Here is a 104,421-nt window from a genome sequence, read left to right as displayed (position 1 = left end):
AGGCGTGCGTCCTGTGAAATTCCTTACAGGGATCGATGTAGGAGCTGCCGCAGGCTGCGATCTTTTAAACGGCCTCCACAGAATCCTGCTGGCTTGAGCCGAAGGTGAGGTATTCAACCAGTTCCGCCAGCGGCAGCGGCCGGCTGATCAGGAAACCCTGCACCTGATCGCAGCCGAACCCGCGCAGCAGTTCCAGTTGCTCCGACGTCTCGACACCTTCGGCAACCACTTCCAGATGCAGGTTGTGCGCAAGATTGATCATCGCGTGCACCAGTTTGCGGTTCTCTTCACGCTGCTCCATGCCGCCGACAAAACTCTTGTCGATCTTCAGCAAGGTGATCGGCAGGCTGTTGAGGTGGACGAACGACGAAAACCCGGTGCCAAAGTCATCCAGCGAGAAGCGCACACCGAGGCGGCCGAGGGCGTCCATGGTTTGCTTGACCAGATCGCTGCGGCGCATCACCGCGGTTTCAGTCAGTTCGAATTCCAGCCATTGCGCCTCGACGCCACGCTCAGCGATCAAACGGCTGAGGGTCGGCAACAATTGGCTGTCCTGAAACTGGCGGAACGACAGGTTGATCGCCATGTGCAGCGCCGGCAACCCGTGCTCGCGCAGCGCCTGCATGTCACGCAGGGCCCGGGAAATCACCCAGTAACCCAACGGCACAATCAAGCCGCTCTGCTCGGCCAGCGGCACGAACTCGCTTGGCGGCAGCAAACCACGTTCGCCATGGCGCCAACGCACCAAGGCTTCGAGGCCGACAATCTGGCCATCCTCAAGATTCAGTCGTGGCTGGTAATGCAGTTCCAGCTCATCGCGACGCAAGGCCCGGCGCAACTCGCTTTCAAGGTCAGCCATGCTCCGCGCATTGCGGTTGATGCGTTCGTTGAAGATATGAAAAGTGCAGCCTTGAGTGCTTTTGGCCTGCTGCATGGCGATATGCGCGTGCCACATCAGCGGATCGGCCCCACCCTGCGCGCGGGCATGGGCGATGCCCAGGCTGGAGCCGATCAGCAGGCTTTCACCATCGACCCAATACGGTTCGGCGAGCGCTTCGGTGATGCGCTCAGCGATCCACTCGGCGCGTTGCGGCGCACGGCGAGTGTCGATCAGCAGGGCGAACTCATCGCTGCCCAGCCGCGCCAGTTGATCGCCGGCCTCGAGCTGACTTTTCAGCCGCGCGACGACTTGCAGGATCAAACGGTCGCCGGCCTGATGGCCGAGGGCGTCGTTGGCGTGGCGGAAGTTGTCGAGATCGAGATGACCGAGGGCGAGGCCGCGACCATCGCCTTCAGCGAGGCGTGCCGTGAGCAAGGTCTGGAAACCCTGACGATTGGCGATGCCGGTCAGCGGATCCTGTTCGGCGAGGCGTTGCAGGGTGTTTTCCAGAACGCCGCGTTCGCGCACATGGCGCAGGCAACGGCGCAGCGTGTCGGCATCGAGGGCGTCGAATACCAGCCAGTCGCTGACGCCAACCGGCGCGGCGTCCGGTTCGTGTTCCAGCAACAATACCGTTGGCAGGCTGCAGCGGCCGGGTGCCGGTTGCAACGCTGGAAGGGTCAACAACACCGCGTGGCGGTTGTCTTCGAACAAACTGCTGACCGACTCCCAGCTCGGCGCGCTGATCAGCACCGCCGCGCTCCCCATCGGAGCCAGACACTCGCGCAATAACGCTGTCCACGCTGGCTCTTCGGCCAGTAGCAGCAAACGCAAGGGTTCGACAGGCGTAGACAAGCTAGCTCCCTAGACTCTGCAATGGTGTGGGCGGGGCATTATGCCGTTGCGCCGTTCAATGACCAAATGACAACGGTTATCAAACCGTTATTTTGTGTCACGAATGAGAACATTAGCCGCAAAATCACCGCGCATCCTGCGTGAAAGTAACAAAACCGGCAAATTTGAATCGCGTGGTACGTCACAAGTCGGACAGAGCAGCACAATTCTCAGAGCCTGTTAAAATGCCGGCCCATTTCGTCAACGACTCCCGAATTTTCGTATGTCCCGACTCAATCCCCGGCAGCAAGAAGCCGTGAACTACGTCGGCGGCCCTCTATTGGTGCTCGCCGGTGCTGGCTCCGGCAAGACCAGCGTGATCACGCGCAAGATCGCGCACCTGATCCAGAACTGCGGCATCCGCGCCCAGTACATCGTCGCCATGACCTTTACCAACAAGGCCGCGCGCGAGATGAAAGAGCGGGTCGGCACCCTGCTGCGCGCCGGCGAAGGACGCGGGCTGACGGTCTGCACCTTCCACAACCTCGGTCTGAACATCATCCGCAAGGAACACGCGCGGCTTGGCTACAAACCCGGTTTCTCGATCTTCGACGAGACCGACGTCAAGTCCCTGATGACCGACATCATGCAGAAGGAATACGCGGGCGAAGACGGCGTCGACGAGATCAAGAACATGATCGGCGCCTGGAAAAACGACCTGATCCTGCCGCCTCAGGCGCTGGAGAACGCGCGCAATCCCAAGGAACAGACTGCCGCCATCGTCTACACCCACTATCAGCGCACGCTCAAAGCGTTCAACGCAGTGGACTTCGACGACCTGATCCTGCTGCCGGTAAAGCTCTTCGAAGAACACGCCGACATCCTCGAAAAGTGGCAGAACAAGGTGCGCTACCTGCTCGTCGACGAATACCAAGACACCAACGCCAGCCAATACCTGCTGGTAAAGATGCTTATCGGCAAGCGCAACCAGTTCACCGTGGTCGGCGACGACGATCAGTCGATCTACGCCTGGCGCGGCGCGCGACCGGAAAACCTGATGCTGCTCAAGGACGACTATCCGTCCTTGAAAGTGGTGATGCTCGAACAGAACTATCGCTCGACCAGTCGTATCCTGCGCTGCGCCAACGTGCTGATCTCGAACAACCCGCATGAATTCGAAAAGCAGCTGTGGAGTGAGATGGGCCATGGCGACGAGATCCGCGTGATCCGCTGCCGTAACGAGGACGCCGAAGCCGAGCGCGTGGCCATGGAAATCCTCAGCCTGCACTTGCGCACTGACCGCCCGTACAGCGATTTTGCGATCCTCTATCGCGGTAACTATCAGGCCAAACTGATCGAGCTGAAGTTGCAGCACCACCAGGTGCCGTATCGCCTGAGCGGCGGCAACAGCTTCTTCGGCCGCCAGGAAGTGAAAGACCTGATGGCCTACTTCCGCCTGATCGTGAACCCGGATGACGACAACGCCTTCCTGCGCGTGATCAACGTGCCGCGCCGGGAAATCGGCTCGACCACCCTGGAAAAACTCGGCAACTACGCCACCGAACGCAAGATCTCGATGTACGCCGCCACCGACGAAATCGGTCTGGGCGAGCATCTGGACAGCCGTTTCACCGATCGCCTGTCGCGCTTCAAGCGTTTCATGGACAAAGTCCGCGAGCAGTGCGCCGGCGAAGACCCGATCTCGGCGCTGCGCAGCATGGTCATGGACATCGACTACGAGAACTGGCTTCGCACCAACAGCTCCAGCGACAAGGCGGCCGACTACCGGATGAGCAACGTCTGGTTCCTGATCGAGGCGTTGAAAAACACTCTCGAGAAGGACGAAGAAGGTGAGATGACCGTCGAGGACGCCATCGGCAAATTGGTTCTGCGCGACATGCTCGAGCGTCAGCAGGAAGAAGAGGACGGCGCCGAAGGCGTGCAGATGATGACCCTGCATGCGTCCAAGGGCCTGGAATTCCCTTACGTGTTCATCATGGGCATGGAAGAGGAAATCCTCCCGCACCGTTCCAGCATCGAAGCCGACACCATCGAAGAAGAACGACGCTTGGCCTATGTGGGCATCACCCGCGCCCGTCAGACGCTGGCGTTCACCTTCGCCGCTAAGCGCAAGCAGTACGGCGAGATCATCGACTGCGCGCCGAGTCGCTTCCTCGATGAGCTGCCGCCGGACGATCTGGCCTGGGAAGGCAACGACGACACCCCGACCGAAGTCAAAGTCGTGCGCGGCAACAGCGCATTGGCTGATATACGCGCGATGTTAAAGCGCTAGAATTGACCACTTTTTTTACTAGACCTTCGGCGCACCAAGCGCCAAAAGAGGACAGCTTCATGGAAGCATTGCACCAGAAAATCCGCGAACAAGGCATTGTGCTTTCCGACCAGGTCCTGAAGGTCGACGCCTTCCTGAACCACCAGATCGACCCGGCCCTGATGAAGCTGATCGGCGACGAATTCGCCGCGCTGTTCAAGGATTCGGGCATCACCAAGATCGTCACCATCGAAGCCTCGGGCATCGCCCCGGCGATCATGACCGGTCTGAACCTCGGCGTGCCGGTGATCTTCGCCCGCAAGCAACAGTCCCTGACCCTGACCGAAAACCTGCTGTCGGCGACCGTTTACTCGTTCACCAAAAAGACCGAAAGCACCGTGGCCATCTCCCCGCGTCACCTGACCAGCAGCGACCGCGTGCTGATCATCGACGACTTCCTGGCCAATGGTAAGGCTTCGCAAGCGCTGATCTCGATCATCAAACAGGCCGGCGCGACCGTCGCCGGTCTGGGCATCGTCATCGAGAAATCGTTCCAGGGCGGCCGCGCCGAGCTGGACTCGCAAGGCTACCGCGTCGAATCGCTGGCCCGCGTGAAATCGCTGAAGGATGGCGTCGTCACCTTCATCGACTAACCAGCAACACCGCAATACCCTGTGGGAGCTAGCCCTGCTAGCGATGGCGTCGTGTCAGTCAATATCTTCATGACTGGTTGACCGCTATCGCCAGCAGGGCTGGCTCCCACAGTTCGTTTTGGGGTGGGCGGTTATTGTGCGGTGGCTTTTAGGCCGGTGAGGAGCAGGCGTTGGAAGAGGTCTTCTTTCAGGCCTTCCGGGTTTGTGAGTTGCATGCGCTCAAGGTGTTCGGGGTAGAGCGATGCCTCGGGGGCGTCGAGGGCTGCTTTGCCGAGTTCGAGGATTTCGGTGAGTTTGAACTTGCTCTTCAGCCAGTTCAGCGCGCGCAGCAGATCCCGTTCGATTGCGGTGAAATCACAGCCCAGCGGATACTCCGGAAACAGGTTTGGATGCCGCGCAGCAATGGCTTGCAAGCGCTGCGGCGTGTTGTCGGCGAAGCGTGGATCGAGGCGGAAATCCTTCGGCAGTTTGCCAACTTTCTGCGCTTGTTCGATCAGGCCCTGCTGGAATCGCGAGTCGCTGATATTCAGCAGCGATTCGATCACCGCCGCATCGGATTTGCCGCGCAAATCAGCGATGCCGTACTCGGTCACGACGATGTCGCGCAGATGCCGTGGAATCGTGCAGTGGCCGTATTCCCAGACGATATTGGAACTGACGTCACCACCGGATTCGCGCCAGCTGCGCAGAATCAACACCGAACGCGCATCGTGCAGCGCATGGCCCTGCGCCACGAAGTTGTACTGCCCGCCGACGCCACTGAGCACGCGCCCGTCTTCCAGTTGATCGGCCACGCCCGCGCCAAGCAAAGTCATGGTGAACACGGTGTTGATAAACCGCGCATCAAGTCGCTGCAAACGCTTGAGCTCTTCCTGCCCGTACAACTCGTTGATGTAGCTAATGCGAGTCATGTTGAATTCAAGGCGTTTGCTCACCGGCAGCTCACGCAAGCGCTCGTAGAAACTGCGCGGGCCGAGGAAGAAGCCGCCGTGCACCGAGATGCCGTCAGTTTGCGCTGCCTCGTCGAGGGTGCCGGCGTTGGCCTGTTCCTGGGTCGGAACATCGGGATAAACCTTGCGCCGAATGATCCCGGCATCCGCCAGCACCAGCAGGCCGTTGACGAACATTTCGCTGCAACCGTACAAACCTTTGGCGAACGGCCCGGTGCCGCCCTCGCGGTTGATCAATTGCGCCCATTGGCTGAGGTTGATGTCATCGAGCAACGCCTGGTAACCGGCGTTATCCGCCTGACGTGCGAGCAATGCAGCCGTCAGCGCGTCGCCCATCGAGCCGATGCCGATCTGCAACGTACCGCCGTCGCGCACCAGCGCACTCGCATGTAATCCAATGAAATGGTCCTGAAACCCCACCGGCATGTTCGGCGTGGAAAACAGCGTGCTGCTGTCCTTCGCGTCGATCAGCAAGTCGAAGGTGTCGATATCCACTTCAGCATCGCCGGGCATGTACGGCAGATCGGTGTGAACCTGGCCGACCAGCAAAATGGTGTCCCCGGCTTCGCGACGCTTGGCGATCATCGGCAACAGGTCGAGGGTGATGTCCGGGTTACAGCTCAGGCTGAGTCGATCCGGATGCTCGCTGCTGCTGGCCAACAACTGTGCCACCAGATTCAGCCCGGCGGCGTTAATGTCGCGGGCGGCGTGGCTGTAATTGCTGCTGACGTAATCTTGCTGGGCCGGCGCGCTGTTGAGCAGGCTGCCGGGCTGCATGAAAAACTGTTCGATACGAATGTTGGCAGGCAGGCTGTCGCGGTGCAGGTCGGCGAGGAAATCGAACTCCGGGTAATCACCGAAGACGCGCTCGACGAAGGGTTCGATAAAGCGCTTTTGCAAACCATCACCCAACGCCGGGCGGCCGAGGCAAAGCGCGGTGTAGATCGTCAGTTGCCGCTCGGGCAGGCCTTTGATCCGCCGGTACAGCGCGTTGACGAAATGATTGGGTTTGCCCAGGCCCAGCGGCATGCCCATGTGAATATGCGCCGGCAACCGCGCCAGCACGTCGTCCACTGCCTGTTCGATCGAACACAACTGCACCATCTGAAGCCTCCTGCCCGTTCCGTGAATAGAGGTAGACCGAGCTTGCCGCTACTTTGCTGCAATGAACAGCCTCAGGCGCAATTCACAGCCACAAAAAAACCGTCCGGAGACGGTTTTTTGCGTGAGAAGCGCGGCTTATTTCAGGCCAGACATCTTCTCGATTGCACCTTTGAGCTCGGCATCCGAGCAATCGGCGCAGGTGCCTTTCGGTGGCATCGAGTTGATACCGGTGATGGCTTTGGCGAGGATACCGTCGAGGCCGCCCTGGTGATCGGCGCGTTCTTTCCAGGCCGCGGTGTCACCGATTTTCGGCGCGCCCAACAGGCCAGTGCCGTGGCAAGCGTTGCAATGTTTGGCAATCACTTCATCCGGAGTTTTCGCACCGCCACCGCCGCCAGCAGTCGCCGCCACTTCCATCCCTTTGCATTCCTGCCCTTGAACACACACCTGGCCGACCGGCTCGAGGCGCTTGGCAATGTCGTCATTCGTCGCAGCTTGAGCGCTGACAGCCCAGAGGGCCAATACGGTTGCTGGTGCAGCCAGCATTTTCATAATTAGATTCACGCGTTCACCCTCAATGGTGGCTATTCACGCCTGCGGCCACGGTTCGCAGGCGGGCGCAAGTATAGCGGGTAGGCCGCTACACTGAAACAACCCCATGATTAAAGGGGTCTTGTTGCGCATCGGTAAAACTGTCCGGGTGCCTTCGGCGTAATGGCCTGGCGCCTCTTGATTTAGAAATTCGCCGGCGTGGCTGCGCTGATTAGTCGCGCAGGCAAGTCGAACGGATTACGGAAACGATGCGGCTTGGTACTTTCAAAGTAGTAGCTGTCGCCGGCTTCGAGAATAAAAGTTTCCAGACCCACCACCAGTTCCAGACGACCTTCCACCAGAATCCCGGTTTCCTCGCCTTCATGGGTGAGCATTTCTTCGCCGGTGTCAGCGCCCGGCGGGTAGATTTCATTGAGGAATGCGATGGCGCGGCTGGGGTGCGCGCGGCCGACCAGTTTCATGGTCACGGCGCCGTCGGAAATGTCGATCAGCTCGTTGGCCTTGTAGACGATCTGGGTCGGAACTTCCTGCAGGATTTCTTCAGAAAAGAACTCGACCATGGACATGGGAATGCCGCCCAGTACCTTTCTCAGCGAACTGATCGAAGGGCTGACGCTGTTCTTTTCGATCATCGAAATGGTGCTGTTGGTGACGCCCGCGCGTTTGGCGAGTTCACGCTGGGAAAGCCCTTTGAGCTTGCGGATCGATTGCAGTCGTTCACCGACGTCCAAGGCGCGAGCCTCCTGATGTTGTAAGAATATTGAGCGTTATCATGGCGACAGCGTTCAGTATTTACAACACTTGGCCCCCGCAGCGGCGTCAACCCTCGGAATAGAGCCTCGGCACTCGACGCAGGTTGCAGAAGATCTGGTACGGGATGGTGTCGGCCCACTGCGCCACTTCACTGGCGAGGATGTTTTTGCCCCACAGTTCGACAGTCGAACCCAGGTCTGCTTCCGGCACGTCAGTCAGATCGATGCAGAGCATGTCCATCGACACGCGACCGAGAATGCGACTGCGTTTGCCAGCCACCAACACCGGCGTGCCGGTCGGCGCCTGACGCGGGTAACCGTCGGCATAACCCATGGCGACCACGCCAATGCGCATCGGTTTGTCGGTGATGAATTTGGCGCCGTAGCCTACGGGCTCACCGGCCGGCAGTTCGCGCACGCTGATGACTTTCGATTCGAGGGTCATCACCGGTTGCAGGCGATCGGCGACGGCGTTGGCTTCTTCGAACGGCGTGGCGCCGTAGAGCATGATGCCCGGGCGCACCCAGTCGCTGTGAATCTGCGGCCAACCGAGCACGGCGGGCGAGTTGCGCAGACTGACCTCAGCCGCCAACCCCTGACGCGCCGCTTCAAACACCGCGACTTGCTCGGTGCTGCTCTGCGCGTGCAACTCATCGGCGCGGGCGAAATGGCTCATCAAGACGATCTTTGCCACTTTGCCGCTGGCCAACAGACGCTGATAAGCCGCCGGATAATCCTTTGGGTGCAGACCGACGCGGTGCATGCCGGAATCGAGCTTCAGCCACACGGTAATCGGTTTGCTCAGTGTTGCCTGTTCGATCGCTTCGAGCTGCCACAGCGAATGCACCACCGTCCAGAAATCATGCTCGACGATCAACGCCAACTCATCGGCCTCGAAGAAACCTTCGAGCAGCAACACCGGCGCACGAATGCCAGCGGCGCGCAGCTCCAAAGCCTCTTCGATGCAGGCAACCGCGAAACCATCAGCCTCGGCTTCCAGTGCCTGGGCGCAACGCACCGCACCATGGCCGTAGGCGTCGGCCTTGATCACCGCAAGCGCCTTGGCGCCGGTGACTTCGCGGGCAATTCGGTAGTTGTGGCGCAGGGCTTCTAGGTCGATCAGGGCACGGGCAGGACGCATGGCGGCAGACTTCTAGGCGGTCATGGGAAGAAAAACCGGCGCCGACTGACGACGTGAACCGCCAACAGCGCCGGGAGAGGGATCTTTACAACGGTCTAAGGCAGCGCAGCAACGATAGAGATTTCCACCAGAATGCTCGGCTTGGCCATTTTCGCTTCGACGGTGGCGCGGGCCGGAGCAGCGCCTTTTGGCAGCCACTGATCCCACACCGAATTCATCCCGGCGAAGTGCGCTTCGATATCGTTCAGGTAGATCGTCGCCGACAACAGGTGTTGCTTGTCGGTGCCGGCCAGATCGAGCAAACGCTCGATATTGGCAAGAACTTCGCGAGTCTGCTGTTCAATTCCGCCGTCAAAGTCGTCGCCGACCTGCCCCGCCAGATACACGGTGCCGTTGTGGCTGACGATCTGACTCATGCGCTCATTGGTGAGCTGGCGCTGGATTGCCATGTTTTGCGGACTCCTGAATTTTGTTGCCGTAACGGGAAATATCGAGGCCTTCGGCGCTGATCTGCGGCTTTTTCTTCGCCATCAGGTCGGCCAGCAAACGACCGGAACCGCACGCCATGGTCCAACCGAGGGTGCCGTGACCGGTGTTCAGGAACAGGTTCTTGAACGGCGTAGCGCCAACGATCGGCGTGCCGTCCGGGGTGGTCGGACGCAGGCCGGTCCAGAAACTCGCCTCGGCCAGATTACCGCCCTGAGGATAAAGGTCGTTGACGATCATCTCCAGGGTTTCGCGGCGACGCGGGTTCAGCGAAAGGTCAAAACCGGCGATCTCGGCCATGCCGCCGACGCGGATACGGTTGTCGAAACGGGTGATCGCGACCTTGTAGGTCTCGTCGAGAATGGTCGAGGTCGGGGCCATCGCCGGGTTGGTGATCGGCACGGTCAGCGAGTAACCCTTGAGCGGATACACCGGGGCCTTGATGCCCAGCGGCTTGAGCAATTGCGGCGAGTAGCTGCCGAGGGCCAGCACGTAGCGGTCGGCGGTTTCCAGCTTGCCGTCGATCCACACGCCGTTGATGCGATCACCGGCGTAGTCGAGTTTCTGGATGTCCTGGCCGAAACGGAATTCCACACCCAGCTTCACCGCCATTTCGGCGAGGCGGGTGGTGAACATCTGGCAGTCGCCAGTCTGGTCGTTCGGCAGGCGCAGGGCACCGGCGAGAATGTCAGTGACGCCCGCCAGCGCCGGTTCAACGCGGGCAATGCCAGCGCGGTCGAGGACTTCAAACGGCACGCCGGATTCTTTCAGCACGGCGATGTCTTTGGCGGCGCCATCGAGCTGTGCCTGAGTGCGGAACAATTGAGTGGTGCCGAGGCTGCGGCCTTCATAGGCGATGCCGGTTTCGGCGCGCAGTTCGTCGAGGCAATCGCGGCTGTACTCGGACAGGCGGACCATGCGCTCCTTGTTCACCGCATAACGGTTAGCAGTGCAGTTGCGCAGCATCTGCGCCATCCACAGGTATTGATCGATGTCGGCGGTGGCCTTGATCGCGAGAGGGGCGTGGCGTTGCAGCAGCCACTTGATGGCCTTGAGCGGCACGCCCGGCGCGGCCCACGGCGAGGCATAGCCTGGCGACACCTGGCCGGCGTTAGCGAAACTGGTCTCCATGGCTGCGGCTGGCTGCCGGTCGACCACCACCACTTCAAACCCGGCACGGGCCAGATAGTAAGCACTGGCGGTACCGATGACGCCGCTACCCAAGACCATTACACGCATTTTGTATCCCTCATCGCGGCAGGGCCGCGCACGTCTGTTGTTAGAGCAATGATGGGCGCAGTGTAAAAAAGAAATGCCAGTGCTTTTCACTATATAAGCGCCTATATTTGGCGACAATTCTCGGCAAAAACCCTTTTCACGGAGGCGCATCCCCTATGCGTACCAACACTCAGACCAAACGTGAGCTGGACAAGATCGACCGCAACATCTTGCGGATCCTGCAGGCGGACGGGCGGATTTCCTTTACTGAACTGGGCGAAAAGGTCGGGCTCTCGACCACGCCGTGCACCGAGCGCGTGCGGCGTCTGGAGCGCGAAGGCATCATCATGGGCTACAACGCCCGCCTGAATCCGCAGCACTTGAAGGGTAGCTTGCTGGTGTTTGTCGAGATCAGCCTCGACTACAAATCCGGCGACACGTTCGAGGAGTTCCGCCGGGCGGTGTTGAAGTTGCCGCACGTGCTGGAATGCCATTTGGTGTCAGGGGATTTCGACTATCTGGTGAAGGCGCGGATTTCCGAGATGGCCTCGTACCGCAAGCTGCTGGGCGACATTCTGCTGAAGCTGCCGCATGTGCGGGAGTCGAAGAGCTATATCGTGATGGAAGAGGTGAAAGAGAGTTTGAACTTACCTATTCCGGATTGAAGATCGGTGGTGCTCCATTGATGATCGTTCCCACGCTCTGCGTGGGAACGATCATGAAACGCTACGACTAAACCAACACCTGCCGATGCGCCGCCATGTATTCGAAAATCTGCTTCTCCACCCGCGGATGAATCAGCTCCACCGGCCGCCGCTCATTCGGGCAAGGCAAGGTTTTGGTCGTGCCAAACAACCGGCAAATCAACGGCCGCTCTTCATACACCGTGCAGCCATTCGGCCCCAGGTGCACACAGTTCAGCTCTTCCATCGCCGCATCCTGCTCGGCGCGGGTCTTGCGCGGCAGGCGGGCCATTTCTTCCGGCGAGGTGGTCACAGGGCCGCAGCAATCGTGGCAGCCGGGAACGCACTCGAACGAGGGGATCTGCTGACGCAAGTTGCGGATTTTCTGGCTGTTGCAGCTCATCGAAGCGGTGACCAACGCGGAATAGGCGACAATTGTGCCGCAAAAGCCGTGATCCAGACACCGCAGGCCGACCAGTGTTGCCCCCGTTCGGGCGTGCGGCTTATGCTCCGTCAAATTTTCTCGACACCCCCCGCCTCAGGATCATGCCCATGAACGCCCGCGCCAACTCCCCCGCGAGCCAACCCCACGTTGCCTCTTACTACGCCGCCAGCAGCCTGCCGCAACCGGATCACCCGTCGCAGCAAGGTGAGGTGGTGGCGGACGTCTGCGTGGTTGGCGGCGGCTTTTCCGGGTTGAACACGGCGCTGGAACTGGCCGAGCGCGGCCTCAGCGTGGTGTTGCTCGAAGCGCACAAGATCGGCTGGGGTGCCAGCGGACGTAATGGCGGACAGTTGATTCGCGGGGTCGGTCACGGTCTCGATCAGTTCGCCAATGTCGTCGGCAGCGATGGCGTGCGCGCGATGAAACTGATGGGCCTGGAAGCGGTGGAAATTGTCCGCCAGCGCGTCGAGCGTTTTCAGATTGCCTGCGACCTGACCTGGGGCTACTGCGACCTCGCCAACAAACCTGCCGACCTCGAAGGTTTTGCTGAAGACGCCGAAGAGTTGCGCGACCTCGGTTATCGCTACGAAACCCGACTGTTGCAAGCCAACGAGATGCACACCGTGGTCGGTTCCAAGCGCTACGTCGGTGGCTTGGTCGACATGGGTTCAGGGCATTTGCATCCGCTCAATCTGGCCCTGGGCGAAGCGGCAGCGGCGCAGCAACTGGGCGTCAAACTGTTTGAACACTCTGCCGTCACCCGCATCGACTATGGTCCCGAAGTCAAAGTGCATACGGCCCAGGGTTCGGTGCGCGCCAAGACGCTGGTGCTCGGCTGCAACGCTTACCTCAATGATCTGAATCCGCAGCTCAGCGGCAAAGTCCTGCCCGCCGGCAGCTACATCATCGCTACGGAGCCGTTGAGCGAAGAGCAGGCGCACAACCTGCTACCGCAGAACATGGCGGTCTGCGACCAACGCGTGGCGCTGGATTACTACCGACTCTCGGCGGATCGACGTCTACTGTTCGGCGGTGCCTGCCATTATTCGGGGCGCGACCCGAAAGACATCGCCGCGTATATGCAGCCGAAGATGCTTGAAGTGTTCCCGCAACTGGCGGGGGTGACGATTGATTATCAATGGGGCGGGATGATCGGCATCGGCGCCAACCGCTTGCCGCAGATTGGCCGGCTCAATGATCAGGCAAACGTGTATTACGCCCAGGCCTATTCAGGCCACGGGGTGAACGCCACACACCTGGCGGGCAAGTTGCTGGCCGAGGCGATCAGCGGGCAGCACAGCGGCGGGTTCGATCTGTTTGCCAAGGTGCCGCACATCACCTTCCCGGGCGGCAAGCATTTGCGCTCGCCGTTGTTGGCGTTGGGGATGCTGTGGCATCGGCTGAAAGAGTTGGTCTGATGTATTTGCATCGTATCTGACGACGCCTTCGCGAGCAGGCTCGCTCCCACAGGAGATCTGCGGTGGATGGGAAGTTTGTATCCACTGAAGATCAATGTGGGAGCGAGCCTGCTCGCGAAATGGCCCGCAAGAACAATACAGATCTCAGATCCGCCAGAACGGCTTCAACCCCTCCTCCTGCGCTTGCTCACGGGTCAGCCCGATGTCCTTGAGCTGATCCGCCGTTAGCGCCAGCAACGCCTTGCGCGTGTGCAGGCGATGCCACATCAGACCCCAGCGGCTCAGGCTGGACGGTGCATTACGCAGGTTCTCATTGCGCGCACGATCCTTCTGCCCTGCCGCCAGTTCCTGACTGTGTAACGTCAGCCGCACATCGCTCAAGCCGTTCATTTTTGTCGCTCCTGTTTACTTGGGTAGCCAGAGATTCCATGATGCGCGGGCGAACAAAACCGTTACAGATTCAAAGCAACTGTATTAACGCCATACAGATTCGCCGCTTTGAACACTGAATTGTCGATTTCTGCAGCATCTGTACTGGTTTGACCCATCACCTGCACCGAGGCAGTGCCATGACCCTATACGTGAACCTCGCCGAGTTGCTCGGCACGCGCATCGAACAAGGTTTCTATCGGCCCGGCGACCGCCTGCCGTCAGTGCGAGCGTTGAGCGTCGAACACGGGGTCAGCCTGAGCACGGTGCAGCAGGCCTATCGCATGCTCGAGGACAGCGGCCTGGCCACGCCGAAACCCAAGTCCGGCTATTTTGTCCCGGTCGGGCGCGAGCTGCCGGAGTTGCCCGCCGTTGGCCGTCCGGCGCAACGGCCGGTGGAAATTTCGCAGTGGGATCAGGTGCTGGAATTGATTCGCGCAGTGCCGCGCAAGGATGTCGTGCAACTGGGGCGCGGCATGCCCGACATCAGCTCGCCAACGATGAAACCGCTGCTGCGTGGGCTGGCCCGCATCAGCCGCCGCCAGGACATGCCCGGTCTGTATTACGACAACATCCACGGCACCCTCGAGCTGCGCGAACAGATCGCCCGGTTGATGCTCGATTCCGGCTGCCAGTTGAGCCCCAGCGATCTGGTGGTGACCACCGGTTGTCATGAAGCGCTGTCGACCAGTATTCATGCGATCTGCGAACCGGGCGACATCGTCGCAGTGGATTCGCCGAGCTTTCACGGCGCCATGCAGACCCTCAAAGGCCTCGGCATGAAAGCCCTGGAAATCCCCACCGACCCACTCACCGGCATCAGCCTCGAAGCGCTGGAACTGGCGCTGGAGCAATGGCCGATCAAGGTCATCCAGCTCACGCCCAACTGCAACAACCCGCTCGGCTACGTCATGCCGGAGTCGCGCAAACGCGCCCTGCTCAACCTCGCGCAGCGCTTCGACGTGGCGATCATCGAGGACGATGTGTATGGCGAACTGGCCTACACCTACCCGCGTCCGCGCACGATCAAGTCCTTCGATGAAGACGGCCGCGTGCTGCTCTGCAGTTCGTTTTCCAAGACCCTGGCACCGGGGCTGCGGATTGGCTGGGTCGCACCGGGACGCTATCTGGAACGGGTGCTGCACATGAAATACATCAGCACCGGATCGACAGCACCGCAGCCGCAAATCGCCATCGCCGAATTTCTAAAATCCGGCCACTTCGAGCCACATTTGCGGCGGATGCGCACGCAATACCAGCGCAATCGCGACTTGATGATCGACTGGGTGACCCGCTATTTCCCCGCCGGCACTCGCGCCAGCCGTCCGCAGGGCAGCTTTATGCTGTGGGTGGAATTGCCGGAAGGTTTCGACACGCTGAAACTGAATCGTGCCTTGCACGATCAGGGCGTACAGATTGCCGTCGGCAGTATCTTTTCCGCCTCGGGCAAATACCGCAATTGCCTGCGGATGAACTACGCTGCGAAACCGACAGCGCAGATCGAAGAAGCCGTGCGCAAGGTCGGTGCGACGGCCATTCAACTGCTCGCCGAAGCCGACTGACCTTTTTCCAGAGACCAGCGTCCATATGCCGACCTCAGCCGCCAACCGGAACGATCCTACGTGAGCTTCAGACAGCCCCTACTCGCTTTGCTGTTATTCACCTCGTTCCTCAGCGGCTGCGCCAGCCTTGATGTGCCGCGCGAGCCGAGCGAGGCCTTGCCGGCGTCCAACTCCAGTTTTGGCCGCTCGATCCAGGCCCAAGCGGCGCCCTATCAGGGCCGCTCCGGTTTCCGTCTGCTCTCCAACAGCACCGAATCCTTCACCGCCCGCGCCGAGTTGATCCGTCATGCGCAGGTGAGCCTCGATTTGCAGTACTACATCGTTCACGACGGCATCAGCACGCGGATGCTGGTGGACGAATTGCTCAAGGCCGCCGACCGCGGCGTGCGTGTGCGCATCTTGCTCGACGACACCACCAGCGACGGCCTCGACCAGATCATCGCCACGCTGGCAGCGCATCCGCAGATCCAGATTCGCCTGTTCAACCCGTTGCATCTGGGCCGCAGCACCGGCGTCACGCGCGCGGCCGGACGCCTGTTCAACCTGTCGCTGCAACACCGTCGCATGCACAACAAACTGTGGCTGGCGGACAACAGCGCGGCCATCGTCGGCGGGCGCAATCTGGGCGACGAGTATTTCGACGCCGAGCCGAACCTGAATTTCACCGACATCGACATGCTCAGCATGGGACCGGTCGCCGAACAGCTCGGGCACAGTTTCGACCAGTACTGGAACAGTGCGCTGAGCAAGCCGATCGACGAATTCCTCTCAAGCAAACCGACCGCCAAGGATCTGCAAAATACCCGCACGCGGCTGGAAGAATCCCTGGAAGAAACCCGCAAACAGAATCACGCGCTGTATCAGCAGTTGATGACTTTCACCACCGAGCCGCGCATGGACATCTGGCGCAAAGAGCTGATCTGGGCGTGGAATCAGGCGCTGTGGGATGCGCCGAGCAAAGTGTTGGCCAAGGATGAGCCGGATCCGCAGTTGCTGCTGACCACGCAACTGGCGCCGGAGCTACGTGGCGTGAGTAAAGAGTTGATCATGATCTCGGCGTACTTCGTGCCGGGCCAGCCAGGGTTGGTGTATTTGACCGGGCGCGCCGATGCCGGGGTTTCGGTGAGCCTGCTGACCAACTCGCTGGAGGCCACTGATGTGCCGGCGGTGCATGGCGGATATGCGCCGTACCGCAAGGCGCTGCTGGAGCACGGGGTGAAACTCTACGAACTGCGGCGCCAGCCTGGGGACGGTGGTGGCAGCGGGCCGCATGTGTTCTACAGCAAGTCGTTTCGCGGCTCGGATTCAAGTTTGCACAGCAAGGCGATGATCTTTGATCGGCAGAAATCGTTCATCGGCTCGTTCAACTTTGATCCGCGTTCGGTGCTGTGGAACACCGAGGTCGGGGTGTTGGTCGACAGCCCGGAGCTGGCCGAGCATGTGCGTGAGCTGGCCTTGCAGGGTATGGCGCCAGCGTTGAGTTATCAGGCGAAGTTGCAGGATGGCCAGATTGTCTGGGTCACTGAAGACAATGGCCAGATGCATACGCTGACCAAGGAGCCGGGGAGTTGGTGGCGACGGTTTAATGCGTGGTTCAGCACCAGCGTCGGCCTGGAACGCATGCTTTAAAAAGCAAAAGATCGCAGCCTTCGGCAGCTCCTGCAGGTGGAATGCATTTCAACAGCAGGAGCTGCCGAAGGCTGCGATCTTTTGATCTACGCAGGCTCGGTCACTGGGCCAAACGCACCCTGACGCAAAAGCAGCAGAACCAACCCAAACGCCCCGATCGCCATCAATAACGGCAACGCATGCCCGTTGATCCACTGGCTCCCCGCCCCCGCCGCCAACGGTCCGATCAGACAACCCACGCCCCAGAGCTGCGCAATATGCGCATTCGCCCGCACCAGCGCATCGTCGCGATAACGTTCGCCAATCAAAATCAGCGACAGGGTAAACAGCCCGCCGGCACTGGCACCGAACAGCACCCAAACCGGCCAGATCAGCAGCGTATCGAGCAATAGCGGAATTGCCAGACTTGAGAGCATCAACACCACCGCGCACCCGGCGAACAATGTGCGCCGCGACAGGTAATCAGCCAACGCACCAATCGGCAATTGCAGCAGCGCATCGCCGACCACCACGGTGCTGACCATCGCCAAGGCGATTTCAGCGGTGAAACCCTGTTGCAGGCAATACACCGGCAGCAACGTCAGGATCATCGCCTCGAACGCGGCGAACAATGAGACCGCCCAGGCAATCGCCGGCAGCTCGCGAGCGAAGCCCCACAGGTCGCGGAACGTCACGCTGCTCGCTTCACTGCTCGGCGCACCGCTGCGACCGAGCAACAGCAAGGGCGAGACCAGCAACAGGCCGACGCCGACCCAGAAACCGTAATCATGCTCGGTGCCCAGCGCGCCCAGCAGTAACGGCCCCGACAGTTGGCTCAGCGCATAACTGCTGCCATACAGCGCCACCAGTCGCCCGCGCCAATGCTCGACCACCAGTTGATTGATCCAGCTCTCGCCGAGGATGAACACGATGGTCAGGATCACCCCGATCATCAGGCGCAGCACCAGCCAGATCGGGTAGCTCGGCAACAGCGCCAGCAAACCGATCGACAGCGCCCCCGCCCACAGGCACAAGCGCATCAGGTTGGCCGTGCCGAAGCGCGCGGCCAAGTGACTGGAAATCTTCGCGCCCAGCAATACGCCAATCGCTGGCATCGCCGCCATCACACCAATGGCGAAAGAGCCGTAACCCCAGCTCTCCAGGCGCAAGGAAACCAGCGGCATGCTGACTCCCAGGGCCAGACCCACACTCAAGACAGACGCCAACACGGCGAAATACGTCGCCCAACGCATGGTCCACGCTCCTGTGGATAATTATTATGTGCACCACAAAACCACTGTGGGAGCGAGCCTGCTCGCGAAAGCGGTTTCACATTCAGCACATGGGCTGACTGATACACCGCTTTCGCGAGCAAGCTCGCTCCCACAGGGGATCTCTGTATGGTTCGGGAGCCTGATTGAGTCAGGCTCCCTTAACGGCTTACAGCTTGATCCACGTCGCCTTCAGCTCGGTGTACTTGTCGAACGCGTGTAGCGATTTATCGCGGCCGTTACCCGACTGTTTGAAGCCGCCGAACGGTGCGGTCATGTCGCCGCCGTCATACTGATTGACCCACACGCTGCCGGCACGCAGGGCCTTGGCGGTCAGGTGCGCCTTGGAGATATCCTGGGTCCACACTGCGGCGGCCAGGCCGTACGGCGTGTCGTTGGCGATCTGGATGGCTTCTTCGGCAGTATCGAAAGCGATGACCGAGAGCACCGGGCCGAAGATCTCTTCCTGAGCGATCTTCATCGCGTTGCTCACACCGTCGAAAATCGTTGGCTCAACGTAAGTGCCACCGGTTTCCTGAAGAATGCGCTTGCCGCCGGCGACCAGTTTGGCGCCATCGGTATGACCGGATTCGATGTACGACAGCACAGTGTTCATCTGCTGGGTATCGACCAGCGCACCGACGTTGGTCGCCGGATCCAGCGGATTGCCCGGTTTCCAGGTTTTCAGCGCCTCGATCACCATTGGCAGGAATGTGTCCTTGATCGAGCGCTCGACCAGCAGACGCGAACCGGCGGTGCAGACTTCGCCCTGGTTGAAGGCGATGGCGCTGGCGGCGGATTCAGCGGCAGCTTGCAGATCCGGCGCATCGGCAAAAACGATGTTCGGGCTCTTGCCACCGGCTTCCAGCCAGACGCGTTTCATGTTCGATTCGCCAGAGTAGATCATCAGTTGCTTGGCGATCTTGGTCGAACCGGTGAACACCAGTGTGTCGACATCGTTGTGCAGGGCGAGCGCCTTGCCGACGGTGTGACCGTAGCCCGGCAGTACGTTGAGCACGCCCTTCGGAATACCGGCCTCAACGGCCAGCGCAGCGATGCGAATAGCAGTCAGCGGGGATTTTTCCGACGGCTTGAGGATTACCGAGTTACCGGTCGACAGCGCCGGACCGAGTTTCCAGCAGGCCATCATCAGCGGGAAGTTCCACGGCACGATGGCGCCGACCACACCGACTGGCTCGCGGGTTACCAGACCGAGTTGATCGTGCGGCGTCGCTGCCACTTCATCGTAGATCTTGTCGATCGCTTCACCGCTCCAGCTCAACGCTTGCGCAGCGCCAGGAACGTCGATGTACAGCGAATCGCTGATCGGCTTGCCCATGTCGAGGGTTTCGAGCAGGGCCAGTTCTTCAGCGTGCTGTTTCAGCAGGCCGGCGAAACGAATCATGGTGGCTTTGCGTTTGGTCGGCGCCAGACGCGACCACACGCCGGAATTGAAGGTAGCGCGGGCATTTTCCACGGCGCGCTGGGCGTCGGCGGCGTCACAGCTGGCAATCTTGCCGAGCAGACGGCCATCGACCGGGCTGATGCACTCAAAGGTCTCGCCGGAGACGGCGTCGGTGTATTCGCCATTGAGGTAGGCGCGGCCTTCGATCTTCAGGTCGCGGGCGCGTTGTTCCCAGTCGGCACGAGTCAGGGTGGTCATTGAAGTGTCCTCCTCTTGTTGAATACGAGCGCCGCGCGATCTTCGCCAGCGTCCTCAGGAATTCTGCACGGCCAGCCGTTTTTTCGGCCAGAGGCACCCGCCACCCTAAACCAGGCACCGGGTTTGTTTCAATATATTTGACATAAGGTGGCCATACGGCCTTGCGGTGTTGATTTTAATCAACATAGACTTTGGCCCTTTCCAGCCAATCGCGCCGTATTCACGGGGGATAACAACAATGAACATCCAGAACGTCGTCGACATCAGCCTGACCAGCAGCGAAGCCGAACGCTATCGCCCGGATCCGGCCAAAGTGCTCAAGGGTGATCCTGAACAGGCCGTGTTCCATCAATACGACAGCCCTTGTGGGCAGATGGGCGTCGGCGTGTGGGAAGGTGCGGTCGGGCAGTGGACGGTGAACTACACCGAGCATGAATACTGCGAGATTTTGCAGGGCGTTTCGGTGCTGCGGGACAGCGATGGCAATGCCAAGACGTTGCGTGTGGGCGACCGGTTTGTGATTCCGGCGGGGTTTCGTGGCACTTGGGAAGTGCTTGAGGCTTGCCGCAAGATCTATGTGATCTTCGAACAAAAAGACTGAGACCGTATAACTATTTACCGCACCCCGCAGTTCTGGTCGGCGGATTATCAATCGGCATCTCGATTCACGAGGTGCCTTGATAACCACTTTGCCGCAAGGAATGCAGCATGCCCAACGCCACGACTTACACCAATGCACAAATACTCGATCTGTTGAGCCCCATCATCGGCCTGACCTATTCCGAAAAACTCCAGCAGTTGATCGAAAACATCACCCGACGCCCGGTTCGCGCCCTGACCCAAGACAGCGAGATGACCCTTGATATGCGTTCCGACCGTATCAATCTGTTCCTGGACAACGCTCACAACATCACCCGAATTGCTTTTTTCTAAGCGCTGGATCTATTTGCCGCAAGGAATGCAGCATGCCCAATACCACGACCTACACTGATGCCCAAGTACTCGACCTGATCAACTCGGTCATCGGTGCGCAATACTCCGAAGCCTTGCGCCAGCAAGTAGAAGACACCACCGGACGTCCTACCCGCCCATGGGGCAACTATGTGGGGACCTATGACGCACGCGCTGAACGCATCAACCTGAACGTCAACGCCGATGACAGGATCATCTCGATCTATTTTGGCTAACCGCCAGTTAAGCGCTGCCGGGACGGTTTTTTTCAGGCAACAAAAAAGGCCCGTATCGTGAGATACGGGCCTTTTTCGTAAGTCAGGAAAAATCAATTACTTGATTTTGCCTTCCTTGTACATCACGTGCTTGCGAACAACCGGATCATATTTCTTGATCTCGATTTTGTCCGGGGTAGTACGCTTGTTCTTGTCGGTAGTGTAGAAGTGACCAGTACCGGCGCTCGAGATCAAACGAATCAATTCACGCATGATTAGCTCCCTTAAATCTTGCCATCGCGGCGAAGTTCGGCGAGCACGACAGTGATGCCACGCTTGTCGATGATACGCATGCCTTTGGCAGATACGCGCAGACGCACAAAACGTTTCTCTTCTTCAACCCAGAAGCGGTGATGCTGCAGGTTCGGCAGGAAACGACGACGGGTTTTGTTGTTTGCGTGGGAAATGTTATTCCCAGTCACCGGACCCTTACCGGTAACTTGACATACTCTCGACATGCCTCAGCCCTCTAAAACCACATGCCCAACCCGGCATGGGTTGGCCGCTTAATCTCTCAGTCATTTGGCGCCAGGCGCCGCGTTTCTTTAGAGGTCTTACCGGCTACACCTACAGTGAAGGAACCGGGCCCCTAGAAAAGAGCGCTGCTTTATACCAGAAAGACTGAGGTGCAACAACTTTCCGTGTGCAATCAATCCACAAAAAGGCGTTTTTCCAGCCTGCGAACGCCTTGGATAAAGGCTGGCACAGACTTTTACCACTCGTCGCAGAAAATCACTTCTACGACGGTTGCAGACTTTTTGCGCGGCACCGCGGTCTGAAAAACTGCCATCACTGTGCCCTTAAAATGCAAAAAGGGGATAGTCATTTGTAATCCAGCCCTCTAGGGTAGGCCTTTTCCAGACTGCACTTGCAGATGGGCCTTCGATCTGTAAAAGGAAACCGACCATGCGCCTCGCTGCCCTACCCCTGTTGCTCGCCCCGCTCCTGCTGAGCCCACTGGCCCAGGCCGCCGCGCTGAGCGTCTGCACCGAGGCCAGCCCGGAAGGGTTCGACGTGGTGCAATACAACTCGCTGACCACCACCAACGCTTCAGCCGACGTGCTGATGAACCGACTGGTGGACTTCGACACCGCCAGCGGCAAAGTCGTCCCGAGCCTGGCCGACAGCTGGGAAGTCAGCACCGATGGCCTGGCGTATGTGTTCAAGCTGCACCCGCAGGTGAAGTTTCACACGACCGAATACTTCAAGCCGACCCGCGAGCTGACCGCCGAAGACGTCAAATTCAGCTTCGACCGCATGCTCGACCCGGCCAACCCGTGGCACAAAGTCGCCCAGAGCGGCTTCCCGCACGCACAGTCGATGCAGTTGCCGGCGCTGATCAAGAAGATCGACGCACTTGATCCGCTGACCGTGCGCTTCACCCTTGATCATCCGGATTCGACCTTCCTGGCAACCCTGAGCATGGGCTTCGCTTCGATCTATTCTGCCGAATACGCTGACAAACTGATGAAGGCCGGCGCGACCGACAAGCTCAACAGCCAGCCAATCGGCACCGGCCCGTTCGTGTTCACCCGTTTCCAGAAAGACGCCGCGATCCGCTACAAGGCCAACCCGGATTACTTCGGCGGCAAGCCTGCGGTCGATCCGTTGATCTTCGCCATCACCCCGGACGCCAACGTACGCCTGCAAAAGCTGCGACGTAACGAATGTCAGATCGCCCTGTCGCCGAAACCACTCGACGTACAGGCCGCGCTGAAAGAACCGACGTTGAAAGTCGAAAAGACTGACGCGTTCATGACCGCTTTCGTCGGCATCAACAGCCAGCATCCGCCGCTGGACAAGCCGGAAGTGCGCCAGGCGATCAACCTCGCCTTCGACAAGGCCAACTACATCAAAGCTGTGTTTGAGGACACCGCCGAAGCGGCCAACGGCCCTTACCCGCCGATCACCTGGAGCTACGCGAAGAACCTGCCGGGCTACCCGCACGATGTCGCCAAAGCTAAGGCGTTGCTGGCCAAGGCCGGGTTGAAGGACGGTTTCCAGACCACTATCTGGACGCGTCCTTCCGGCAGCTTGCTGAATCCGAACCCGAGCCTGGGTGCACAGATGCTGCAGTCAGATCTGGCGGAAATCGGCATTCAGGCAGAAATCCGCGTGATCGAGTGGGGCGAGCTGATTCGTCGCGCCAAGGCCGGCGAGCATGATCTGCTGTTCATGGGCTGGGCCGGCGATAACGGCGACCCGGATAACTTCCTCACGCCGCAATTTTCCTGCGCGGCGGTCAAGTCGGGCACTAACTTCGCGCGTTACTGCAACGCTGATCTGGACAAGCTGATCAGCGCCGGCAAGACCACCAGCGAGCAAGGCGTGCGCACCAAGCTGTACGAGCAGGCACAGACGCAGATTCAGCAGCAGGCGTTGTGGTTGCCGCTGGCGCACCCGACGGCTTACGCATTGACGCGTAAAGATGTGCAGGGTTACTCCGTGAGCCCGTTTGGGCGGCAGGACTACTCCAAAACCAGCGTCAAGCCGTAAGCGGCAAGCCTCAAGCTAGAGCCCTCCGCGCATGGCTCTAGCTTGCCGCTTGTAGCTCGACGCTTGTCGCTGCTTTTTCACATCCAGCCACACTCCGCCATCGACAGCGGCTCGCCGTCACCGACGATGAAGTGATCCAGCACACGCACATCAATCAACTCCAGCGCCTTCTGCAGACGCTTGGTCAGCAATCGATCAGCCTGACTGGGGTCAGTGTTCCCCGACGGGTGGTTGTGGCACAGGATCAACGCCGCCGCGTTATTGGCCAAACATCGCTTCACGACCTCGCGGGGATGCACGCTGGTGTTGTCGATCGAGCCACGGAAAAGTATCTCGAAATTCAGGACTTGATGTTTGGAGTCGAGAAACAGGCAACCAAACACCTCATGCGGCTCGTGACGCAGCATCGATTTCAGATAGTCGCGAACAACCTGAGGGTTTTCCAGCGCCGGTTTCTGCCGTGATTTCTCAGCCAGATGCCGCCTGTTCATTTCCTGAGCCGCTTGCAGTTGCGCAAACTTCGCCGGCCCGAGACCCAATTGTTTGCTGAATGCGTCCTGATCGGCCTCAAGCAGCAAACGCAGGCTGCCAAATTGAGTCAACAGGTTGCGCGCCAGATCCACAGCACTTAATCCGGGCAACCCGGTACGCAGAAAAATCGCCAATAACTCAGCGTCCGAAAGGCTCGCTGCCCCATGTTCCAATAACCTTTCCCGCGGGCGTTCCGCCGCAGGCCAATCGCGAATACTCATACACATTCCCTGTCTGTGGGCGCCGCTGTTCCGTAGCGGTCGCTGTGATATCTTAGCCCATCTTTTTTGCGGGCGAATTCACTCTGGGGAGGGGGGTTCGCCACGTATGTCACCCACGAAATGAAAGGCAGACCTATGCAGCGGCTGTATCGGAAACGCATCGTTCTGGGCGTCGGCGGCGGCATCGCGGCCTACAAGAGCGCAGATCTGGTTCGTCGCCTGATCGACCAGGGCGCTGAAGTGCGCGTGGTCATGACCCATGGCGGCGCCGAGTTCATCACCCCGCTGACCATGCAGGCCCTGTCCGGCCACCCTGTACACCTCGACTTGCTCGACCCGGCCGCAGAAGCCGCGATGGGCCATATCGAGCTGGCGAAATGGGCCGATCTGGTGCTGATCGCCCCGGCCACCGCCGACCTGCTCGCCCGTCTGGCGCAAGGCATTGCCAACGATTTGCTGACCACACTGGTGCTTGCCACTGACGCCGTCGTGGCTGTCGCGCCGGCCATGAATCAGGCGATGTGGCGCGACCCGGCGACTCAGGCCAACCTGCAACTGCTAGAGAGCCGTGGCCTGAAGACTTTCGGCCCGGCCTCCGGCAGCCAGGCCTGCGGCGACGTCGGTATGGGCCGGATGATGGAAGCCACCGAACTGGCGCAATGCGCAGCGGACTGCTTTCAGCGTCAGGCACTGACCGGCAAACACGTCGTGATTACCGCCGGCCCGACGCAAGAAAACATCGATCCGGTGCGCTACATCACCAACCACAGCTCCGGCAAAATGGGGTTTGCCCTCGCCGAAGCAGCGGTTGAAGCCGGCGCTCGGGTCACGCTGATCAGCGGCCCGGTGCATCTGCCGACGCCGGATCGCGTCACGCGTATCGACGTGGTCAGCGCCCGCGACATGCTCGCGGCCTGCGAAGCCGCGATTCCGTGCGACGTGTTCATTTCCTCGGCAGCGGTCGCGGACTACCGCCCGGAAGTCGTTGCCCCGCAAAAACTCAAGAAAGATCCTACGAGCGGTGACGGCTTCGTCCTGCAAATGGTGCGTAACCCGGACATCCTGGCCACCATCGCAACCCGTCCCGACCGTCCGTTCAGTGTCGGCTTTGCCGCCGAGACCGAACACCTGCTCGACTACGCTGCACGCAAGCTGAAGGACAAGAATCTCGATTTGATCGTCGCCAACGACGTCGCCAACCCGAGCATCGGTTTCAACAGCGAAGAAAACGCCTGCAGCGTGATTGACCGTGCGCTGCACGCCACGGTTTTCGCCCAGACCAGCAAGAGCAAGATCGCTCGCCAACTGGTCACTTTTATCGCCGAACGTCTGAACCAGGTTTAATTTACATGCACGCTTTGCAAGCCAAGATCCTCGACCCACGCATCGGTACTGAATTCCCGCTGCCGCAATACGCCACCCCGGGCTCCGCCGGCCTCGACCTGCGCGCCATGCTGGATCAGGACATCGTGATCAAACCGGGTGAAACCGTGCTGATCCCCACCGGTCTGTCGGTTTACATCGGCGACCCGAACCTCGCCGCGCTGATCCTGCCGCGCTCGGGCATGGGCCATAAGCACGGCATCGTGCTGGGCAACCTGGTCGGCCTGATCGACTCCGATTACCAGGGCCCGCTGATGGTGTCGTGCTGGAACCGTGGCCAGTCCGATTTCACCATGACCGTCGGCGAACGTCTGGCGCAATTGGTCCTGGTACCGGTGGTGCAGGCGCACTTCGAAATGGTTGAAGAGTTCGTCGAAACCGAGCGCGGGACCGGCGGTTTCGGGCATACCGGCACGAAGTAACCCCACAAAAAATGCGCAACATCGACAGCAGGTTTTAATACTGAAAATCAAGGTTTTGCCGGCCGAACGCCACGCCAGCCAAGGCGTCATGGCCCTTTCACACCACGAACTCTCTGTGGAAAACGCCGTCATACCCTTCAGTTTGAGCCTGCCGTCGAACGATTCGTCGGTCTGTCCCGCCACTTTCGAGATGGAGCATTTCCGTAGATGAGCACCCCCGCCAAGATCGCCCCGAAGCTGCCCGACAGCATTTTCCGCGCCTATGACATTCGCGGCACCGTGCCAGAATTCCTCAATGCCGAAACCGCTTACTGGATCGGCCGCGCCATCGGTTCGCAGAGCCTCGCTGAAGGCGAGCCGAACGTGTCCGTCGGGCGCGACGGTCGCTTGTCCGGCCCTGAGCTGGTTGCAGAACTGATTCGTGGTATCGCCGAGAGCGGCTGCCACGTCAGCGATGTAGGCCTGGTGCCAACGCCGGCGCTGTACTACGCCGCGAACGTCCTGGCCGGCAAGTCCGGGGTGATGCTTACCGGCAGCCACAACCCGTCGAATTACAACGGCTTCAAGATCGTCATCGCCGGCGACACCCTCGCCAACGAACAAATCCAGGCCCTGCACGAGCGCCTCAAGACCAACAACTTGAGCAGCGGCAATGGCAGCGTCACCCAGGTCGAAATCCTCGACCGCTACAACACCGAAATCGTCCAGGACATCAAACTGGCGCGGCGCATGAAAGTCGTAGTCGACTGCGGCAATGGCGCGGCCGGCGTGATCGCCCCGCAATTGATCGAAGCGCTGAACTGCGAAGTCATCCCGCTGTTCTGCGAAGTCGACGGCAACTTTCCGAACCACCACCCGGACCCGGGCAAGCCTGAAAACCTCGTCGACCTGATCGCCAAGGTCAAGGAAACCAACGCCGACATCGGCCTGGCTTTCGACGGCGACGGCGACCGTGTCGGCGTGGTGACCAACACCGGCAGCATCGTCTACCCGGATCGCCTGTTGATGCTGTTTGCCCGTGACGTAGTGGCGCGCAACCCGGACGCGGAAATCATCTTCGACGTCAAATGTACCCGTCGCCTGGTGCCGCTGATCAAGGAATACGGTGGTCGACCGCTAATGTGGAAGACTGGTCATTCGTTGATCAAAAAGAAAATGAAACAATCCGGCGCGCTATTGGCCGGTGAAATGAGCGGGCACATCTTCTTCAAGGAGCGCTGGTTCGGTTTTGACGACGGTATCTACAGCGCCGCACGGCTGCTGGAAATCCTCAGCAAGGAAAAATCCACCGCGGAAGAGCTGTTCGCGACCTTCCCGAACGATATTTCTACGCCGGAAATCAATATCCATGTGACCGAAGAGAGCAAATTCAGCATCATTGATGCACTGCACGACGCTCAATGGGGCGCAGGCGCTGACCTGACCACCATCGACGGCGTGCGTGTCGATTACGCCAAAGGCTGGGGCCTGGTGCGCGCGTCCAACACCACACCGGTGCTGGTGCTGCGCTTCGAGGCCGATGACGAGGCTGAATTGCAGCGCATCAAGGACGTGTTCCACGCCCAGTTGAAACGTGTTGCACCTGATCTCCAACTACCGTTCTGATCCACCCGGAGCCCTGAATGACCCTCGAACGCGATGCCGCCGCCAACACTGCCAAGGTCCTGTCCGAAGCGCTGCCTTACATCCGACGTTATGTCGGCAAGACCCTGGTGATCAAATACGGCGGCAACGCGATGGAAAGCGAGGAGCTGAAAACCGGCTTCGCCCGCGACATCGTGCTGATGAAAGCCGTCGGCATCAACCCGGTGGTCGTGCACGGTGGCGGCCCGCAGATCGGTGATCTGCTCAAGCGCCTGTCGATCGAAAGCCACTTCGTCGATGGCATGCGCGTCACTGACGCAGCGACCATGGACGTCGTGGAAATGGTCTTGGGCGGTCAGGTCAACAAAAGCATCGTCAACCTGATCAACCGCCACGGCGGCAGCGCCATCGGCCTGACCGGCAAAGACGCCGAGCTGATTCGTGCGAAGAAACTCACCGTCACCCGCCAGACGCCGGAGATGACCCAGCCGGAAATCATCGACATCGGCCACGTTGGCGAAGTCATCGGGATCAACACCGACTTGCTCAACCTGCTGGTCAAAGGTGATTTCATCCCGGTGATCGCGCCGATCGGCGTCGGCGCCAACGGTGAGTCGTACAACATCAACGCTGACCTGGTGGCCGGGAAAGTGGCCGAAGCGCTGAAAGCCGAGAAGCTGATGTTGCTGACCAACATCGCCGGCCTGATGGACAAGTCGGGCACGGTGTTGACCGGTCTGAGCACGCAGCAAGTCGACGATTTGATCGCCGACGGCACCATCTACGGCGGCATGCTGCCGAAAATCCGCTGCGCACTGGAAGCGGTGCAGGGCGGCGTGGGCAGTTCGTTGATCATCGACGGTCGCGTGCCGAATGCGATCCTTCTGGAAATCTTCACCGATACGGGTGTGGGCACGCTGATCAGCAATCGCAAACGTCCCTGATCGCTGAAGCGTAAAAGATCGCAGTCTGCGGCAGCGCCTACGGAATTTCAGTTGTATGAATTCGCTGTAGGAGCTGACGAAGTCTGCGATCTTTTTTGTGCACGAGAGAAACGTCCGACGCTCATCAACGAAGCGTCCGACATCGCGAAAGCACCAATCCCCATAGGATCTCCGCTGAATCCACAGGAGATCTTCCCCATGCAAAAAGACCACGTACCTTACGGCAGTGACGTTTCGGCAGGCACCTATGAGTGTGCAGACTGTGGGCGCGAATACTCGAACCAGTCGAAAACCTCGCTGCCACCGTGCCCCGATTACCAACCCAGCACTCATGTGCTCAATGGCTGGAATATCTTGAGCGGTCAGGGCGATGCGGCGGCAGATCCGTACCCGGGCCAGGCTGCCAACTAGTCAAAAATAAAAAAGACCCCGTTCAGCCTGACTGAACGGGGTCTTTTTTTGCAGCGCAATCCCAGTGGTAGCGAGGTTGCTCCCCCAGGTTTGTCACAAAGCCATCAAACGCCGAATTGGGCGCGATACGCTTCAACGGCTGGCAGGTGTTGTTTGAGCAGCGGATCGTCAGCGAGGAATTCCAGCACCTGATTCAGCGAAACAATGCTGATCACCGGGATGCCGAAATCGCGCTCGACTTCCTGAATCGCCGACAACTCACCGTTGCCACGCTCCTGACGGTTCAGGGCGATCAGCACGCCGGCGGCTTTGGCGCCGTCCTGCGAGGCGATGATCTGCATCACTTCGCGGATCGCGGTGCCCGCGGTGATCACGTCGTCGATGATCAGCACTTCGCCAGTCAACGGCGCGCCAACCAGACTGCCGCCTTCGCCGTGAGCCTTGGCTTCTTTACGGTTGAAACACCATGGCAAGTCACGGTTGTGGTGCTCAGCCAGCGCGACGGCGGTAGTCGCCGCCAACGGGATGCCTTTGTAGGCCGGGCCGAACAGAACGTCGAAAGGAATGCCGCTTTCGGCGATGGCTGCGGCGTAGAAACGCCCCAGCTGCGCCAAGGCCGAGCCCGAGTTGAACAGGCCGGCGTTGAAGAAGTAGGGACTGGTGCGCCCGGACTTCAGGGTGAACTCACCGAAGCGCAAAACGCCGCGATCGATGGCAAAACGAATGAAATCGCGCTGATACGCTTGCATGAAAAAAACCCCAAATACCACGGATTTAGCTAATTAGCTTGACGCCGTGTATCATACACGCACGCGATTTTTGGGGCCATTTATGCGGATCATCAGTGTGAACGTCAATGGTATTCAGGCTGCAGTCGAGCGTGGTTTGCTCAGTTGGCTGCAAGCACAGAATGCCGACGTCATCTGCCTGCAGGACACCCGTGCCTCCGCCTTTGAACTGGATGACCCAGCCTTCCAACTGGATGGCTACTTCCTTTATGCCTGCGATGCTGAAGTCCCTGCCCAAGGTGGCGTGGCTTTGTATTCGCGGTTGCAACCGAAGGCTGTCATCAGCGGTCTCGGTTTCGAGACGGCCGACCGCTACGGGCGCTACCTGCAAGCAGATTTCGACAAAGTCAGTATTGCCACCTTGCTGCTCCCTTCGGGGATGAACGGCGATGAGGACTTGAACCAGAAGTTCAAGCTCATGGACGATTTCGGCAAGTATCTGGACAAACAGCGACGCAAACGTCGCGAGTACGTTTATTGTGGCTCGCTGTATGTTGCGCAGCAGAAGCTCGACATCAAGAACTGGCGCGACAGCCAGCAATCCCCGGGCTTCCTGGCGCCAGAACGCGCCTGGATGGACGAGATTGTCGGCAACATGGGTTATGTCGATGCCCTGCGCGAAGTCAGCCGTGAAGGCGACCAGTACAGCTGGTGGCCGGACAACGAACAGGCCGAGATGCTTAATCTGGGCTGGCGCTTCGATTACCAGATCCTGACACCAGGCCTGCGACGCTTCGTGCGCAGTGCACGCCTGCCACGTCAGCCGCGGTTCTCGCAGCACGCGCCGCTGATCGTCGACTACGACTGGACGCTGACGATCTAAGCGTCTTTTAGAAATACAAAAATGCCCGTATCGCAGGATACGGGCATTTTTTATGCGTCAGTCAAAGCCTAGACAGCCGCGAAGAACGGCAGCGCCAGATACAACTTGATCACGATGACATTGATGATGTCGATGAAGAACGCCCCGACCATCGGCACCACCAGAAAAGCGATCTGCGACGGCCCGAAACGCTGCGTCACCGCCTGCATGTTGGCGATGGCGGTCGGTGTCGCGCCGAGGCCGAAGCCGCAATGCCCGGCAGCCAGCACCGCGGCATCGTAGTTACTGCCCATTACCCGGAACGTCACGAAAATCGCGAACAACGCCATAACCAAGGCCTGCACCGCCAGAATGATGAAGATCGGCAAGGCCAGCGCAGCCAGATCCCACAACTTCAGTGACATCAGCGCGATCGCCAGGAACAGCGAGAGACTGACGTTGCCCAGCACCGAGACTTCACGCTCAAATACCTGATACAAGCCCAATGCTGACAGACCATTACGCAGAACCACACCCACGAACAAGACACACACGAACGTCGGCAACTCGAGCGCAGTCCCCAATAGCCAGCCATTGAGCAGGCTACCGGCCAGCAGGCTGACGGCAATCAGTGCCAGGGTTTCGATAAACGAGAAAGGCGTGATCGAGCGCTCTTTGTTCGGTTGCTCAAAGCCCTTTGGCAGTCGCGGTGTTTCCTGTTGATTGCAGCCAGGCACCTCCACACGCTTGATCAGCAAGCGCGCAACCGGCCCACCAATCAGACCACCCAACACCAGACCAAACGTCGCAGAGGCCATTGCCAGCTCGGATGCGGAGGCCAGACCATACTTCTCGCTGAACACCGTGCCCCACGCGGCGCCGGTGCCATGGCCGCCCGCCAGGGTGATGGATCCTGTCAGCAGCCCCATCAACGGGTCGAGACCGAGCATTGTCGCCAACCCGATACCCATTGCGTTCTGCACCACCAACAGCCCGGTGACGGCCAGCAGGAAAATCCCGACGATGCGCCCGCCTTTCTTCAGACTGGCGAAATCGGCACTCAGACCGATGGTGGCAAAAAAGGCCAGCATCAGCGGTGTTTGCAGCGAGGTATCAAAGCGCACTTCAACGTCGAATGATCGCAACATCAACAAAAGCAACGCGACTACCAAGCCACCTGCCACGGGTTCGGGAATATTGTAACTGCGCATAAAACCAACACGTGTAACAAGTCCGCGCCCAAGTAAAAGCACCAGGGAAGCGGCCACAAGCGTTCCGTAAAAATCGAGCTGAATCATTTGGATTGTTCTTGGCTATATTCAGGGGCGAACTTTTACCCGCATCCACCCCATGAACCGGCTGATTGTCTCAACACTGGTTACTGTGGAATTCAAAAGCCTTCGATGGCTTGAATATATCGGAATATTTCAGAAGCAATATGAAGCGCGGCAACTTTAGCAATCGCCAAAGCCAATTGCCAAGGGCACGGACAGGCGCCGAGCCCTGCAGTTGTGACTAAACATGTAATTATTGAATCAATAAAAAATATCAACTACCGTTTATCACCATCAGAAAATTCCTACATACCAAGGTAACTAATTAAGTTGCACAAATAAAAATGCCCCTACAAGTAGGGGCATTTGTTGTAAACAGTACTGACTGCAATTCAGCTATTTATTTGATCAAGCGCCAGGTAAACGGATAACGATAAGGAAAACCCTCATTAGCCTTCACACCCGCAATGATCGTCAGAATCAACGCACCAATGGCCAGAAGACCAAACAGAAAGAATCCGATAATCAGCACCATCAGCAAGAAACAGATGGCCGAGGCGATAGCGACGGTGATCTGAAAATTCAGCGCCTCTTTACCCTGCGCATCAATGAACGGATCCATCTCGCGCTTCATCTGCCACAGGATCAGCGGCCCGATCAACGTACCGAACGGAATCCAGATCCCCAGCAAGGCGGACAAGTGACAAAACATCGCCCATTGGCGAACCTCCTGGCTCGGTTTGGGCAGCAACTCTTGCTCACTCATCGCGTCCTCCTTGCGGTTATGAACCTGCTCAGTCGGCCAGTGCAGCCTTTTGCAGTTCAAAGATTTCGTTCATGCCTTTCTTGGCCAGTTCCAGCATCGCGTTCAGGTCTTCAGGCTGGAACGGCGCGCCTTCGGCGGTGCCCTGCACTTCGATGAAACCACCGGTGCTGGTCATTACTACGTTGAGGTCGGTCTCGGCAGCGGAATCTTCAAGATAGTCCAGATCCAGCACCGCCTCGCCCTGATACATGCCGACCGATACTGCGCCGATCATTTGCTTGAGCGGGTCGCCGCCTTTCAGGCCGCCGCGCTTCTTGATCACTTTCAACGCGTCAACCAAGGCAACCATAGCGCCGGTGATGGAAGCCGTGCGAGTACCGCCGTCAGCCTGGATCACGTCGCAATCGACGTACAGGGTCACGTCGCCCAGCTTCGACATGTCCAGCGCAGCGCGCAGGGAGCGGCCGATCAGACGCTGGATTTCCAGGGTGCGACCGCCCTGCTTGCCACGGCTGGCTTCACGCTGGTTACGCTCGCCAGTGGCGCGCGGCAGCATGCCGTACTCGGCAGTCAACCAACCCTGGCCCTGACCCTTGAGGAAGCGCGGTACGCCGTTTTCGACGCTGACGGTGCAGATGACTTTGGTATCACCGAATTCGACCAGCACCGATCCTTCGGCGTGTTTGGTGTAGTTGCGGGTAATGCGGATCGAGCGGAGCTGATCGGCAACGCGACCACTTGGACGTTTCATAGGAAATACCTGTACTGGGGACGGAAAACTGCCGAGCATTATAGAGCGCTGCACCGCGACTGGGCACTGCTTAAAAAACCCGGGCGACGACCGAAGCCGCTGAAACACGCATTACCGACGGGCTGCAGCCCTTTGTCACACCGTGTGTTTGGGCGCATTCGCCGCACTGCGCTACAATCCTGCGCCTTTGCTGCCAGTCGGCTTACATTCATTGATATCGCGCCTGCGGAACGACTGTTCCGCGCCGATCTGCATTGCGAGGTCACCGCCATGGTGCACAGCATGACCGCCTTCGCCCGCGTCGAGAAAGCCGGCGCACAGGGCACCCTGAGCTGGGAACTGCGCTCGGTCAACAGCCGCTATCTGGAACCGCACCTTCGTCTGCCGGAGTCGTTTCGCGATCTCGAAGGCGCCGTGCGTGAAGCGCTGCGTCAGGGCCTGTCGCGAGGCAAACTGGAATGCACCTTGCGCTTCACCGAAGAAAGCACCGGCAAGGCGCTGCAAGTCGATCGCGAGCGCGCCGCGCAATTGGTCGCTGCCGCTGAGACCATTGCTGACCTGATCAAAAACCCTGCGGCACTGAATCCGCTGGAAGTACTGGCCTGGCCCGGCGTGCTGGTCGGCGATGCAACTGATCCGCAGGCGCTGAACGCCGAAGCGCTGGCCCTGTTCAATCAAGGCCTGAAAGAACTGAAGGCTGGCCGCGAGCGCGAAGGCGCGGAGCTGGCGCGGTTGATCAACGAGCGCCTGACGTCGATCGAAGAAGACGTCGTGACTCTGCGTGAACTGGTGCCGCAGATGCTGGCAACCCAACGCCAGAAAGTCCTCGACCGCTTCGCCGACATGAAGGCTGAGCTGGACCCACAGCGCCTCGAACAGGAAATGGTCATCCTCGCGCAAAAGAGCGACGTGGCCGAAGAACTGGATCGCCTGAGCACCCACATCATCGAAGTGCGCCGCGTGCTCAAGTCCGGCGGTGCAGCCGGTCGTCGCCTCGACTTCCTGATGCAGGAGCTCAACCGCGAAGCCAACACACTGGGCTCCAAGGCCTTCGATCCGCGCAGCACCCAAGCCGCCGTCAACCTCAAGGTGTTGATCGAGCAGATGCGCGAACAAGTGCAGAATATTGAGTAAGGCAACCCTGACATGACCCACAGCACCGGCACCCTGTACATCATTTCCGCCCCTTCGGGCGCGGGCAAGAGCAGTCTGGTCAAGGCTTTGACCGACGCCAAACCGGAGATCCGCGTTTCGGTTTCGCACACCACCCGTGCCAAGCGTCCGGGCGAAGTGGATGGCGTGAACTACAACTTCGTCTCCCGCGAAGCCTTCGTGAAAATGGGCGAGCATGGCGATTTTCTCGAGCGCGCCGAAGTGTTCGGCAACCTCTATGGCACCTCGCAAAGTCACCTGCAGCAAACCCTGGACGCTGGCCACGATCTGATTCTGGAAATCGACTGGCAAGGCGCCGAGCAAGTGCGCAAGCTGATGCCGCAGGCGCGTTCGATCTTCATTCTGCCGCCGTCGCTGCAAGCCCTGCACCAGCGTCTGACCAACCGTGGCCAGGACAGCGACGAAATCATCGACGGTCGTATGCGTGAAGCGGTCAGCGAGATGAGCCATTACGTCGACTACGACTACTTGATCATCAACGACGATTTCGCCCACGCGCTGGATGATCTGAAGGCGATTTTCCGCGCCAATCAGCTGATTCAGAAGCGCCAGCAGCAGCTTCATGGCAAATTACTGGCCGAACTGCTCGGTTAATCAGCACTTCCCAAAATGCCTGCAAGCGCTTTACATTGGTGCTTGCAGCGCGTTGAAGGGCTTGGTTAAAAAATCAGCGCTTCCCTAATCGCTGGTGATTTTTTAAACTGTTGAGTCCGCTCGCCCAACCGGGCAGCGCGCATCTTGCATTCGCTCCGAGGAATACCATGGCCCGCGTAACCGTTGAAGACTGCCTAGAACACGTGGATAACCGCTTTGAGCTGGTCATGCTCTCTACCAAGCGTGCCCGTCAACTGGCCACCGGCGGCAAAGAGCCACTGGTCCAGTGGGAAAATGACAAGCCGACCGTTGTCGCCCTGCGTGAAATCGCTGAAGGCCTGATGAGCTACGAGTTCATCGCCGAGCAAGAAATCGTCCACGAAGATCCGGTCTTCGCTGCGTTCGAGGACGAGTCCAACGAGGCCGTTTAAGCCTATGCCTGGTCGACGTAGCACGGCGCGGGATCACAGCTTACGGCAGGAGTCATCATGCCGAGCATAGACGCCCTCGCCGATCGCTTATCGACCTACCTCGGCAATGACCAGGTCAACCTGGTCCGCCGAGCGTATTTCTACGCCGAACAAGCCCATGACGGTCAGCGCCGTCGCAGTGGCGAGGCGTACGTCACGCATCCTCTTGCCGTGGCCAATATTCTTGCCGACATGCACATGGATCATCAGAGCCTGATGGCCGCGATGCTGCATGACGTGATCGAAGACACCGGTATCGCCAAGGAAGCGCTGCAAGCGCAGTTCGGTGAAACCGTGGCCGAACTGGTCGACGGGGTCAGCAAACTGACCCAGATGAATTTCGAGACCAAAGCCGAAGCCCAAGCCGAAAACTTCCAGAAAATGGCCATGGCCATGGCGCGCGACATTCGCGTGATCCTGGTCAAGCTCGCCGACCGCCTGCACAACATGCGCACGCTGGAAGTGCTGTCCGGCGAAAAACGCCGGCGGATCGCCAAGGAAACCCTCGAAATCTACGCGCCCATCGCCAACCGGCTGGGCATGCATGCGATTCGCATCGAATTCGAAGACCTCGGCTTCAAGGCCATGCACCCGATGCGTTCCGCGCGGATCTACCAGGCCGTCAAGCGCGCCCGGGGCAACCGCAAGGAAATCGTCAACAAGATCGAAGAATCCCTCGGACATTGCCTCGCGATCGACGGCATCCAGGGCGAAGTCAGCGGTCGCCAGAAACACCTCTACGGCATCTACAAGAAAATGCGCGGCAAGCGTCGGGCCTTCAACGAGATCATGGACGTCTACGCGTTCCGGATCATCGTCGATAAGGTCGATACCTGCTACCGCGTGCTAGGCGCTGTACATAATTTGTACAAACCGTTGCCGGGGCGCTTCAAGGATTACATCGCGATCCCCAAGGCCAACGGCTACCAGTCGCTGCACACCACGCTGTTCGGCATGCACGGCGTACCGATCGAGATTCAGATCCGCACCCGCGAAATGGAAGAGATGGCCAACAACGGCATCGCCGCCCATTGGCTGTACAAATCCAGCGGTGATGAGCAGCCGAAAGGTACTCACGCCCGCGCCCGCCAGTGGGTCAAAGGCGTGCTGGAAATGCAGCAACGTGCCGGCAACTCGCTGGAATTCATCGAGAGCGTGAAGATCGACCTGTTCCCGGACGAGGTCTACGTCTTTACGCCTAAAGGCCGGATCATGGAGCTGCCGAAAGGCTCCACGGCGGTCGACTTTGCCTACGCGGTGCACACCGATGTCGGCAACAGCTGCATCGCCTGCCGGATCAATCGGCGTCTCGCACCGCTGTCCGAACCGCTGCAAAGCGGCTCCACGGTCGAGATCGTCAGCGCCCCCGGTGCACGGCCAAACCCGGCGTGGCTCAACTTCGTCGTTACCGGCAAGGCGCGCACGCACATCCGCCATGCGCTGAAACTGCAACGCCGTTCCGAGTCCATCAGCCTCGGCGAACGCCTGCTGAACAAGGTGCTCAACGGTTTCGACAGCGCACTGGAGAAGATTCCAGCCGAACGCGTCAAGGCCATGCTCACCGAGTATCGCCTCGAACTCATCGAAGACCTGCTCGAAGACATTGGCCTCGGCAACCGCATGGCCTATGTGGTCGCCCGCCGCCTGCTCGGTGAAGGCGAACAGTTGCCAAGTCCGGAAGGCCCTCTGGCGATCCGCGGCACCGAAGGTCTGGTGCTCAGCTACGCCAAGTGCTGCACGCCGATCCCGGGCGACCCGATTGTCGGGCACCTGTCGGCGGGCAAAGGCATGGTCGTGCACCTGGACAACTGCCGCAACATCAGCGAAATCCGGCACAACCCGGAAAAATGCATCCAGCTCTCGTGGGCCAAGGATGTCACCGGCGAATTCAACGTCGAACTGCGCGTTGAGCTGGAGCACCAGCGCGGCCTGATCGCCCTGCTGGCCAGCAGCGTCAACGCAGCCGACGGCAATATCGAGAAAATCAGCATGGACGAACGCGATGGTCGCATCAGCGTTGTCCAGTTGGTGGTCAGCGTCCACGACCGTGTGCACCTGGCCCGCGTGATCAAGAAGCTGCGCGCCTTGACCGGAGTGATCCGCATCACCCGCATGCGTGCATAACTCAACCATTACAAGGAGTCATACATGACCAAGACTGTTATCACCAGCGACAAGGCCCCGGCCGCCATCGGTACTTACTCCCAGGCGATCAAGGCAGGCAACACCGTTTACATGTCGGGTCAAATTCCTCTGGACCCAAAAACCATGGAACTGGTTGAAGGCTTCGAAGCCCAGACCGTTCAGGTGTTCGAGAACCTCAAAGCCGTGGCCGAAGCTGCCGGCGGTTCGTTCAAGGACATCGTCAAACTGAACATCTTCCTCACCGACCTGAGCCACTTCGCCAAGGTCAACGAGATCATGGGCAAATACTTCGACCAGCCATACCCGGCCCGCGCTGCCATTGGCGTTGCTGCCCTGCCAAAGGGTTCGCAGGTTGAAATGGATGCCATTCTGGTCATCGAGTGATGCGCACGGCGCGGCCTTCAAACGCCGCGCCGACTGCTCAGCAAGACAAGGTTTTGAAAGGATTCCACCATGCGCAAAGCGCTAGCTCTCCCGCTGCTCGCCATTTTCCTCGGCGGCTGCGCCAGCAACCCTGCCGACCGTGATATCAGCGGCACCTGGATCAATCAGGTGGCGATCGATGCTGCAGCCAAGGGCGGCCCCCTGCGCGAAGCGCTTCAGGCTTATGGCCCGAATCTGGAATGGGACGTCAACACCAAGGCCAGTCAGGCCCGCTACACCAACGGTTTTGAGAACGTCGAAGGACGGCTGCTGGGTGAGAAATCCGGCGCCTGGAAAGTCGACTTCTATGGCAGCTCGGCCAGTGAGTTGAAACGCGATGGCGGGCAACTGCAGCAAGCCGCCAGCGATAACGAGCCCGAGCAGCTATTCGACCGCGCACAGATTCCTGTGCCGGAAGGCGCACCCATCGGCGCCAGTTTCGAACGTGCGCTGTATTCGGCCTATCTGGGCGGTGACTGGAAAATCACCAGCGGTCAGGGCGAAGGCAATACCGTGCAATTCCAGGCGGATGGCCAGGTTTCCGGTCTGCCGGGCGCCGATCGTTATGCGTTGTGCCTCGCGGGCGATTGCGCGTCGATGAGCAACGGCAACGACAGCATGTGGCTGCAACAGAACGGTCAGGGCAATAACTGGATCTTTGTGCGCAAGGGCAAAGAGCTGGAAATCCTTCAGGCAGTGAACGCCGCTCAAGCGGACGAACAACCACAGTTCACCGCCGGTGAGCGCAAGTGGTTGCTCGAGAAGCAGTAACCTGGTTGCAATAACACCGTAGATCAATGTGGGAGCGAGCCTGCTCGCGAAAGCAGTTTGTCAGTCACAGCAATATTGCCTGATACACCGCATTCGCGAGCAAGCTCGCTCCCACAGTTGTTTTGGGGTGTCCGGGAGTCAGGATTTACCTTCAAGGATTGCGGCATAACCCTCGCGAAAGCTTGGGTACTTAGGCGTCCAGCCCAGCGCCTTCACCCGCGCATTGCTGCAGCGCTTGCTGCCGGTTCGGCGCACGCTGGCGTCATCCGCCCACTCGGTCACCCCCAGATACTCGCGCAACCAGCCCACCACTTCGGCCAACGGTGCCGGCGCATCGTCGACGCCAATGTAGAAATCATCCAGCTTCACGCCCTGCCGATCCTTCTCCAGCAGAAACGCCAGCAACCCTGCCGCGTCGTCAGCATGAATCCGGTTGCCATACAGCGGCGGCTCAACCGCCACGCGATAGCCACGGCGCACCTGCGTCAGCAGCCATTCGCGGCCCGGGCCGTAGATGCCGGTCAGGCGCAGGATGCTCGCCGGGATGCCGCTGTTGAGCGCGACCTGCTCCGCTTCAAGCATCAGTCGCCCGGAATAACCCGTCGCCACTGTTTCGGACTTTTCATCGACCCACTCGCCGTCCTGCTGCCCATACACGCTGCTACTGGAAACGAAGATCAGCCGCTCGGGCGTTTGCCCGTAGTCATCCAGCCAACTCAGTACATTCTGCAAACCCTGCACGTAAGCCGCGCGATAACCGGCCTCGTCGTGATCGGTGGCCGCTGCGCAATACACCAAGTAATCCACCGCCCCCACCGGCCAGGTCGCGGGGCAGTCTTCGCTGAACAGGTCGCCGGCAACGCCGATCACCCCGTGAGGCAGCTTCGAGACGTCCCGGCGCAGGCCGTGAACTTCCCAGCCAGCCGCCAGCAATTGGGTGGCCAGACGACTGCCAACATCACCACAACCGGCAATCAAAACAGAAGGCGCAGACATCAAAAAACTCCAATCGGAAAGGCACAGACTAGCGCCGACAAAGGACGAGCGGCTAGCAATCCAGGAAAAAAAGATACTCTATTACTTTTGTTAACAAGAATTACTTGCAATAATGCACGCCACTTTTGTTCTCGGCCTTACGAGGCCTGGTAGAGCATCACCGTTTTTCTATCTCAGGTCCGGCCAGCATGACACGTAATCAAATCCCCGCTTCGCCAACCAAACGACCTCGCGCTTTTAGCGCGGTGGCGGCCCTGTTGCTCAGCCTGATGCTGGCACCGACCGCCGCTTTCGCCGACGCCCAGGCGCCAGCCGCACCGGCCGCGACCGAACAGCACGCCCCTGCTGCTGAAGCCCCGGCCGCCGCTCCGGCTGCGACCGATCCGGCGCAGGCAGTCGACGCTGCCGACGTGCCTGAAGTGCTCGAAGCCGACAACAGCTTGGGCATGGCCCACGACCTGTCGCCGTGGGGCATGTACCAGAACGCCGACATCATCGTGAAAATCGTGATGATCGGTCTGGCCATCGCCTCCATCATCACCTGGACCATCTGGATCGCCAAAGGCTTCGAGCTGATGGGCGCCAAGCGTCGTCTGCGTGGCGAAATCGCCGCCCTGAAGAAAGCCACCACCCTTAAAGAAGCCAGCGCCACCGCCGGCAAAGAAGGCACCCTCGCCAACCTGCTGGTGCACGACGCGCTCGAAGAGATGCGCCTGTCGGTCAACAGCCGCGAGAAAGAAGGCATCAAGGAACGCGTCAGCTTCCGCCTCGAGCGCCTCGTCGCTGCCTGCGGTCGCAACATGAGCAGCGGCACTGGCGTGCTCGCCACCATCGGTTCCACCGCGCCATTCGTCGGTCTGTTCGGTACCGTATGGGGCATCATGAACTCCTTCATCGGCATCGCCAAAACCCAAACCACCAACCTCGCCGTCGTAGCACCGGGTATCGCTGAAGCGCTGCTGGCCACCGCGCTGGGTCTGGTTGCCGCGATTCCAGCCGTGGTGATCTACAACGTGTTCGCCCGCTCCATCGCCGGTTACAAGGCGCAGGTTTCCGATGCGTCGGCAGAAGTCCTGCTGCTGGTCAGCCGCGACCTCGACCACCAGCCTGAGCGCAGCTCCCAGCCGCACATGGTCAAAGTGGGGTAATCGGCCATGGGCCTGCATTTGAAAGAAGGCGCAGACGACGATCTGGCCGAGAACCACGAAATCAACGTCACGCCGTTCATCGACGTGATGCTTGTGCTGTTGATCATCTTCATGGTCGCCGCTCCCTTGGCCACCGTGGACATCAAAGTCGACCTGCCTGCCTCGACCGCCAAACCGGCGCCGCGGCCAGAGAAACCGGTGTTCCTCAGCGTCAAGGCTGACCAGCGCCTGTTCCTCGGCGAAGACGAAGTGAAACCCGAAGCACTGGGTGCCACCCTCGACGCCAGAACCAAGGGCAAGAAAGACACCACCATCTTCTTCCAGGCTGACAAGGGCGTGGATTACGGTGACCTGATGAGCGTGATGGATAACCTGCGTTCCGCCGGTTACCTGAAGGTCGGTCTGGTCGGACTTGAGACGGCAGCCAAGAAATGATCACGACGCGCCATAAGCTGACGCGTTACAGCGGTAGCCTGGCCGTGGTGCTGGGCGTTCACGCGCTGGCCATCGCGCTGGCGCTGAACTGGACCGCCCGACCGCCCATCGAATTGCCGCCGCAGGCAATGATGGTCGAGCTGGCCCCGGTTCCGGCCCCGCCACCGCCTGCTCCGCCGAAAGTCGTCACACCGCCGCAGCCACCGGCTCCGGTTGAAGAGTTGCCGATTCCGAAACTGGCCGAAGCACCGAAAGCTGAAATCGCGGTGCAGAAGCCCAAGCCGAAGCCAAAGCCAAAACCGCCGAAGCCGGTCGAGAAGAAGCTGCCTGATCCACCGAAGGAAAAACCTTCCGAGGAGAAGCCGGCCGACACGCAACCGACTCAGGCGCCGACGGAGAAATCCGCTCAGCCTGCACCGGGTCCGTCGCCTGCGCAGATGGCTGCCAAAGCCAGTTGGCAAGGCACCCTGCTCGCGCATTTGGCCAAGTACAAAAAGTACCCGGCCAGTGCTCAGGCACGGGGCAAGGAAGGCTTGAACCGCCTGCGTTTTGTGGTCGATGCTGAAGGTAATGTGCTGTCGTTCGAACTGGTGGGCCGCTCCGGCAACGCTGATCTGGACCGGGCTACCCTGGAAATGATCCGCCGCGCGCAACCGCTGCCCAAGCCACCGGCCGACATGCTCAACAACGGCTCGATTGAAATTGTTGCGCCGTTTGTTTACTCCCTCGAACGCCGCCGTTAAGAAACACCGCCATACCTGTGGGAGCGAGCCTGCTCGCGAAGAGGGCGTGTCAGTCAGCTCATGTTTGTCTGACCCACCGCTTTCGCGAGCAGGCTCGCTTCCACAGGGGTTATGTGGTGACGAAAGGTGCCTTTTGCGTATCTGCGCACTGCAAGCCTGGATTGCCCGGTGTCGCATTGCGCACTCAGTCTGATAACGTGCGTCTATCGATTGCAGCCGGTATGCTTGGCCCGCATCTTCATGGACGCTTGCTATGACCCTCACAGAATTACGCTACATCGTTACCCTCGCCCAAGAGCAGCATTTCGGCCACGCCGCCGAACGTTGCCACGTCAGCCAGCCGACCCTGTCGGTGGGCGTGAAAAAGCTTGAAGACGAACTCGGTGTGCTGATTTTCGAGCGCAGCAAAAGCGCCGTGCGCCTGACCCCGGTCGGCGAAGGCATCGTCGCCCAGGCGCAGAAGGTTCTGGAGCAAGCCCAAGGCATCCGCGAGCTGGCCCAGGCAGGCAAGAACCAACTGACTGCACCGCTGAAAGTCGGCGCGATCTACACCGTCGGCCCGTACCTGTTCCCGCATCTGATTCCACAACTGCACCGGGTCGCCCCGCAGATGCCGTTGTACATCGAAGAAAACTTCACTCACGTGCTGCGCGACAAACTGCGCAACGGCGAGCTCGACGCGATCATCATCGCCCTGCCGTTCAACGAAGCCGACGTGCTGACCCTGCCGCTCTACGACGAGCCGTTCTACGTCTTGATGCCGGCCCAGCACCCGTGGACCCAGAAAGAAACCATCGATGCCGGCCTGCTCAACGACAAGAGTCTGCTGCTGCTCGGCGAAGGTCACTGCTTCCGTGATCAAGTGCTGGAAGCTTGCCCGACCCTGACCAAGGGCAACGACGGCGCCAAACACACCACGGTCGAATCCAGCTCGCTGGAAACCATTCGCCATATGGTCGCGTCCGGTCTGGGCATCTCGATCCTGCCGTTGTCGGCGGTCGACAGCCATCACTACGCCCCCGGCGTGATCGAGGTGCGCCCACTGTCGCCGCCGGTGCCGTTCCGCACCGTGGCCATTGCCTGGCGTGCAAGTTTCCCTCGGCCGAAAGCCATCGAGATTCTCGCCGATTCCATTCGCCTGTGCTCGGTGGCCAAGCCAGCGGCACCGGTTACGGCCGGTTAAGCGAGCGTCATGACTGAGCTGTCGCAAGTGTCGGTGACGGCACTCAAGGGTGTCGGTGAAGCAATGGCCGAGAAATTGGCCAAGGTCGGTCTCGAGAACCTTCAGGACGTGCTGTTTCACCTGCCGCTGCGCTATCAGGATCGCACCCGCGTGGTGCCGATCGGCGCGTTGCGACCGGGGCAGGACGCCGTGGTCGAAGGCACCGTCAGCGGCGCCGACGTGGTCATGGGCCGCCGGCGCAGCCTCGTCGTGCGTTTGCAGGACGGTACCGGCGGCCTCAGTCTGCGCTTCTACCATTTCAGCAACGCGCAGAAAGAAGGCCTCAAACGCGGCACGCGGGTGCGCTGCTACGGCGAAGCCCGGCCCGGCGCGTCTGGACTGGAAATCTACCACCCGGAATACCGCGCGATCACCGGTGACGAACCGCCGCCAGTCGATGAAACCCTGACCCCGGTCTACCCGCTCACGGAAGGCCTGACCCAAGCACGCCTGCGTCAGCTTTGCCTGCAGACGCTGACCCTGCTCAAGCCCGATACGCTGCCCGATTGGCTGCCGACCGAACTGGCGCGTGACTATCAACTGGCGCCGCTGGCCGATGCGATCCGCTACCTGCACAACCCGCCCGCCGATGCCGACGTCGACGAACTCGCCCTCGGCCACCACTGGGCCCAGCATCGCCTCGCCTTCGAAGAACTGCTGACGCATCAGTTGTCACAACAACGTCTACGCGAAAGCATGCGTTCGCTGCGCGCGCCGGCGATGCCGAAAGCGAAAAAGCTGCCGCCGAAATACTTGGCCAACCTCGGCTTCAACCCGACCGGCGCACAACAGCGGGTCGGCGACGAAATCGCCTACGACCTCAGTCAACACGAACCGATGCTGCGCCTGATTCAGGGTGACGTGGGCGCGGGCAAAACCGTGGTCGCCGCCCTAGCCGCACTGCAAGCGCTGGAGGCTGGCTATCAAGTCGCGCTGATGGCGCCGACCGAGATTCTCGCCGAGCAACATTTCATCACCTTCAAGCGCTGGCTCGAACCGCTGGGCATTGAAGTCGCGTGGCTGGCCGGCAAGCTCAAGGGCAAAAACCGCGTCGCCGCGCTGGAACAGATCGCCAGCGGAACGCCGATGGTGGTCGGCACCCACGCGCTGTTTCAGGACGAAGTGAAGTTCAAAAACCTTGCGCTGGTGATCATCGACGAACAGCACCGCTTCGGCGTGCAACAGCGGCTGGCGCTGCGGCAGAAAGGCGTGGGCGGGCGCATGTGCCCGCATCAACTGATCATGACCGCCACGCCGATTCCACGGACGCTGGCGATGAGCGCCTACGCCGACCTCGACACCTCGATCCTCGACGAACTGCCGCCCGGTCGGACCCCGGTCAACACCGTGCTGGTCACCGACACCCGCCGCGTCGAAGTCATCGAACGGGTGCGCGGTGCCTGCGCCGAGGGCCGTCAGGCCTATTGGGTGTGCACGCTGATTGAAGAATCCGAAGAGCTGACCTGTCAGGCCGCCGAAACCACGTTTGAAGACCTCACTCTTGCCCTCGGCGAGTTGAAAGTCGGGCTGATCCACGGGCGCATGAAACCCGCCGAGAAGGCCGCCGTCATGGCCGAATTCAAGGCCGGCAACCTGCAACTGCTGGTCGCGACCACCGTGATTGAAGTCGGTGTCGACGTGCCCAACGCCAGCCTGATGATCATCGAAAACCCCGAGCGCCTCGGCCTCGCGCAACTGCACCAATTGCGTGGTCGTGTCGGTCGGGGCAGCGCCGCCAGCCATTGCGTGCTGCTCTACCATCCGCCGCTGTCGCAAATCGGTCGCCAGCGCCTGGGCATCATGCGCGAGACCAACGACGGTTTCGTCATCGCCGAAAAAGACCTCGAACTGCGCGGCCCCGGCGAAATGCTCGGCACCCGCCAGACCGGCCTGCTGCAATTCAAAGTCGCCGACCTGATGCGCGACGCCGACTTGTTACCCGCCGTGCGTGATGCCGCGCAAGCCCTGCTGGAACGCTGGCCGACCCACGTCAGCCCGTTGCTTGATCGCTGGTTGCGTCACGGGCAGCAATACGGCCAAGTGTGAGCACCGTCGCAGTTTCTGACAGATCGTTCTGACCAAGCTGGTTATACTCCTGCCATTGTTTCAAAAACGGATACAGATCATGACCGAAGCCGCCCTCGCCCCCGAATCTCCGCACGCGCCATCTGTCATCCGGCTGCTGCTGGACAAGCTCGGGATCGCCTACGAAGAAGTGCTCGACCACCACGGCCTCAACGCATCGCGCAAGGTGCAAGCCGTGTTGCTGGATGACGCTGTCGGTGCGCTGATGGTGCTGTTTCCGCAGAGCCAGTTGCTCGATCTCAATCGCCTCGCCGAACTGACGGGCCGTCGCCTGACCGCCGTGTCGACCGAACGCCTGCAAAAGATGCTCGGCAAACACAACCTGAGCCTGCTGCCGGGCCTGCCGGCGCTGACCAGCTCGCCGTGCCTTTACGAAGAAACCCTGCTGCGTGAACCGAAGTTGCTGATCAACTCCGGCGAGCCGGGCCTGCTCCTGGAAATCGCCAGCGAAGATTTCAAGACCATGCTGACCAAGGCCAGCGCCGCCAACTTCGGCGAGGCCCTGAGCAGCATCCGTCCGAACCTCGACCGCCCGGACGATGACCGCGAGGAAATCACCCAGGCCGTGCAAGCGTTCACCGCGCGCCGGATTCAGCAGCGTCTGGAAGCGACCATCGAGATTCCACCGTTGGCCGAAACCGCGCAAAAAATCATCAAGCTGCGCGTTGACCCGAACGCCACCATCGACGACATCACCGGCGTCGTTGAAACCGACCCGGCGCTGGCCGCGCAAGTGGTGAGCTGGGCGGCGTCGCCGTACTACGCTTCGCCGGGCAAAATTCGTTCGGTGGAAGACGCGATCGTTCGTGTGCTGGGTTTTGATCTGGTGATCAACCTCGCACTGGGCCTGGCCCTCGGCAAGACCCTGAGCCTACCCAAAGACCACCCGCAACACACCACGCCGTACTGGCAGCAGTCGATCTACACCGCTGCCGTCATCGAAGGCCTGACCCGCGCCATGCCGCGCGCCCAGCGCCCGGAAGCCGGCCTGACTTACTTGGCCGGTCTGCTGCACAACTTCGGTTACCTGCTGCTGGCCCACGTCTTTCCGCCGCACTTCTCGCTGATCTGCCGCCACCTGGAGGTCAACCCGCACCTGTGCCACAGCTACATCGAGCAACACCTGCTGGGTATCAGCCGCGAACAGATCGGCTCGTGGCTGATGCGCTACTGGGACATGCCCGATGAACTGGCCACCGCCCTGCGCTTCCAGCACGACCCAAGTTACGACGGCGCTTACGCCGAATACCCGAACCTCGTCTGCCTGGCCGTGCGCCTGCTGCGCAGCCGCGGCATCGGCTCCGGCCCCGACGAAGACATCCCCGACGCCCTGCTCGAACGCGTCGGCCTGAGCCGCGACAAAGCCAACGACGTCGTCAGCAAAGTGCTTGAAGCTGAAGTCCTGCTGCGCGAACTGGCCTCGCAGTTCAGCCAGGCCTAAAACGAAACAGGCCCGCTCCCCCAGGATTTACACAAATCCCTGTGGGAGCGAGCCTGCTCGCGAAGAATCCAACTCGGTCTCCATGACCGCCCCTGATCGTTCCCACGCTCCGCGTGGGAATGCATCCCGTGACGCTCCGCGTCACCAAAGGCTCAAGCCTTAGGCTTAGCCTTCCTCGGCACCAAATACTTCATCAACCCCTGAAACCACATCACCAGCGCCGGATTGCCCTTGAGCTGGATCGACTTGTCCTGAATCCCCTGCATAAACGCCAACTGCTTGTTCTTCGCCTGCATCGTCGCAAAGCCATAACCAGCATCTTTAAACGCAATCGCAAACGCCGGCTCCGCCACCACCCCAAACTTGCTGGTGATGCGCTGATCCTTAACCACAAAATGCCGCGCCACTTTCCCATCCAGCGTCTGCAGCTGAAACACCAGATCCTTGTCACCCAACTGCTGCTGGAACGCAGGATTTGTCCGGCTGGCCTTACCCATCAACAAACCCATCATCCACAGAAGAAAACGAAATTTCATGCGCACAGCCTCAAAAGGGAAATGAACGGCCGGGGCAGTGTAAGGGATTCGGACGATAACGCCAGTATCTGACTCTATTGGAAGAGGATGCAGACCATTTCCCGCACGATGACCGCCAAGTCACGATTCAGCGCTCGCCCACTGATCGTTCCCCCGCTCCGCGTGGGAATGCATCCCGAGACGCTCCGCGTCTCACCATTCACCCTTCCTACACCTGTTGAAACACATCCCTGTAGGAGCTGCCGAAGGCTGCGATCTTTTGATCTTAAACCCTGCAACCCAATGGGAAATTTCCTGCAAAACGCCGGGGTACCCATGAACTAGGCAGGTTGGCAGTTCGTCGATAGCCTCTGTGTGTCGCCGCAAAATCGGTGACCGGATGTGCAAGTCCGAACTCGGGGAAATCAATTAACTGCTCAGGATTTACACCGATGACCGATGAAACATTCAGCACCGAAGCAACCTCACCCTACGAATCCCCCAACTCGAAGAAACTCCACGAAGCCGCCGAACGCGCCCTCGACCACCACTTCAAACCGCCCATCGAACCGCATCCCAACCGCGAAACCGGCCTCTTCAGCCTCTCCCCCGGCACCGACGCCGAATCCCTCATGGCCAACGCCTCCGAAGACCTCCTGTCCATCAGCGTCATCGCCTGCGACCTCGCCGACGACCTCCACGGCTCACGCCGCTCGGTCGCACTGGCCCTGAGCAGAATGGCTGACGGGGTGAGATTGATGGTCGAAGGGACGCTCGACCAGATTGAAGTGCGAAGCGTGGCGGCCAAGCCGTAGCGAGATTTGCGGATGAAGAAAGGGGACGTTAAGTCCCCTTTCCATCGACTCTCGGAAAGCCAATGGTCATTTCAAAAGTCGTGAAATCAGCGGCATTCGAAATGCTTTTTTGCTAACCAAAGAGGGCGGCTCATATCAACCGCCCTCTATGCTTTCGCAATTACACCTTCTTCTCAGACGACTTCAAATTGCTGGCCTGTTCGGCCACCAAGTCCATCCAGCCACCGGGCTTGTCTTCATCATTAGCGGCTTTCGCCACCATACCGGCCAATGAACCGAAGTCCTTCTTACGAGCAGCTTCGGCTGCTTCAACCGCTTGATGGGCAACCAGGATTTTCTGCAGCGCAGGCGTGTTGGCAGTGGCTTCGCTCAACGGTTTTAGCGGAGGCAATGCTGCGACTTTTGCAACCATATCGCCCGGCGCTTTAGTGAACGACCTCAGGGCATCCAGATTGCTTGCCACCGGAATCGCGATACCGGTAAGCGGGTCGAATGCGCTGATTTCCGGCAGGCCTTTCCCGGTAAGTATTGGTCGAGCAACGTTCATCAGAGGAAATGCCAGCAACATACGCGGATCGCGTTTTTTTATGCTCAAACCGATACTGGCCACTGCTATACCGATGCCGATAACACGTCCAGCCGTGGCAACCAAAGACAACTGCTTGTTTGACTCGTTATCGAAATGCACCAGACGTATACGGAAGTAATTAGTGAAAGGTTCGCGCGGCCCTATGCCAGATGTATTCATAAACCATGCGCGAGAGTCATGAACCTGATCATCAAATAGCGCAACCAAGTCTTCTTGACCCTGTCGCACTTTGTTTGGCCCGCTGAACATTTCCTCGTAACGCGCCGTGCCATTGTCATACAGGTAGTTGTACTCCTCGGCTTCATCTTCCTCGTTGATAGCGTAGACCGTGCCCCCAACCAGCATATCGATGATCGTACTGCCAATTTTCCAGTCATCCAGGATTCCCCATTCTTTCAGGTAGTCATGACGGAACTCGGCAGCCGCGCCCAAGAGCTGAACCTGATCAAGTGGAGGATCGAAAGCTTTCTCCAGACGAATGCTGTCGACCTTTTCCTGCCCCCCGACAATCTGGACATTCAATTGATATTCTTTTTCCTGCGCCTCGGTGTAAGTCGGCAACGGCTGCCCTTGAGCTGCGGCAGCAGATTCAGCGGAGCGACGCTTATAGATCGCGCTCCAGGCATCCTGCTGGGCCTCCGGCATATCCTTGTCAACGTTCGCAAAGAACCCACGTTGTGCTAAGCCACCGGCATAACGATCAATACGCCAGCCCGTAATCAGTGCCTGCTCTCGCTTGATCATTTCATCGAGAGTGCTGCCTTTGACTTGAGACTGCCATGCGTTGAAACGCTTTATCAGCTCGTCTGAAACGTTGAATTCGATCTCCGTTTCTGGAGCCATTACACGCCAGACTTCATGAACATCAGGCTGGCTTGCCGGTTCAGGAACCTGCAAAGGCGCACCCGCCTTGAAAGCTTCTGCATAAAGATGATGCAGTGGAATCTGCGATAACACGTGGTCAGTACCCGGCAGTGCTTTGCCTTGATTACCAGGTGAATAACCTCCACCAACATCGGAGTGCACACCCGGGTATAGATACTCTTCGGTTCCACTCCGATAACTTGATGCTTGTGTGTCATCCCGTTGGCCAGCAGAGTTTTTGGGCCTGCGTCTGATTGAGTCCAACGGGAAGCTGGCGCGCTGTTCGTGTGCTGATACCAAATGAACGCAACGCTTTAAAAAGTGGCAATCATCAGGAAGCGCGGTACTCATGCATTTTTCTACTGCCTCATCTGGCAGGCGCATTGTGTCGTCAGCCCAGCCCATGTGGCCCGCAGCAAAGGGCATGCTATCTGCCATACCTACAGCCGCTACCGTGTCACAGATGCCGAGAAATTCGATAGATATTGGCAGTCCGGCAAAGCGGTACTCAGTCTGGCCATCAGCTCCAGTGCAACGAGTTAAGGTTTGCAACCAATTGGCAAATGTCCGAGCCTGTGCTGCACCACGAGAAAAACCATACACATACAATCGCATAGCAAGAATATGAGGTTTAACTTCCTCATCAACGCGTTTTTTTAACGCCTCCTCAAGTTTCTGAATCTCTGGTCGCATCGCTGCTTCACGGTTTTTTTCTCCATTTTCTAAGAGTCCACCCGTGATCGCAGTCACCAGCCCGGTAGACATGGCATCTATCAGTCGCCGCATATCAGGCACAGCAAGAGCCGTCGACTCCAGTGTCAGCTTTAATGCGTCCAGCAATCGAGTCAGCCCCCAGTTAATCCTGTTCTCACCCCCGCTAGCGAACATCAACCCACCATCGCTTGGCGTAAATTCGAGTACGTCAGGAAAAACTGTACCTACCCCAGGGCTGTAGTAACGAAAGTAACCTTGCCCCTGCGCGTCGCTGGACCCGCCTACACTGGCATGGAACATTCGAGCGATATTACTACGCGACGATGGAATGGAAGAGCCATCGGCCTGATCATTGTTGTTGGTACCATCGAAAGCAAGAGTGATATGCAGCGCCTTGCTGCAAGGCGGGCCGCTCTGAATATTCCCTTTAGTCTGTAATAATTTTCGCTGCTGATTTCCAAACGCGACTTCATCACGCTTTTGCAGTTTTATATTCTTCGTCAGCTGAATCGGCTCCCTTGGTAACCGGCGAGCCAGAGGAAAACTGGGTGCCACTAGCGCGCTAGCAGGTTTTGGAGCGGCTCCCGAATTCAAAAAGTCGGACATTTTGCGGACTCCTTCGCATTGAAATAAACATTGTCTGGATAGTCAGGATGCTCCGGTGTGTAGCAGGTGGTAGAAACACGAACTTTATCGCAGGCAAGAAAATGTACCTGGATCGCGCAAAACTTTTCGCCATATTTAGGAACATCAACAATTTCTTTGTGATGCGTATAATTAGTGGCATGACGCTTATAATCGCCAGATTCAATCTGGCCGTATTTATCACGTTTAATAGCCGCGCGGGGGGCCGGATCGCTTTCCCATTCAACAATAGCTTTTAATCCCGGAGTCCATGTACGAGGCAAGGTTGTACAGCAAGTTTGAGAGTTTAGCCCACCTTGATGCGGACCAATGTTAGGCCCACCGGCTCCATTCACTGAGAATCGGTTAATATTGCTCGATGTATGGTTATAGCCTGAAATCGGAGTGCCTAACATCTCGGACTGCGCCTGACAGGCACCCAAACTCATCAAACCAAAAACCAACAACAAAACGTTCGTTAACTGACTCCTTTTGGGACAAAAAAAGCCCCACGTATTTTTAACTTCAAAGCGACTACAGCCCAGAAAAACACTTGAGACAAACGCCGAATAATAACGCAAATTATTCACCCCAGTCATATGACTAGACATATACCTGACCCTCCATGCTCGTCTGATAACTAACAGTGCCCTCGAAGAACCGGGACCTGTACTTACTGTGCACATACGATTTAGATCGCACATCAGAAAACTCCTTTCGAACCTTCCGAACCACATACCGAGTTAGAGGCTCGAACATGAAGACGGCTCCTTTAATTGAAAATAGGTCTTGTAGGGATAGTTAGGATGACCCGGTGTAAAACATGTGGTAGAAACCCGAACTTGATCACACGGTAGAAAGTGAACTTGTAACGCACACACCTTTTCAGCGTACCTTGGAATTTCAACTATTGCTGAATGATGAGAAAATCCAGCTGAGTGGCGAACAGCAGCAGCCTTTACAATTTGACCCTGTTGATCACGTTCCAGCTTTGCATAGGGCTCTGGATCTTTATCCCACTCAACAATCGCTTTTAAATTAGGATTCCACTGAACCGGAAGTAGACCACAGCAAACTTCACCACCTCCCTGATGGGGCAGAATATGAGGACCACCGGCGCCATTGATACTGAATCGTATAATTGATGCAGACGTATGGTTATAACCAGTGACAGGCGCACTCACCATCTCCGGCCCACCACGACACCCATTCAACGCCAACACCCCCAGCAAAACCCACACACAGACCAGCGCGGAAGACATCGCCCTCCGCACCGACCCACGCGCAGTCGCATTCATCAAATCAACGCCTTCGGCGGCTCATCGATCACAAACGACGAGTTCTCCACCAACCACTGTTCAATAAACGGCTCGCGTTCCTCAGGCTCTTTCAAACCCTTCAGATTCGCCGCCAACTGGCTGCGATACAAGTGCCGAATCAAACTTTCGTTACGACTCAAGCCATAGTTCTGTGGCACTGCGCAGCGATCGACCCGGTAGGCATCTGCTTCTGTCCACGCGAGCAGGTTGGCCACTTGTGGGTGATCGAACATCACCGGGCCGGCGGCGGGTATTTGGGCGTGGCGGACGTAGTTGCCGGGCAGGCTTTGCGGTTGTTGATCGCGGTCGAGCCAGTGCCAGGAGATGACGGCGGCGTGGAAGGCGTTGCTTTGTACCGGGGTCAGGGTTTCGGTGACCGGCAGCAGCATGCGCGGGTCGTAGTAGCGCAGCACGCCTTCGGAGCGGCCTTGGTTCCATTGAGCTTGAAGGAAGCCGCGCAGGTGATCGGCGAGCGCTTCGAATTGCCATGGGCTGAATACAACAACGACATGTTTATTGCAGTCGACCGCGTTGATGAAGGTTTTCAGCCAGTCGCGTTGGCCGATGTCGACGCGCAGCAGCAACGGGCCGAAGTCGGCGATGGCGGCCTCGGGAGTGTTTTCAAACAGCTTGGCCAGTTTGGCCGCGTCGGGCTGTTCGGCGAGTTGTTGCAGCAGCGGGTAGTCGAGGCTGGTGGCGTCGACCAGCACGTCGAGGTGCTGCTGTTTGAGTTGTTGGGCGTTGACCCACAACTCGTCGAGCCAGCGCGCATTGCTTGTGTTCATGAAGTCGTCCTTTATCGTGCGGCCAGGGCTTGAGCGTTACGTTTGGCCCGGGCCAGACATTCCTTGCACACCGGTGGTGGCGGCAGCGGCGCGTTCGGCAGCGCCTGCGGCGGTACTGCGCCGGCGATGTCCTTGTCGGCAGCACCCGGCAATATCGGCGGCTTGATGCCAATGCCAGTACCCGACCCAGCCGAGCCACCCGCATTGATCTTGATCACCGGCCCAACCACCGTAACCCCACCGCCATCCAGCTTGATAAAGCTCCCCCCCCCAAGAATGGTCAGCTCCGTCCCCGCCTCAATAACGATCTTGTCCCCGGCCTTGAGGTGTATCTCTTTCCCCACACTGGTCAGCTGCGCAGTCCCCAGCTTCACATGCTGGTTTTGCCCAATCGTCAGGTGATCATCCAGCTTCGCTTCAATCTTGCGGTCGGAGATCGTGGTGCGATGTTCTTCAGCCTTCAGCTCGGTATAGGTGTTCTTCACCACCGTGTCATGACGTTCATTGCCGACCCGAATCTTCTGGTCATGCTCAACGTTCTCATCCCAATCCCGCTGGGCGTGAATGTAGATCTGCTCCGCACCTTTCTTGTCTTCGATGCGCAGTTCGTTGTACCCACCGCCGCCCGGTGAGCTGAGGGTTTTGAAGACGCTGCGGGTTTTGTTCGCTGGCAAGGCGTACGGCACCGGGTTTTCTTTGTGGTACAGGCAACCGGTCACCAGCGGTTGATCGGGGTCGCCTTCGAGGAAGGTGACGAGGACTTCCATGCCGATGCGCGGGATGGAGATGGCGCCGTAGCGGTCGCCGGCCCAAGAGCTGGAGACACGCAGCCAGCAGCTGGTTTTGTCGTCGGCGAGGCCTTCGCGGTCCCAGTGGAACTGGACTTTGATGCGGCCGTACTGGTCGCAGTGGATTTCTTCGCCTTTGGGGCCGGTGACCATGGCGGTCTGGCTTCCGAGCACGCGCGGTTTCGGGTGTTCGAGGGCCGGGCGGTAGAACACGTCCCACGGGGTGGCGAGGAAGGTGTTGCGGTAGCCTTGGTGGAAGTCGTCCTTGTTGTCGGTGGTGTCGCTGGTCACGCCTTCTTCGAGGACTTGCGGCTGTTTGCCTTCGTGGAAGATTTCGGTGAGCAGCCACAGGTCGTTCCACTCGCTGCGCGGGTGGTCGGACATGGCCATGAAGTGGCCGCTGACCAGTTTGGTCTGGTCGCCGCGACCTTCGGCCTGACGGTAGTCGGCGCGGTGGCGTTCGAGGGCGCGCTGGCTGAGGAATTTGCCGCGCGCGCGGTCGATGAAGCGGCCGGGGTAGTCGTAGTCTTCGAGATCGGGTTCGCTGCTTTCGCTGTCAGGAGCGCCGTCCGGTTTGTACGCAGCTTCCATTTGCAGACGCGGCTTTTCGAAGTCGTAATCGCGTCGAGTAGTACGGCTGGTGCGGGTTTCCAGACGCAGTCTGAAACCTTTGATCACCGGTTCTTCGGCGACCATGCCGCTGCCCTGCACGTAGGCCGTTGGCTGGCCGAGGTCGGGGAACACGGTCTGGTCATCGCCGAACACCAGCAGGTGGCCTTTTGGGTTGTGCTGGAAGTGGTAGTGAATCCCTTCCTCTTCGCACAGGCGCTGGACGAAGTGCAGGTCGGTTTCGTCGTACTGCACGCAGTAGTCGCGATCCGGGCACGGTTGGCTCAACTGGAAGCTGTAGGCGTTGCCCTTGATCCCGTGTTCGTCGAGGATCAGCGCGATGATTTTCGGCGCCGACATCTGCTGGTAAATGCGCTGGTTGGTGCGGTGATGCAGGTATTGCAACTGCGGCACCATCGACACTTTGTAGCGGGTCAGGCGCTTGCCGGCATCGCCTTGGGCGACGCGGTAGATCTGCCCGTGAATGCCACTACCCTGCGGATCGAACGCCAGAAAGGCCTGCTTGTGCAGGAGTTTTTCCAGGTCCAGATCCGGGTTTTCGCTGACCAGTTCCAAGTCGAAACGAAACGGCTGGCTGATGCCTTCGGTGCCGGTGAACGACAGCACTTGCAGGTCGCCGACGTAGTCTTCCACCGTCAGGCTGAAGTGGGTTTCGTTAGCTGGGTTGAACATAAAGTGCTCCCTGTTCGAATGTCATCCGTTACGCCCCAAGTCGCAGACGTTGCAGCCAGGACGAAGTGGCGCCCAAGGCGTCACGCAATTGTTGGGCAGTGATGGTGCGTGCTGCCGGGTCGAAGCTCAGCGCGGTTTGTAGCGCTGGCCAACAGTGTTTCGGTAAGTTCGCCGGGGCGTGCAACTCGCGCTCCAGGTGCTCGTCGCGAGCCTGGGTCGAGGGCAAGCGGCGGAACGGGTGTTTGCCGCCCGCCAATTCGTAGATCACGCAGGCCACGCCGTACACGTCCGCGCTGGCCGACAACGGTTGGCCCTCAAGCAGTTCGGGGGCGGCGTAGCCCGGGGTCCAGGCGTTGAAACGTTCGCGGCTCAGGTGCGGCAGGCCGGGCATCACGCCCTCCTCTGCCTGACCCAAACCGAAGTCAAACAAACGCAAGCCGTCTTCGCTGAGCATGACGTTGCTCGGTTTCATGTCACCGTGCAGCACGCCGCGACCGTGGGCGTAGGCCAGCGTGTCGAGCAGCGGCAGGACGATGTCGCGCAGTTCTTTCCACGGCAGGCCGAGGGGCCGCTCGCAGAGTAATTTGTCCAGGGTCAGGCCACGCATGTATTCCATGGTGATGAAGGCCCGCTGGCAGTCGGTGTCGACTTCAAAGGTATGCGCACGCACGACGTTGTCGTGGCGCAGGCGTCGGGTCAGGGCGAACTCGCTGTAGAGCAAGGCACTGGCGTCCGGCGATTCGGCAAATTCTTCGCTGAGGATTTTCAGCGCAATGTAAGGATCGGGATCACCGAACTGTTCGTGCAGCAGATCCCGCGCCCGGTAAACGGCGCCCATGCCACCGGCCCCGAGCAGACGCTCGAGGTGGTAGCGACCGGCGAGTACATCCGGCAGAACACCGATGCTGGCCTTGGTCGGCGCCAGCAACGGCTCTGCTTTGTTTTCCTTGGCGAAGGCGAAGTAGGTCAAGTTGTTGGCCTGCTCTTCGCTCATCAGCAAGTCATCGATGGGTGATTCGATCTTGGTCATTGGCGGATCACCACGGCAGTCAGGTTGTCGCGCGCGGCGCCACGCAGAGCGCCGTCGAACAAACGTTCCAGCGCCACGTGCGGCGCGCTGAGGCTGAGGGCGGTGCCGAGGGCATCGCTGCTCAGGCCCTGATACAAACCATCGCTGCAGAGCAAAAACGCATCGCCCGGATAGACTTCGAGTTCCAGCACATCCAGGGTCAGTGTTTCGGCAGCGCCGACGGCTCGGGTTAGTGCCTGAGCCGCCGGGTGCGCCGCCGCTTGCTCGACGCTCATCTGCTGTTCGTCGATCAGTTGCTGTTGCAGCGAATGGTCCTTGGACAGCTGATACAAACGCTGCCCGCGCCACAGATAGCAGCGGCTATCGCCAGCCCAGATGCAGGCCGCGCGATTGCCTTCCACCAGCAGCGCCACGACGGTGCTGCCCATGATGCTGTCGTGACGCCCGGCGGTGACCGTCAACTCCTGCCCCAAACGCCGGTTCAACCAGTGCAGGCACTGGCGAATGGCTTTGAGGCGTTCGTCGAAGTCCTCGTGTTGCGGCAGTTCAGCCAGGCTGGCGACGATCAACTGGCTGGCGATGTCGCCACCCTGGTGACCGCCCATGCCGTCCGCGACCACCCACAGCCCATGCTGTGGCGAGTCGAGGAAGGCATCTTCGTTGCGCGCCCGCACCTTGCCCGGGTCGGTACGCGCCGCGCTGCGCCAGGCACTGGCCACCAGCATCAGAGCTGCACCGGCATACGGAAGGTGCGCAACACGCCCATGTCGAACGGGTTCGGCGTGCGCTGGCTGCTCAGCAGGTAGTTGGCGCGCAGGCCACCTACATCGGCTTTCAGCACCAGCACGTCGCGGCCGGTCAGGTACTCGGTCTGCATCAGGTCGAACAGACGGAACAGCGACCATGGGCCGGAGTTCTTCTCGATACCGATCGGGCGCCCGGCCATTTTGTCCATGACCAGACTGGTGCGACCGTCTTCAGCATCGGTCGGCCACTTGAAGGTCATTGGCAAGATCGGACCGTGGCGGTATTCCATGGTCTTGTCGCCGAACTTGAACTCGGAACGGCTGACTGCCGGATCGAGGGTGTACGGCTCCAGCTTGAACTGCACGGTCGGCTCGGCCGGGTTGATCGAGAAGAAGCTCTGACGAATCGTCAGTGCTGCCGCCATCTGATCGAGGTAGACCTTCGACACCGGCAAGCTGTGGCCGTCGACGCTGCGCATGCGGTAGTTGCCCGGATCGCCGCTGACGAATGGACGCATGTAGCTGTCGAAGAAGCGGTCGACGATGCCTTGAGCCTTGAAGAACTCGCGGAAATCGCTGATCGCCACGTCGCTGGTGCTGCTGGCGCTGAACGGATACCGCTTGCTGATGGTTTTGCCATACACGCTGTACAGCTCGTTCTGATAACGGCCGTTGAGGTATTGGTAGGCATCGTTGAGCACCAGACGCCACGAGTCTTCGGCCAGCACGTTGAACCACACGCTCAGTGGACGCGGCAGGCGACCGGAAGCGGCGCGCAGGTTGGTCAGCGCATCACGCTGGCCGCTCATGCGGGTTTTCGCCATTTCGAACGCGGCTTGCTCCGGCGTGCTGGAACGGGCCAGACCGGACAGTTGCAGTTGCAGGTCGTTGAGTGCGTTGAACGCTGGCGTCAGGTCAGCCCCCGGGCCGTTGTTGTCATCGAGCAGACGATGCAGCGGTTCGAAGCGACGTTGCAGCGACTTCTTCGCGGTGTCCGGCAGGCTCTTCGCCACGCTCAGGGCCGAAGCCTTGTCCGCCACGGCCGACGCCAGTTTGCCGACTTTACCCAGCTTGCCTTTCTGCCCTGCCAACGCATCAGCTGCATCACCGGCTTCATCAACAGGATCAGCGGCGGCCTCGAAGCGGGTGTTCTCGCGTACTTCGGTGAGCAATGCCAGCACCGGCGAATTCGCCGAAGTCAGGCCCGCCAGTTGCTCGGCGCCTTCACCGGCGTCGCTGATCGGCGGCAGTGCAACCTGGCCAACGGCTTCGCTCCAGTAGTTGGCGTAGTCGCGGAAGTACAGTTGCTCCAGCTCGACCATCAGGCGACGCAAGTCCATGTCGCTGATGCCGGCGCCTTCGCCGAGCACCCAGTTGTCACGCAGGATATCGGTGACCAGCGTTGCGCCCTGTACCGAGAAATACTGCTGATAACCCGATTGCGTGTAGAAACCCGGGATCACGTATTCGGTGCCGATAAACAGCGAGCCTTGCGGGCCGAGGTGTTGGCTAAAGCGATATTCCGGCAGGTTGCGCGCCTGCTCGCGGAGCATGCGGTAAACCACGGTGGCCAGCGATTCGCTGCGCAATACCTGACGCGCCTGGGTGACCAGTTGATCGTTCAGAGGATAGATAAACGGCTGCTTCAGCAGGCGTTCGAGGTGCGCATTCAGACCGTTTTGCACCGCAGTGTTGCCGGTGTAGCGCTGCGACCAGTCAGTGGCGACCCAATCCTTCAGCCACACGGCATCGCGACGGTCTTTCATGTTCAACATCAGGTACGCACGCAGGCTGTTGAGCAGCTTTTCGCGGTCCTTCATGTTGGCGCGGATCTGCCCTTCAAGCATGGTCGCAACCCGTGGCAACAGTTGCTTTTCAAGCTCGCGCTCGTAAGCCTCTTTGACCACTGGATTGACGTCTTCGCCCTGATACAGGCCGCCACGTTCGTGATAGGAAACATCACCCTTTTTCGGGAACGCCTGAGTCGCGGCGTAACTGGTATCGAGGGTTTTCAGCACGCCCATCGCATCATCACGCGGCGTCAAAGCGTTGCGCTGCTGGGTCCAGTTCTGCGCCAGATTGCGCAGGTTTTCCAGACGCTCGTAGTTGGCCGAGAAGCCGCCCGCCCACAGCATGCCGAACAGCGCCAATGCCGCCAGTGCGCCGACGTACAAAGCACGCTGGCCCCAATGAATGCGGCTGCGTTCGCGCTTGTCCAGACCGGCCAGATCGGCCTCAGGGAAAATTACCCGGCTCAGCAGGTGATGGATGAATCGCGAGCGACCGCTGCGCAGGGTCGGCAGCACACCGGCGTTCATGCCGAGGCTGGCGCCGATGCCGGCGGTGGTCGAATCCATTTCCTGGGTCAGGTGCGGTGCGCTGGTCAGGTAGAAACCGCGCAGTTGCGTCGCACGCTGATAACGGTTGCCAGTGAACGCCATGTCGACGAACAGGCACAGGCGCTCGCCGATCTGCCCCAGTTGATGCGGGAAGTCGAGGATGCGGCCACGGCGCTGAGTGTCGCGCTCGGAGTGCATGCGCATGATCACTTGGCTGTTGAGGCGACGCAGCAGCTCTTCGAACTCGTTGCGCAGTACAGCCACGTCGGTGCCGACCTGATCCTTGCGGAAACTGGTGCCGAGCACTTGATCGCTTTCTTCGCGGGTCAGTTGATCGAAGAACTCGTCGAAGCCAAGCAGCTTGTCAGCCTTGCTCAAGACCAGATACACCGGCACATCGACGTGCAGTTTCTGATGCACATCCTGCAGACGACCGCGTACCTGGCGCGCCAGGGTATCGATGTCCTGCTCACTGCCGCCGAGCAGGGTTTCCACCGGAATGGTCACCAGCACGCCGTTCAGCGGACGGCCGCGACGACGTTTGCGCAGCAGCTCCAGCAAGGTCGTCCAGGCACTGCCGTCGACTTCCACATCCGGTTGCGTGGTGTAACGCCCGGCGGTGTCGATCAGCACACCGTGGTCGGCGAAGTACCAGTCGCAATGACGGGTGCCGAGGGTGTCGCGGGTCAGCTTGCGGTCGATCTTGTTGATCGGGAATTCCAGACCGGAAAAGTCCAGCAGGCTGGTCTTGCCCGAGGCCTGCGGACCGATCAGCAGGTACCACGGCAAGTCACTGCGCCAGCGTTCGCTGCGGCCGCGATACAGGCTCGAAGTCTTCAGGGTTTTCAGCGCGTCCTTGAAGCGCGCCTTCAACTCTTTCTGCTCGTCGTCGATCAGCTCTTCGCGGCGGATGCGATCCTGGCCGTCTTCGCTTTCTTCGTCGGCTTTCTTGCGGATACCGGCGCGCCAGCTGACGAAGACCATGGTCAGGCCCCAGATCAGGAACAGCACGGCGATGGTCAGCAGACGGGAGGTCGAACCTTCCCAGAACTTGTAATCATCGACTGCCAACAACGGGCCGACAAACCACACCAGCAGCGCCACAAACAGCACCAGCAGCAGGGTCCAGACCCAGGTCTGGCGCAGGAAGGCGCCGACTTTCTTGAAAAACTTTTTCATCACACGTCCCTGTTTACGGCTGCGACTGCGGTTGGACCGCGGCTGGATCAAGCGGCTGATAAGGTTGCAGAACGGTGTCGCGCTGCTCGCCCAAGACCCAGGCGAAGCCCGAATACATCACCACCAGACAGACGAAAGTGAACAACACCACCATCCAGGCGGGCACGATGCGCACCAGGTTGCGGCGCTGATCGTCGAGACCTTCCCAATGCGGCGACAACTCGCGCGGCACGTCGCCCCGCAACTGACGAATCTGCCGGTACAAGGCGTCGCGGATGCCTTCGAGCTCAAGCATGCCGCGAGCCTGCACGCGGTACTTGCCCTCGAAACCGAGGGACAGGCACAGGTACATCAATTCGAGCATCGGCAGGTGCTTGACCGGGTTCTTCGACAGCCGATCGAGCAACTGGAAGAACTTCTCGCCACCGAAGGTTTCGTTGTGGAAGCTGCTGAGCAAGCTCATCTGCGACCACTCGCTTTCGTTGCCCCACGGCGTGGTCACGACAGCTTCGTCGACCACGGTGCAGAGCACGTACCGCGCGGCCATTACCTGGCTGCTTTCGGCGCCATTGTGCAGGGCGCGTACTTCAAACAGCTTGAGCCCGGCGGTCAGGCGCTCGTTGAGCGCGTACAAGTCCTCGCGGGTTTCGCTGTGCTTGAGGCGCACCACTTCCGAGAGCAGCTCGGACGACGCCGCCACCAGCGAATTGAGGCTGATGTTGAACGCCTCCGCCGGACGCAGGCGCGCGGCGTAGATCATGCGTTCTTCCAGTTGCTCGAAGCGCGGTGGCGCGGCGAAGTCGGTCAGCGGACTCGACGCCGGTCCGTGGCCTTGACGATCGAGCAGGACAGTTTTGTCGTCCTGGCTGTAATCCGTTTCCTTGATCATGTCGGTCAGTTCCTGATGGCCCAGAATTTCAGTTCAAGCTCGGCAAATTCGCCGGACACATGGAACGCGAAACCGCCGGAGCGCTCGAGTTGTGCCAGGTCTTCGGAACTGAGTTCGAGGATGAAATAGGTTTTGTTCGAATGGAACGCGATCTGCCGCGGGGCCACCGGCAACGGTTTGACCTTGATCCCCGGCAAGTGCAGGTTGACCAGTTGGCGGATGCGCTCCACCGGGCCGACCTTGAGGTGCGCCGGCAAGCGATGGCGCAGTTCTTCGGAGTCGCAGTTGGCACTGGCCGCCAGCACGAACGACGCCGAGCCGAGCAGTTTGTGGTCATGCAACGGCGAGACGATGATGCCGTACTGACGCGCTTGCAGGATCAGTTCGATGGCGTGCTGTTCGAGCACCATCGACAGCACCTGACGGATCGCTTCCATCAGTTTGCGGAAGCTGCCGCCCTGATCGGCGTGGGAGTAGCGGCTGTCCAGACGCGGACGTTTGCTCTCGCCGGAGAAGGTCGCCAGATCGCCGAGCATGGTCAGCAGCGTGCGATACAGCTCTTCCGGATGTACCTGCTCCAGACCGAGGTAGTGACGCAGCAGCAGTTCGGTGCGGTTGATCAGTTGCAGCATCATGAAATCGCCCACTTCCGCGCCGCCAACCTTGCCGTTGGAGCGAATCCGCTCGGCAATGGTGTCGCCACGGTGGCTGAGCATGCTGATGACTTCTTTCAGGCACGACAGCAGATAGCTGGAGGCGTGGGCTTGAATGTAGGTCGGGACGAAATCCGGATCGAGGCTGATCACGCCGTCGGGCGTGGTGTCGAGCACGTCGCAGATCTTCAGCTTCACGTAGGCCTGATCGCTCTGCTGCTCGCCGAGCAACAGTTTGAAGTCCGGGCGGCCGCAGCTGACCTGGCTGGCAGAATCGTCGCCAGCGTTGGAGTCAGCGACTTCGGCGTCGTACGCTGTGTAACGCGCGAGCACGTCGGACTGCTCCGGACGGCGCGACTCGATGTGGTTGCCGGTGACCAGCGGCAGCGCCAGATAGATCGGCGTGTTGCCAGTGTTCGGCGGCACGTCCAGCGCCAGCGGTTCGGTGTTGCCACCGAGTTCGAACAGGCTGCCGTCCGGCAGAATCCCCGAGGCTTCACTGATCACCAGTTTGCCCATGTTGAGGAACTGCAGGTCGATCTCCAGATTGAGAAAACCCCAGGTGTAGCCACCCAGCAATTGCGTGCGGGTTTTCATCTGGTGATCGTAATAGCGATCGTTGTGCTGGAAGTGCTGCGGGCGCAGCAGCATGCCTTCCTGCCAAATGACTTTATGGGTATTCATGATCAGTCATCCGCCTTGGCGAGCACTTGATTGGTGTTACGGATGCCGGCCTGGTCCAGGGTCAGATCGACTTCGGTGATTTCCAGTGGCGTGATCTGCACCGTGTGGCGCCATTGGGTTTCCGGCAAGTCGCGGTAAGCGGCGAGAACGCCGACATAACTGCTGCCCTCTTCCACCTTGAGTTTCAGCTCCACGGTCTCACCCGGGCGCAGCTCGAGTTCTTCGCTGGCCACCAGATCCGGGTTGAGGGATTCCTTGGCGCGCTCGTAGAGGCTGAAGAAATCTGCATTCTCGAAAGTCACCGGGTGCTTGAGTTCGAACAGGCGCACCACCACTGGCGATGGACGACCGTTGAGGTCGAGGTTGAGCTGATCGCTGCCGGTCAGTTTCAGGTTGATCTTGGTCACTTTCGAGTACGGCGACAGCGACGAGCAACCGGCGAGCAACACCAGCACGGTGAGCGCAGTCAGCGTCTTGAAAAAAGCGGTCGAGCGGCGAGACATGCGCATCATCCTTGGTGGTCGGTGTGGAGGGTGGAGATCAGGCGGATCTGTTCTTCGTAGGCTTGGGCGAAGTCGCGGGCCAGCAGACGCTCGCTCCAGTCATCGTCCTGACGCAGTGCCTGGTGATAACGGCCGAACGCTCTCCAGCGCCCGCCCGACGTGGCGATCAACGGCTTGCTGTCGCGCTCGAAACGCAGGGTCAGTTGCTCCGGCGAGAAGTGCTCCAACGTACCGCGCACGGCGGCGCGACTGGCAGTCAGCAGTGCCACTTGATGCGCCTGCAGATCGCGGAACGCGCGGGAGATGGCTTGCTCGGCCGGCAGGTGGCCGGGCTTGCTTGGCTGCAACAGAATCTGCAGCGCTTCGCTCGGATCGACGGCGAATTTCAGCGGATTCTTGTTGGTGCCTTGCACGGTGGTCTGGGCCAGACGCAATTCGTTTTTCAGCTCCGAGCGAGTGCGCAGGCTCTGCTGCAAACCGCCGATGCTCTGCCGCAGCAAACGTGCAGCATTCAGCGCGAGGGCTTCGCGTTCGTCGTGGCTGAGGCCTTTGACGTCCACGCCCAGCGCAGCGCCAAAATGCTCCCAGAACCCTTCGCTTTGGCGCTCGACGGTTTTCGGTGCCGGAGCGGGCTCAGGTTCGGCGGGAGCGGCGATCAGCTCCGGGACCATCAGGCTTTCCATGTCGATGCGCGCGTAGTCGGCACGCTGACGGGAGTCCTCCGGTTTGGTGTTCGGCGCCAGCAGTTCGTCGATCTCGGAATACACGCGCTCCTGCTGTTCGAGAGCGTTGAGCGGGTCGAGGTCGAGGAACGCGTCGTCCGGAATGATGCTGCCCGCGGCGCGCGGACGCCCGGCTTCACCGTCGAACGTCGCCGGGTCGCGCACCAGACGCGCGCGAATCTCGAAGTCACCGAGCACGTAGGTGCTGCCGTGTTCGATCCGCACCGGTTCGCCCTTGTGCAGGCGTGCGCCGCTGTCACCGTCCTGCACACCGTTGCTGCTGGTGTCGGTGAGGAAAAACGAGCCTTCGCGGTAGCTGACAATCGCGTGGTGATTGGACAGGTGACGCTTGCGGTCAGGGATGATCCAGTCGCAGTCCTCGCCCCGCCCGATCACGCCGCCGGCCTGTTTAAAGGTCTTCTGGCACAACTCGGTGGGCACGAACTGCTTGGTGTTCAGCATTTCGAAAACCAATTCCATGTTTGATGCTCCTTGCGGTCACTTGCCGCGATTGACCGCTTGCGGATCACCCAACGGGCGATAGTCGTTGTCGTTGAATTTGTAATTGCCGCTACAGCCGCCAAGGCCGCATAGAACGACGAGGGTCAGCAGGACAGCGTGCCAGTGACGAACAGACATCAGAGGGTCTCCAGGTGTAGACAAAGCACAAAGCGCCGACCCTTGCGGGCGGCGCTGAAATTGATTTTTTTGGGGAAACCGATGAGCGTTTGCCTAGCCATCGAAATCTCCCAGATTGATGTTCAGACGGCCGAGCCGGTACAGCAGCGTGCGCCGCGGCAGGCCCAGTTCGCGGGCCGCAAGGGTCTGGTTGCCGTCGTTCTTGCGCAGGCAATCGAGCAATAACGTGCGCTCGACCTGCTCCAGACGTTCGCGCAGATTCAGATGGCTGTTGTCTTCCAGCACCGGCTCCATGCGCAGGGAGAAATGCTCGGCGAGCAATTCACCGCCCTCGCACAGCAACACCGCGCGTTCGACCAAGGCTTTGAGTTCGCGGACGTTGCCGGGGAAGGTGTAACTGCCCAAGTGCTCGAGTGCCGCATCCGACCAGCGCACCGGATCACGCTGCAGATACGCGCAGGTTTTCTCGGCGAAATGCAGGGCGAGTTCGAGGATGTCGCCTTCGCGCTGACGCAGCGCCGGCAGCTCGATCGGGAATTGCGCGAGGCGGTAGTACAAGTCCTCGCGGAATTTGCCTTCGCTGACCAGCGTCGACAGATCGCGGTGGGTTGCGGCGATGATGCGCACGTCGATCTTGTGCGTGTCGTTGGAGCCGAGCGGACGGATCTCGCCCTCCTGCAACACGCGCAGAATCTTCGCCTGCAACGACAGCGGCATGTCGCCGATTTCGTCGAGTAACAGCGTGCCGCCATTGGCCGTATCGAACAGCCCGGCGCGGTCGCGATCAGCGCCGGTGAAGGCGCCTTTGCGATAGCCGAACAGCTCGCTTTCCAGCAGGTTTTCCGGAACCGCCGCGCAGTTCTGCACGATGAACGCCTGGGAACGACGCGGGCCGCAGTCGTGAATCGCTCGGGCAACGACTTCCTTGCCGGTGCCGGTTTCGCCGCGCAACAGCACGGTGTACGGGCTGTGCAGGACTTTGCTGATCAGCGAATGGGTCTGGCGCATCGCCGCACTTTTACCGATCAAGCCATAGCCGCTGATGCTCGGCACGCTGCGCGCGGCCGTGGCCGATTGCGCCAGTGGCTGACGCAGGCGTTGCAGCAAGTGCAATTGACCGAGCACGAACGAGCCGAGCTGACCCAGCGAATCGGCAAAGCCTTGCAGGTCGGTGCGACGACGGCTGGCGCACAGCAGCAGACCTTCGACAGCCTTGTGCTGATTGACCAGCGGCACACACAACAGCGACTGCCACGGCGAAGCCGCTGCCGGCAGAAAACTGGTTTCGTGCAGGCTGCCGCTCAAATCGTCGAGGCACACCACGCGGTTCTGGCACAGGGCGAATTGCAGCAGTTGTTCACCGTTGTAATCCGCCGGCAGGCTCGCCGCTTCGCGCGGTTGCAAGGCGCCGTCGAGGCATTCTGCGTTCATTCCCAGGCAGGTGTGGGTGGCGTCGAGCAGGTACAACTGCGTCAGTTCGCAACCGCTCAACTCGGCCAGCCCGCGCACGAAGTCACCCAGCAACGCAGCACCGTCCGCCGCCCGCGACAGGCTGGCAAATTGCGCCAGCAACGCTTCGGCATAGACCAGCGGCTGCGGCACTTGAGTGAACATCACGCCCACCTCAGGCGAACTCGCACGTCACACTGGCTTCGCCGTCGAGCGTAGCGTGCACACGCTTGAGGCTTTCGCCGGTGGCCATGGCGTCGAGCAAGCGATCAGCCACCAACGGCAGCACGTGTTGATCGAGCAGATGGTCGATCAGGCGCGCACCGCTGTCGCTTTGCGTGCAACGTTCGGACAGGTGATCGACGAGGTTCTGGCACCAGCTGAAATCCAGCTGACGACGGTTGAGGCGCTCGCCGAGACGACCGAGTTTGATCTCGATCAGCTCGCGCAGCACCGGGCCGCCCACCGGGTAGTACGGCACCACTTTCATGCGCGCCAGCAGCGCCGGCTTGAAGTGTTTGCTGAGTACCGGGCGAATGGTTTCTTCGAGCACTTCTGCCGTCGGGCGCGCGCCGTTCTCGCAGAGGTCGCTGATCTTGTCGCTACCGAGGTTCGAGGTCATCAGGATCAACGTGTTGCGGAAGTCGATCTCGCGACCTTCGCCATCGTTGGCCACGCCTTTGTCGAAGATTTGGTAGAACAGGTTGAGCACGTCCGGATCGGCCTTTTCGACTTCATCGAGCAGCACCACCGAATACGGTTTTTGCCGCACCGCTTCAGTGAGCATGCCGCCCTCGCCGTAACCGACGTAGCCCGGTGGCGCGCCGATCAGGCGTGAAACGGTGTGTTTCTCCTGGAATTCGGACATGTTGATGGTGGTGATGAAGCGGTCGCCACCGTACAGCAGGTCAGCGAGGGCCAGAGCAGTTTCGGTTTTACCGACGCCGCTCGGGCCGACCAGCAGGAACACGCCCACCGGTGCGTCAGGTTTGTTCAGGCCGGCAGCGGTGGCGCGCATCGAGCGATCGAGTGCGTGTACGGCTTGTTCTTGGCCACGGATGCGTGTGCGCAGGTCGGTGGCGAAACTGGCGACTTTGGCGTTGTGCTCGCGGGCCAGTTGCGCCAGCGGCACCCCGGTCCAGGCGCTGATCACTTCGGCGACCAGACGCGGGCACACTTCGAAACTGACCAGACGCTCTTTGACCTGAGCAGCAGTCAGCGCACTGTGGGTTTCATTGAGTTGGGCTTCCAGCGCTTCGACGCTCTGGCCTTCTTCCACCTCGGCAGCGATGGTTTCGATCACGGTGCCTTCGGCGTCTTCTTCAACGCTGACGGTCGGCTCGACCGCTGCGGCTTCGCGAGCCTTGGCCAATTGCTGACGCAGTTCCAGCAGGCGCTCGGCCAGTTGCTTCTGTTCAGTCCACAGAGTTTCCAGCGCGACCATTTCGTCTTCGGCTTCGTCGAGACGAGCTTCCAGAGCATCCAGCGCTTCGTGGTCGATCAGCAGACCAGCCTCGGCATCGCGGCGCAGGGCCTGACGCTGACGGCCACCTTCGGCCAGTTCGCCACGCAGGCGCTCAAGGCTTTCCGGGGCAGCGGCGAGGCTGATGCGTACGCGGGCACACGCGGTGTCGAGGACGTCGACGGCTTTGTCCGGCAGTTGCCGACCGGCCAGGTAACGTGCGGACAATTCCGCCGCCGAGACCACCGCGTCATCACGCAGGTAGATGCCGTGGCTCTTCTCGTAAACCTGGGCCAGACCACGAAGGATGGTCACCGCTTCGCTGACGGTCGGTTCGTGCAGTTGCACCGGTTGGAAACGACGGGCCAGCGCCGGGTCTTTCTCGAAGTATTTCTTGTACTCGGCCCAGGTGGTTGCGGCGATGGTGCGCAGTTCGCCACGGGCCAGTGCCGGTTTCAGCAGGTTGGCCGCATCGGAGCCGCCAGCGTTGCCGCCAGCGCCGATCAGCGTGTGGGCTTCGTCGATGAACAGAATGATCGGTTTTGGCGAGGCTTTGACTTCGTCGATCACGCCTTTGAGACGACGCTCGAACTCACCTTTGACGCTGGCGCCGGCCTGCAACAGGCCCATGTCCAGCGACAGCAGCTCAACACCTTTGAGCACTTGCGGTACTTCACCAGCAGCGATGCGCGAGGCTAGGCCTTCGACGATGGCGGTTTTACCGACACCGGCCTCACCGACCACGATCGGGTTGTTCTTGCGGCGACGGGCGAGGATGTCGACCATCTGGCGGATCGCGCCGTCACGGCACAGCACCGGGTCGAGTTTGCCGTCGCGGGCCTGTTGGGTCAGGTTGTGGGTGAAGCGCTGCAACAGCGATTCGCCCGGCGCCGACGGTTTGCCGTTGGCCGCCGGTTGCTCCTGTTGCGACAGCGCGAATTCCTTCAGGCGATCGATATTCAGCTTGGCGAGCAGTGGCTGATAACGGCTACCGGCGTAGCGCATCGGATTGCGCAGCAGGGCCAGGATCAGTGCCGCGTCTTCGACCTGGGTCTGACCCAGTTCGAGGTTGGCCACCAGCAGCGCGTCTTGCAGCCATTGCACCAGTTCCGGGGCGAACACCGGGTTGCGCGAGGCGCTGTGTTCGACGCGCGATTGCAGCGCGGCGCTCAGTTCACCGGCGTCAACGTCGGCATCTTGTAGCGCGCGTGTGAGCAGGCCGTTCGGGCGCTCGAGCAGGCCGAGCAGTAAATCTTCGACGAGAATCTTGCTGCCGCCACGGGCCACGCAACGCTCGGCGGAACGTTCCAGATCGCGACGGGTTTCGGCGTCCAGCGCCTGGATAAGTTGTTGCAGGTCTACGTTGATCATGGCTCACGTCCTTAATGAATTTTGCTGCCCAGGGTTACCACGCCGTCCGCTTTCTCGCGGCCCAGCCAACTGGTCCAACCGAGGCGACAGGCGTTCTGCTCACCGATGCGCAGTTCGCGGATTTCTTCCTGGCGCAGGACCAGGCGAATGTCGTAATCGAGCGGGTCACGCAGGGTGAACCGCACCAGCGCGCAGAGCGGCTGGTAACCAAGCCCGATGGGCAGGAATTCATGGAATCGCTGCCAGTCGAGTTCGGTGATGTGAATGCGGAATTTGCCGCTGCGGTCGCGCACGTGTTCGCCGAGCACGAGGTCTTCACCGAGCATGCTGTTGGCGCGGCCCAAACGATTGCGCTGCTCTTCGAGAATTTCCACGCGGCGCTCGATGCACTGCTCGATGACCAGGTCTTCGTGCTTGAAGTAGTAACGCAGCACGGCTTCGATCAACGCCGCCGAGTGCGCCCGCAAGCTGAGCAAACCGAGGTACGGCAGCAGGCGTTTCCAGTTGAGTTCCTTGGCCTTGCGGATCTCGTCGCCGCCCAGACCGATCAGGGCAAACAGTTGCGACGAGAACGGATCGATTGCACCGCTCTGGAAGCTCGCGCGGTAGCGATACTTGCGCCAGATCGGCAGCATCAGCCGTTGCAGGCGATGGTGGAACAGGTCGAGGAAGTTGCGCGTCGGGTTGCCGTCTTCGCTGTCGCCCAGAGCTTGTTCGCCATAGAACGCCGGCAGTGGCGAACCGGAACCGACCAGGCCGATCAGGTTGAAACGCATGCGCGCGCGCATCTGCCCGTGTTCTTCGAAAAACTCCACGCGATCGACATCGCTGCGCGGAAAACCGAGGCTCGGGTTCGCTTGAAACTCGACCTGATCGTACAGATCGTCTTCGCTCAGGTGCGGGTGTGCCTCGCGCAGCCGGTCGATCACCAGCAGCACGGCCTGAAACAGCGAGTACTCGCGTATTACCTTGGTCAGCCCGCTTAAAGCAGGGGCTGCAGGCCCATACGTGGTGTCCATTGGTACACCTCTCCCTGTGTGCTTTTTACGCGCAGCTCATGGAATGAATTGAGACTGGCGTAAAGCGCGAAAAACTCGTTAAGAACCGAAGCGAAAACGAACAGGTCGCCTTCGCCGATATACCCTTCCGGGTCGATGGTCAGCTCGGTACGCAAACCGCGCACCGGCAGCCCACGGTGCAAGCGGTCGACGTGGTGATGCTTGATGTGCTTGAGGCCGCCGAGCAGGCGTTTGCTGACCTTCTCCGCGTGCTGGTCGTAGTAACGCGGCAAGTCGTAGGTTTCGAGAATCACCTTCAACGCATTGACGTCGGCCAGCGACAGATAGTTAAGCGACATGTTGCTGATCAGCTTCCACAGGAAGTCGCGATTCAGCGGCGGTGCGAAGCTGGAAGTTGCCGGAGTGATGTTGCGGAAACTTAGGAACTCCGGCGTCTCTTCGCAGGCCATGCAGATGTCGCCGAGCTTGAGCTTGCGCGGCAGGTTCTGGTTGGTGCACATCAGCTCGATCGACAGGGTTTCGTGGGCTTCGGTGTGGCGGATGCCGAAGCTCAGGTACGTGTCGAGGCCGTCGTGCAGCAAGGAAGAACGCTGGCGGATGCTGTAATGGGGACGGCTGTTAGGCACGTCGAAACTCGGGTCGTGCTCGAAGGATTCGAACGGCACGTATTCCTGATAACCGAGGCCGCCGGGCTTCCAGCCGGTCACGGTTTCCACCGAGAACACACCGCAGTTTTCCAGATCGTATTCCGCCGGCAGCAGCAGGTATTCGTCCTGTTTGCCGTCGAGGCGAATCGGCAGTGCATCGTGGGCGAACAGGTTGGCAATCGGCGTGCAGAACAGCTTCACGTTATCCAGGGTCGGACGCATGCGCATGATGCCGCTCTTGCGGATATCGAAGCGCAATTCGAGGCCGCGCATCTGCTTGAGCGTGTCTTCCGGCAGCGCGTTGAGGATGTCCAGACCGTTGACGTCGACGAACAGGAACTTGTCCTGGAAGGCGAAGTATTCCTGCAGGTAGCGATAGCCACGGAAGGTGTTCAGCGGATACGGGATCAACGCTTCTTCTTCGGCAAAGCCCACCGGTTTGACCCGATCACCGGGGATCTTGAACGCCATCGGTTTGCCGCTGACGCCATCAATGGGCTTGCCGGCGCCGTCGAGCGGGATCAGTTCGATGCCTTCGAGGTTGCGCAGCAGGCTCAGATAAAGCATCTGGCTGATGTAGCGCTCACCGGCAAAGTGCAGACGCAGCTTGCTCAGTTCCAGCTCACCGAGGTGGCCGTCGGCACTCATTTCCAGACGCAGGCTGAGCAGCGAGCCGTCGCCCTTCACCGAGTAGTTCAGTGCGGCCAGATCGAGGGGCAACACTTCGGTCGGATAGCAGGTGCGGAAGCGGCAACGCACGTCTTCGATCGGCTTGCTTTCAATCGGCGTATCGCGCTCGACGCGCAACGCCGGCCCGGATCGCTTGAGCGGATCGAACTGCAAAATGCTGAACGCCGGCAGCGGGCGCATGTAGTTCGGCCACAGCAGCTGCATCAGCGAATGGCTGAGTTCCGGCAGCTCGTCATCGAGCTTCTGGCGCAGACGCCCGGTCAGAAACGCAAAGCCTTCGAGCAACCGCTCCACGTCCGGATCCCGCCCGGCCTGGCCCAGATACGGTGCCAACGCCGGACTACGCTCGGCGAAACGGCGACCGAGTTGGCGCAGTGCGGTGAGTTCGCTTTGGTAGTAGTGGTTAAACGACACGGGTTACCTGCCTGGTAGTGGATTCACTGTGCATCACGACTGCCCATCAATTTTCTAGATGTACATATGGCGTATTGCTGATAAAAAGATTTAACCAATGCCACTCCCACTGCGGCATAGCTATCTCAAATGTTTTTTCTTCTTTATTGAAATACAACCAATAGACACCCACAGATTTATCATCTTCAAACAAGCGCATATCCAGCGACTGGGTGGAATACAGCGGCGTTCGATAAGCTTTCTCTGGGTGTTCCTTATCAACAACCCGAAGATAAGCCATTCCCCCCAGGCCTAAAATCCCGCCAACGGGCACATTCTGTAAAAGGTAACGGCCAGAAGTATCGATATTTGTAACGTTAGCAGGAAAATTGCAGATTTTATTGACAACGACGACTAACAAGCCCACCAACACAACCAATACCAACGCAACACGAAATATTGCGTTCTTGTGCCTTGAAAGTCCTTCATCACTCAAAAACATAACTTACTTTCCACTCTCGACAATTGGCTCAACACTATAAGGTGCATTAGCAACAAATCGATTCAGCCAATGCTCCCCCCAGTAGGTCGAATGAATAATAAAAGCCTTTTTTTCGACACTGAACTCAAGGACAGGCGTTCCAATCCTGCGTGAACCAAAGGCCTGCCCCATATCAATTTCCTTTATTTCAAATAGAGGACTTCGATATATTTTTCTGGGTTCATTCAAATCGGTCACACGTAAAAACGCCAGGTTGTTATCGAAAGGAAGCAGCCGAAGCGGAACTCTCTCCAGGACATACTGCCGCGTAGCGCTTAACTCAATTACATCGGGTGAACGCTGGGAGAGTCCATCCAAAAAAACGTACGGCACTATTAGCGCCGAAAGTAAAAATGTAAAAACACCAAGACAAATCAATTTCAAACGCATGATCAGCTCGATATCGAAATAGTTGTGGGCGAGATAGTTTCGTACTTAATGTCAGACAGCACTCTGAAATCTCCGCCTTTACCATGGCACTGTCGATATTCTACAAAGTCACTATTTTGGATCAGGTAGAAACGAGCGCCTTCCAGTTCTTTGAAAACCTCTGCCACGTCGGTAGGGCTCAATGCACCTGTTTCCATCATTGCTGTCTGGTTGGAGTTGATGCTGATATTGCGCGCAATTGCATCAGGCGGAATGACAGTCCCGTCAAAATTCCAAAAACCAAGAGGCTGACTGATGAAATCGGAGCCATCTCCAAAGTCATAGCTGTCTTCAACATAGAATCCCAGTTTGCTTACCAGAAATTCAATTTTCTTTGAAACAATGACAACATCACCTTCCGCTATCACTCTCAAGTTAAAATTTGCGAGCGCTCCTCTTAAATCATCCAGCACATCTATACGCCACTGAGCCATCTTGACGGATACTGTATTACTGTACCCAAAGCCCTCAGCTTCCCGAGCACTTCCGAAGGCCAATGGATATTTCCCATCGGGCTTATCTTTAAATTTCTTAAGTATTGCTGCACGTATTTGCTTCTGCCCATTTGGGCTATTCCACACTGACTTTAAATATGCGTATTCTTTACTGGCACGCTCAAAACTCAGAAGCCAACTCATCTTGACTATCGCGTCGTCGATGTACTCCTGCGGTGCTTCTTTAAGGTGATTCTTGGTGAGCTCATCCATCCCCCCATCGGAGGTAGACCAAGGCTTACCAGCAAACCATCGACGCATCAGTGCGGCAGATGTCGGCCACTTCATCTTGTCCATGGCTGCAGGAATGTCGGTGACACCAAATTTGCGCTTTGCAATTGCACACTGGCCAGCTTTGTTACTAGCCGGAGTCATGCTTGCAGTCACTGTGGCACCAGTCATATCAACATCCTTGCAAAATAGATTCGACAACCCTCAGGCATGGCGTGCACCTGAGAAACAATGTGCTGGTTACGCAATTGCAACCTTTGTCTGCTTCTCGATCACCAACTCGATGGTTTCCGCTGTCGCAGAGAAGACGCGCTGTGTCTTCCCATCCTTATCGGTGACTCCATTGATGATCTTTCCTGAAGCGGTTTTGAGCGTGTATTCCACGCCAGCCAATGGCTCTCCAGTGTCCTGACAATTGATCACGAAGTGCTCGTTGAACGGCCACTGAATCTCCACCGGCAACGGCGGCACAAACGGCGCCGGCGAATGCGAGTTGCCGATAATCACCGTCCCGGAACCTGCCGTGACCTTGTTGCCATGGGTCCCCACCGAATCAACCGTCGCAGCAGGTTTGCCGTTGATCAACACAGTGGTCGCCAAGCCGCCGGACATCGCACCACCACACGCCGAGGCATCGCCTTGGCGGGCGGCCGCGAGGCCGTCGAAGAACACGTCGCCGGAACCGGCGGCGATCGGGTTGGTACCGTGGCCAGGAAGTGGGCAAGCGGTGGGGTCGGATACGCGTGCTGCGGGTTTGCCAGACATCGGGGTTCTCCTTAGGTGACCTTCACTTGACCGCTGCCATCCAGGCGCGCGGAAAAACTGACCTGACGCTTGAACCCTTCAACTTCCAGCAGGCCTTCGATGCTGAAGGCGAGGCGAAGCTGATCGTGGTCACGCGGCAGGGAAATGACACGCACGTTGCTCAGGCGCGGTTCGTAGGCTTCGATGAAGCTTTCGATGGCCAGGCGGGCCTGACTCAGGGAATCGTGCAGGCTCAGGCGCATGTCATTGAGATCGGGCAACCCGTAGTCGGACAGCGTTTGCACGCTGCCGGCCCGGGTGCTGAGCATTTTGGCCAGATGGGCAGCCACAGACGCCATGGCTGAAGCTTCGAGGCTCCTGCCTTTGCGCTGTTCCGCGTCGCCGTTGAGGCGTTCGAAAAGACTGCCATATCCGTCCATGAGTCGCTCTTACTCTTTGTCCAGCTTGCCAACCAGCGACAGGGTGAAATCGGCACCCATGTACTTGAAGTGCGGACGCACGTTCAAGCTCACGCGGTACCAGCCCGGCTCGCCTTCAACGTCGCTGACGATCACTTGCGCAGCGCGCAGCGGACGACGGCCACGCACTTCGGCGCTCGGGTTTTCCTGGTCGGCAACGTACTGACGGATCCACTTGTTCAGTTCCAGCTCGAGGTCGGTACGTTCTTTCCACGAACCGAGTTGCTCGCGCTGCAGCACTTTCAAGTAGTGAGCCAGGCGGTTGACGATCATCATGTACGGCAGTTGGGTGCCGAGCTTGTAGTTCAGCTCTGCAGCCTTGCCTTCTGCGCTGATGCCGAAGAACTTCGGCTTCTGCACCGAGCTTGCGGAGAAGAACGCCGCGTTGTCGGAGCCTTTACGCATGGTCAGGGAGATGAAGCCTTCCTCGGCCAGTTCGTATTCACGACGGTCGGAAACCAGAACTTCAGTAGGAATCTTGGTTTCGATTTCGCCCATGCTTTCGAAGTGGTGAAGAGGCAGGTCTTCAACCGCGCCACCGCTCTGCGGGCCGATGATGTTCGGGCACCAGCGGAATTTGGCGAAGCTGTCGGTCAGCTTGGTGCCGAACGCGTAAGCAGTGTTGCCCCACAGGTAATGCTCGTGGCTGTTGGCAACGGTTTCCTTGTACACGAACGATTTGACCGGGTTTTCTTCCGGATCGTACGGGTTACGCAGCAGGAAACGCGGCACGGTCAGGCCAACATAACGGGAGTCTTCCGAGGTACGGAAGCTCTGCCATTTGGCGAATTGCGGGCCTTCGAAGTGGTCTTTCAGGTCTTTCAGATCCGGCAGGCCGGTGAAGCTTTCCAGACCGAAGAACTTCGGACCGGCCGCAGCGATGAACGGCGCGTGGGACATGCACGAAACGCTTGCCACGTACTGCATCAGCTTGACGTCTGGCGAGCTCGGCGACATGTAGTAGTTAGCGATGATCGCGCCCACAGGCTGACCACCGAACTGGCCGTATTCAGCGGTGTAGATGTGCTTGTACAGGCCCGACTGCATGACTTCCGGCGAATCTTCGAAATCGTCCAGCAGGTCTTCTTTGGAGACGTTGAGGATTTCGATCTTGATGTTTTCGCGGAAGTTGGTGCGATCGACCAGCAACTGCAGACCACGCCACGAGGATTCCAGCGCCTGGAAATCCGGGTGGTGCAGGATCTCGTCCATCTGGCGGCTGAGCTTGGCATCGATCTCGGCGATCATGCGGTCAACCATGGCTTTCTTGACCGGTTCACCGTTGTTCTGCGGCTTGAGCAGTTCTTCGATGAACGCCGACACACCGCGCTTGGCGATGTCGTAGGCTTCGTCGTCCGGAGTCAGACGGGTTTCGGCGATGATGCTGTCGAGAATGCTGTACTCGCCGCTTGCGGCGCCCTTCTCTTGTGCTGCGCTAGTGCTCATTGTGTTGGCTTCCTTGGCTGCTGGGTTCAGGCGTCCGGGGCTGCGGCGTTGAGGCCCAGCTCACCGAGTACGCGACCGCGGGATTCGTCGTCGGCGAGCACGCCTTCGATGGCTTTACGGAACGCAGGTGCGTTACCCAGCGGGCCTTTGAGGGCCACCAGCGCATCGCGCAGTTCCATCAGTTTTTTCAGCTCAGGCACTTGCTCGACCAGGCTGGCCGGGTTGAAGTCCTTCATCGAATTGACGCGCAGTTGCACAGCCAGCTCGTCGGCCTCGCCATCTTCCTGCAGACGGTTCGGCACGCTCAGCGTCAGACCCAGTTCTTGCTTGGCCAACACTTCGTCGAAGGTCATCTTGTCGATGCTGATCGGCTTGCGATCTTCGATTTTGCGATCGTCCTTGCGGTGGGTGTAGTCACCGATTGCCAGCAGCTTCAGCGGCAGTTCAATCTCTTCCTGAGCACCGCCGGTGGCGGGTTTGAAGGTGACGTTGATGCGTTCCTTGGGGGCTACCGAGCCTTCTTTGGCCATGGCTTTTCTCCTTGCGGTTGTGGCCCTGGGGCCTATTCGAGTACCACTTCGAGATCGAGGTGGCACAGCCTGCGATAAATCTCTTCCTTGCGTTCACGTACGGCATGGTTCTGCGGCAACAACTCGCAGCAGCTATGCAGTAAATGCAGCACTTCCAATGCAAGATCGGGCTCCCAGGCGTGCAGGCCTGAGTCCTGTAATGTCTGATCGAGGGTTTCCAGTTGGTTCTTGGCCAGTTCGTATTTCTTGGCCATGAAGCACAGGCGCGCGAGGGCGAACTGCCAGAAGAAGCGTTCGCGACCGCCGTGGGCTGACTGCAAGCCTTGCTTGAGCGTTTGCACGGCAGGCTTCAGGCCTTCCTTGCGCAGCAGCGGCAGGACTTCTTCGAGAGCCTTCTCCCAGGCCGGCTGGGTTTCGACGTTTTCGCTTTCGACCTTGCGCGGCGCGCTGGCGCTTTGCAGGTGCGGCATGACGTTGGCGGCGATCCACGCCCGCGTGGACGGATCGGCAAACGGTGCGCCGTCATGGAAGCGCAGCTCGACGATGCCGGGCAGCCGTTGAACCAAAAGCGCGAAGTGGATTTCCACTTCGCGCATTGCCAACTCGGCGTTGAGGTTCTGGAGACACTCCCAGACCATCCTCTGGCCATCGAACCAGAACGGCGCCTTCGCCAGGCTCGCCTCCAGTTCCACCAGCAGGTCGGCGTATTTGCCCTGATCGAAACGGTCCTGATAAAGCTTGAGTTTTTCCAGCGGCAAGCCGCGCAGCACGGTGATCTGATCGGCGTTGCGCTCGGGCACCGCATCGATGGTCATCCACAGCAGCGTGCGATTGAGGCGCAGGGCGCGCAGGTCGGTGGCCTTCTGTTTGAGCCACCAGGCGCACAGTGGCCGGGCGCTTTCCTGCTGGGCGCGCAGGGCCTTGTGCGCCTCGCGTTCGTTGTCGATCGGTGCGCCGGGCGCGAGCAACTGGCTCGCGGCCTGCTTGACCTGCGCCACCGCCGTGCCGACCACGCCGGGAGCCGGCTGATTGTCGGCAGCGCGCTGGATCATGGTTTTCAGGCGACGGGAAATCGGCAGCAGCAGCGGCGAGTCATCGCCCAGATGTTCAGCACACGCGGCCTCGAGACCCGACAGGTGCTCGGACAGTTGCCGGAACATCGGCAACTGCTCTTTGATCGCAATGTTTTCGGTGATGACCTGCTCGAGACGCGGCACCAGCCAGCCAATGGCGGCGGCACGGGTGCGGGGTTTGAGCGGGTGAACGTCGGCCCAGTTGTGTTCAGACAGGTGGTGCAGCAACCCGAGGCCGGCAAGGAGCCCGGGGAAGGATTCGCGCTGGTACAGCGACCACGTCAGCCAGGCGCCGACACGCAAATCCTTGGATTGGGTACGCAGTAGATTTTCGCTGTTTTCGCGAATTTTCAGCCAGTCGATCTGCCCGCTTTCGTGCATCGACGAGGCTTTGGCCAGCTCGCTTTCCAGCGCCTCGAATTCGCTCGAGAAACGAACGTCTTCGCCCGCGAAATTCTCTTTGGAAACAGAGACTTTAGCGAGTTCGAGGTAATGGGCGGAAAGTTTGCTTGAGTAGGACATCCATGGCCTTTATTAAGGATTACAGTCAGGCGCCTGTTGGACTTGCGGCGGCGCGGGACAGTATCAAAGAGCGGTGCAACGGACTCATCCAATTGAGTTGTGCTCTTTCAAGTGGGCGCATCGTAATCACTATGATGGCCACTAGCAAGCATCTGATTAAACAACAAGACGAAGTGTTCTTTGAGGTCTGTAGGAGATTGCCCTATATGTCGCAAGGGAATCCCTGATAGCCGTTTATATTCGCCGCATTTTCCTCTCCCCCGCCAAAACCCTGAGCTAGAGCGCCCGGACCCAACAAGAAGGGCGTTTTGCCGAACGCCCATCCCAATAAACGGCGGCAAGCATGACAACTCTTGAAAAAAATAGAAGTAGGACACTTCCTAAAATGCGTTGGCTTCTTTGAATATTTCAGCGAGGACAATGGCCAACAGGAAAAGTGCCATCAATTTGATGGCAAATTACTTTGTGAAACTTTCACAAGGCCGGAAACACTGCACATTCGTGCTAACTCAATAGTTATCGAAGTCGGCTCCTACAGTCATTTCCTTCAATTCATACAACACCTTACAACCCGGAAGTCTCCGACAAATGTCAGAGATCGTTCTTACATCATTTTATTTCCTGCGCAGCTAGCGTGCCTTGGCAAATTTTTTATGCGTGGCGATCAGGGACGATCGAACACCGCGCAATGACTCACCTTGCTTAAGGACAGCCTATGTTCAGTACGGGCAATTGCGCGCTGTTTACCCTGCAGATTCCCGGAGTTCGCCACGACTTCAAGGTGCTCGCATTTGATGGTGATGAAGCCATCAGTTGCCTGTACGCCATCCGGGTCGAGCTGGTCAGTGAACAAGCGAATATCGATCCGGAAGGCCTGCTCAGTCAGCCGGCATTTCTGCAATTCGGCTTCAACAACGAAGGTATTCATGGTCGCATTGAAGATGTGCGGGTCGGTGAAAGCGGAAAACGCCTGACCCACTATGAACTGAAGCTGGTGCCTGCCCTGCATTATTTGCAGTTCAGTCATGACCAGAGAATTTTCCAGCAGCGTACGGTGCCGCAGATCATTGCGCAGGTGCTCCAAAAGCACGGTATTCAAGGTGATGCGTTCACCTTTCATGTCACCCCGAACCCGCCACGCGACTATTGCACTCAGTACGCGGAAAGCGACTTTGAATTTATCCAGCGGCTATGCGCTGAAGACGGGATCGCCTGGCATCACCAGCATTCGGCGGACGGCCATTTGCTGGTGTTCACCGATGACCAGGTATTTCTCCCCAAGTTGGCCGCGCTGCCATATCTGCAGAAATCAGGCATGGTAGCCGAGCATCAGGTCATCAGCCGATTTGGGGTGCGCAACAGTACGCGCACTAGCACCGTCACCCGTCGTGACTACGACCTGAAACGCCCGAGCCTGTTGCTTGAAAGCGGCTTCACCGCCGGATTCACTCCAACGCTGGAAGACTACCGTTACCCGCTGCTTATCGAGAACGAAAAGCGCGGCAAGCAAATTGCCCGGCAGGCACTGGAGCGCCACCGTAGCGATTACGAATTGGGCGACGGCGAAAGCGATCAGACGAATCTGCGTTGTGGCCACCTGTTTGAGCTGACCGGACACCCGCGTAAAAAGTGCAACGACCTGTGGCTTCTGCTCAGCGTTGCCCATGAAGGCCGACAGCCACAAGTGCTTGAGGAGTTCGGCCCCAGCGACGTCAAAACCGCCGATGGTTTTACTCAAGGCTACCGAAATCGCTTTAGCGTGATTCCCGCTGACGTGGTTTTCCGGCCTCCGCTGCCTGCACCACGCCGCCCGCTGGTGATCCAGACCGCACGGGTTACAGGCCCCGAAGACGAAGAGATTTACTGCGATGAGTTAGGTCGCGTGAAGATCGAACTTCCCTGGGATCGCAAAGAACTCAACAGTGAGCTAAGCAGTTGCTGGGTACGCGTGGCGAGCAGTTGGGCCGGAGATCATTTTGGAGCTGTGACCATTCCGCGGGTCGGCATGGAAGTCGTGGTGTCCTTTTTGGAGGGTGACCCGGACAAACCACTGATCACCGGTTGTGTGGCCAACAGAGTTACCACGCCGCCCTACTCTTTACCCGACCACAAAACCAGAACCGTCTTGCGCAGTGAAAGCTCGCCGCGCAATGGCGGCTACAACGAACTGTCGATTGAAGATCGCGCCGGACAGGAACTGATCTACTTGCGCGCGCAACGCGACATGGCGCAGAAAATCGGCAACAGCCTTCAACTGGAAGTGGGTAACGAACGCCGCGAAACCATCAATGGCAGCAGTTACACCCAGGCTGCAAAGTCTCTCGACATCGAGGCCGGTCAGCAAGTGCATCTGAAGGCCGGCGCCAGTGTGGTGCTGGATGCCGGCGCCAGCATCACGCTGAAAGCCGGCGGCCATTACCTAGTGATCGATGCGGGCGGCATTTTCAGCAGCACGGAAATCGAAACGGGCCGCAAGCCACACGACAGTGAAGCGCCCAATCTGCTGCTGCCTGGACTGGATAGCGCATTACGCGTTGCGCCAGTGGTACACGCGCGTGCAGAGGAAGAGCTCGAGGAAGAGGAGGAAGAAGTCGAGCTGGACGATGAGACGCAGGAGGGCATTACCTTGCGTATCGGCGTGTTTTTCGATGGAACCGGGAACAATAAGGCCAACAGCGAGACGGTCGCCGCGTGCTATGCCCCGGATGCCAATCTCGCGGAAGCGGCTGCAGAGATCCAGCAGCACTGCGCCACCTACGGTTACGACGGAAACGGGAGTTCGCCGGACAACAGTTATGGAAATGATGTGAGCAATATTGTGCGGCTGTATGAGTTGTATACGGATCATTCCTTCGAAACCCTCCCGGAGAAAACGAGAAACGCCTCTTTGCGCGTGTACATCGAAGGTATTGGCACAACAGCTGACGCAGGTGACTCACTTTACGCACAAGCGACAGGCCGAGGAGAGACTGGCGTAACGGCTCGTGTGGAGCAGAGCCCTGAAAAAATCATTCGCCAATTTCGCTCACTGATCGATAAGAACCCCAATCTACTTATAGAAAAGATCGAGTTCGATATTTTCGGCTTCAGTCGTGGTGCCGCCGCGGCTCGACACTTTGCAAATGAGGTTCTCAAAGGCGAGCGCAGTATTCTTGCAGATGCGCTTCCAGCAGGTTCTCCGGCTCTCTCCAGCACCTTTGACTGGCGTCCGCAATCGAGCATCAGCATCAATTTCATTGGTCTGTTTGACACCGTTGCAGCAATCGCCAACCCATGGCTGTTCGATTTTACCGGCGCTAACAGCAGAAACTCCGGACTCGATTTAAAGCTGCCTGATGGTTGCGCCAACAAAGTAGTCCATCTGGTTGCACGCGACGAATATCGCGAGAACTTTGCACTCAACAGCCTGGGCGACATCGATCTGGCTTTGCCCGGTGTTCACTCGGATCTGGGCGGCGGCTACTTGCCCAGAGCCAAGGAAAAACTTCTGCTGAGCAACCCGATCACCAGCACTATCAGCCGAGACAAGGACGCGACCCGCAGTGCAGCCTATGTTGCTGCCGAGAAAGAAGCATTTGCCTGGTATGCAAAAGGCGTCATCGAAGAGGACGTCCCAGGCAGTCAATTGCGCGTGGCATTTTGGGAAAGAGCCGCGACTCAATCGACAGCAAATGGCAGATCCAGCCCGGATCCCCAAAAGCGGGTTTACGCGGCGGCCAGCATTGAGCGGCCAGTACATGGCGAGCTGTCCCTGGTGTATCTGCGCATCATGCGTGAGCTTGCGGTTAGGCATGGAGTGCCATTCGAAGAGATTGACGAGAATGAGCCAAGACTGGCCCTGCCTGCGGAATTGATCCCGATCCACTCCAAGCTTGAAGCTTATGCGCTTGGAAAATCATCTGTCGAAGCGCTGACTATCAAAGAAAGGGCTTTGTTACGTAGCCGTTATATACATCTTTCCGCTCACTGGAATGCAGCCAAGGGGTTGAACAGTAGCGACATGAGCGTTGTTTTCATCAACCGACCAGCCAAGAACAACCAGCGAGTGGTGCACCCCCATGAATGACTTCATTCGACCTATCAGGAAAACGATGTACTTCCTTCTAGGCATATTAGTGGCCGGTTGCGGACTAGACGTCTCCCAGGCTGCGGACAAGCTTCCATGGTTCCTTGGCTTTGGAGCACCGGACTACATGGAGGTGTGGATTGAAACCGCCGATGTGGTGGATATTCGAGAGCGAGTATTCCGACGTGCCGGAGCCGGGATTGCTTCGGTAAGAGCTCCCGCTGATAACAAAGGCACGCCCGCAGGGTGGCCAGAAAACCCCGGAAGTGGCGCAGGGCGGGATGTCACCGGCGCCGACCTGCCCCGTTTGATCTATGTACGATGGCAATCCCAGGCCGAACCTCAAACCTATGAGGCTTACATCACCATTTCCGAATCGGCCCGGGAAATCATGCGCAAGCCGGAAAAAGCTTTCTGCAGGGCTGATGGAAAATGGATCACCGATTACCGCAATGATATCGGTATCGGTCTGGCACCCGGCGGCATAGCCAAGGTCTGGCTGGGCGGCCCCTGCTTTAAGGCGGTCGAAATTGCCCGCGTTCAAGGAACAATCAATCCCAAAGGCCCTTACGAGGGTAAATCCGGCGGTAAACATCGGCCTCTAACCGACGTATCCAAAGCCTACATCGAAAAATTCGGCATTCCCTTCGGGAGCTGGTAAGGAGCATTACCTCATGGAATTGAAACCGCTGTTGTTCGCAGCGCTGCTGTGGCTTCCCGTTACCCACGCATCCGCAGACAACCCGCCACTGAACGGCCATTACTACCTGTCTGGCGCCATGGAAATGGCCGCCGAGTTGCTGTTGCGTAAGGACGGCACCTTTTCTGCTGGTATCGCCTACGGATCGACTGGCGGTGTCGCCAAGGGAACCTGGTATGTCGAGGAAAACACTCTCATGCTGGAGCAAGAAACTGCTGCCCAACCAGCAAAGAAGCTTTCCTACAATCTTTCACGCGAGAGAACTCTGGTCGAACTCAAGGAATATGCCGACAGAGAAAAAAATGAGTTGGCTAAAGAGAGGTACGTTTTAGAGCTACGGTACGATCACCAGCCTCCGCCGCCGCCCCTGAAGCCCGTGACGGTCAGTCTTGAGTTCAATTCAGGCCCACCGGGCCAATTGCTCTTGAACTCGAATCAACAAACAGACCTCTGGGTTCCTTACGATCACCAGAGAACGCTGAAAAGAATTGGCTTTGGCACAGATCCTAATCGTGGAACTTATCAATGGTTCGATGTTGAGGGGGACAGCCGAGCCTTCAACATTGGCTGGAAGAAACGAAAAAACCAGCCCTTAACGTTCGAGCAACCCATCGGATTTGATCTGGCGACCACTAGCCAATATCTGGCTGCAGAAGAGCGAGATCGAGTTGACCATAACTATTGGTTGACGTTTTATCACTTCGATCCGGTCTCACCACCCGCGATCCATCCAGTGGAAGTTCATTGGCAATTCGAAGACGGTTCGACATTGAAGGAGGTTTGGACAGACTCGCAGCAAAACACGCTGACAGTGCCGTTTTCCCCAAACAAAGCATTGGCGAAAATCGGCTTGCATACACAAAATTCTCCTGATGAAATCGAGTGGTTCACCGTCATGCCGGAAACTCGATGGGCGACGCTGGACTGGCAAGCCTATCCTGACCCTGCCAACGGCGATCTTTCTGTGTTGTTCAAAGATCTGCAATTAGCCATCGAACCCAACTGCCTGGCCGTAGACTTCGGCAACGGCAAAGCCTGCTTCCGCCGACAATAACCTGGCTTGCAGCCACAAAAAATGGGCACCCGACCGCAATCGGTGTGCCCATTTTTTATTACGGTGTTCCCCCGCTATTCAGGGGATCCGCCGCGATTAAGGATTAACGCTGTCTTTCAACGATTTGCCTGGCTTGAACGCAACGGTGTTGCTGGCCTTGATTTTCACCGGCTCGCCGGTTTGCGGGTTTTTGCCGGTGCGGGCGCCGCGGTGGCGTTGCAGGAAGGTGCCGAAGCCTACCAGCGTGACGCTGTCCTTGCGGTGCAGAGCGCCGGTGATTTCTTCGAGAACGGCGTTGAGTACGCGGTTGGCCTGTTCTTTGGTCAGATCTGCTTTTTCAGCGATTGCAGCGGCGAGTTCTGGTTTACGCATTAGTGAAGCCCCTTTGACGGTTTTTTGTTGTTATGTCCGTGCTGTTCTCGTTGGAACAGCGCCCAAGGCGCCGCAGGCTCTACTCTGCGGCAGACGGGAGTGAGAATGGCACGCGGACAAGGCCCGCGCCAGTCTCACTACAACCTTTGTGGGGGCAAAAGCGGGGTGATTCCGACAGAACGACCGGTATTTACGCCAGCAGGGCCGGAAGCTGTTTGTTCAGGGCCAGTTTTTCCATGACCGCCGCACCGGTCAGCGCGTAACCGAGCAACTGACCGTCGGCGCTGTGGCACAGCGCCTTGATGTCGGCGCCCTGCCCCTCAACGGTCCAAACGCCTTCGCTACCGCGTGGCGGCGGCGAAACCACCAACGGGCAGACCGGGGTTTTCACGGTGATCGGCATCGGGCCGTAGCTGACCGCCGTAGGGTTTCCTCCCAGGGTTTGTGCCAGCGCTCGCGCACAGCTCATGAGGGGCATCACGTACAGCAGATTCAGCCCATCGACTTCGGCGCAGTCGCCCAAAGCGTAAATGTTGGCGTGGGAAGTCTTCAGATGCCGATCCACCACGACGCCGCGATTGACCTGTACGCCCGCAGCGGCTGCCAGATCGATGCGTGGGCGCAGGCCAATCGCCGACACCACCACGTCGCACGGAATGACCTTACCGTCGGACAGGTGCGCTTCCAGACCGTCAGCGACTTTCTGCAGGCGGGTCAGCACCGGGCCGAGGTGGAATTTCGCGCCGAGGCTTTCCAGCCCGGCCTGCACGGCTGCGGCGGCCGCCGGGTGCAACAGGGTCGGCATGACTTGTTCGCACGGCGCGACCAGTTGTACTTCGTAGCCACCGAGGATGAGGTCGTTGGCGAACTCGCAGCCAATCAGGCCGGCGCCCAGCAATAGCACCCGGCGCTTACCGGCCGCTGCCGCACGGAAGCGTGCGTAGTCTTCGAGATCGTTGATCGGGAACACCAGATCGGCGCCATCGCCTTCGACCGGCACGCGTACGGTTTCCGCGCCCCAAGCGAGGATCAGGTCACGATAGGCCACGGCCTCCTCGCCAATCCACAGACGCTTGTGGCCGGCATCGATGCCGCTGATGCGCGTGTGGGTGCGCACTTCGGCCTTCAACTGCTCGGCCATGGCGCCCGGTTCGGCCATGCTCAGGCCATCGGCGTCCTTGTTCTTGCCGAAACCGGTAGACAGCATCGGCTTGGAGTAAGAGCGCCCGTCATCGGCGGTGATCAACAACAGCGGGGTTTCGCTATCGAGTTTGCGAAACTCGCGGGCCAGGTTATAGCCCGCCAGGCCAGTGCCAACGATGACGACAGGTGCGCTCATGCTTACTCCCAGGATTTGCTTAGTTGATTTCGATCATTTCGAAGTCCATCTTGCCGACGCCGCAGTCCGGGCACAGCCAGTCTTCCGGCACGTCCTGCCACAGGGTGCCCGGCGCAATGCCGTCATCCGGCCAACCGTCGGCTTCGTTGTAGATCAGGCCGCAGACCACACATTGCCACTTTTTCATTCAGGTACTTCCTCAGGGTTCAGGCTCATTGCCGGCGCGGACGGTCGATGGGTGTTGCGCTGCCATCCGGCTCAGGGCGTTTTGTACTGATGGAGCCGGGCAGATGCAAGCCTGTTCGGCGCAATGGCCACCCGGATCAATCAATGTCGGCGCCCGCCATGTTAAGCTCGCCGCCTCATTTGCGGCCAATAATGACTCATTGTGCAACAGACAAATTCCTCCCCGGCCCCGCTCTGGCTGACCCAAAGCCGACTGACGCCCCGCCCCGATTCGTTGACGCTCGACTGGCTGTTCGACGAAGGCTCCCTGACCCGCCGACTCACCCGCTTATCCGACGACGGCTTCAGCGTGACGCCGTTGTTCGAAGGCTGGGACACCCTGCGTGCCGATGAATGCTCGGCGCTGGATCTGGCCGAAGGCAGCGAAGGCTGGGTGCGCGAAGTGTATTTGCGCGGCCACGGAGAAGCCTGGGTTTTTGCCCGCAGCGTCGCCTCCCGCGCAGCATTGCAGGGCGACGGTTTGCACATGGACGAACTGGGCAGCCGCTCGCTGGGGGAATTGCTGTTTTGCGATCAGGCCTTCCAGCGCCGCGCCCTCGAAGTGTGTCACTACCCTGAAGAGTGGCTGCCGACCGCCGCGAAAGCGCCTGCACTGTGGGGGCGTCGTTCGCGCTTCGACCGTGGCGCGTTGAGCGTACTGGTCGCGGAAATCTTCTTGCCGAGCCTGTGGCGCGCCGCCCGCGCCCGTCCGGAGAATTGCTGATGTATCAAAGCCTGCTCAAGTCCCTGAACCGTTTGAACCCACGCGCCTGGGATTTCGTTCAGTTGACCCGGCTGGACAAGCCGATCGGTATTTATCTGCTGCTCTGGCCGACGCTGTGGGCGCTGTGGATTGCCGGCAAGGGCTCGCCGTCGCTTGCCAACGTGGTGATTTTTGTCCTCGGCGTGATCCTCACCCGCGCCGGCGGCTGCGTAATCAACGACTGGGCCGATCGCAAGGTCGACGGCCACGTCAAACGCACTGCGCAACGACCGCTGGCAGCGGGCAGGATCAGCTCGAAAGAAGCGCTGGTGTTCTTTGCCCTGCTGATGGGCGTGAGTTTTCTGCTGGTGCTGTGCACCAACGCCCCGACCATCTGGTTGTCGCTGGGCGGTCTGGCGCTGGCATTCACTTACCCGTTCATGAAGCGCTACACCTATTACCCGCAAGTGGTGCTGGGCGCGGCGTTCTCGTGGGGCATGCCGATGGCGTTCACCGCCGAGACCGGCGAACTGCCGGCGGCGGCGTGGCTGCTGTGGATCGCCAATCTGCTGTGGACGGTGGGCTACGACACCTATTACGCGATGACCGATCGTGATGATGATTTGAAGATCGGCGTGAAGTCGACGGCGATTCTGTTTGGTGAAGCGGATCGGGTGATCATCCTGAGCTTGCAGGCGTTGTCGCTGGGTTGCCTGTTGCTGGCGGGGTCGAAGTTTGAGCTGGGGACGTGGTTCCATCTCGGCTTGCTGGTGGCTGCCGGGTGCTACGCGTGGGAATTCTGGTACACGCGGGATCGCGACCGCATGCGTTGCTTCAAGGCGTTTCTGCACAACCACTGGGCCGGGCTGGCGATTTTCGTCGGGATCGTGCTGGATTACGCGTTGCGCTGATTCACTCAAACTGTGGGAGCGAGCCTGCTCGCGAAGGCGTCGTGTCAGTCGACAAATTGCTTAGCTGACACACCGCTTTCGCGAGCAGGCTCGCTCCCACAGGGGATTTGCGGTTACTTGGCTTTGGCGACTTTCCAGGCGCCATCCATTTTGCCGTCACCGGTCATGTCACCGGCCTTCTTGTCCATCACGAACGTGTACAGCGGCATGCCCTGGTAGGCCCACTGCATCTTGCCGTCGTCGCGTTTGATGACAGTCCAGTCACCCATCGACTTGTCACCCGCCGTCGCCATCAACGGCGGCCAGTTGGTTGCGCACTTGTCGTTGCACATCGACTTGCCACCTGAGTCCTTGGCGAAGGTGTACAGGGTCATGCCGTGGTGGTCGGTGTACATGCCGTCCTTTTCCATCGCTGGATCTGCAGCCATGGCAAATCCAGGCAGAGTCAGGGCGGCAGCCATCAGCAGGGCTTTGAAAGAAACAGTCATTTGAGTCATGGAAACCTTCTTTTGTGGTTGTCAGGATTCGGACTTAGAGCTTAGTTCAGGATTTGCACGATCGCCGCCGGACTAAAATACTGTCACACGACTGCAATAATTCCGTTATCTAATGCGGCGCAAGACAGTTAAATGACAAGAGGATTAAGGCATGGTTGGCAGGAGCATTCTGATCGTCGACGACGAAGCGCCCATTCGCGAAATGATCGCCGTTGCGTTGGAAATGGCCGGCTATGACTGCCTCGAGGCGGAGAACTCGCAGCAGGCACACGCCATCATCGTCGACCGCAAGCCGGACCTGATCCTGCTCGACTGGATGCTGCCCGGCACGTCCGGTATCGAGTTGGCCCGCCGCCTCAAGCGTGACGAGCTGACCGGGGACATCCCGATCATCATGCTTACGGCCAAGGGCGAAGAGGACAACAAGATCCAGGGGCTGGAAGTCGGCGCCGACGACTACATCACCAAACCGTTTTCCCCGCGCGAACTGGTCGCTCGTCTCAAAGCCGTGCTGCGCCGCGCCGGCCCGACCGATGGCGAAGCGCCGATCGAAGTCGGCGGCCTGCTGCTCGACCCGATCAGTCACCGCGTAACCATCGACGGCAAACCCGCCGAGATGGGCCCGACCGAATACCGTCTGCTGCAATTTTTCATGACCCACCAGGAACGCGCCTACACCCGTGGCCAGTTGCTGGACCAGGTCTGGGGTGGCAACGTTTACGTTGAAGAGCGCACCGTCGACGTGCACATCCGGCGCCTGCGCAAGGCCCTCGGCGACGCCTACGAAAATCTGGTACAAACCGTGCGCGGCACCGGCTACCGGTTTTCTACCAAGGCCTGATCCGACCGCCAGACTCGCAGACAAGGACCGTATTTCCCGTGAATCAAAACTGGCATGGCACCCTGATTCGCCACATGCTGTTGCTGGTCACCGCTTGCCTGGTGATCGGCCTGATCACCGGCTATTACGGCTGGAGTCTCGCGGCGGGTCTGGGCATTTATCTGGCCTGGACCCTCAAGCAATTGCTGCGGCTGCACGAGTGGCTGCGCCTGCACAAACCCGATGAAGCGCCGCCCGACGGCTACGGTCTGTGGGGCGAAGTGTTCGACAGCATCTATCACCTGCAACGCCGCGACCAACGCGTGCGCGGGCGCCTGCAAGCGGTGATCGACCGGGTTCAGGAGTCCACCGCCGCGCTGAAAGACGCGGTGATCATGCTCGACAGCGACGGCAATCTGGAATGGTGGAACCGCGCCGCCGAAACCTTGCTCGGCCTCAAGACTCCGCAAGACAGCGGCCAACCGGTGACCAACCTGGTGCGGCATCCGCGCTTCAAGGAATACTTCGAGCAGGACAGCTACGCCGAGCCGTTGGAAATCCCCTCGCCGACCAACGATCGCGTGCGCATTCAGCTGTATCTGACCCGCTACGGCAACAACGAACACTTGATGCTGGTGCGCGACGTCACGCGTATCCATCAGCTGGAGCAGATGCGCAAAGACTTCATCGCCAACGTCTCCCACGAACTGCGCACGCCGCTGACGGTAATCTGCGGTTATCTGGAAACCCTGCTCGATAACGTCGAGGAAGTGAACCCGCGTTGGAGCCGTGCGCTGCAGCAGATGCAACAACAGGGCGGACGCATGCAGACGCTGCTCAACGACCTGTTGCTGCTGGCGAAACTGGAAGCCACGGATTACCCGTCGGACAACCAGCCGGTGCAGGTCGACTCGCTGCTGCAATCTATCAAAAGCGATGCGCAGCAGTTATCGGGCTCGAAGAACCAACGCATCACCCTCGAAGCCGACGCCGGCCTGCTGCTCAAGGGCAGCGAGGCGGAATTGCGCAGCGCGTTTTCCAATCTGGTGTTCAACGCGGTGAAGTACACCCCGGCCGAAGGCAATATCCGCATTCGCTGGTGGGGCGACGATCAGGGCGCACACCTGAGCGTGCAGGATTCCGGGATCGGCATCGACAGCAAACACCTGCCGCGCCTGACCGAACGCTTCTACCGCGTCGACTCCAGCCGCAACTCCAACACCGGCGGCACCGGTCTGGGGCTGGCCATCGTCAAACACGTATTGCTGCGCCATCGCGCCCGCATGGAAATCAGCAGCGTGCCCGGTCATGGCAGCACCTTCACCTGCCATTTCGCCCCGGCGCAAGTGGCCAACGCGCGGACGATCAGCACCGCTGAGTAATGTCGCACTAGGCAATCGTCAGGTCAGCCGCTACATTGGCTGACTTGTGCCTGCCTTTCAGGCGCGGCTTTTACCTCTCTTGAATCACACGGAACCCGCAAAACTCCATCATGGACCCTTCCCCTGGCTTGTCCCTCGCAACAATATTTGCCGATTTCGGCATGATTCTTTTTGCTCTGATCCTGGTTTTGCTCAACGGCTTTTTCGTTGCGGCAGAGTTCGCCATGGTCAAACTGCGCTCGACCCGGGTCGAGGCCATCGCTGAACAGAACGGCTGGCGCGGACACATCCTGCGCACCGTGCACAGTCAGCTCGATGCGTACCTCTCGGCGTGTCAGCTCGGTATCACTCTCGCCTCCCTCGGCCTCGGCTGGGTCGGTGAACCGGCGTTCGCGCACATTCTCGAACCGCTGCTGAGCGCGGTCGGCGTGCAGTCGCCAGAAATCGTCAAAGGCGTGTCGTTCTTCACTGCGTTCTTCATCATTTCCTACCTGCACATCGTGGTCGGCGAACTTGCCCCGAAATCCTGGGCGATCCGCAAACCCGAGCTGCTGTCGCTGTGGACGGCGGTGCCACTGTACCTGTTCTACTGGGCGATGTACCCGGCGATCTACCTGCTCAATGCCAGCGCTAACGCGATTCTGCGGATCGCCGGCCAGGGCGAACCCGGTCCGCACCATGAACATCATTACAGCCGCGAAGAACTGAAACTGATTCTGCACTCCAGCCGTGGCCAGGATCCGAGCGATCAGGGCATGCGCGTACTGGCCTCGGCAGTCGAGATGGGCGAGCTGGAAGTGGTCGACTGGGCCAACTCCCGCGAAGACCTGATCACCCTCGAATTCAACGCGCCGCTGAAAGAAATCCTGGCGATGTTCCGTCGCCACAAGTTCAGCCGTTATCCGGTGTACGACAGCGAGCGCCAGGAGTTCGTCGGCCTGCTGCACATCAAGGATCTGCTGCTGGAACTGGCGGCGCTGGATCACATTCCCGAGTCGTTCAACCTGGCTGAGCTGACCCGTCCGCTGGAGCGCGTATCGCGGCACATGCCGCTGTCGCAGCTGCTGGAGCAGTTCCGCAAGGGCGGCTCGCACTTCGCCGTGGTCGAGGAGGCTGACGGCAACATCATCGGCTACCTGACCATGGAAGACGTGCTGGAAGTGCTGGTCGGCGACATTCAGGACGAACACCGCAAGGCTGAGCGCGGCATCCTCGCGTATCAGCCGGGCAAACTTCTGGTGCGTGGTGACACGCCGCTGTTCAAGGTAGAACGCCTGTTAGGCATCGACCTGGACCACATCGAAGCGGAAACCCTTGCCGGACTGGTTTATGAAACCCTGAAACGGGTGCCGGAAGAGGAAGAAGTGCTGGAAGTCGAAGGCCTGCGGATCATCATCAAGAAGATGAAAGGGCCGAAGATTGTGCTGGCCAAGGTGTTGATGCTGGATTGAGTGCAGCGCGGGAAACCGCGTTGCTCTACTGCTTGCCCAACGCAAAGTTGGGCAACGCCCCCAGCGGCTGCACGAACTGATACGGAATCGACACCAACCCCTCCCCGGTATTGCGCTGCACCACAAAGTGCAAATGCGGGCCGCTGCTGTTGCCGGTGTTGCCGGACAGCGCCAGCGCACTGCCCACCGTCACCCGTTGCCCTTCGCGTACGCTTACCGAGCCTTGCTTGAGGTGCAGGTACACGCCCATGGTGCCGTCGTCGTGCAGCACCCGTACAAAGTTGCCGGAAGCATCATTACCGCGGCCACTCTGTGAGTTTTCGGTTTTCACCACCACCCCCGCCCGCGCGGCGATGATCGGCGTCCCCACCGGCATGGCGATGTCCATCGCATAGCGGTTCTTCGGCCCATAGTGGCTGTATTGGCCATTGGCGCCCTGACTCAGACGGAACGGCCCACCGCGCCACGGCAGCGGATAACGATAGCCCTGCGCCACGCCAGTGGGGTCGCCGAGGGAATAGTAAAACTGCGGCGTATACACCAGCGGCTGCTTGCCGGACACCGCCGTCAGCAACGCCAACCGCGTATTGCTGCGCGCCGGCAGCACCCGGTGGATGGTTTGCGCCGGCGCGCCGCGCACATTGCTCAGCCCGGTGAATGCCAAGGCAATTTTGACCGGCGCATACAGATCGTTGCGCACGAACACCACGTCGGTGCCCTTCTGCTTCTTGATATCGAGGTAGACCTGGCGCTCCAGGCGCTCGACCATCCGGTCCTGAAAGACGAACACCTGCGCGCCTTTGCTCGGCCGGTCGCTGTACGAGACCACGCCGTTGGCATCGGTGGATTTGTAGATGGTCATGGCCACAGCCGAGGTGCAGGCCATGAAGAGACCACAGAAAAACAGCAGGCGCGTGAGCATGGGCAAGAGTCTGTCGAAGTAAGGCTTGGGAGTGAGCCTAGCAGGTGAAGCAGACCAGGCTAGTCGACAGATGTTTCAAATGATCGTCCCCACGCTCTGCGTGGGGATGCAGCCCGGGACGCTCTGCGTCCCATGCGAGAGGACGCGGAGCGTCCGGTTGAGGCATTCCCACGCAGAGCGTGGGAACGATCAGCTGTCAGGCGACGAAGATCAAGCGCCCGGAACGAAGTGCTTCTGCGCCGTGCCGCGGGCGATCAGGCGGGAGATGTAGTCGAGCTTCTGCGCGTCCTGATCGACAAAGCGAAAGGTCAGTTGCAACCAGTCGCTGTCGGCTTTCTGCTCATGGGCGACGATGGCGTGCAGGTAACCATTGAGACGGGCGATTTCGGCGTTGTCGCCCTGTTCCAGATCGAGCACCGCGCTGTCGAGGATCTGCGGCAGGGTGTCGGTGCGTTTGATCACCAGCAGCGCTTCCTTGATGCTCAGCGCCTTGATCACGCATTGCTGAGTGCCGCTTGGCAGACGCAATTGGCCCTGGCCGCGACCACCGGCCGGCGCTTTCGACGCTGCGGGGGCCTGAACCGGTGGGCTGTTGAGCAAGCCGCGCGATGGCGCAGCGGCTGGCGCAGGTGCGGCAGCGGCGGGTTTGGCAAACGGGTTGGCTGCGGCAGCTGCCGGGGCGCCACCGACGACGGCAGCCTTGCCACCGGTCAACGCGCTCAGGGAATCGTTGCCGAACGCCGAGTTCATTTTGGTCGGAGCGCTGTTCATCAAGGTGTCGAGCTTGCCAACCTTGTTCAGCGCCTGCTTGACCTTGGTCAGCAGTTGCTCGTTGGTGAACGGCTTGCTGACGTAGCCGGAAACACCGGCCTGAATCGCCTGCACGACGTTTTCCTTGTCGCCCCGGCTGGTGACCATGACGAATGGCATGGTCTTGAGATTGTCCTGCTCGCGGCACCAGGTCAGCAGTTCGAGGCCGGACATTTCCGGCATTTCCCAATCGCACAGGACCAGGTCGAACGCCTCTCTGGCCAGCATGGCCTGGGCCTTTTTGCCGTTGACGGCGTCCTCGGTGCGGATCCCCGGGAAGTAATTACGCAGGCACTTTTTCACCAGGTCACGAATGAACGAAGCATCGTCCACGACCAACACACTGATCTTGCTCATCCAACACCCCTATTAAAATCCCGGCAAGCATAACGCTGGCTGATGGCACATTGCCAAAACTCTTCAGTCACGCCGGGACTTTTCGTTCGCGGGTGCTGCTTTTTAATTCGATCTGCCTTGTGAAAAGCAGAAACAAAAACGCCCGGCCAAAGGGCCGGGCGCTTTTCTCAGGCAATCTTACTTATCGTCAGCATTGCCCGGAACATTAGCGGTTTCGCCGCTTGTGCCTTCAACTTCTTCCTTCATGCGCTTGAGGCCCATGTGGCGCACGTCGGTGCCGCGCACCAGGTAGATGACCAGTTCGGAGATGTTGCGCGCGTGGTCGCCGATACGCTCCAGCGAACGCAGCACCCAGATGATGCTCAAGACCCGCGAGATAGAGCGCGGGTCTTCCATCATGTAGGTCGCCAGTTCACGCAGCGCGGTCTTGTATTCGCGGTCGATGATCTTGTCGTACTGCGCCACCGACAACGCCAGATCGGCGTCGAAACGGGCAAACGCATCCAGCGCATCGCGGACCATGTTGCGCACTTGGTCGCCGATGTGACGAACCTCGACGTAACCACGCGGTGCTTCGCCTTCTTCGCACAGCTGAATCGCGCGACGGGCGATCTTGGTCGCCTCGTCGCCGATGCGTTCGAGGTCAATCACCGACTTGGAGATGCTGATGATCAGACGCAAGTCGGACGCTGCCGGCTGACGACGGGCGAGAATGCGCAGGCATTCTTCGTCGATGTTGCGTTCCATCTGGTTGATCTGGTCGTCGATCTCGCGCACCTGCTGAGCCAGGCCGGAGTCGGCCTCGATCAGCGCGGTCACCGCGTCGTTGACCTGCTTCTCGACCAGCCCGCCCATGGCCAGGAGGTGGCTGCGCACTTCCTCAAGCTCAGCGTTGAACTGCGCGGAGATGTGATGAGTGAGGCCTTCTTTGGAAATCATGCATTCGCTCCGAAAAAGCGTTTAACCAAGAGCTGCAAGCTACAAGCTGCAAGCTGTTATGTGGTGATCCATGCCGCTTCGCTTCTAACTTGCCGCTTGAAGCTTGCCGCTCGCAGCTGCTTCAATCAGCCATAGCGACCGGTGATGTAGTCTTCGGTCTGCTTCTTCGCCGGATTGGTGAACAGCGTATCGGTGTCGCCGAATTCCACCAGTTTGCCCATGTACATGAACGCCGTGTAGTCGGAAACCCGCGCGGCCTGCTGCATGTTGTGCGTGACGATGACGATGGTGAATTTGGACTTCAGCTCATAGATCAGCTCTTCGACTTTCAACGTCGAGATCGGGTCGAGGGCCGAGCACGGTTCGTCGAGCAGCAGCACTTCCGGCTCAACCGCGATGGTGCGGGCGATCACCAGACGTTGTTGCTGACCACCGGACAGACCAAGTGCCGACTCGTGCAGACGATCTTTTACTTCGTCCCACAGCGCCGCGCCTTTCAACGCCCACTCAACGGCTTCGTCGAGGATGCGCTTCTTGTTGATGCCCTGGATGCGCAGGCCGTAGACCACGTTTTCGTAGATGGTTTTCGGGAACGGGTTGGGCTTCTGGAACACCATGCCGACACGACGACGCAGTTCGGCGACGTCTTCGCCCTTGCGATAGATGTTGTTGCCGTACAGGTTGATCGCGCCTTCGACGCGGCAACCGTCAACCAGATCGTTCATGCGGTTGAAGGTCCGCAGTAGCGTGGACTTGCCGCAGCCGGACGGGCCGATGAACGCGGTCACGCGCTGTTTCGGGATGTTCATGCTGACGTCGAACAGCGCTTGTTTCTCGCCGTAGTACAGGCTCAGGCCGGGTACTTCGATGGCCACGGTTTCCTGCGCCAGGTTGAGGCTCTGCTTGTCGCGGCCCAAGGCAGACATGTTGATGCCGTGGGTATGTGTTTCGTGCTGCATGGTTCTCACTCCGTTCGTAGCTGCGAGCTTCTCGCTGCAAGCTGCAAGTTTGAGCAAAAGCGGCTTGTAGCTTGCCGCTTGTGGCTAATGGCTTTAGCTATCCAGTGCTTTGTATTTTTCGCGCAGGTGGTTACGAATCCACACCGCCGACAGGTTCAACGTGGCGATCACCAGCACCAGCAACAGTGCCGTGGCATACACCAGCGGGCGGGCCGCTTCGACGTTCGGGCTCTGGAAGCCGACGTCATAAATGTGGAAGCCCAAGTGCATGATCTTCTGGTCCAGATGCAGGTACGGGTAGTTGCCGTCCACCGGCAGCGACGGCGCCAGCTTCACCACACCCACCAGCATCAGCGGCGCCACTTCACCAGCAGCACGGGCCACGGCGAGGATCATGCCGGTCATCATTGCCGGGCTGGCCATCGGGATCACAATTTTCCACAAGGTCTCAGCCTTGGTCGCGCCGAGGGCCAACGAGCCTTCACGCACGGTACGCGGAATACGCGCCAGACCTTCCTCGGTCGCCACGATCACCACCGGCACAGCCAGCAGCGCCAGGGTCAGCGACGCCCAGAGCAGACCCGGTGTACCGAAGGTCGGTGCCGGCAGTGCTTCGGGGAAGAACAAGCGGTCGACCGAACCACCGAGTACGTATACGAAGAAGCCCAGACCGAACACGCCGTAAACGATCGCCGGAACACCCGCGAGGTTGTTCACCGCGATACGGATGATCCGCGTCAGGGTGTTCTGTCTGGCGTATTCACGCAGGTACACCGCCGCCAGCACGCCGAACGGGGTGACGATCATCGCCATGATCAGGGTCATCATCACGGTGCCGAAGATCGCAGGGAAAATCCCGCCTTCGGTGTTCGCTTCACGCGGGTCGTCCGACAGGAACTCCCAGATCTTGCTGAAGTAGAAACCGACCTTGGTGAAGGTGCTCATCGCGTTCGGCTGGTAGGCGTGAACCACTTTGCCCAGACCGATTTCGATCTCTTTGCCGTTGGCATCGCGAGCGGTCAGCGCGTCGCGGTTGAACTGCGCATGCAGATCGGCCAGACGCGCTTCGATGTCCTGATAACGCGCGTTCAACTCAGCACGCTCGGATTCCATGTCCGCTTGCGCGGTGGCGTCGAGCTTGCCTTCCAGTTCCAGTTTGCGACCGTGCAGACGGATGCGTTCCAGCCCTGCGTTGATTGCACCGATGTCAGTCTTTTCCAGCGACTTCAATTGTGCCGCCAGACCGTTTACACGGTTGATCCGCGCCTGCAGCTCAGGCCAGGCAGCCTCGCCTTCGGCGATGACTTTGCCATCCTGTTTGACGTTGACCAGGTAGCCGTAGAAGTTGCCCCACTCGCGACGTTCGATCGCCATCAACTCCGGCGGCGTGGTCTGGTTGGTCAGCCACTCGCCGACGATCCAGGTGAAGTCGTTGCCGTTCAAATCACGGTTGCCGACCTTGATCAGCTCGCGCGTCATGAACTCCGGGCCAACGTCAGGCACCGGCAAACCGGCACTCTTCAAACGGGCACGCGGCACTTCTTCTTTCTGTACGACTTCGCCGACCACAAGGTGCTGGGCCTGGCCCGGTACGTCGTAGCTGGCATGCACCAGATCCGCCGGCCAGAAGTGACCCAGACCGCGCACGGCAATCACGGCCAGCAGGCCAATGGTCATGATGACCGCGATGGACACCGCGCCACCGCTGATCCAGACGCCCGGGGCGCCGCTCTTGAACCATCCTTTCAGGGAGTTCTGTTTCACAGACTTCTACCTTTGCTTAAAGCGACGAGTATTTCTTGCGCAGACGCTGACGAATCAGTTCTGCCAGGGTGTTCATAACGAAGGTGAACAACAGCAGCACCAGCGCCGAGAGGAACAGCACGCGGTAGTGGCTGCCACCGACTTCCGACTCGGGCATTTCCACCGCGACGTTGGCGGCCAGGGTGCGCAGGCCTTCGAACAGGTTCATTTCCATGACCGGGGTGTTGCCGGTGGCCATCAACACGATCATGGTTTCGCCGACTGCACGGCCCATGCCGATCATCAGCGCCGAGAAGATCCCCGGACTAGCAGTCAGGATCACCACGCGAGTCATGGTCTGCCACGGTGTGGCACCGAGGGCCAACGAACCGAGGGTCAGGCCACGGGGCACACTGAACACGGCGTCTTCAGCGATCGAATAGATGTTCGGGATCACCGCAAAACCCATGGCCAGACCGACCACCAGTGCGTTGCGCTGGTCGTAGGTGATGCCCAGGTCGTGGGAAATCCACATGCGCATGTCACCGCCGAAGAACCAGTTCTCCATGAACGGACTCATGTACAGCGACAGCCAACCCACGAACAGAATCACTGGAATCAGCAGCGCACTTTCCCAACCGTCCGGGACTTTCAGGCGGATCGATTCAGGCAGACGGCTGAAGGTGAAACCGGCGACGAGGATGCCGATCGGCAGCAACATCAGCAGGCTGAAAATGCCCGGCAGATGCCCTTCTACATACGGTGCGAGGAACAGGCCGGCGAAGAAACCGAGGATCACCGTCGGCATCGCTTCCATCAGTTCGATGACCGGTTTGACCTTGCGGCGCATGCCCGGGGCCATGAAGTACGCGGTGTAGATCGCCGCAGCGACGGCCAGCGGCGCGGCCAGCAGCATCGCGTAGAACGCGGCTTTCAGGGTGCCGAAGGTCAGTGGCGACAGGCTCAGTTTCGGTTCGAAATCGGTGTTGGCCGCAGTCGATTGCCAGACGTATTTAGGCTCGTCGTAGTTCTCGTACCAGACCTTGCTCCACAGCGCGCTCCACGACACTTCCGGGTGCGGGTTGTCGAGCAGCAGCGGTTGCAGCTTGCCGGCGGCTTCGACGATCACGCGGTTGGCGCGTGGCGACAGACCGAACAGGCCCTGACCTTCTACCACTTGATCGACCAGCAAGGTGCGGTGCGCGGTGCTGTGGAACACGCCGAGCTTGCCGCTGGCATCCAGTGCGAGGAAGCCTTTGCGACGCTCTTCGGCGGTGATTTCAACGATCGGCGTGGTGCCCATCTGGAAGGTGCGAATTTGCTTCAGACGCTGCTCGCCATCCGGGTCACGCGCCATGAACCACTGGGCCAGACCACCCTTGGAATCACCGACGATCAGCGAGATGCCACCGACCAGTTGCGTGGTCGCGGTGACTTCGGCGTCAGCGTTTTCCAGCAGTTTGTAGCGACCGTTGAGGCTCTTGTCGCGCAGGCTGAAGACGTCGGCCTGGGCACGACCGTTGACCACATACAGCCACTGCTGGCGCGGGTCGACGAAGATGTTTTTCACCGACTCGGTCATCTGCGGCAGATCGATACGCTTCTGCTCGTTGGTGACTTCACCGGTCATCATGTTTTCTTCGCTGGTCAGCGACAGCACATGCAATTGCGAACCCGTGGAACCGGCGAGCATCAGGGTCGAATCGGTGGCGTTAAGGCTTACGTGCTCCAGCGCACCGCCGCTTTCGTTCAGCGCGATCGGGCTGTCGCCGTACGGAAATTCAATCGCCGGGGTGATGGTTTTCTTGCCATCCGGGTAGCTGACTTTATAGGTGTGACGGAACACCAGCGCCTGACCATTCGACAGGCCCACCGCCACCAGCGGTTGGCCTGGCTGGTCTTCACCAATCGAGGTCACGGTTGTACCGGCAGGCACCGGCAGATCGACGCGCTTCAGTTCAGCGCCACTGTCGATATCGAAGAACAATGCCTGGCCCTTGTCGGAAACGCGCATCGCCACCTGATTCTGCTCTTCGAGCGAAATCATCAGCGGCTTGCCGGCGTCCTGCATCCAGGCTGGGGTGATCGAGTCTTTCGCGGTCAGGTCGGCACCCTGGAACAGCGGCGCAACCACGTAAGCGAGGAAGAAGAAGATCAGGGTGATGGCTGCCAGCACTGCCAAGCCGCCAACGAGGACGTACCAGCGAGTGAAGCGATCCTTGAGCGCGCGAATGCGGCGCTTGCGTTGCAGCTCAGGCGTATTGAAATCAATGCGCTTGGGAGGATTAGTAGTCATTTGGGAATTGGCCAGATCATTCATGCGCTCACCCTAGCGATCCTGTATGACAGAAAGATGACAATGCAGTGACGCAGCAAATCCACCGCCAGCGTGGCTGGCAGAGGATCAAAAATTTGAGGTGTGTAAAAGGCCGGTCTGCGGGCAGATCCGGCCTTTCACTTGAGTCCGATGGGTTTACTCCGGACTCAATTTGTTACTTCTTTGCGACTTCAGCGCCGCCTTCCTGCAGACCCAGGTCAGCCAGTGCTTTTGCAGCCACCTTGGCTGGCAGTGGGATGTAGCCGTCTTTCACTACCACTTCCTGGCCCTGTTTCGACAGCACCAGTTTCACGAACTCAGCTTCCAGCGGGGCCAGAGGCTTGTTCGGGGCTTTGTTGACGTAAACGTAGAGGAAGCGCGACAGCGGATACTTGCCGTTCAGGGCGTTTTCTTCGGTGTCTTCGATGAAGTCAGTGCCGCCCTTCTTGGCCAGCGCTACGGTTTTCACGCTAGCGGTCTTGTAACCGATGCCCGAGTAACCGATGCCGTTCAGCGAGGAGCTGATCGACTGCACAACCGACGCCGAACCTGGTTGTTCGTTGACGTTTGGTTTGTAGTCGCCTTTGCACAGGGCTTCTTCTTTGAAGTAGCCGTAGGTGCCGGATACCGAGTTACGACCGAACAACTGAACTGGCTTGTTGGCCAGGTCGCCGGTCACACCCAGGTCGCCCCAGGTTTTCACGTCGGCTTTGGCGCCGCACAGACGGGTCGACGAGAAGATCGCATCAACCTGTTCCATGGTCAGGTGCTGGATCGGGTTGTCCTTGTGCACGAATACGGCCAGGGCATCCACAGCAACCGGGATAGCGGTTGGCTTGTAGCCGTACTTCTGCTCGAAAGCAGCCAGTTCGGTGTCCTTCATCTTGCGGCTCATCGGGCCCAGGTTGGAGGTGCCTTCAGTCAGCGCAGGTGGCGCAGTGGCGGAGCCAGCGGCCTGAATCTGGATGTTGACGTTCGGATATTCTTTTTTGTAGTTCTCAGCCCAGAGGGTCATGAGGTTGGCCAGAGTATCGGAGCCGACGCTGGACAGGTTGCCCGACACACCAGTGGTCTTGGTGTAGCTCGGGATAGCAGGGTCAACAGCGGCGAACGCGTTGGCAGTCGCAACGCCAGCAGCGACAAAAGTCACTGCCGCCATCAAACGCTTCAGTTTCATGCCTTACTCCTAGCAGATAGGGTGTGTTAAGTCGGGGCCAAGTATCAGCAGGCCGTGTGAACACTCTATGGCTGAAATATGACAATTGGATGAAAGGCCAGCATGTCGCGACAGATCGTTCCCACGCTCTGCGTGGGAACGCCGCCATGGACGCTCTGCGTCCGCATTTGAGAGGTGACGCGGAGCGTCACGGGATGCATTCCCACGCGGAGCGTGGGAACGATCAGGCGGGAGGGAAAATCAGCGGCCCTTCTTCCAGAGCCACGCCCCTACCAGAATCCCCATCGTGCACAGCACCGCCACATAGTAGGCCGGGCCCATCGCGCTTTCTTTCAGCAGCAGGCTGACCACCATCGGCGTCAGACCACCAAAGATCGCGTACGCCACGTTGTACGAGAACGACAAGCCGCTGAAGCGCACCACCGGCGGGAAGGCTTTGACCATCACATACGGCACCGCACCGATGGTGCCGACCAGAAAACCGGTCAGCGCATACAGCGGGAACAGCCAGTTCGGGTGATCGGCGAGGCTGTGATAGAAGGTCCACGAGCTGATCAGCAGGCCCAGGCAACCGAATACGAATACCCGACCGGCACCAAAGCGATCCGCCAGCGCGCCGGAAATGATGCAACCGAGGCTCAGGAACACGATCGCCAGACTGTTCGACTGCAGCGACTCGGTCGGCGTGAAGTGATAAACCGTTTGCAGCACGGTCGGCGTCATCAGAATCACCACGACGATGCCTGCGGAAAGCAACCAGGTCAGCAGCATCGAAATCGCAATCGCGCCGCGATGATCACGCAGCACCGCGCGTAATGGCACTTCTTCAGCCAAGGCCTTGCGCTGTTGCAGTTCGGCGAACACCGGGGTTTCGTGCAGCCAGCGGCGCAAATAGACCGAGAACAGGCCGAACACACCACCGAGCAGGAACGGGATCCGCCAAGCGTAATCAGAAACCTCGGCAGGCGTATAAATGCTGTTGATCGCGGTGGCGACCAGCGAGCCGAGCAGAATGCCGGCGGTCAGACCGCTGGTGAGGGTGCCGCAGGCGTAGCCCATGTGCTTTTGCGGAACGTGTTCGGAAACGAAGACCCACGCGCCCGGCACTTCACCGCCAATTGCTGCGCCTTGAATCACGCGCATCAATAGAAGAAGGATCGGCGCCCACATGCCGATCTGTGCATATGTCGGCAGCAGACCCATGATCAGGGTCGGCACGGCCATCATGAAAATGCTCAGGGTGAACATCTTCTTGCGCCCCAGCAGGTCGCCGAAGTGCGCCATGACGATGCCACCCAGCGGTCGCGCGAGGTAGCCGGCGGCGAAGATGCCGAAGGTCTGCATCAGGCGCAGCCACTCGGGCATGTCGGCCGGGAAGAACAGCTTGCCGACCACAGTGGCGAAGAAAACGAAGATGATGAAATCGTAGAATTCCAGCGCGCCGCCAAGGGCGGACAGCGACAGAGTCTTGTAGTCATTGCGGGTCAACGGTCGTGCGGGTTGCTCGGGCTGCGCGAGGCTCGAAGGCGCTGTGGTCATGGCAAGGGCTTCTCTTATAGTCGGATCTGCCGCCACAACAACGCTGGCGGTGGCTTGGGCAGGTTCGGCACCATAGCAAATTGTTCGAAAAAGCACATAGAGGCGCGTAATTGACGGTCAAAATCAGAACCGGATGGTCGTCGTGGAGTCTACCGACCGATATACTCGCAACCTGCTCCGGTTTGTAAGGGGTTGCTGTGCGAAAACGTCGTTGGCCCGGCCTTTGCTCGGGATTAGCCGGTTTCGCAGAGTTTCTCCTTAGGCGCCTGATGGAAAACGTGACGAACGTAGTAGGTTCGGTGCTGAATCGTTTTTCCCGAAGACGGCTACCACCCGCAATACCAACAAGAGTCACGGGTCAGAGGCACCCCCGGCATGATAGAGCTCGAACAAGAAGATCCGATCCCGCAAGGCGACCTGGCCCTGCAAATCACCGCACTTCCGCGTGAAACCAACGGCTTTGGCGATATTTTCGGCGGCTGGCTGGTGGCACAGATGGATTTGGCCGGCACCGCAATGGCCAGCCGCGTGGCCGGTGGTCGTGTGGCAACCGTGGCCATCGATCGCATGGCGTTCCTCGTCCCGGTCGCTGTCGGCGCGCAATTGTCCTTTTATACCCAGACCCTGGAAATCGGCCGCAGCTCGATCCAGATGATGGTCGAAGTGTGGAGCGACGATCCGCTGTCCAGCGAGTGGCGTAAAGTGACCGAAGCGGTTTTCGTCTTCGTCGCCATCGACGGCAGCGGTCGCACCCGCTCGGTTCCGCCACGCGCGCGCTAAACCTCGCGGCCGTTTGACGGTCGATAGTTGTCCTTGTTACTGATCGAGAGCTGTCCCATGACCACGCCCAACGTTGAAGCGGTGAAACTGGATGAACTGAACTGCTGGCGCATCCGCCACGGTCAGGCCGAAGTGCTGGTGGCCCAGCAAGGCGCGCACATCCTCAGTTATCAGATCGACGGCCAGCCGCCGATCATCTGGCTCAACGACAAGGCTGTGTTCAAGACCGGTAAAAGCATCCGCGCCGGCGTACCGGTGTGCTGGCCGTGGTTCGGCAAGTTCGAACGCAACCCGCAAAGCGTCCAGGCCATGTACACCGGTGAGCAACCGGCACCCGCGCACGGGCTGGTACGGGCGATGGATTGGGAGCTGGGCGGCATCGAATCAGAGGCTGACGGCGTCAAGGTTGAATTCAAGCTGCCCTACCCTGACGATGGCCTGCCGGACTGGCCGCATCAGGTCGATCTGACTCTGACTCTGCACCTGTCCGAGCAACTGAGTTTCAGCCTGACCAGCCACAACCGTGGCAGTGACACCGTCAGCCTGAGCCAGGCGCTGCACACCTATTTCGCAGTCAGTGACGTGCGCAATGTGCAGGTCGATGGCGTGGATGGCTTGAATTACATCGAAACGCTGGATGATTGGAAAACCAACAGCCAGCAAGGTGACCTGCAGTTTGCGGGCGAGACCGACCGAATCTACCTCGATGCTCCGCCGCAACTGAGCATTGTCGATCCGACGTGGGAACGGCGTATTGTGCTGACCGCCACCGGCTCGCGCACGGCAGTGATCTGGAACCCGTGGATCGATCGCGCGGCGGCGCTTGCTGACATGGACAACGATGGCTGGCAGCGCATGCTGTGCATCGAGACGGCGAATGTGATGGATGACATCGTCACGCTCGCGCCGGGTGCCAGCCATACCATGGGCGTCAGTGTCGCGAGCAAACCGCTCTAGCCAGCACAGCAATTTA

General features: G+C 59.4%; 95 protein-coding genes and 1 pseudogene. 39 read left to right on the top strand and 57 right to left on the bottom strand.

The genetic code is table 11. The features are described from left to right. Positions 1-64: 64 nt before the first annotated feature. Positions 65-1,735, bottom strand: coding sequence for a putative bifunctional diguanylate cyclase/phosphodiesterase (locus ACQ4OE_RS23370; protein ID WP_430948061.1), 1,671 nt, complete (start codon positions 1,733-1,735; stop codon positions 65-67). Between the two features lie 262 nt (positions 1,736-1,997). Here ACQ4OE_RS23370 and rep point away from each other — a divergent pair, with 262 nt between their 5' ends. Both rep and ACQ4OE_RS23360 read left to right on the top strand, forming a co-directional pair. Beyond that, on the top strand, positions 1,998-4,007 hold the full coding sequence (gene rep, locus ACQ4OE_RS23365; protein WP_008086063.1) for a DNA helicase Rep: 2,010 nt from the start codon (positions 1,998-2,000) through the stop codon (positions 4,005-4,007). Positions 4,008-4,066: 59 nt separating this feature from the next. Next, entirely contained in the window at positions 4,067-4,639 is a 573-nt protein-coding gene (locus ACQ4OE_RS23360; protein ID WP_430948060.1) for a xanthine phosphoribosyltransferase, read from the top strand. A gap of 131 nt (positions 4,640-4,770) precedes the next feature. Here the strand turns inward: ACQ4OE_RS23360 and ACQ4OE_RS23355 are convergent, their stop codons facing one another. The 6 genes from ACQ4OE_RS23355 to dadA all read right to left on the bottom strand — a co-directional run bounded on the left by ACQ4OE_RS23355 (position 4,771) and on the right by dadA (position 10,863). Next, complete coding sequence (locus ACQ4OE_RS23355) at positions 4,771-6,693, bottom strand: acetyl-CoA hydrolase/transferase C-terminal domain-containing protein (RefSeq protein WP_430948059.1); 1,923 nt, start codon at positions 6,691-6,693, stop codon at positions 4,771-4,773. Between the two features lie 135 nt (positions 6,694-6,828). Further along, complete coding sequence (locus ACQ4OE_RS23350; RefSeq protein ID WP_430948063.1) at positions 6,829-7,245, bottom strand: c-type cytochrome; 417 nt, start codon at positions 7,243-7,245, stop codon at positions 6,829-6,831. A gap of 182 nt (positions 7,246-7,427) precedes the next feature. Beyond that, entirely contained in the window at positions 7,428-7,976 is a 549-nt protein-coding gene (locus ACQ4OE_RS23345; protein WP_008086779.1) for a cupin domain-containing protein, read from the bottom strand. 88 nt (positions 7,977-8,064) lie between these two features. Further along, a complete protein-coding gene (gene alr, locus ACQ4OE_RS23340; protein WP_430948058.1) occupies positions 8,065-9,138 on the bottom strand; it encodes an alanine racemase in 1,074 nt (357 codons plus the stop codon). 95 nt (positions 9,139-9,233) lie between these two features. Beyond that, the gene (locus tag ACQ4OE_RS23335) at positions 9,234-9,587 is read right to left on the bottom strand and encodes a RidA family protein (protein ID WP_122594530.1); all 354 of its coding nucleotides are present in this window, start codon (positions 9,585-9,587) and stop codon (positions 9,234-9,236) included. After that, a complete protein-coding gene (dadA, locus tag ACQ4OE_RS23330) occupies positions 9,559-10,863 on the bottom strand; it encodes a D-amino acid dehydrogenase (RefSeq protein WP_150649016.1) in 1,305 nt (434 codons plus the stop codon). Before dadA ends, ACQ4OE_RS23335 begins: the two co-directional genes overlap by 29 nt. A 155-nt stretch (positions 10,864-11,018) precedes the next feature. Between dadA and ACQ4OE_RS23325 the strand changes: the two genes are divergently transcribed. After that, the gene (locus ACQ4OE_RS23325; protein WP_003206849.1) at positions 11,019-11,507 is read left to right on the top strand and encodes an Lrp/AsnC ligand binding domain-containing protein; all 489 of its coding nucleotides are present in this window, start codon (positions 11,019-11,021) and stop codon (positions 11,505-11,507) included. 67 nt (positions 11,508-11,574) lie between these two features. On the opposite strand, the gene ACQ4OE_RS23320 is transcribed toward ACQ4OE_RS23325, so the two are convergent. Beyond that, positions 11,575-11,928: a YkgJ family cysteine cluster protein gene (locus ACQ4OE_RS23320; protein ID WP_430948062.1), complete on the bottom strand. Its 354-nt coding sequence runs from the start codon at positions 11,926-11,928 to the stop codon at positions 11,575-11,577. A 149-nt stretch (positions 11,929-12,077) separates the two neighbouring features. Between ACQ4OE_RS23320 and ACQ4OE_RS23315 the strand changes: the two genes are divergently transcribed. Beyond that, positions 12,078-13,388 (top strand): NAD(P)/FAD-dependent oxidoreductase, encoded by a 1,311-nt coding sequence (locus tag ACQ4OE_RS23315; RefSeq protein ID WP_430948057.1) that lies wholly within the window; start codon positions 12,078-12,080, stop codon positions 13,386-13,388. A gap of 144 nt (positions 13,389-13,532) precedes the next feature. On the opposite strand, the gene ACQ4OE_RS23310 is transcribed toward ACQ4OE_RS23315, so the two are convergent. Further along, positions 13,533-13,778: a DUF1127 domain-containing protein gene (locus tag ACQ4OE_RS23310; RefSeq protein WP_430948056.1), complete on the bottom strand. Its 246-nt coding sequence runs from the start codon at positions 13,776-13,778 to the stop codon at positions 13,533-13,535. A gap of 179 nt (positions 13,779-13,957) precedes the next feature. Between ACQ4OE_RS23310 and ACQ4OE_RS23305 the strand changes: the two genes are divergently transcribed. Continuing rightward, positions 13,958-15,379, top strand: coding sequence for a PLP-dependent aminotransferase family protein (locus ACQ4OE_RS23305; protein WP_430948055.1), 1,422 nt, complete (start codon positions 13,958-13,960; stop codon positions 15,377-15,379). 60 nt (positions 15,380-15,439) lie between these two features. Continuing rightward, complete coding sequence (locus tag ACQ4OE_RS23300; protein ID WP_430948054.1) at positions 15,440-17,008, top strand: phospholipase D family protein; 1,569 nt, start codon at positions 15,440-15,442, stop codon at positions 17,006-17,008. An 86-nt stretch (positions 17,009-17,094) separates the two neighbouring features. On the opposite strand, the gene ACQ4OE_RS23295 is transcribed toward ACQ4OE_RS23300, so the two are convergent. Next, the gene (locus ACQ4OE_RS23295; RefSeq protein WP_122594519.1) at positions 17,095-18,240 is read right to left on the bottom strand and encodes an MFS transporter; all 1,146 of its coding nucleotides are present in this window, start codon (positions 18,238-18,240) and stop codon (positions 17,095-17,097) included. Positions 18,241-18,427: 187 nt separating this feature from the next. Further along, a complete protein-coding gene (locus ACQ4OE_RS23290; RefSeq protein WP_016985821.1) occupies positions 18,428-19,921 on the bottom strand; it encodes an aldehyde dehydrogenase in 1,494 nt (497 codons plus the stop codon). 238 nt (positions 19,922-20,159) lie between these two features. Between ACQ4OE_RS23290 and ACQ4OE_RS23285 the strand changes: the two genes are divergently transcribed. The 3 genes from ACQ4OE_RS23285 (at position 20,160) to ACQ4OE_RS23275 (ending at position 21,108) form a co-directional block, all read left to right on the top strand. After that, positions 20,160-20,522 (top strand): cupin domain-containing protein, encoded by a 363-nt coding sequence (locus ACQ4OE_RS23285; protein ID WP_430948053.1) that lies wholly within the window; start codon positions 20,160-20,162, stop codon positions 20,520-20,522. 107 nt (positions 20,523-20,629) lie between these two features. Beyond that, entirely contained in the window at positions 20,630-20,854 is a 225-nt protein-coding gene (locus ACQ4OE_RS23280; protein ID WP_430948052.1) for a hypothetical protein, read from the top strand. Positions 20,855-20,886: 32 nt separating this feature from the next. Continuing rightward, entirely contained in the window at positions 20,887-21,108 is a 222-nt protein-coding gene (locus ACQ4OE_RS23275; protein WP_430948051.1) for a hypothetical protein, read from the top strand. A 96-nt stretch (positions 21,109-21,204) separates the two neighbouring features. Here ACQ4OE_RS23275 and rpmG read toward each other — a convergent pair whose 3' ends face one another. After that, positions 21,205-21,360: a 50S ribosomal protein L33 gene (rpmG, locus tag ACQ4OE_RS23270; RefSeq protein ID WP_016772554.1), complete on the bottom strand. Its 156-nt coding sequence runs from the start codon at positions 21,358-21,360 to the stop codon at positions 21,205-21,207. Between the two features lie 11 nt (positions 21,361-21,371). Beyond that, positions 21,372-21,605 carry a 50S ribosomal protein L28 gene (rpmB, locus tag ACQ4OE_RS23265; RefSeq protein ID WP_007920377.1) on the bottom strand — a complete coding sequence of 78 codons (234 nt, stop codon included), beginning with the start codon at positions 21,603-21,605 and terminating at the stop codon, positions 21,372-21,374. Positions 21,606-22,053: 448 nt separating this feature from the next. On the opposite strand from rpmB, the gene ACQ4OE_RS23260 reads away from it, so the two are divergent. Further along, positions 22,054-23,643, top strand: coding sequence for an ABC transporter substrate-binding protein (locus ACQ4OE_RS23260; protein ID WP_430948050.1), 1,590 nt, complete (start codon positions 22,054-22,056; stop codon positions 23,641-23,643). A 77-nt stretch (positions 23,644-23,720) separates the two neighbouring features. On the opposite strand, the gene radC is transcribed toward ACQ4OE_RS23260, so the two are convergent. After that, positions 23,721-24,395 carry a RadC family protein gene (gene radC, locus ACQ4OE_RS23255; RefSeq protein ID WP_122594517.1) on the bottom strand — a complete coding sequence of 225 codons (675 nt, stop codon included), beginning with the start codon at positions 24,393-24,395 and terminating at the stop codon, positions 23,721-23,723. Positions 24,396-24,530: 135 nt separating this feature from the next. Here radC and coaBC point away from each other — a divergent pair, with 135 nt between their 5' ends. The 5 genes and pseudogenes from coaBC (at position 24,531) to ACQ4OE_RS23230 (ending at position 29,139) form a co-directional block, all read left to right on the top strand. Continuing rightward, on the top strand, positions 24,531-25,739 hold the full coding sequence (gene coaBC / locus ACQ4OE_RS23250) for a bifunctional phosphopantothenoylcysteine decarboxylase/phosphopantothenate--cysteine ligase CoaBC (protein ID WP_430948049.1): 1,209 nt from the start codon (positions 24,531-24,533) through the stop codon (positions 25,737-25,739). Between the two features lie 5 nt (positions 25,740-25,744). Further along, positions 25,745-26,200, top strand: a complete 456-nt coding sequence (dut, locus tag ACQ4OE_RS23245; protein WP_122594515.1) for a dUTP diphosphatase — start codon at positions 25,745-25,747, stop codon at positions 26,198-26,200. Between the two features lie 228 nt (positions 26,201-26,428). Continuing rightward, positions 26,429-27,805, top strand: a pseudogene (locus ACQ4OE_RS23240) (phosphomannomutase/phosphoglucomutase); the annotation flags it as partial. 17 nt (positions 27,806-27,822) lie between these two features. Then, entirely contained in the window at positions 27,823-28,728 is a 906-nt protein-coding gene (gene argB, locus ACQ4OE_RS23235; RefSeq protein ID WP_064389560.1) for an acetylglutamate kinase, read from the top strand. A gap of 198 nt (positions 28,729-28,926) precedes the next feature. After that, complete coding sequence (locus ACQ4OE_RS23230; RefSeq protein ID WP_430948048.1) at positions 28,927-29,139, top strand: hypothetical protein; 213 nt, start codon at positions 28,927-28,929, stop codon at positions 29,137-29,139. Between the two features lie 104 nt (positions 29,140-29,243). Here ACQ4OE_RS23230 and pyrE read toward each other — a convergent pair whose 3' ends face one another. Then, positions 29,244-29,888 carry an orotate phosphoribosyltransferase gene (gene pyrE / locus ACQ4OE_RS23225; protein ID WP_122594512.1) on the bottom strand — a complete coding sequence of 215 codons (645 nt, stop codon included), beginning with the start codon at positions 29,886-29,888 and terminating at the stop codon, positions 29,244-29,246. Between the two features lie 82 nt (positions 29,889-29,970). Between pyrE and ACQ4OE_RS23220 the strand changes: the two genes are divergently transcribed. Further along, the gene (locus ACQ4OE_RS23220) at positions 29,971-30,750 is read left to right on the top strand and encodes an exodeoxyribonuclease III (protein ID WP_430948047.1); all 780 of its coding nucleotides are present in this window, start codon (positions 29,971-29,973) and stop codon (positions 30,748-30,750) included. A gap of 68 nt (positions 30,751-30,818) precedes the next feature. Here ACQ4OE_RS23220 and gltS read toward each other — a convergent pair whose 3' ends face one another. From gltS to rph, 3 genes are all read right to left on the bottom strand, one after another. Continuing rightward, complete coding sequence (gene gltS / locus ACQ4OE_RS23215; protein ID WP_430948046.1) at positions 30,819-32,027, bottom strand: sodium/glutamate symporter; 1,209 nt, start codon at positions 32,025-32,027, stop codon at positions 30,819-30,821. 376 nt (positions 32,028-32,403) lie between these two features. Further along, positions 32,404-32,769, bottom strand: a complete 366-nt coding sequence (locus ACQ4OE_RS23210; RefSeq protein WP_122594510.1) for a DUF4870 domain-containing protein — start codon at positions 32,767-32,769, stop codon at positions 32,404-32,406. Between the two features lie 28 nt (positions 32,770-32,797). Further along, the gene (rph, locus tag ACQ4OE_RS23205) at positions 32,798-33,520 is read right to left on the bottom strand and encodes a ribonuclease PH (protein ID WP_122594509.1); all 723 of its coding nucleotides are present in this window, start codon (positions 33,518-33,520) and stop codon (positions 32,798-32,800) included. A gap of 270 nt (positions 33,521-33,790) precedes the next feature. Between rph and ACQ4OE_RS23200 the strand changes: the two genes are divergently transcribed. The 6 genes from ACQ4OE_RS23200 (at position 33,791) to ACQ4OE_RS23175 (ending at position 39,096) form a co-directional block, all read left to right on the top strand. Then, entirely contained in the window at positions 33,791-34,654 is an 864-nt protein-coding gene (locus tag ACQ4OE_RS23200) for a YicC/YloC family endoribonuclease (protein WP_430948045.1), read from the top strand. Between the two features lie 12 nt (positions 34,655-34,666). Next, entirely contained in the window at positions 34,667-35,287 is a 621-nt protein-coding gene (gene gmk / locus ACQ4OE_RS23195; RefSeq protein ID WP_430948044.1) for a guanylate kinase, read from the top strand. A gap of 167 nt (positions 35,288-35,454) precedes the next feature. Beyond that, positions 35,455-35,718: a DNA-directed RNA polymerase subunit omega gene (gene rpoZ, locus ACQ4OE_RS23190; RefSeq protein WP_122594506.1), complete on the top strand. Its 264-nt coding sequence runs from the start codon at positions 35,455-35,457 to the stop codon at positions 35,716-35,718. Between the two features lie 57 nt (positions 35,719-35,775). Beyond that, on the top strand, positions 35,776-37,881 hold the full coding sequence (spoT, locus tag ACQ4OE_RS23185; RefSeq protein ID WP_064589822.1) for a bifunctional GTP diphosphokinase/guanosine-3',5'-bis pyrophosphate 3'-pyrophosphohydrolase: 2,106 nt from the start codon (positions 35,776-35,778) through the stop codon (positions 37,879-37,881). Between the two features lie 24 nt (positions 37,882-37,905). Continuing rightward, a complete protein-coding gene (locus tag ACQ4OE_RS23180; protein WP_003229509.1) occupies positions 37,906-38,286 on the top strand; it encodes a RidA family protein in 381 nt (126 codons plus the stop codon). Between the two features lie 69 nt (positions 38,287-38,355). Next, on the top strand, positions 38,356-39,096 hold the full coding sequence (locus ACQ4OE_RS23175; protein WP_430948043.1) for a hypothetical protein: 741 nt from the start codon (positions 38,356-38,358) through the stop codon (positions 39,094-39,096). Between the two features lie 138 nt (positions 39,097-39,234). Here ACQ4OE_RS23175 and ACQ4OE_RS23170 read toward each other — a convergent pair whose 3' ends face one another. After that, entirely contained in the window at positions 39,235-40,092 is an 858-nt protein-coding gene (locus ACQ4OE_RS23170) for an SDR family oxidoreductase (RefSeq protein WP_430948042.1), read from the bottom strand. 188 nt (positions 40,093-40,280) lie between these two features. Between ACQ4OE_RS23170 and exbB the strand changes: the two genes are divergently transcribed. The 6 genes from exbB (at position 40,281) to ACQ4OE_RS23140 (ending at position 47,166) form a co-directional block, all read left to right on the top strand. Beyond that, positions 40,281-41,240: a tonB-system energizer ExbB gene (gene exbB / locus ACQ4OE_RS23165; RefSeq protein ID WP_122594503.1), complete on the top strand. Its 960-nt coding sequence runs from the start codon at positions 40,281-40,283 to the stop codon at positions 41,238-41,240. Positions 41,241-41,246: 6 nt separating this feature from the next. Continuing rightward, the gene (gene exbD / locus ACQ4OE_RS23160; protein WP_053125060.1) at positions 41,247-41,675 is read left to right on the top strand and encodes a TonB system transport protein ExbD; all 429 of its coding nucleotides are present in this window, start codon (positions 41,247-41,249) and stop codon (positions 41,673-41,675) included. Then, positions 41,672-42,418, top strand: a complete 747-nt coding sequence (locus tag ACQ4OE_RS23155) for a TonB family protein (protein WP_038359287.1) — start codon at positions 41,672-41,674, stop codon at positions 42,416-42,418. Before exbD ends, ACQ4OE_RS23155 begins: the two co-directional genes overlap by 4 nt. Positions 42,419-42,671: 253 nt before the next feature. Further along, positions 42,672-43,601, top strand: a complete 930-nt coding sequence (locus ACQ4OE_RS23150; protein ID WP_007920331.1) for a hydrogen peroxide-inducible genes activator — start codon at positions 42,672-42,674, stop codon at positions 43,599-43,601. 9 nt (positions 43,602-43,610) lie between these two features. Beyond that, positions 43,611-45,686, top strand: coding sequence for an ATP-dependent DNA helicase RecG (gene recG, locus ACQ4OE_RS23145; protein WP_430948041.1), 2,076 nt, complete (start codon positions 43,611-43,613; stop codon positions 45,684-45,686). Positions 45,687-45,765: 79 nt separating this feature from the next. Beyond that, positions 45,766-47,166: an HDOD domain-containing protein gene (locus ACQ4OE_RS23140; protein ID WP_430948040.1), complete on the top strand. Its 1,401-nt coding sequence runs from the start codon at positions 45,766-45,768 to the stop codon at positions 47,164-47,166. Between the two features lie 152 nt (positions 47,167-47,318). Here the strand turns inward: ACQ4OE_RS23140 and ACQ4OE_RS23135 are convergent, their stop codons facing one another. Next, positions 47,319-47,702 carry a helicase gene (locus ACQ4OE_RS23135; protein ID WP_430948039.1) on the bottom strand — a complete coding sequence of 128 codons (384 nt, stop codon included), beginning with the start codon at positions 47,700-47,702 and terminating at the stop codon, positions 47,319-47,321. A gap of 431 nt (positions 47,703-48,133) precedes the next feature. Between ACQ4OE_RS23135 and ACQ4OE_RS23130 the strand changes: the two genes are divergently transcribed. Continuing rightward, positions 48,134-48,496 carry a DUF6124 family protein gene (locus tag ACQ4OE_RS23130; RefSeq protein WP_430948038.1) on the top strand — a complete coding sequence of 121 codons (363 nt, stop codon included), beginning with the start codon at positions 48,134-48,136 and terminating at the stop codon, positions 48,494-48,496. 160 nt (positions 48,497-48,656) lie between these two features. Here ACQ4OE_RS23130 and ACQ4OE_RS23125 read toward each other — a convergent pair whose 3' ends face one another. From ACQ4OE_RS23125 to tssA, 25 genes are all read right to left on the bottom strand, one after another. Further along, entirely contained in the window at positions 48,657-51,269 is a 2,613-nt protein-coding gene (locus tag ACQ4OE_RS23125) for a T6SS phospholipase effector Tle1-like catalytic domain-containing protein (protein ID WP_430948037.1), read from the bottom strand. Beyond that, positions 51,254-51,736, bottom strand: coding sequence for a DUF3304 domain-containing protein (locus tag ACQ4OE_RS23120; protein WP_224790808.1), 483 nt, complete (start codon positions 51,734-51,736; stop codon positions 51,254-51,256). The genes ACQ4OE_RS23125 and ACQ4OE_RS23120 overlap by 16 nt, the downstream gene beginning before the upstream one ends. 294 nt (positions 51,737-52,030) lie before the next feature. Continuing rightward, the gene (locus ACQ4OE_RS23115) at positions 52,031-52,549 is read right to left on the bottom strand and encodes a DUF3304 domain-containing protein (protein ID WP_430948036.1); all 519 of its coding nucleotides are present in this window, start codon (positions 52,547-52,549) and stop codon (positions 52,031-52,033) included. A 35-nt stretch (positions 52,550-52,584) separates the two neighbouring features. Continuing rightward, positions 52,585-53,391, bottom strand: a complete 807-nt coding sequence (locus ACQ4OE_RS23110) for a DUF4123 domain-containing protein (protein ID WP_430948035.1) — start codon at positions 53,389-53,391, stop codon at positions 52,585-52,587. An 11-nt stretch (positions 53,392-53,402) separates the two neighbouring features. Then, positions 53,403-55,481: a type VI secretion system tip protein VgrG gene (locus tag ACQ4OE_RS23105; RefSeq protein ID WP_430948034.1), complete on the bottom strand. Its 2,079-nt coding sequence runs from the start codon at positions 55,479-55,481 to the stop codon at positions 53,403-53,405. A gap of 28 nt (positions 55,482-55,509) precedes the next feature. Then, a complete protein-coding gene (locus ACQ4OE_RS23100) occupies positions 55,510-56,511 on the bottom strand; it encodes a serine/threonine-protein kinase (protein ID WP_122594492.1) in 1,002 nt (333 codons plus the stop codon). Then, positions 56,508-57,236 (bottom strand): PP2C family protein-serine/threonine phosphatase, encoded by a 729-nt coding sequence (locus tag ACQ4OE_RS23095; protein WP_430948033.1) that lies wholly within the window; start codon positions 57,234-57,236, stop codon positions 56,508-56,510. The genes ACQ4OE_RS23100 and ACQ4OE_RS23095 overlap by 4 nt, the downstream gene beginning before the upstream one ends. Then, positions 57,236-60,775, bottom strand: coding sequence for a type VI secretion system membrane subunit TssM (gene tssM, locus ACQ4OE_RS23090; protein ID WP_430948032.1), 3,540 nt, complete (start codon positions 60,773-60,775; stop codon positions 57,236-57,238). Before tssM ends, ACQ4OE_RS23095 begins: the two co-directional genes overlap by 1 nt. Positions 60,776-60,788: 13 nt before the next feature. Further along, the gene (gene icmH / locus ACQ4OE_RS23085) at positions 60,789-61,664 is read right to left on the bottom strand and encodes a type IVB secretion system protein IcmH/DotU (protein WP_430948031.1); all 876 of its coding nucleotides are present in this window, start codon (positions 61,662-61,664) and stop codon (positions 60,789-60,791) included. Between the two features lie 5 nt (positions 61,665-61,669). Next, positions 61,670-63,001, bottom strand: a complete 1,332-nt coding sequence (gene tssK / locus ACQ4OE_RS23080; RefSeq protein ID WP_064389585.1) for a type VI secretion system baseplate subunit TssK — start codon at positions 62,999-63,001, stop codon at positions 61,670-61,672. A gap of 2 nt (positions 63,002-63,003) precedes the next feature. Continuing rightward, positions 63,004-63,504 (bottom strand): type VI secretion system lipoprotein TssJ, encoded by a 501-nt coding sequence (gene tssJ / locus ACQ4OE_RS23075; RefSeq protein WP_158958368.1) that lies wholly within the window; start codon positions 63,502-63,504, stop codon positions 63,004-63,006. Between the two features lie 5 nt (positions 63,505-63,509). After that, positions 63,510-64,706 (bottom strand): type VI secretion system-associated FHA domain protein TagH, encoded by a 1,197-nt coding sequence (tagH, locus tag ACQ4OE_RS23070; protein ID WP_430948030.1) that lies wholly within the window; start codon positions 64,704-64,706, stop codon positions 63,510-63,512. 18 nt (positions 64,707-64,724) lie between these two features. Beyond that, on the bottom strand, positions 64,725-64,865 hold the full coding sequence (locus ACQ4OE_RS23065; protein ID WP_003229566.1) for a hypothetical protein: 141 nt from the start codon (positions 64,863-64,865) through the stop codon (positions 64,725-64,727). A gap of 93 nt (positions 64,866-64,958) precedes the next feature. Further along, complete coding sequence (locus tag ACQ4OE_RS23060) at positions 64,959-66,479, bottom strand: sigma-54 interaction domain-containing protein (protein ID WP_430948029.1); 1,521 nt, start codon at positions 66,477-66,479, stop codon at positions 64,959-64,961. Positions 66,480-66,489: 10 nt separating this feature from the next. Further along, complete coding sequence (tssH, locus tag ACQ4OE_RS23055; RefSeq protein ID WP_430948028.1) at positions 66,490-69,147, bottom strand: type VI secretion system ATPase TssH; 2,658 nt, start codon at positions 69,145-69,147, stop codon at positions 66,490-66,492. An 11-nt stretch (positions 69,148-69,158) separates the two neighbouring features. After that, the gene (tssG, locus tag ACQ4OE_RS23050) at positions 69,159-70,166 is read right to left on the bottom strand and encodes a type VI secretion system baseplate subunit TssG (protein WP_430948027.1); all 1,008 of its coding nucleotides are present in this window, start codon (positions 70,164-70,166) and stop codon (positions 69,159-69,161) included. Then, positions 70,130-71,917, bottom strand: a complete 1,788-nt coding sequence (gene tssF / locus ACQ4OE_RS23045) for a type VI secretion system baseplate subunit TssF (RefSeq protein WP_122594482.1) — start codon at positions 71,915-71,917, stop codon at positions 70,130-70,132. The genes tssG and tssF overlap by 37 nt, the downstream gene beginning before the upstream one ends. A gap of 46 nt (positions 71,918-71,963) precedes the next feature. After that, positions 71,964-72,398, bottom strand: a complete 435-nt coding sequence (locus ACQ4OE_RS23040) for a hypothetical protein (protein ID WP_430948026.1) — start codon at positions 72,396-72,398, stop codon at positions 71,964-71,966. A 3-nt stretch (positions 72,399-72,401) separates the two neighbouring features. Further along, positions 72,402-72,827, bottom strand: coding sequence for a hypothetical protein (locus ACQ4OE_RS23035; protein ID WP_430948025.1), 426 nt, complete (start codon positions 72,825-72,827; stop codon positions 72,402-72,404). A 2-nt stretch (positions 72,828-72,829) separates the two neighbouring features. Continuing rightward, the gene (locus ACQ4OE_RS23030; RefSeq protein WP_430948024.1) at positions 72,830-73,762 is read right to left on the bottom strand and encodes a DUF6402 family protein; all 933 of its coding nucleotides are present in this window, start codon (positions 73,760-73,762) and stop codon (positions 72,830-72,832) included. A gap of 69 nt (positions 73,763-73,831) precedes the next feature. Continuing rightward, positions 73,832-74,356, bottom strand: coding sequence for a PAAR domain-containing protein (locus ACQ4OE_RS23025; RefSeq protein ID WP_430948023.1), 525 nt, complete (start codon positions 74,354-74,356; stop codon positions 73,832-73,834). 11 nt (positions 74,357-74,367) lie between these two features. Further along, on the bottom strand, positions 74,368-74,775 hold the full coding sequence (gene tssE / locus ACQ4OE_RS23020; RefSeq protein ID WP_122594477.1) for a type VI secretion system baseplate subunit TssE: 408 nt from the start codon (positions 74,773-74,775) through the stop codon (positions 74,368-74,370). 9 nt (positions 74,776-74,784) lie between these two features. Beyond that, positions 74,785-76,260 carry a type VI secretion system contractile sheath large subunit gene (tssC, locus tag ACQ4OE_RS23015; protein ID WP_095187878.1) on the bottom strand — a complete coding sequence of 492 codons (1,476 nt, stop codon included), beginning with the start codon at positions 76,258-76,260 and terminating at the stop codon, positions 74,785-74,787. 26 nt (positions 76,261-76,286) lie between these two features. Beyond that, positions 76,287-76,790 (bottom strand): type VI secretion system contractile sheath small subunit, encoded by a 504-nt coding sequence (gene tssB, locus ACQ4OE_RS23010; RefSeq protein WP_003229587.1) that lies wholly within the window; start codon positions 76,788-76,790, stop codon positions 76,287-76,289. A gap of 32 nt (positions 76,791-76,822) precedes the next feature. Further along, the gene (gene tssA / locus ACQ4OE_RS23005) at positions 76,823-78,385 is read right to left on the bottom strand and encodes a type VI secretion system protein TssA (RefSeq protein ID WP_430948022.1); all 1,563 of its coding nucleotides are present in this window, start codon (positions 78,383-78,385) and stop codon (positions 76,823-76,825) included. A gap of 715 nt (positions 78,386-79,100) precedes the next feature. Between tssA and tssI the strand changes: the two genes are divergently transcribed. The 3 genes from tssI to ACQ4OE_RS22990 are packed head-to-tail and all read left to right on the top strand — an operon-like array spanning position 79,101 to position 84,205. Continuing rightward, the gene (gene tssI / locus ACQ4OE_RS23000; protein ID WP_430948021.1) at positions 79,101-82,451 is read left to right on the top strand and encodes a type VI secretion system tip protein TssI/VgrG; all 3,351 of its coding nucleotides are present in this window, start codon (positions 79,101-79,103) and stop codon (positions 82,449-82,451) included. After that, positions 82,444-83,112, top strand: coding sequence for a DUF2931 family protein (locus ACQ4OE_RS22995; protein ID WP_430948020.1), 669 nt, complete (start codon positions 82,444-82,446; stop codon positions 83,110-83,112). The genes tssI and ACQ4OE_RS22995 overlap by 8 nt, the downstream gene beginning before the upstream one ends. A gap of 13 nt (positions 83,113-83,125) precedes the next feature. Continuing rightward, positions 83,126-84,205, top strand: coding sequence for a hypothetical protein (locus ACQ4OE_RS22990; RefSeq protein ID WP_430948019.1), 1,080 nt, complete (start codon positions 83,126-83,128; stop codon positions 84,203-84,205). A gap of 96 nt (positions 84,206-84,301) precedes the next feature. On the opposite strand, the gene ACQ4OE_RS22985 is transcribed toward ACQ4OE_RS22990, so the two are convergent. The 3 genes from ACQ4OE_RS22985 to ACQ4OE_RS22975 all read right to left on the bottom strand — a co-directional run bounded on the left by ACQ4OE_RS22985 (position 84,302) and on the right by ACQ4OE_RS22975 (position 86,103). Beyond that, positions 84,302-84,577: an HU family DNA-binding protein gene (locus ACQ4OE_RS22985; RefSeq protein ID WP_003213368.1), complete on the bottom strand. Its 276-nt coding sequence runs from the start codon at positions 84,575-84,577 to the stop codon at positions 84,302-84,304. A gap of 190 nt (positions 84,578-84,767) precedes the next feature. Then, entirely contained in the window at positions 84,768-85,916 is a 1,149-nt protein-coding gene (locus tag ACQ4OE_RS22980) for an NAD(P)/FAD-dependent oxidoreductase (RefSeq protein ID WP_430948018.1), read from the bottom strand. Positions 85,917-85,935: 19 nt separating this feature from the next. Further along, the gene (locus tag ACQ4OE_RS22975) at positions 85,936-86,103 is read right to left on the bottom strand and encodes a rubredoxin (protein ID WP_007954349.1); all 168 of its coding nucleotides are present in this window, start codon (positions 86,101-86,103) and stop codon (positions 85,936-85,938) included. Between the two features lie 201 nt (positions 86,104-86,304). Between ACQ4OE_RS22975 and ACQ4OE_RS22970 the strand changes: the two genes are divergently transcribed. Both ACQ4OE_RS22970 and ubiA read left to right on the top strand, forming a co-directional pair. Continuing rightward, positions 86,305-86,865, top strand: a complete 561-nt coding sequence (locus ACQ4OE_RS22970) for a chorismate--pyruvate lyase family protein (RefSeq protein WP_430948017.1) — start codon at positions 86,305-86,307, stop codon at positions 86,863-86,865. Further along, positions 86,865-87,755 (top strand): 4-hydroxybenzoate octaprenyltransferase, encoded by an 891-nt coding sequence (gene ubiA / locus ACQ4OE_RS22965; protein ID WP_430948016.1) that lies wholly within the window; start codon positions 86,865-86,867, stop codon positions 87,753-87,755. Before ACQ4OE_RS22970 ends, ubiA begins: the two co-directional genes overlap by 1 nt. Before the next feature lie 113 nt (positions 87,756-87,868). Here the strand turns inward: ubiA and ACQ4OE_RS22960 are convergent, their stop codons facing one another. After that, the gene (locus ACQ4OE_RS22960) at positions 87,869-88,252 is read right to left on the bottom strand and encodes a hypothetical protein (protein WP_122594469.1); all 384 of its coding nucleotides are present in this window, start codon (positions 88,250-88,252) and stop codon (positions 87,869-87,871) included. Between the two features lie 151 nt (positions 88,253-88,403). Here ACQ4OE_RS22960 and phoB point away from each other — a divergent pair, with 151 nt between their 5' ends. The 3 genes from phoB to ACQ4OE_RS22945 all read left to right on the top strand — a co-directional run bounded on the left by phoB (position 88,404) and on the right by ACQ4OE_RS22945 (position 91,905). After that, a complete protein-coding gene (phoB, locus tag ACQ4OE_RS22955) occupies positions 88,404-89,093 on the top strand; it encodes a phosphate regulon transcriptional regulator PhoB (RefSeq protein ID WP_007896474.1) in 690 nt (229 codons plus the stop codon). Positions 89,094-89,167: 74 nt separating this feature from the next. Further along, positions 89,168-90,454, top strand: a complete 1,287-nt coding sequence (gene phoR, locus ACQ4OE_RS22950; protein ID WP_240999268.1) for a phosphate regulon sensor histidine kinase PhoR — start codon at positions 89,168-89,170, stop codon at positions 90,452-90,454. 110 nt (positions 90,455-90,564) lie between these two features. Further along, positions 90,565-91,905, top strand: a complete 1,341-nt coding sequence (locus ACQ4OE_RS22945; RefSeq protein WP_095119766.1) for a hemolysin family protein — start codon at positions 90,565-90,567, stop codon at positions 91,903-91,905. Between the two features lie 25 nt (positions 91,906-91,930). Here the strand turns inward: ACQ4OE_RS22945 and ACQ4OE_RS22940 are convergent, their stop codons facing one another. The 8 genes from ACQ4OE_RS22940 to ACQ4OE_RS22905 form a co-directional block, all read right to left on the bottom strand. Continuing rightward, the gene (locus ACQ4OE_RS22940) at positions 91,931-92,827 is read right to left on the bottom strand and encodes a peptidoglycan DD-metalloendopeptidase family protein (protein WP_430948015.1); all 897 of its coding nucleotides are present in this window, start codon (positions 92,825-92,827) and stop codon (positions 91,931-91,933) included. A 210-nt stretch (positions 92,828-93,037) separates the two neighbouring features. After that, entirely contained in the window at positions 93,038-93,994 is a 957-nt protein-coding gene (locus tag ACQ4OE_RS22935) for a response regulator (protein WP_430948014.1), read from the bottom strand. Positions 93,995-94,171: 177 nt separating this feature from the next. Then, positions 94,172-94,933 carry a phosphate signaling complex protein PhoU gene (phoU, locus tag ACQ4OE_RS22930; RefSeq protein ID WP_016985766.1) on the bottom strand — a complete coding sequence of 254 codons (762 nt, stop codon included), beginning with the start codon at positions 94,931-94,933 and terminating at the stop codon, positions 94,172-94,174. Positions 94,934-95,058: 125 nt separating this feature from the next. After that, on the bottom strand, positions 95,059-95,892 hold the full coding sequence (pstB, locus tag ACQ4OE_RS22925; protein ID WP_129386683.1) for a phosphate ABC transporter ATP-binding protein PstB: 834 nt from the start codon (positions 95,890-95,892) through the stop codon (positions 95,059-95,061). A 93-nt stretch (positions 95,893-95,985) separates the two neighbouring features. After that, positions 95,986-97,656, bottom strand: a complete 1,671-nt coding sequence (pstA, locus tag ACQ4OE_RS22920) for a phosphate ABC transporter permease PstA (RefSeq protein ID WP_430948013.1) — start codon at positions 97,654-97,656, stop codon at positions 95,986-95,988. Between the two features lie 16 nt (positions 97,657-97,672). Then, the gene (locus ACQ4OE_RS22915) at positions 97,673-99,955 is read right to left on the bottom strand and encodes an ABC transporter permease subunit (protein WP_430948012.1); all 2,283 of its coding nucleotides are present in this window, start codon (positions 99,953-99,955) and stop codon (positions 97,673-97,675) included. A 172-nt stretch (positions 99,956-100,127) separates the two neighbouring features. Further along, positions 100,128-101,129, bottom strand: coding sequence for a phosphate ABC transporter substrate-binding protein PstS (locus ACQ4OE_RS22910; protein ID WP_430948011.1), 1,002 nt, complete (start codon positions 101,127-101,129; stop codon positions 100,128-100,130). Between the two features lie 240 nt (positions 101,130-101,369). After that, positions 101,370-102,668, bottom strand: coding sequence for an MFS transporter (locus ACQ4OE_RS22905; protein WP_430948010.1), 1,299 nt, complete (start codon positions 102,666-102,668; stop codon positions 101,370-101,372). A 375-nt stretch (positions 102,669-103,043) separates the two neighbouring features. Between ACQ4OE_RS22905 and ACQ4OE_RS22900 the strand changes: the two genes are divergently transcribed. Continuing rightward, positions 103,044-103,448 carry an acyl-CoA thioesterase gene (locus ACQ4OE_RS22900; protein WP_003229628.1) on the top strand — a complete coding sequence of 135 codons (405 nt, stop codon included), beginning with the start codon at positions 103,044-103,046 and terminating at the stop codon, positions 103,446-103,448. A 57-nt stretch (positions 103,449-103,505) separates the two neighbouring features. Beyond that, the gene (locus ACQ4OE_RS22895; RefSeq protein WP_430948009.1) at positions 103,506-104,405 is read left to right on the top strand and encodes a D-hexose-6-phosphate mutarotase; all 900 of its coding nucleotides are present in this window, start codon (positions 103,506-103,508) and stop codon (positions 104,403-104,405) included. Positions 104,406-104,421: the final 16 nt, after the last annotated feature.

Origin of the sequence: Pseudomonas sp. WC2 (assembly GCF_050586545.1) — a bacterium.
GTDB lineage: Bacteria > Pseudomonadota > Gammaproteobacteria > Pseudomonadales > Pseudomonadaceae > Aquipseudomonas.
Note: the sequence above shows the minus strand (reverse complement) of the source record. Positions and strands in the feature narration are given on the sequence as shown.

Coding starts and splice junctions, on each gene's coding strand:
- rep (WP_008086063.1), top strand. CDS start 1,998: ATGTCCCGACTCAATCCCCGGCAGCAAGAAGCCGTGAACTACGTCGGC.
- ACQ4OE_RS23360 (WP_430948060.1), top strand. CDS start 4,067: ATGGAAGCATTGCACCAGAAAATCCGCGAACAAGGCATTGTGCTTTCC.
- ACQ4OE_RS23355 (WP_430948059.1), bottom strand. CDS start 6,693: ATGGTGCAGTTGTGTTCGATCGAACAGGCAGTGGACGACGTGCTGGCG.
- ACQ4OE_RS23350 (WP_430948063.1), bottom strand. CDS start 7,245: ATGAAAATGCTGGCTGCACCAGCAACCGTATTGGCCCTCTGGGCTGTC.
- alr (WP_430948058.1), bottom strand. CDS start 9,138: ATGCGTCCTGCCCGTGCCCTGATCGACCTAGAAGCCCTGCGCCACAAC.
- ACQ4OE_RS23335 (WP_122594530.1), bottom strand. CDS start 9,587: ATGGCAATCCAGCGCCAGCTCACCAATGAGCGCATGAGTCAGATCGTC.
- dadA (WP_150649016.1), bottom strand. CDS start 10,863: ATGCGTGTAATGGTCTTGGGTAGCGGCGTCATCGGTACCGCCAGTGCT.
- ACQ4OE_RS23325 (WP_003206849.1), top strand. CDS start 11,019: ATGCGTACCAACACTCAGACCAAACGTGAGCTGGACAAGATCGACCGC.
- ACQ4OE_RS23320 (WP_430948062.1), bottom strand. CDS start 11,928: ATGAGCTGCAACAGCCAGAAAATCCGCAACTTGCGTCAGCAGATCCCC.
- ACQ4OE_RS23315 (WP_430948057.1), top strand. CDS start 12,078: ATGAACGCCCGCGCCAACTCCCCCGCGAGCCAACCCCACGTTGCCTCT.
- ACQ4OE_RS23310 (WP_430948056.1), bottom strand. CDS start 13,778: ATGAACGGCTTGAGCGATGTGCGGCTGACGTTACACAGTCAGGAACTG.
- ACQ4OE_RS23305 (WP_430948055.1), top strand. CDS start 13,958: ATGACCCTATACGTGAACCTCGCCGAGTTGCTCGGCACGCGCATCGAA.
- ACQ4OE_RS23295 (WP_122594519.1), bottom strand. CDS start 18,240: ATGCGTTGGGCGACGTATTTCGCCGTGTTGGCGTCTGTCTTGAGTGTG.
- ACQ4OE_RS23290 (WP_016985821.1), bottom strand. CDS start 19,921: ATGACCACCCTGACTCGTGCCGACTGGGAACAACGCGCCCGCGACCTG.
- ACQ4OE_RS23285 (WP_430948053.1), top strand. CDS start 20,160: ATGAACATCCAGAACGTCGTCGACATCAGCCTGACCAGCAGCGAAGCC.
- ACQ4OE_RS23280 (WP_430948052.1), top strand. CDS start 20,630: ATGCCCAACGCCACGACTTACACCAATGCACAAATACTCGATCTGTTG.
- ACQ4OE_RS23275 (WP_430948051.1), top strand. CDS start 20,887: ATGCCCAATACCACGACCTACACTGATGCCCAAGTACTCGACCTGATC.
- rpmG (WP_016772554.1), bottom strand. CDS start 21,360: ATGCGTGAATTGATTCGTTTGATCTCGAGCGCCGGTACTGGTCACTTC.
- rpmB (WP_007920377.1), bottom strand. CDS start 21,605: ATGTCGAGAGTATGTCAAGTTACCGGTAAGGGTCCGGTGACTGGGAAT.
- ACQ4OE_RS23260 (WP_430948050.1), top strand. CDS start 22,054: ATGCGCCTCGCTGCCCTACCCCTGTTGCTCGCCCCGCTCCTGCTGAGC.
- radC (WP_122594517.1), bottom strand. CDS start 24,395: ATGAGTATTCGCGATTGGCCTGCGGCGGAACGCCCGCGGGAAAGGTTA.
- coaBC (WP_430948049.1), top strand. CDS start 24,531: ATGCAGCGGCTGTATCGGAAACGCATCGTTCTGGGCGTCGGCGGCGGC.
- dut (WP_122594515.1), top strand. CDS start 25,745: ATGCACGCTTTGCAAGCCAAGATCCTCGACCCACGCATCGGTACTGAA.
- argB (WP_064389560.1), top strand. CDS start 27,823: ATGACCCTCGAACGCGATGCCGCCGCCAACACTGCCAAGGTCCTGTCC.
- ACQ4OE_RS23230 (WP_430948048.1), top strand. CDS start 28,927: ATGCAAAAAGACCACGTACCTTACGGCAGTGACGTTTCGGCAGGCACC.
- pyrE (WP_122594512.1), bottom strand. CDS start 29,888: ATGCAAGCGTATCAGCGCGATTTCATTCGTTTTGCCATCGATCGCGGC.
- ACQ4OE_RS23220 (WP_430948047.1), top strand. CDS start 29,971: ATGCGGATCATCAGTGTGAACGTCAATGGTATTCAGGCTGCAGTCGAG.
- gltS (WP_430948046.1), bottom strand. CDS start 32,027: ATGATTCAGCTCGATTTTTACGGAACGCTTGTGGCCGCTTCCCTGGTG.
- ACQ4OE_RS23210 (WP_122594510.1), bottom strand. CDS start 32,769: ATGAGTGAGCAAGAGTTGCTGCCCAAACCGAGCCAGGAGGTTCGCCAA.
- rph (WP_122594509.1), bottom strand. CDS start 33,520: ATGAAACGTCCAAGTGGTCGCGTTGCCGATCAGCTCCGCTCGATCCGC.
- ACQ4OE_RS23200 (WP_430948045.1), top strand. CDS start 33,791: ATGGTGCACAGCATGACCGCCTTCGCCCGCGTCGAGAAAGCCGGCGCA.
- gmk (WP_430948044.1), top strand. CDS start 34,667: ATGACCCACAGCACCGGCACCCTGTACATCATTTCCGCCCCTTCGGGC.
- rpoZ (WP_122594506.1), top strand. CDS start 35,455: ATGGCCCGCGTAACCGTTGAAGACTGCCTAGAACACGTGGATAACCGC.
- spoT (WP_064589822.1), top strand. CDS start 35,776: ATGCCGAGCATAGACGCCCTCGCCGATCGCTTATCGACCTACCTCGGC.
- ACQ4OE_RS23180 (WP_003229509.1), top strand. CDS start 37,906: ATGACCAAGACTGTTATCACCAGCGACAAGGCCCCGGCCGCCATCGGT.
- ACQ4OE_RS23175 (WP_430948043.1), top strand. CDS start 38,356: ATGCGCAAAGCGCTAGCTCTCCCGCTGCTCGCCATTTTCCTCGGCGGC.
- ACQ4OE_RS23170 (WP_430948042.1), bottom strand. CDS start 40,092: ATGTCTGCGCCTTCTGTTTTGATTGCCGGTTGTGGTGATGTTGGCAGT.
- exbB (WP_122594503.1), top strand. CDS start 40,281: ATGACACGTAATCAAATCCCCGCTTCGCCAACCAAACGACCTCGCGCT.
- exbD (WP_053125060.1), top strand. CDS start 41,247: ATGGGCCTGCATTTGAAAGAAGGCGCAGACGACGATCTGGCCGAGAAC.
- ACQ4OE_RS23155 (WP_038359287.1), top strand. CDS start 41,672: ATGATCACGACGCGCCATAAGCTGACGCGTTACAGCGGTAGCCTGGCC.
- ACQ4OE_RS23150 (WP_007920331.1), top strand. CDS start 42,672: ATGACCCTCACAGAATTACGCTACATCGTTACCCTCGCCCAAGAGCAG.
- recG (WP_430948041.1), top strand. CDS start 43,611: ATGACTGAGCTGTCGCAAGTGTCGGTGACGGCACTCAAGGGTGTCGGT.
- ACQ4OE_RS23140 (WP_430948040.1), top strand. CDS start 45,766: ATGACCGAAGCCGCCCTCGCCCCCGAATCTCCGCACGCGCCATCTGTC.
- ACQ4OE_RS23135 (WP_430948039.1), bottom strand. CDS start 47,702: ATGAAATTTCGTTTTCTTCTGTGGATGATGGGTTTGTTGATGGGTAAG.
- ACQ4OE_RS23130 (WP_430948038.1), top strand. CDS start 48,134: ATGACCGATGAAACATTCAGCACCGAAGCAACCTCACCCTACGAATCC.
- ACQ4OE_RS23125 (WP_430948037.1), bottom strand. CDS start 51,269: ATGTCCGACTTTTTGAATTCGGGAGCCGCTCCAAAACCTGCTAGCGCG.
- ACQ4OE_RS23120 (WP_224790808.1), bottom strand. CDS start 51,736: ATGAGTTTGGGTGCCTGTCAGGCGCAGTCCGAGATGTTAGGCACTCCG.
- ACQ4OE_RS23115 (WP_430948036.1), bottom strand. CDS start 52,549: ATGTCTTCCGCGCTGGTCTGTGTGTGGGTTTTGCTGGGGGTGTTGGCG.
- ACQ4OE_RS23110 (WP_430948035.1), bottom strand. CDS start 53,391: ATGAACACAAGCAATGCGCGCTGGCTCGACGAGTTGTGGGTCAACGCC.
- ACQ4OE_RS23105 (WP_430948034.1), bottom strand. CDS start 55,481: ATGTTCAACCCAGCTAACGAAACCCACTTCAGCCTGACGGTGGAAGAC.
- ACQ4OE_RS23100 (WP_122594492.1), bottom strand. CDS start 56,511: ATGACCAAGATCGAATCACCCATCGATGACTTGCTGATGAGCGAAGAG.
- ACQ4OE_RS23095 (WP_430948033.1), bottom strand. CDS start 57,236: ATGCTGGTGGCCAGTGCCTGGCGCAGCGCGGCGCGTACCGACCCGGGC.
- tssM (WP_430948032.1), bottom strand. CDS start 60,775: ATGAAAAAGTTTTTCAAGAAAGTCGGCGCCTTCCTGCGCCAGACCTGG.
- icmH (WP_430948031.1), bottom strand. CDS start 61,664: ATGATCAAGGAAACGGATTACAGCCAGGACGACAAAACTGTCCTGCTC.
- tssK (WP_064389585.1), bottom strand. CDS start 63,001: ATGAATACCCATAAAGTCATTTGGCAGGAAGGCATGCTGCTGCGCCCG.
- tssJ (WP_158958368.1), bottom strand. CDS start 63,504: ATGTCTCGCCGCTCGACCGCTTTTTTCAAGACGCTGACTGCGCTCACC.
- tagH (WP_430948030.1), bottom strand. CDS start 64,706: ATGGAATTGGTTTTCGAAATGCTGAACACCAAGCAGTTCGTGCCCACC.
- ACQ4OE_RS23065 (WP_003229566.1), bottom strand. CDS start 64,865: ATGTCTGTTCGTCACTGGCACGCTGTCCTGCTGACCCTCGTCGTTCTA.
- ACQ4OE_RS23060 (WP_430948029.1), bottom strand. CDS start 66,479: ATGTTCACTCAAGTGCCGCAGCCGCTGGTCTATGCCGAAGCGTTGCTG.
- tssH (WP_430948028.1), bottom strand. CDS start 69,147: ATGATCAACGTAGACCTGCAACAACTTATCCAGGCGCTGGACGCCGAA.
- tssG (WP_430948027.1), bottom strand. CDS start 70,166: ATGGACACCACGTATGGGCCTGCAGCCCCTGCTTTAAGCGGGCTGACC.
- ACQ4OE_RS23040 (WP_430948026.1), bottom strand. CDS start 72,398: ATGTTTTTGAGTGATGAAGGACTTTCAAGGCACAAGAACGCAATATTT.
- ACQ4OE_RS23035 (WP_430948025.1), bottom strand. CDS start 72,827: ATGCGTTTGAAATTGATTTGTCTTGGTGTTTTTACATTTTTACTTTCG.
- ACQ4OE_RS23030 (WP_430948024.1), bottom strand. CDS start 73,762: ATGACTGGTGCCACAGTGACTGCAAGCATGACTCCGGCTAGTAACAAA.
- ACQ4OE_RS23025 (WP_430948023.1), bottom strand. CDS start 74,356: ATGTCTGGCAAACCCGCAGCACGCGTATCCGACCCCACCGCTTGCCCA.
- tssE (WP_122594477.1), bottom strand. CDS start 74,775: ATGGACGGATATGGCAGTCTTTTCGAACGCCTCAACGGCGACGCGGAA.
- tssC (WP_095187878.1), bottom strand. CDS start 76,260: ATGAGCACTAGCGCAGCACAAGAGAAGGGCGCCGCAAGCGGCGAGTAC.
- tssB (WP_003229587.1), bottom strand. CDS start 76,790: ATGGCCAAAGAAGGCTCGGTAGCCCCCAAGGAACGCATCAACGTCACC.
- tssA (WP_430948022.1), bottom strand. CDS start 78,385: ATGTCCTACTCAAGCAAACTTTCCGCCCATTACCTCGAACTCGCTAAA.
- tssI (WP_430948021.1), top strand. CDS start 79,101: ATGTTCAGTACGGGCAATTGCGCGCTGTTTACCCTGCAGATTCCCGGA.
- ACQ4OE_RS22995 (WP_430948020.1), top strand. CDS start 82,444: ATGAATGACTTCATTCGACCTATCAGGAAAACGATGTACTTCCTTCTA.
- ACQ4OE_RS22990 (WP_430948019.1), top strand. CDS start 83,126: ATGGAATTGAAACCGCTGTTGTTCGCAGCGCTGCTGTGGCTTCCCGTT.
- ACQ4OE_RS22985 (WP_003213368.1), bottom strand. CDS start 84,577: ATGCGTAAACCAGAACTCGCCGCTGCAATCGCTGAAAAAGCAGATCTG.
- ACQ4OE_RS22980 (WP_430948018.1), bottom strand. CDS start 85,916: ATGAGCGCACCTGTCGTCATCGTTGGCACTGGCCTGGCGGGCTATAAC.
- ACQ4OE_RS22975 (WP_007954349.1), bottom strand. CDS start 86,103: ATGAAAAAGTGGCAATGTGTGGTCTGCGGCCTGATCTACAACGAAGCC.
- ubiA (WP_430948016.1), top strand. CDS start 86,865: ATGTATCAAAGCCTGCTCAAGTCCCTGAACCGTTTGAACCCACGCGCC.
- ACQ4OE_RS22960 (WP_122594469.1), bottom strand. CDS start 88,252: ATGACTCAAATGACTGTTTCTTTCAAAGCCCTGCTGATGGCTGCCGCC.
- phoB (WP_007896474.1), top strand. CDS start 88,404: ATGGTTGGCAGGAGCATTCTGATCGTCGACGACGAAGCGCCCATTCGC.
- phoR (WP_240999268.1), top strand. CDS start 89,168: ATGCTGTTGCTGGTCACCGCTTGCCTGGTGATCGGCCTGATCACCGGC.
- ACQ4OE_RS22945 (WP_095119766.1), top strand. CDS start 90,565: ATGGACCCTTCCCCTGGCTTGTCCCTCGCAACAATATTTGCCGATTTC.
- ACQ4OE_RS22940 (WP_430948015.1), bottom strand. CDS start 92,827: ATGCTCACGCGCCTGCTGTTTTTCTGTGGTCTCTTCATGGCCTGCACC.
- ACQ4OE_RS22935 (WP_430948014.1), bottom strand. CDS start 93,994: ATGAGCAAGATCAGTGTGTTGGTCGTGGACGATGCTTCGTTCATTCGT.
- phoU (WP_016985766.1), bottom strand. CDS start 94,933: ATGATTTCCAAAGAAGGCCTCACTCATCACATCTCCGCGCAGTTCAAC.
- pstB (WP_129386683.1), bottom strand. CDS start 95,892: ATGCAGCACGAAACACATACCCACGGCATCAACATGTCTGCCTTGGGC.
- ACQ4OE_RS22915 (WP_430948012.1), bottom strand. CDS start 99,955: ATGAATGATCTGGCCAATTCCCAAATGACTACTAATCCTCCCAAGCGC.
- ACQ4OE_RS22910 (WP_430948011.1), bottom strand. CDS start 101,129: ATGAAACTGAAGCGTTTGATGGCGGCAGTGACTTTTGTCGCTGCTGGC.
- ACQ4OE_RS22905 (WP_430948010.1), bottom strand. CDS start 102,668: ATGACCACAGCGCCTTCGAGCCTCGCGCAGCCCGAGCAACCCGCACGA.
- ACQ4OE_RS22900 (WP_003229628.1), top strand. CDS start 103,044: ATGATAGAGCTCGAACAAGAAGATCCGATCCCGCAAGGCGACCTGGCC.
- ACQ4OE_RS22895 (WP_430948009.1), top strand. CDS start 103,506: ATGACCACGCCCAACGTTGAAGCGGTGAAACTGGATGAACTGAACTGC.